This is a genomic window from Nostoc sp., assembly GCF_036917755.1.
Taxonomy (GTDB): domain Bacteria; phylum Cyanobacteriota; class Cyanobacteriia; order Cyanobacteriales; family Nostocaceae; genus Nostoc.
Genome location: NZ_JBALFC010000154.1, coordinates 1 through 104643, shown reverse-complemented (window position 1 = coordinate 104643; position 104643 = coordinate 1). Strand labels below are relative to the sequence as shown.

Below are 104643 nucleotides of genomic sequence, written 5' to 3'. Positions count from 1 at the left end.
ATAAATCATATCGCAAACGTTGCGGAGTGCGGCTTATAGCCGCCGTAGCAACATCAGTTTAGAATCCCCCGATTTTCAATCGGGGGAGATGTCAATTCACTATTTTTGTTATAAAGTTTAGTCATTTTTATTTCCGATTCCAGTCCCCTCTCCTTTATAAGGAGAGGGTTAGGGTGAGGTTATTGTCTAGCCTACAAGATAATAACCTCACCCCGCCCTTCGGGCACCCCTCTCCTTGGTAAGGAGAGGGGAAAGATTAGGCGCTGAAGTATTTTGCTAGTGGGTGATAAGCAATAATCGCAGTGGTAGACTGTTCTGGATAAAGTTGTTCACTTTCATCCATATACAAGTTAATTCTGTCAGTCTGCAATAACTCCAGTTGCTTATACTGGTCTTGGATATTCGGGCAAGCTGGATACCCAAAACTATACCGTGAGCCACGATAGCGCTGTGCCAATATATCCCGAATATTGTCGGGTTCTTCAGCAGTAAAACCTAACTCCCGGCGAATTCTGGCGTGTGTCCACTCAGCTATCGCCTCCGCCACCTGCACGGCCATACCGTGGAAATACAGATAATCTGTATATTGATTCTCAGCAAACAGCTTTTGAGCAAACTCTGTTGCAATTTCACCCACAGTCACCGCCTGCATCGGGAAAACATCAATAATTCCCGACTCCTTCGGTGCAAAGTAATCTGCTATGCACAGCCGCCTTAAAGACTTCTGTCTGGGAAACTCGAAGGTTGCAACCTGTTGTGATTGCTTCTCTGAGTCATATATATGTAGAGAATTCCCCTCAGCTTGACAAGGGAAATAACCATAAATCACCTGCGGGTGCAACAGATTCTCTTCAATAATTCGCTGTTTCCAAGTTTCTAAAACTGGGTAAACTTTCTCAGCTAAGAAAGCCTGATATTCTTCCTTAGATTGCTCTTTTGGTTTGCGGAATTGCCACTGTCCAGCTATTAAAGCTTGTAAATCCAAGTGCCAGAATATTTCCTCGATGGGAATATCACTAGGCTGCAATAACTTGGTTCCCCAGAAAGGCGGTGTCGGACGTTCAATATCTATCGCCACAGCATCAGAACGTCTCGTATCTACTTCTTTTGGTTCAGCAGATGTTGTTTTTTCAGCAGTTGTAGTTACTGATTCTTTGTGACCATTTGTCGGAACTTCAGGAGTTTCGACTTCATTCAAAAATCCCTGCAAATCTTCCCAGTTTCCAGAGGCCTTTGCTGGCATTAATTTATCCATGAAGTGCAAGTCAGAAAAGGCATCTTTGCCATAAACAACTTTACCTTTGTAGGTTTTTTGGCAATCTTCATACACAAATTTGGGAGTCAGCGCCGCACCACCTAATATCACGGGGACACTAATTCCCTTTTCGTTGAATATCTCCAAGTTCTCTTTCATGAAGGCGGTGGATTTTACCAGCAAACCACTCATGGCAATACAATCAGCTTTGTGCTGTTCGTAAGCTTTGATAATGTTTTCCACCGGCTGTTTAATTCCCAGGTTAATCACCTTGTAACCGTTGTTGGATAAGATAATATCCACCAAGTTTTTACCAATGTCGTGGACATCGCCTTTCACTGTGGCAATGATAAAGCTTCCCTTACCATTGTTGCCAGATTCAGATTTTTCCATGAACGGTTCTAAATACGCTACTGCCGCTTTCATGGTTTCCGCAGATTGCAAGACGAAGGGTAACTGCATTTGTCCAGAACCGAATAATTCGCCGACAACTTTCATCCCATCTAGCAGGAAGGTGTTGATAATTTCTAAGGGGGGATATTCTTCTAAAGCTTTTGTGAGATGTTCTTCTAAGCCAATGCGTTCGCCGTCGATGATATGGCGTTTGAGACGTTCTGGGATGGGAAGACTTTCATCTAAGGAGCGATCGCGTTTTGTCGTTACCCCGGCAAATACTGTGGTAAGCTCTCCCAAGGGATCATAAACGCAGACGTTACCCTCAAACTTGCGATCGTCATAAATCAACTGGCGACAGATTTCTTGATGGCGTTCCTCAATCTTCGAGAGTGGTAAAATTTTGTTAGCGCTGACAATGGCTGCATCCATTCCTGCCGTCGTCGCCTCGTGCAAAAACACTGAGTTTAGCACCATTCGTGAGGCTGGATTTAAACCAAAGGAAATATTGGAAACACCCAAAATCACATGGCATCCAGGCAATTCTTGACGAATCCGCCGGATAGATTCAATTGTGGCCTTACCGTTTTCTCGGTCTTCTTCAATCCCGGTGGAAATTGGTAACGCTAGAGTATCAAAGAATATTTCTGTGGCAGGTATGCCATATTCTACTGCTTGACGGTAAGCGCGTTGTGCGATCGCAAACTTTTTGTCTGCTGTCCGCGCCATCCCATCTTCATCGATAGTACCAATGACTACACCAGCACCGTACTTTTTCGCTAACTCCAGCACTTTCAAAAAGCGCGGTTCCCCATCTTCGTAGTTGGTGGAATTCAGCAAACACTTACCACCGGCAACTTTTAAACCTGCCTCCATTTTTTCCCATTCGGTGGAGTCAAGCATTAAAGGCAATGTCACATTATTCACAATGCGCGAAACTAATTCGTGCATATCCCGCACGCCGTCGCGTCCCACATAATCCACGTTGACATCGAGGATGTGTGCGCCTTCTTTTACTTGCGCCCTCGCCATTGAAACCAGTCCATCCCAATCTTCCGCATTTAGCAAATCGCGGCACTTTTTGGAACCACTGGCGTTGAGACGTTCACCAACAATCAAGAAAGAATTATCTTGGTCGTAGGGCTGAGTAGTGTAAATTGATGCTGCTGCGGGTTCTAAACTTGGGTGTCTAACTTTTGGCTTCAGGTCTTTAGCAAGTTCTGCCAATTGTTGAATGTGTTCTGGACGCGTCCCACAGCAACCCCCGATCACTTGGACACCCAAATCTTCAACAAAATGCATCAATGACATCCGTAATTCCAACGGTGTCAGGCGGTAGTGCGCTTGACCACCGACGTTTTCAGGTAAACCGGCGTTGGGAATACAGGAAACGATGAAAGGTGAATGTTCTGCCAGATACTTGATATGTGGTTTCATCAAGTCTGGGCCTGTAGCGCAGTTTAGACCGAGAATATCTATTGGGTAATGTTCCAGAATTGTCACCACCGCGCTGATTTCTGAACCTACCAACATTGTGCCCATGCTTTCCATTGTCACAGACACCATCAACGGCCGGCGATCGCCCTTCTTAACAAACACTTCTTCAATCCCATTCAGCGCCGCCTTAATTTGCAGCACATCTTGGCAAGTCTCCACCAGAAATAAATCGACACCACCATCCCACAGCGCTTCTGCTTGTTCAGCAAAAGTCGCTTTCATGGTGTCAAAGTCAATATGTCCCAAGGTAGGGAGTTTCGTTGTGGGGCCGATGGAACCAGCCACAAACCGGGGTTTTTCTGGCGTGGAAAATTCCGCAGCCACACGCTTGGCCAATTCTGCGGCTGTCTTGCTGAGGTAGTAGGCTTGGTCTGCCAAGTCATATTCTGCCAGCACCAGAGACGTACTGCCAAAGGTATCGGTTTCAATGACATCTGCACCAGCAGCGAGAAAGTCACGGTGAACCTTAGCAACAGCTTCGGGTTTCGTGTGGACTAAGTATTCGTTACAACCTTCATACTGTGGGCCGCCGAAGTCTTCAGCAGTCAGGTTTTGCGTTTGTAAGTTGGTTCCCATCGCCCCGTCGAAAACGAGGACTGGTCTATCTGGACTACGCAGGCGTTCAAGGAAAGGATGAGTCATATTTTCCTAGAGGAATTTGGGTCAGCCGGATAATATTCGACTTACTTTATTATTTTCCAAAATTATGATATTTTTGGCACCTTTTAATAAAGTCTGTTTTACTGAAACTCACCATTGGCTCGTTTTGACCTGATTTCTCAAGATTGGCGATGACAGAATTATGCAAAAGCGTCCTCATATCATGTCGCTTGATTGCTTAATTAAACTCCAAGAACCCCACCCCGCCAAAGCTGCGCTTTATTTCCCCTCCCCGCAAGCCTGTACACACAAGTCTGAAATAGCTGATTAACCAAGGTTTTACCCCACCCTAACCCTCCCCGATATATTGGGGAGGGAACAAAATTTCCTATTTCCCCCCAATATATCGGGGGGATTAAGGGGGGTAATTCACTCAGGAACCTAACGCAACCTACTTTGGAGTTATTTTTTAGGCAAAACCTACGCAGTATTGACACAGGTGGGGTTTCATTGATTCTACACATAGTCAGATGAAATATTTTCGCCAAGTTTCTTATCTTAGGATCACAGCTTAGAGTTGTTACTCCGTTCAGCTCAAAGATGGAAAAAACACCAGGAGTATAACTTGAGTCTTACTATGGATTTAAATTCTTTGTTCAATCTAAATACATTTATTGAATTATTACTGGGGATTAGTTTGAGCGCGGCGGCTGGCTTTCGAGTATTTGTACCACTGCTAGCATTGAGTGTGGCTTCAGTTTTTGGACATTTAGATTTGCCGACTAACTTTGATTGGCTGGAAACACCTCAAGCTGTAATTGTGTTTGCAGTCGCTTGTTTGCTGGAAATTATCGGTTATTACATTCCTTGGTTGGATCATCTGCTGGATATTGTTGCCACACCTGCGGCATTTATCACTGGGACAATCGTAACAGCATCTGTTGCTCCAGAGATGAATCCATTGGCGCAATGGACGTTAGCTTTAATTGCTGGTGGTGGAACCGCAGGATTAACTCAGGGATTAACGAATATATTGCGGATAAGTTCTACAGGCGTTTCAGGTGGATTAACCAATCCTGTTGTGTCAACCATTGAGTTGGTCATCGCAATCGGACTGTCTTTGCTGGCGCTAGCTTTACCAGTGGTAGCAGGAGTGATTGTGATTGTTTTTCTAATAATAGCTATTCCAAGAATCTGGAATTTATTCTTGAATAAACCATCTTCTCAAACTAACGAAACCGTCTCTCCATCAAGAGAATTGGGATAAGTACTTATGGATTTGTTTCATAGCTGCGTCACCGAATAGCCCGTCGTAGACATCGCTATTATAGGTTGTAGTCGTAGCGACTCTCAAAGATAAAAACCTCAGCGATACGATCGCTGAGGTTCTAGAAGACTGAGCAAATAAATGGAAGAAATTCAAAAGGGCGGCAATTCTTTAAGAATCGTAAACCGAATATGATTAATCGCCAAATCACCAATGGGGATATCTTCTTTGGTTAGCCGCGCACCTTGACTTGTCACAGTTTCAAAGGTGATACCTTTGCCAATTTCAATGTGATACCAGCATAAGCCCATAAAAAAGCGCGTCGGATAAGGCCCACCTTCACCGATATCGTCAGGATTTGATTCCATTGGCAACCAGCCAAAATTCGGGACGTAGAACTCCAGCCAAACATGATTAAAGTCGGGTTGCAGAGGTACTCCTTGTAAGTCACTATGGGGAGGACATTTGTACCTACCGACGGTGCGGCAGGGGATGCCATTTAAACGGGATAGGGCAAGTAAAACGCCGACATATTCGCCACAGGAACCAACGCCCCGTTCTAAAACTATATCTGGCGCGTCAATGTAAGGTTTGATACCGTAGGATAACTTGTCATAGACGTAGTTGCGGATGCTATGCATTTTCCGCAGCACATTGGTTTCAGTACCAATCGCTTCTCTGGCGGCACGGCGAACAATGGGAGTATCCATTGCTAAATCGTCGTCATCCACTAAGTAGCGTGTTTGTAATTCTGGGGAGAGTTCCGGTATGTTTTCCACATTTCTGGGTGTGATGCGATACTTAATCCCTCGAACTTCCAAAAGTGCTTTCCAGCCAAATATATGCCGTTCTCCTGGGGCAAGAGAATCAAATTTAAAGACTGCTACACGTTGCCCCTCGATCACTTCTTCGGTAAAGGGTATACCAATGGGTTCAACGTGTTTCACCTTTTGACGCTCAGTTTCGGATGGTAGGGCGATGCGCCATTCTACTTCAGGTAAATTAACCTCGTCTAAGGGAGCGATTTCTTCAGCATAGGACATTTCAATGAGATAGCCATTCGAGAGAGCGTAGCGCTGATCTGGCTGGTAATGATAATACAAAGGGTGAATAAAAGTGCGATCGCGGAATGTTAGCTCATGACTCGGATCAGCATTGGGGTTATCCCGAATATAAGCTTCCTCTGAGGCGTAGGCGACGTAAATACTTTCTTTGCCTGTTTCGCCATTTTTATGGATTGCTATGCCTGTGGGACATTCAAAGGGTGTTAGAACACTAAATTGAAGTTCTCCTGTGGCCTTATCCATCGCGTAAACTGATTGTTCGGTGCGATCGCAAATCCACAGCATTTCCTGACTCACTGCCAAATTCTCTATCCCAACCCCTGGGGCATGAAATCTGGTAATCTCTTTTCGGGTTTCGCGGTCAAAAATCAGAATGTAGCCCAGCCTTTGGCAACTGACATAAACTGCTGTTTCCCAAACAGCAACGCCGTCAGCCGGATAAGGCAATGTTACAAAATGTTCCAGACCCAAAGCATTGAGCTTGCAGAAGTAAACACTATTTTCTCGGCTGACCCACAGGGTATCTGACCACGCCGCTAGACCAGTGGCATCGGTAAATTCTTTAACTTGATGGGGATTGAGAATTTTGCTGTTGTCAGAGGTGGGATCAATCTCCAGTAGATGCCCTTTAATACTGTCAATGGCAATCAGTCTATCTTGAATGAAAGTAATACCACACAGGCTAGCAGCAGTAAGCGGTCGAATTGTTTTTTGCCCAAACATCTGGCTGGCGTGGCTTGCGGTCAAAGTGGGGAGTGCAAAACTCATAAAACCTTGTGGGAAGTGTAAAAACCCCTCGCCTTTAGGTCTACAGTGTACACACAAGTCTCTCTTGAAGCAATTTACGCTTTATCGAATAGTCCAAAGAAACCTCACCCTGGTTTTGCTACGCAAAACCTGTCCCTCTCCTTGGTAAGGAGAGGGATGTCTGTCAGGACTATTTGAGGTTTTTGTTTTGGGTAATTCGATGACTTGTGTGTACACCGTAGCACCTTTAGGTAGGGAAGGAAACATGACTCAAACGGTTTTAACCGCCGTTAAGCCAATTGCTTGATACGGAATTGCCACGTTTAGAGCGGGGTACTGATAATTATCGGTACAATTTGTTCCGAAAAACTCTTTCGTGAGAAATAATACTATGTTAAAAGAGTCAGAATTTACAAATGTTAAGAATTACATATATGGGAATCATATTTGATTTTTGTTCGCGCAGCGTGGCGTAGCCATAATTATTTGCGTAGACAGGGAGTAGGGAGTGGGGAGTGGGCTTGCCGTGAGCGTAGCCGAATGGGAGTGGGGAAGAAGTCTTTTCGGGGTGTACTGATTTTTTTCAAAAATCAAATACTAGTCCTATAGATTCATCCAACTGAGCGATCGCCTTAATGTAACTTTAGGAAATGGAATTCTTGCCATCACTAAATTATGATCGAATTTTGTAACCATTTGCTGTGACCTACACGATGTCTGCTAATTCTCTGCCTGAAGGTGCCGCAGTTTGGCATAGTTTAGAAGTTGATAAAGCGCTAGACCTGCTCGATAGCAATGCAGATAGTGGCTTAAGACCCCAAGAAATTCAACAGAGATTGCAAAAATACGGCCCCAACGAATTAGAAGAAACTGCTGGCCGTAAAGCTTGGGAAATTCTGCTGGATCAGTTCAAGAACATTATGTTATTGATGCTGATTGGCGTAGCTCTGATTTCTGGGTTGATAGACCTGTGGGGTTGGCGAACGGGCACCTTGAAACCTGGTGAAGTGCCATTTAAAGATACGATCGCCATCTTAGCAATTGTCATCCTCAATGGCATACTCGGCTACGTCCAAGAAAGCCGTGCCGAAAAAGCATTGGCAGCCCTGAAAAAACTCACCTCTCCCTTAGTGCGGGTGATCCGCGACGCTAGACAGGAGGAAATAGCAGCCAAGGAACTAGTTCCAGGGGATGTAATGCTGCTGGAAGCTGGGATGCAGATCGCCGCAGATGGACGCTTGATAGAACAGTCGAATTTGCAAATACGAGAGTCGGCGCTGACGGGTGAAGCCCATGCTGTAAATAAACAGGCATCACTAAAATTGCCGGCAGAAACAGATTTAGGCGATCGCTTAAATGTCGTCTTTCAAGGAACTGAAGTAGTCCTTGGACGAGGCAAAGTTCTGGTGACTAACACCGGAATGACGACAGAACTAGGCAAAATTGCCACCATGTTGCAGTCGGTGGAAAATGAACCTACACCGTTACAGCAGCGAATGACTCAACTGGGTAACGTTCTAGTTACGGGTTCTTTAATTCTCGTGGCGATCGTCGTTGTCGGCGGTGTGATCAAAGACGGCGGTTTTAAAAACATCCAAGAACTCTTGGAAGTTTCTTTGAGTATGGCGGTTGCTGTGGTGCCAGAAGGTTTACCAGCTGTAATTACCGTCACTCTGGCACTGGGAACCCAGCGAATGGTGCGCCAGAATGCCTTGATTCGCAAACTGCCAGCAGTGGAAACATTGGGTTCTGTAACTACCATCTGTTCTGATAAAACCGGCACCCTGACTCAAAATAAAATGGTGGTGCAATCGGTTTCCACTAATAACAAAACTTTTGGCGTCACTGGCGAAGGTTATACTCCCACAGGGGATTTTCAGTTAAATGGTCAAAAAATTTCCCTAGAGGAGTCTCCAGAAATCTCAGCGTTGTCAGTCGCCTGTGCCGTTTGTAATGATTCGGTGTTGCAAAAAGAACAAGGGGAATGGGCGATTTTGGGAGATCCCACAGAAGGGGCATTGTTAACACTGGCAGGAAAAGCTGGAATCGAAAAAGACCAGTGGAACAGTAAGTTACCCAGAGTTAGGGAGTTTCCCTTTTCCTCGGAACGCAAGCGGATGAGCGTGATTTTTCAGGTGCAGCAAGTCGCCACAGGTGAAGCATCTTCGAGAGGCGTTGACCCAGCGATCGCCAGTTTATTACAATCTGAACCTTACTTAATGTTTACCAAAGGTTCTCCAGAGTTAATCTTGGCACGTTCCGCTCAGATTCATTTGGGTAATGACACAGCCCCCTTGACTGAAGAACAACGCCAGAAAATTTTGGCGGAAAATGACCAAATGGCGAGTAAAGGTTTGCGGGTGCTAGGTTTTGCTTACAAACCCCTCACACAGATCCCACCGGAAGGTTCAGATGAGACATCCGAGCAAAATTTGGTATGGCTGGGATTGGTAGGAATGCTAGATGCGCCACGCCCAGAGGTGAGGTTAGCAGTCCAAGAGTGTCGGAATGCAGGTATTCGCCCAGTGATGATTACTGGCGACCACCAATTAACAGCACGAGCGATCGCTACCGATTTGGGAATTGCCCAAGAAGGCGATCGCGTCCTCACAGGTCAAGAATTGCAACGGATGACTGACCAGGAATTAGAGCAAAATGTTGACCTGGTGAGCATCTATGCCAGGGTTTCCCCAGAACACAAACTGCGAATTGTCCAAGCACTGCAACGCCGAGGCCGATTTGTCGCAATGACGGGCGATGGTGTCAACGATGCCCCAGCCCTCAAACAAGCCGATATCGGGATTGCGATGGGCATTACTGGCACCGATGTTAGTAAAGAAGCCAGTGACATGGTATTACTTGATGACAACTTCGCCACCATTGTCAGCGCCACCAAGGAAGGTAGAGTTGTTTACACCAATATCCGCCGCTTTATTAAATACATCCTCGGCAGTAACATTGGTGAAGTTCTCACAATTGCCGCCGCACCTTTAATTGGTTTAGGAGGCGTTCCCCTTACCCCCTTACAAATTCTCTGGATGAATTTGGTGACAGACGGTTTACCAGCCTTGGCATTAGCTGTGGAACCTCCAGAACCAGATGTAATGCAACGTCCACCTTTTAGTCCCCGCGAAAGTATTTTCGCTAGGGGATTGGGTTCTTATATGATTCGCATTGGGATAATATTTGCCATTCTCACCATTACCTTAATGTGGTGGGCTTATCAACATACCCATGCCCCAGACTATCAGGGCGATCGCGATGCTTGGAAAACAATGGTATTTACAACCTTGTGTATCGCCCAAATGGGTCATGCGATCGCTATTCGCTCCAACAACCGACTGACGATCGAGATGAATCCCTTCTCTAATATCTTTGTACTAGCGGCGGTTGTCGTCACCACGATTTTGCAGTTAATGCTAGTTTACGTCCCACCCCTGCGAGATTTCTTTGGTACTCACTACCTGAATCTGCAAGAATTGGGGGTTTGTATTGGCTTCAGTGCCTTAATGTTTGTGTGGATTGAAGCGGAGAAGATATTTCTGCGGATTATGGGCAAAAAGGCCGTGTAAATGGGGTATTGGGCATTGGGCATGGGGCATGGGGCATTGGTTATTAATTCTTCTCCCTCACTCCCTCATCTCCCTCATCCCCCCACTCCCCACTCCCTACTCCCCACTTCCCACTATGTACCTCAAAACTCTAAACCTCCGACAATTTCGCAATTATCAAGACCAAAAGGTTGAGTTTACTGCTGCCAAAACAATTTTGGTAGGTAATAACGCTCAGGGAAAGTCGAATTTGTTGGAGGCGGTGGAGTTGCTGGCGACATTGCGATCGCACCGAATGACCCGCGATCGCGATTTAGTTCAAGAAGGGGAAGCCATAGCCCAAATTAATGCCACCCTTGAGCGACAAACAGGTGTTAGTGACCTTACCTTAACCCTCCGCCGCAATGGTCGCCGTAGTGTTGCTCTCAATGGCGAATCTATCCGCCGTCAAATGGATTTTCTCGGCGTTCTCAATGCAGTCCAATTTTCCAGCTTGGATTTAGAACTGGTACGCGGCGGCCCTGAAGGTCGCCGCAACTGGTTAGATACACTCTTAATTCAACTTGAACCAGTTTATGCTCACATTTTGCAGCAGTATAACCATGTATTGCGCCAGCGCAATGCTTTTTTAAAACGCCATGTAGAGACGTTGGATGCAACGTCTCTACACTCAGAACTAGCTGTGTGGGATGCACAGTTAGCCACCACAGGAACCAGGGTAATTAGACGACGCGATCGCGCCATCCAAAGATTAGCTCCTATTGCTACCGCTTGGCACGCCAGCATCAGTGGCAGTACAGAAATTCTGCAAATCAAGTACCTGCCTAATATTCCTTTAGAGGATAACCATCCAGAAGAAGTGCAGCAAGCTTTTTTAGCAAAAATTCAGCAGCGAGCGATCGCTGAGATGCACCAAGGCACTACCCTTGTCGGTCCCCATCGAGACGAAATAGAATTAACTATTAACCAGACACCCGCTCGTCAATACGGTTCTCAAGGTCAACAACGAACGCTGGTTCTAGCCTTAAAATTAGCAGAATTACAATTAATTGAAGAAGTCGTCAAAGAGCCACCATTGCTATTACTTGATGATGTTCTTGCCGAACTAGATTTATCCCGCCAAAATCAATTGCTTGATGCTATTCAAGATCGTTTTCAAACCCTGATTACTACTACTCACTTGGGTTCTTTTGATTCCCAGTGGTTGAAGTCTTCCCAAATTCTGTTTGTGAAAGCAGGAGAAATAATCCCAAATTATTAAAATAATGACTAATCACGTTTTTCTAATCTTTTAAAACCGTTGAGAACTAGAAAAGTCAGCACAGCACCAATTAATCCTAACTGCCACAAACCACACCCGGCAGCAATTCCCAAAGCAGCCGAAACCCAAATAGCTGCTGCTGATGTCAGTCCGTGAATTTTAAGTTGCTGTGTCTGCTCAGAAGATTGGCGTACAATTTCTCCAGCACCGAGAAATCCCACACCGGCTGCAATCCCCTGAATCACGCGGCTGAGTGCATCATGACTGGACTGTGACCCATCTGTTTGCATAATTATGAGAGTAAACATGGCTGAACTTAAACTCACGAGTATATGAGTTCTTAAACCTGCTGGTTTGTGCCTAATTTGGCGTTCTAAGCCGATAATTGCTCCAATCAGCAATGCTAGGCATAGCCTGAAGCTGATATTTACCCAATCATTAGTTGCAAGGTAGTAAGTGTTTGGCAATGCTTAGTTTGGTATAGATAATTTTAATATATTAGACTATTTGGGAATATAGTTACAAAAATATCGCTTTTTTACGTGTAAATTAATATCTTCCATTGTGAAAATTATTTTGCAATAAAATATTATTTTGGTCAACAATAAAGGTTTGCATTCTTAAATTATGACAATGAGCATAATCTAGGCAAACGACATGACTTTTAACTTTATTAAATAGTTTTTTGGCTATTTAAAATGACTGAACTATAAAATTCTACCTTAAATTGCTAGATTTAACCCATACACTCAATAATTAAATATGATACGGCGATGTACAATCTCGTAAAAGAACTAAACCTCCAGTTTCAGAGAAGGAAGGCAATCAAGGAAAAAATTTGATTTATAAAGGAGTCGAATTACAGCAATACATCGTGTAACCAGCAATTAACCACAGCCTCTGACTTTAGGTATGGGGTGAATCTAAAATCGTTCGACTGAGCATCTCGACTTCGCTCGATGGAACCGAAGTCGAAGTCTGTCTTGAAAAGTTTGCTCAACTGGGGGAACCCCCGCACGCAACTTTTGTCTCCGACACGCTCTTCGCGTTCGCAAAATCCTTGCATTGTGTGACACTAACAAATTGAGTGGACAAACTCTACTGGCTAGACCAAATTAAAGTACAAGACCGCGCCAAAGTAGGTGACAAAGCGTTTTACTTGAGCAGAATCATGCAGCGTGGCTATCCGGTGGTGCCTGGTTTTGTCGTTTCGGCAGAAATTTTGCGACAATTTCTCGAAAATCTGAATAGTTCAGAGTCATTAGTGGCTGACTTACCCCATTCTTCGTTACACCTAGATGTAGCTAATTGGCGTCAACTTCAGCAGGTAGCTAGTCGCTTGCGCCAAGAAATTCTGACTGCGACTGTGCCAGAGGAGTGGGTGAGTCCAATTTTCCAAGCAGCTAGAGAATGGCAAACTGGCTGTTTGATTCTTCGGCCTACCTTGGCAGTATCAACTGCTACTGTAGGTATGAAGAATATATCTGGTTTGTTGGAGTCGGTGTTTTGCCAGTGCGAACCCGAAGCGATCGCACTCGCATTAAAGCGTACCTGGAGCCAGATATTTCGTGCTAGAAGTCTACTATATTGGCAGCGAGCTGGAATTGACCTGCAACAAATTAATTTAGCAGTTTTGGTGCAACCTGTTGAAAATGCGATCGCTAGTGGTTTGCTCAGAGCTAACTCTTCTGGGTGGGAAATTGAAGCTACTTGGGGATTAGGAATTGCGATCGCTCTTGGCGAAGTCCAGCCAGATGTTTACTACATTCAACCGGAAACTGGGGTTGTGCTTGAGCAACAGCTGGGCAACAAAATGCTGGCTTATGGTGTTGATGCAGCACCTGAAGCTTTTTCGCAAGCAGTGCCGAAGTCACTGCTAACACCAGATCACACTTGTCTGAGTACTTACGTAATTGAGTCAGCCCAACAACAACAGTACGCTTTACAACAAGAATACTTACAACAAATAATTGCTCTGGGAACTCAACTGGTGAGTGAACTAGGTAAAATCTTTACCATTAAATGGACTATCGCCGGGCAAACTACATCTGGCAAGCTCTACATCACACAAGTTAGTACTCCCCAATCTGTAATTCCCCAGGTACACTTCATTCGGGGACTAGGGGCAGCAGGGGGACGTGTTGTCGCAACTGCCCTAGTAATTATTAATTCCCAACAGAAACCCGAACAACTACCTTTGGGAGTGATTTTAGTAGTACCAGCGATCGCACCTGATTGGTTGCCATTACTCCAACAAGTTGCTGGTATTATTACCGAAGAAGGCGGATTAACCAGCCACGCTGCCATTCTTGCCAGAGAATTAGGTATTGCAGCAGTAGTGAACGCCACATCTGCGACAAGCTTAATTCAAACTGGCGAACGACTCTTGCTCGATGGCGACAGAGGAGAAGTTTATCGGATCAAAGGAGACTCAAAGGAGGAAATGGAGAAAGAGGGAGAAGAAAATCTTCTTTTTGCCCATCGCCCCAACCCGAAAGCGCCCCATCCTTCTGTTACGTCTCATCTACCTATGATTGCTACCCAATTGCTGGTTAACTTAAGTCAATCTAGTTTAATAGAACAAGTGCAAAGCTTCCCTGTGGATGGGGTGGGATTGTTGCGTTCAGAATTGATGGTACTAAATATATTGTCCGGGCAACATCCCCATAGTTGGATTTTAGGCGGACGTCAGACAGAATTGTTAGAGCTATGGTCTGAGCAGATTATGCAGTTTGCTCGTGCTTTTGCACCAAGACCAGTTTATTATCGTTCTTTAGATTGGTCACAAGATTTAACATCATTGAGTGATAATTTACAATCTTCACCAAAGTCGATGTTAGGTGAACGTGGCACCTTTAGCTATTTACGAAATCCCGCAGTATTTGAGTTGGAACTAAAAGCTTTAGCGAGTGTACAGCAAGGCGGTTACAGCAATGTCAATCTACTGTTGCCTTTTGTGCGAACTGTGGAAGAATTTGTCTTTTGCCGTCGCAAAGTTGAGCAAGCTCTTTTAACTGAGGTGTCACAGTTTCAATTGTGGATGATGGCAGAAGTGCCAAGCGTACTGTTTTTACTGCCAGAATATGTCAAAGCAGGTGCAGCTGGAATTTCTATTGGTACAAACGACCTGACGCAATTATTGTTAGGAGTGGATCGAGAACAAGGACAGTTAGCAAAAGTATTTAATGAACGTCATCCAGCAGTTATGAGTGCGATCGCACAACTGATCCAAATGGCCAAAAGTGCCGGCATACCTTGTTCAATCTGCGGTCAAGCACCAGCCCTCTATCCAGAAATTATCGATAAGTTAGTGGAATGGGGTATAACTTCCATTTCTGTGGAACCGGAAGCAGTCGAGCGAACATATCAAGCGATCGCTCGTGCTGAACAACGCCTAATTTTAGCAGCAGCACGACGAAAACTTCATTAGTTAGGAGTGATTCAATGATTCTAGGCGTGATAGCCATCTGTTGAAGTGAGGACATGACTAACCCGATTTTCAGCATAATTTTAAGTGCTATTACTTATTGACAAAAGCTCTGTGGCTTTAACCTATCACTGATGGGAGCGCTGAGAGAGGCATTTGCGTCAACAGGTATGCCAAGCAGTTTGGCAAGAGCCGGATTAACTCTAATAGTTCTTAAATCTTCTACATAAATTAAGTTTTACTATCCTGATAATGGGGCTGCCCAAGGGGAGAAGGTCAAAGACCCGGAAAATGATGATTTAAGGCAAAAAATAGAGAAAAAGATTCAGGAACTAGAGACACAGATTGCTTTGAATGTGAAACAAATCGAATCTTTTAAGAATATACTTAATCAATAATGCCAAGCATATATAGCTCGGAGTTAGAGATTAGGCTGTAGTAGTGCAACACAACTAAAATAATTGCAATAAATTCAAGTATAAAAGCTAAATTTTCTTGTGGTATGGGCATCTTACCTGTGCATTGGTAATACAAGAAATTAGCTGTGTCACGCCAGTAGGGTGTGTTACCGCGAACGCGGTAACGCACCTAAAAGCGTAACAGTTTATCTTTGCATGGTGCTACAAGTACTGATATAAGGGATTTAAATACACATTGGAGTACCCTGTAAGGTACTACGGTAAACTGGTTCTATCAGATCGTAAATCTCAGGGAGAACAGTTTCGTGCAGCGTTTGACCTTGGAACTCTTCTTTTGCTAAACCAAAGATTTGCAGTTCTGTGATATTGATTGATAAAGGAGCGAATAACAATCGTCGTTGGTGTTGTATATAGCACAATGAACTTTATACAACACCATCAAAATGTTCAATATCGGTAAATTGCCGCAACTGCTGTGCTATATGGAATCTGTTCAAAGGGAATAGCGTAAACCGTACCACCGTTTAATAAAGTATGAGCAGCAACAAAATCCAACAAATCCTCATCACCAGTTTCTTTTTCTGGGTGTAAATAAACCGTTTCTGAGGTTGAATCGAATAAACCCCACTGTTGCTGACCAACTGCAACTAGTAATGAATCCACTCGTTGGTAATAAGCCGCACAGACAATTTCTTCAAGCTTGTTAGATGCCTTCCCAGTATTACCACCAAACAATTCGTGAAATTGTTCCAAAACCCCTTGCTGTGACTTTTGGAAATCAGCCTCGACAATCGGCCAAGCTTGGTTATGTAACTCTTGGGCGCTGAAAATTTCTGGATTACCAGTGATAGCTTCAGCCATCAAATGCTGGTAAGTATTTGCCTGTCTATACAGAGGCAAGAGATACTCTACCCCAGCTAGCACCAAAGGCGCTTTTTGCGATCGCAGTTTCTCGTGCAATGCCCCGTCAATGATCTGAAAGAATTGTAGTATGTCTTCTTGGTGTTTATCCCTGTCAGGGCTTCCCTGTCCGTGAAACGTACCCGGCTGTGAAAAAGCATTAGACGTTCCTCCTTTTGATGTTGCGAGGCGGAACTGACCTTCTTTGGCAGTCTCATCTTTTTGGAGAGCTTCATCTAGACTTGTAGGGAGATTTTCTACTTCCACCTGATTCACACTGTAGCGTGTTCCTTCAAAGAATCTGACATCTTGTTGGCTCAAAGCCAGCATATAAAAGCGACCATCGCCATTTAAAATTGGCAGCAGTGGCTTGGTGTGAAATCGGTCTGTAACCACGACCAATTCTTGAAAATCAATTGGCAGGGTATAATATCGAAAAATATTTTCAGAAATAAAAATCGCCAGCCCTTGCTCTCCCATTTCCTCCCAAAACACTTGGGTATCAATTTCCTGAGATTTTTCCAATAATGCGATCGCATCTTTCTGTTCTAAACCCCCATCAATTAAACGAGTCTCAGCTTCCTTGACCAAATTTTTAAAGCGAATTGGGTTTTGTCGCACTTCTGGCCCGGCTGGGTGCGTTGGCATATAAATTGAAACACAATTTCCTTTTGGCTGTTCTATTAATGTCTTTATTTCCTCTCTAGAGATTAATTGCATATCATATCCCTCCTATCAACGTGACCAGATACATCAGACCAGACCATCAATATTCAATGATCTGATAGGACGTTATTCTCAGATGGTGGCGGTTGAAGTTCAACCGTTTGCTTCTGAATTTGTATCTCAAAATTGGTTTAGTTGCATCTTTCTTTTGACAGGTAATATTCATCCTGGGAATTAGTAATTAAAACCCAAAATTTCAAAGCCGAAATCGCCACGTTCATCAAATGTTTGGCGTGTTAGAGTTTGCGCGTCCTGAGTTTATCCCTATTTTCCTATCTGGTTGCCTGACAAAACCCAAAGTTACTCGTTTCATAATCCAGTACAGCCCGACAAGTATCACAAAACTGATCGCAAGAATCACCAATGGCTGTTTACCGAGAATTTCCTCAACACCTTTGGTTAGTACGGCATCGGGTTGAGTAATAAAATCCCAACTGTTGAAACGCAAAAATCGTCCCCAATAAACACCTACAGCACAAAGAGCGTGGGTAATCAATTCAACTCGCCAAATCCATTCACTTTTGCCGATGCGATGTAAGTAGTGACCCCAATTTATTAACGATATTACGTAAGCTTCAAATCCACCGAGAATTACTAGTAAATACACAGGAATTAGTACTAAAGTAATCATCCACACCGATTGAATTCTGCGGATATCGTCTATTAGGTGAATGACATCAGTCAACAAATATGGTGCATTCGGTAAGAAAGCATAGAAAACTACGAATCCTAGCCACCAAAGCCAAGTGCCACCGCGCCTCATGCGAAATAGCCACACACTCAAAGCCAAAGGTATAAAAGCCAGAAACAAATTCCAAGTCATCCAACTCATATTAATTCGCAAGACCTGTACAACTCTGGCTATCAATTCTTCTTTCATAGGTGCTAACTCAGAAGACGTTTGATTGATCTAGATTCACTCTGTAGTGTTAGTGTTAACCTCAGTGATTGACTGATAAAATTTTTGTATCCCCAAGGAAATTTATCGAACAGAATTCAGGAGTCAGGAGTCAGAATTCAGTTGGGTATTCTGTGCGACACAACGACCGGCTCAGTGCATCGCTGGCGGATGAATAATCGGGTTTAAGATCCCCACCAAATTGAAAATTTGGTGGTGCAACAATTCAGTCGGGGGTCTGAATCCCCGACTGAAAGATTACTGAATTCTGGATTCTGGATTCTGCATTCTTCTTCAATTACTCCAAGACCAGACAAGGCTTTTGTGTCACTTAAAAGCAAATGTACACTGATATATCTCTGAAATTTACAGTTTTTATGTCTTTCATACTGGGGGATGAAATTTATCAACCAATCGACTTAAATCACTAGTATAGCCAGAAAATCATCAGGGTAAAATCTACCACACAAAGAAAATATGAGTGACATAAAACGCCGTTGAATAACTTCTTGTGGACTTTTTTTATGGGAATGTTGCCCCTGTCCTAGCTATTATATTGATTTTATTTTGCCCTGCTAGAGTTCCAGAAGCACTCGACTACGGGGGGCGATCGCTTGTTTGGGTGAAGTGGTATTGTAGAACTCTTAGCAGAATCCTGTGAACAAGTAGCTTGAATAAGATTGGGGAGTGGGGAATCTCACTTCTTTACTCGGAACTGTTTTGCCCCATGCCCCATGCCCCATGCCCCATGCCCAAATTAGATTATTCTGGCTGGCTACAATATTTATTCATTTCATTCATGAACGTATCCGACTGCTTGCCAATAGTTGTAGCTGTTGTCAGTGCTGAGTCAATTTCGGCTCTAGCCTTTTGGATTTTTTCTCTACCAGATGCCGAGGCTTCTGCTGTCTTGGTAGCACCAAGCGCCCTACCTGCTTTAGCGATCGCTTGACTGAGATTCTGAAAAATTTTGACAAAACTGCTTTGAAATTCTTTCAACTTGGGGTCTGTTAACTTCAGTTCCCGAATCGATTTAGTCACAAATTCCAAATCTTTAGACAGCTGTATGCTGGTGATCACTTGCGTTCCTTTATTTTTATCAATCAAAGAAGTTCCAGCATTCACAACTCGAATCAGTCGCTGGCACTGGGAGACTTTATTTTCGCTGCAACTAGTAATGAACAAAGCAATGCTCAGGCTCACAGGAGCAATAACGGTATATTTATGTAAAACAGACATTAACACCCCAACAACAATAAAACCAAGAATATAGTATCCAATATCACAGCTTAAGTTATGAACCCACTACAAACTCTCAGTATTGGCATAGTCACATGATTATAAAAACTTACACTTACTTAAGTATTGCCATAAAAACAAGTGGCTAAATTTAAAGTTTAGATAAAGTTTAGAAAAATATTTGGGATTGAGGTGCGGGAATTACTAAACTTTTCAAAACAGTTACTGTAACAAAAGTATTCATAAAGCTTTGAGTAAGCAGGTTCAGTCAATAAAGCCACCAGATGTTCGGCTCTATTTCCTCCAGCCTTTACCATCGTTGTTCTGTAATATGAAATTATGAAGACAAACTCATCCAGCTCACTGTTAACAGTACCAACTGGCCCACTAAAGATTTCCGAGTTGCCGCCTAAGCATGTGGGTATAAGTGGTGAATCTATCGATCTTTCTTTAGTAATTCCTACTTATAAAGAGCGTGACAACATCCAGAATGTGGTCAGCATATTGAGTCAGTTACTGGATGAATCTATTCCAGGAAACTATGAACTGATTGTGGTAGACGATGATAGCCCAGACCGAACTTGGGAAATAGCAGAATCCTTGACGCCAGAATACCCCCAGTTGCGGGTGATGCGACGCCAACAGGAACGGGGGCTGTCTTCAGCAGTGATTCGTGGGTGGCAAGCAGCGACGGGGAGTATTTTGGGGGTGATTGATGGAGATTTGCAGCATCCACCAGAGGTGCTGATGCAATTGTTGCGTAGTGTTGAGCAGGGAGCAGATTTGGCAGTAGCCAGCCGTCATGTCGAAGGAGGCGGTGTCAGTAGCTGGAGTGTTGTCAGGCGTTTCTTGTCTCGTGGCGCTCAGTTGTTAGGCTTGGTGATTTTACCGGGGGTACTGGGCAGAGTTTCCGATCCCATGAGTGGTTATTTTATGGTGCGCCGGAGTGCGATCGCCAATGCAACACTCAATCCCGTCGGATACAAAATTCTTTTAGAGGTAATCGGCCGGGGAAAAGTAGACCAAGTTGCCGAAGTTGGGTATGTGTTCTGCGAACGCAAAGAAGGCGAGAGTAAAGTTACATGGAAGCAATATATAGATTACATCCACCACTTAGTGCGGTTGCGGCTTTCCACAGGGCGAGTGGGACGATTGAGTAGAAAAGTCAATTTCCCAATTGGTCGATTTCTCCGTTTTGGGTTAGTTGGCTTGAGTGGTGTGTTTGTGGATTTAACGGTGTTTTACTTGCTGCGTACTGTGATTCATTTAGGTTTAACTCGCAGTACGATTCTTTCGGCCGGAGTGGCAATCATAAATAATTTCCTATGGAATGATTTATGGACTTTTGGTGATATTTCTCAGAAGCAACGCGATCCGCATCAACGTTTCAAGCGATTCTTGAAGTTCAGTGCGATCTGTTTGGCAGGAGTTATATTACAAGCTCTAATAATTAACTTTCTCTATAATGTCTTGGGGATAAATGAGTATTTAGCTAAGTTGATGGCGATCGCAGTTGCTACAATCTGGAATTTCTGGATTAATTTGAAACTTAGCTGGCGCGTCACCGATGTTAAATAGTCACAACGAGGGATTTGAGATTTTGATTTTTGTTTTTAGATTTTAGAACGAACTTAAATCTCAAACGTCAAATCTAGAAATCCATTCGTGTGAGGCGTCCCAATGAGAGTTTTTTTCCCAGGTGCATTCTCTTTTTACAGAAAAATTATCTCGTTGTTACCAGTCTATGCTACCCATTTTCTGCCTTTGGCAGATGCAAACTTTGGCTCAGAACACAAGCATTGGCATAATTGGCAGGCTCGTCTCCCTCCTTTTTGGGTTCACCTCTTGCTGAACTTAATGTGGTTGCTGATCGGCATTGGCTTGCGCCTAGCTAACTTGACTGCAAAGCCTCCTTGGACTGATGAGTTTTCCACCTTGGTGTTTAGCTTAGGGAATAATTTTTTATCAGTACCCCTAGATCAAGCGATCGCACCTGATATTTTATTGCAACCACTGCAACCAAACCCAGCAGCTAGTATTGGTGATGTGATTCATAACTTAGTTACCCAAGATACCCATCCCCCACTGTATTTTGTGCTGGCTTACTTGTGGATGAAATTATTTAAGAGCGACGGAGGATTAGTATCGCTGTTTGCGGCGCGATCGCTACCAGCTTTAATCGGTGCTGCTTCCATACCGTGTGCTTACGTATTAGGTAGGGTCGCGTTTCGTTCCCCATTAGTGGGACACTTGGCTGCTGCGATGATGGCAGTATCACCCTACGGCATATTTTTAGCACAAGAAGCGCGTCATTACAGTTTGGCAGCTTTATGGGTAACTGCTTCCCTCACCTGCTTAGTAATTGCCACACGTCATATTCAAAACCGCACACCTTTACCTATATGGATAGCACTTTTATGGGTAGAAATTAATGCTTTAGGTGTTGCTACTCATTACTTCTTCACCCTCACCCTCTGCACAGAAGCTGTAGTTTTGATTTTTCTGGCTTGGCTTCAATTGCAGACTAGCAGCAAATTTTCTCTGTTCTTCTCTTCTCCCTGGCGGCGCATTTATGCCGTTGCCACAGGTACTTTTGTGGCGGCTTTAATTTGGCTACCAATCTTTTTAGAGAATAGAAATCGGAGTAATTTGACCGAGTGGATTCAAGGTTCGCGCGTCGGACTAGATTGGTTCAGCCCAATTTTTCAAGCTTTAGGCACATGGATTACAATGATTTCCCTCCTGCCAGTTGAATCTCCACAGCTATTGGTAATGATTCTTTCTGGACTGGTGATGCTGATTTTCTTTATTTGGGCAGTACCAATTCTGGTAAGTGGGATCAAGATTCAATTACAGTATCCAGAAAGCCGGATGATGATTCAGGTGCTTGCGGGAGTAGCTATCAGTGCGATCGCTTTATTCTTTATCTTTACGTACTTTTTGGGAATCGATCTGACCAGAGGTGCCCGCTATAACTTTGTTTATTTTCCTGCCGTGATTGTTTTAGTAGGGGCAAGTCTCGCCGTTTGTTGGCATCCTCCCAAGGAATTGATCGGAAAAGAACAAGGGATAAAAGAGACAGGCAAATGGGGAATAAACGGAAAAAAAGCCGTGATGTTAATTTGGTTAATGGGATTTGTCAGTGCAGTTACAGTATTCTGCAATCTCGGCTATCAAAAATATTATCGCCCTGACCTGTTTGTGCAACTAATTCAACAAATATCCCCAGTACCAGTACTGATTGCTACTACTCAGAAAACTCATGTACACATTGGGGAAATGATGGGAGTTGCTAGGGAGTTTAAACTTGCAAATTCACCCATAAATCCTCTGTTTCTCCTTGCCCATCAAGACCAAAACCCGAATACTTCCACCATTGCTCTAGAAAATACTTTAAATAAATTACCACGACCTTTTGATTTGTGGCTGGTAAACTTTCACGCCCCTGTAGCAGAAACAGTCAAAACATGCGTTATGTCTGATACTCAATCTTTGCCAAGGGTGAACGGCTACGAATATGAACTTTATCATTGTCAATAAGTGGGGGAGTGGGGAGTGGGGGGATGAGGGGGAGTGAGAATTTTAGATTTTAGATTTTGGATTTTAGATTGAAATTTAATCCAAAATCTAAAATCCAAAATTGAATTGCCCCATGCCCAATGCCCCAATCTATATGCATCTTATGGAAGTTCCTCAAATATCGATATCCATAGGAGACTAGAGAAAGAAAAACAAAATATATCTGACAAATTTTAAAGCAGCGAAGGCTGTAAATAGTTAAGGAGGATTTATTTATGCGTGCAGTACTGATGGCAGGCGGTTCGGGAACGCGGCTTCGCCCGTTAACTTGCGATCTCCCCAAACCGATGGTGCCGATTCTAAATCGACCAATTGCCGAACATATTATCAATCTCCTCAAACGACATCAAATTACAGAAGTTATTGCGACATTGCATTATTTACCTGATGTCTTGCGAGACTACTTTCTAGATGGCAGCGATTTTGGCGTCCAGATGACCTATGCGGTTGAAGAAGATCAGCCTTTAGGTACAGCAGGCTGTGTGAAAAACATTGCCGAACTTCTTGATGAAACTTTTTTAGTGATTAGCGGCGATAGCATCACAGATTTTGACCTGACGGCAGCGATCGCATTTCACAAACAAAAGAAGTCAAAAGCTACCTTGATTTTGACTAGGGTTCCTAACCCGATTGAATTTGGGGTGGTGATTACCGATAAAGAAGGAGGGATTGGGCGATTTTTAGAAAAACCTTCTAGTAGTGAAATTTTTTCTGATACCGTCAATACTGGCACTTACATTCTTGAACCAGAAGTTTTGGAATATCTGCCAGTAAACACTGAATCCGACTTTTCCAAAGACTTATTCCCCTTACTACTAGCAAAAGAAGAACCAATGTATGGTTACATTGCTCAAGGTTACTGGTGTGATGTTGGTCACTTAGATGCCTACCGCGAGGCTCAGTATGACGCTTTAGATCGAAAAGTGCAACTGGATTGTGCCTACAAAGAAGTTTCCCCTAACTTATGGGTAGGCCAAAATACTTATATCGACCAGACGGCTGTTATTGAAGCCCCAGCAGTGATTGGTGACAATTGCCGCATCGGGGCAAGAGTACAGATTGAGGCAGGAACCGTAATTGGGGATAATGTCACTATTGGTGCTGATGCGAATCTCAAGCGTCCGATAGTGTGGAATGGGGCAATCATTGGCGAGGAAGCACATCTTTCGGCCTGTGTGATTTCCCGTGGCACTCGTGTAGACCGCCGCGCTCAAGTATTAGAAGCTGCTGTTGTAGGTTCGCTTTCCACGGTGGGAGAAGAAGCCCAAATTAGCCCTGGTGTGCGCGTTTGGCCGAGTAAAAAGATTGAGTCAGGGGCGATTTTAAACATTAACTTAATTTGGGGGAACACCGCCCAACGGAATTTATTTGGGCAACGTGGTGTACAAGGATTAGCTAATATCGACATCACCCCAGAATTCGCCGTGAAATTGGGAGCTGCTTACGGTTCTACTTTGAAACCTGGTTCTAAGGTAACGGTTTCCCGTGACCAGCGTAATGTCTCTCGGATGGTGACGCGATCGCTGATTGCTGGTTTAATGTCAGTAGGTGTTGATATTCAAAACCTCGATGCTACAGCTATCCCCATTGCCCGCACGGTTATACCCACAATGTCGGTAGCTGGTGGTATCCATGTGCGGGTACATCCCGATCGCCCCGACTACATTCTGATTGAATTCATGGATGCTAAGGGTATTAATATTTCCAAAGCCCTGGAAAAGAAAATTGAAGGGGCTTACTTTAAGGAAGATATGCGGCGGGCGCTAATTCATGAAATTGGCGATGTATCTTACCCTAGCCAAGTAATTGACCGTTACTGCACTGCTTTTGAGAAACTGTTGCATGTTCATACACTCCGCAATAGTCGCGCAAAAGTGGTGATTGACTATGTTTATGCCGTATCGGGGGCAGTTTTACCCCAAATGTTAGATAAATTTGGCGCTGATGCAGTGGTGCTGAATGCCAGTGTCAATAAAACGGCGATGTCAATCACCGACCGCGAAGGACTACTGACTCAGTTAGGTCATGTAGTGGAGGCATTGAAAGCTAACTTTGGCGTGCAAGTATCGGCGAATGGGGAACAGCTAATTTTAGTTGATGAATCAGGCTTCCCAATTCGGGGAGAAATGTTAACAGCACTGATGGTGGACATGATTCTGACGGCTAACCCCAGAGGAACAGTAGTAGTGCCAGTTCATGCTTCCAGCGCTATTGAACAAGTCGCCCGCCGCCACGATGGTAGGGTGATTCGCACCAAAGCCAATCCTACAGCCTTAATGGAGGCTTGCCAGACAAATCCAAATGTGGTAATCGGAGGTAGTGGAGAAACTGGTTTTATTTTTCCGCAACTGCATCCGGGATTTGATTCCATGTTCTGCATTGCGAAGATAATTGAGATGTTGACTATACAGGAGCGATCGCTTGCTGCTGCGCGGTCAGAATTGCCCCGTGTAATTCACAAAACTTATACAGTACGCTGCCCGTGGACAGCCAAGGGTGCTTTGATGCGTTACTTGGTGGAAACTCACCCAGCCCAAAACCTAGAACTCATCGATGGGGTGAAAGTTTGTCAACCCTATGATGACAGTTGGCTGTTAGTTTTACCAGATGCCAGCGAACCACTGGTGCATTTGTATGCAAATAGCAACGATCGCGATTGGGTAGATGAGACTATCAGAAACTATCGCAGCCGTGTGCAAACGTTTGTCGAAAGACAACAAGAATATCAACCCACCGAAGTGTAATTCGTAATTCGTAATTCGTAATTGAATTCTTTAATTACGAATTACGAATTATTTTAATAATGGTATCGACAAGAAATAATCGTTAGATAGGTATCCTCCACCGCATAAACTAAACGATTTGTATCATCAGTTCGCCGCGACCAAAATCCAGCTAAATTTTCCCGTAGAGGTTCTGGCTTACCTATACCCTCAAAAGGCATTTGCATCATCTCCTCAATCAGTCTATTGATTCTTTTGAGTGTCTTCTTGTCTTGCCCTTGCCAGTAAAGATAATCAGCCCAAGCCTCATCCGTCCATGCCAGCATTCTAGTCAATCTATTCCCCTACCAATGCCAATGATTGATTGATCACACGATCAGATAAATACATTCCACAGAGGCGCAATTGTTCTAAAACTGGACGTGCAGCAGGAATTACGCCTCGTTGTTTGGCAGTAATAACAATGCCTAATGTCCCTCGTAGCGGAATTCCCAAAGTAGCAGCACAACGACGGGCTGCTAAATCATCTAGAATTACTTCCGTTCCAGGATTTACATAACCCCAGGTCAGTACGGCTGACTCACCTTGACCTAAATCCCAGTTTTGAATCACATTTGGGACTGGTGGTGTTTCTTGTACAACCAACCAATCAGTATTATTGAGCGCCACTACTGTTAGATCTATTTCCCCATACGCCTGAATTTCTGCGGCTACAGCATCAGGAACAATAATTGATGATCCCATTAGGAGTAACAAATCAAGAAAGCCGCCCTTGGTCAAAAAAATTAGTGGGGATGTGTTGATAGCAGGAAGTTCAGCCACGGTTTAACTCGCGCTGCAAATCATCAAAGTCAACAGCAAAGACATCCACTTGTTCACGGGCTAGGACGGCTAGAAAGTCTCGGCGGTTTAACCCAGCAACTGAAGCTGCTTTCTCCATTGAGATTTCCTGCTTTTGATACCAGTAGATAGCAGCAGCAAGGCGCATATCACGCACAAATTCTTCTGGACTCAGGCGACGGGCGCTAAATACTTCTTCTGGCAGGTTAATCGTGACTGACGACATAATTTATGTCCTAAATTGCTGCGCGGTTTCTCGCTGTATTAATAATATCAGTTATCAATCCTGCCAGAATGCCGGAAATTGGGAATTTCGATACCCCAGTGAATGCTTCGGATATCACCCTGAAATTGTTGGCGAATCTTCCAAGCAATATCTGAAAACCGCCTTTCTTTCTATGGGCATTGCCACCATTCTAGTCATTGGGCAAATCTCGTTCCACCACTTTCCCCTCCTTGAATTGAGCAATAGAACGTTCCAAATGGGCTGCATTTGTCGGAGATTTCAGTAAATGCACAGTCTCCATCAGACTATTGAAAAACTCTAGCGACATCACCACCGCATCATCCGCATCCCGTCTGGTGATGATCGTATAGTCGGCATCTTCCGTCACCCGATCTAAAACTGTCTTCAGGCTATTTCTCGCCTCGCTAAAAGAGATAACTTTCATCCTGCGGAAACCTGTACTGTTTATTGTACAAGTCTAACGTTTTCTTGAATTTGTTTCTGGAAATACTTTACAAAAGTTTACTTTAAATAAATGAAATTTTTTTTTAATAAGTCTGATAAGATATCTTCAAGCTTATTGATATAGATATTCATTAAGCTCGCGATATATTTCAGCTATTTGCAAACTTTTTCAGGAGATAACGCTATGACAAGCGTGGCTGTTCAAACACCGGAGTCGATTCCCTGGTGGGCAGGGAACGCCCGGTTAACAAGCCTCTCAGGTAAGCTTTTGGGCACTCACGTTGCTCATGCGGGGTTAATTGTCTTCTGGGCTGGTCTTTATGATCCGGCAGTAGCATCTGTACGAGTAATTACTGAACCGACTATTAACCCTGGTCGCATCTTTGGCTATCTCTCCGGTGCTTTTGGCAAACAGGGGATGGCAGCAGTTAATAACCTAGAAGATGTCATCGGTGGACATATTTGGGTAGGAATACTCTGCATTGTCGGAGGATTTTGGCACATTCTCACCAAGCCTTTTGCTTGGGCGAAAAAGCTATTGTTTTGGTCTGGTGAGGCTTACCTATCCTATAGTCTGGGCGCTCTGGCTTACATGGGTTTGTTGGCAGCCTATTTTGTCACAGTAAATGATACCGTTTATCCCACAGTTTTCTATGGCCCGTTAGGACTTAGTACTACTACATCGGGAGTAATTACGGTTCGTACTTGGCTAGCAACTAGTCACTTTGCTTTGGCGGTTGTATTTTTAGCTGGTCATATCTGGCACGCCTTGAGAGTTCATGTCATCGCGGCTGGACTTGATTTTCAACAGGGAGTTATCAATCCTGCCAGAATGCCGGAAATCGGGAATTTTGACACCCCAGTAAATGCTTCGGATATCAGCCTGAAGTTTTTGGCGAATCTTCCTATTTACCGTCAAGGTTTATCTCCTTTTTCACAGGGGCTGGAAATTGGCATGGCGCATGGCTATTTCTTGATTGGGCCATTTGTCAAGTTAGGGCCTCTGCGGGATACGGAGTTGGCAAATCAAGCAGGGTTACTTGCCACAATCGGACTGGTATTGATTTTATCTATTTGCTTGTGGTTGTATGGTAGTGTGTCGTTTCAAAAACGCAAACCTGCTCAAGGGGAGCTACCGGAAAACATGAAAACGGCTAAGTCTTGGAGCGAGTTTAATGCTGGCTGGACAGTGGGTAGCTGCGGAGGAGCTTTGTTTGCCTTCCTGCTGTTAACCAATAGCAGTTTGTTTTTCTAAGTTGCATCAACTTGTGTGAGGTTTATTTACAGGACGAATAGCTATTGTTGCATAAGTCCTTTTGATTGATCGCAAAACTATTTATCAGGTGACAATATGTCCAAAAAAATTGGTTTGTTTTACGGTACTCAAACTGGTAACACTGAATCTGATGCTGAAAAAATTCGGGATGAGTTTGGTGGTGATGTTGTAACATTACATCCCATTTACGAGGCGGATACTACCACTTTCGATGAGTATGAATTGCTGATTATTGGCTCTCCCACTTGGGATATAGGTCAACTTCAGAGCGATTGGCAAAGCTTTTTCCCCGATCTAGATGAAATAGATTTTAAGGGTAAGCTGGTTGCCTATTTTGGTGATGGAGACCAATATGGCTATGCCGATAATTTCCAGGATGCAATTGGAATTATCGAAGAAAAAATTTCTCAGCGAGGTGGTAAAACTGTTGGCTACTGGCCAACTGAAGGGTATGACTTTGAGAACTCTAGAGCTTTGAGAAATGGCAAGTTTGTCGGATTGGCACTTGATGAAGGTAGTCAATCTGAGTTAACAGACGAGCGAATTAAAACTTGGGTCGCTCAGTTAAAGAAAGAATTTGGTTTGTAGAGATTTGGGGCGCACAGCTAGCTGTGCGCCTTTAGTGAAATTGATAATTTAGAAGTTATAGGTATTTATGTCTGATTCATTTGATGTTTTGTGGTTAAGTGCCAGTCCTGTTTTGCAGCGTTTTGATAAACCATTACTTGATTACTTATCTGGGTATATAAGCGTCGCCCAGTGGGAATATCAGCAAACTAAAGATGAAGGCAGTTCCATAGAGCAAGCTGTGGAGTTGCTATGTGATTTTTTAGAATGGCGCGATCGCCCCGTGCATTTAGGAGGTCATGGTGTGGGTGGTGCGATCGCCTTAAGCTATGCCCGTCGATTTCCTCAAAAAGTGCGATCGCTCACTCTGCTAGCTGTAGCATCTCAACCCGCCAACACTTGGCACGCTCACTATTACTTTCAGCGACAACTTTTTAGCATCAGCCGTGAGCTAGTTTTGGCAAGCAACGTTCGCAGTCTTTTTGGAAATCAACCACCTCATACCACTAAGAAGTTAGTAGTTGCCTTAGATAAAGATTTAGAACAATCTCCCTCGCAACACTCTTTATTTAAGTTGGTTTATTTACCCAAGGGTGGAGTTTCTATGCCAATGATGGTATGTGGTAGCAAGAGTGATCCGGTAGTCAATCCACCTGCATTGCATGACTGGTTGAATTGGTTCAAGCCAGAAGATAAACTCTGGGAATGTCCACAAGGATATCATTTTTTTCACTACTTCTATCCTCAACAGGTTGGGGAACAGATTTTGAGTTTTTGGCAACACCACCATCCGCATCTACTGGAAACATCTGCACTATCTTTCAGCACTTCTACATATTCATAAATTCAGAAGGCAGAAGAACCCACACTTAAAAACTAATATTTGCTTGCATAGTTCGAGCGGTGATAGTTACTATTATCGCTCCGCTTGCGCTGCCTATTTTTCTTCGAGTTTTGATGATTACATTTTGTAAAGAGACTAGCTAAATAAGAATTACTTTCAATAAACTAAATTTGTAATCTCAATAATTAGTAATTAGCTTCAACAAGTAGAGGATGTGGCAAAAAGTGATGTCTGACGACAATCGGTAACACCTGCGGTGAATTGGAAGAAGCTATCCTCGTTCAGGTAAAAGCTTCACGTCTACTGTGGCAGCACTCACGCGACATTTAACTGCTGAAATCAGAAGCAATTAATTGAGTATTCTTAGCAACAACTACTTATTGCTTAACCATGCAGACATACGGCAATCCCAACCTCAAATTTGATTGGTGGACTGGTAACGCCCGCTTCGCCAATCTCTCTGGCTTATTTATCGGCGCTCATGTGGCACAAGCAGCGCTGACGACGCTCTGGGCCGGGGCATTTACATGGTTTGAAATCTCTCGCTACAATCCCGAAATACCTATGGGTGAACAGGGGTTGATTTTGCTTCCCCACTTAGCCACCTTGGGTTTTGGTGTGGGCGCAGGTGGTCAGGTAGTCGATACTTATCCTTATTTCGTTATCGGCGCTTTACACTTAATTTCTTCTGCTGTGCTTGGCGCAGGGGCGCTTTTCCACACCTTCAAAGCTCCAAAAAACTTAAAAGATGCCACTGGTCGCGCTCGGAAATTTCACTTTATATGGGACGACCCCAAAAAACTTGGTTTTATCTTAGGACATCACCTAATTTTCTTAGGATTAGGTGCTTTACTCCTGGTAGGAAAAGCAATGTTTTGGGGAGGACTGTACGACTCAACAATTCATGATGTTCGAGTTGTCACCGACCCCACTCTCAATCCCTTGGTCATTTATGGCTATCAAACCCACTTTGCCACTGTTAACAACTTAGAAGATTTAGTCGGCGGTCATATCTATGTAGGCTTGTTACTCATTAGCGGCGGTATTTGGCATATCCTCATAGAGCCTTTACCTTGGGCGAAAAAGCTTTTAATTTTCTCCGGTGAAGCCATACTTTCCTACTCTTTGGGCGGTATAGCCTTAGCTGGATTTGTTGCAGCTTACTTTTGTGCGGTGAATACATTAGCTTATCCCGTGGAATTTTATGGCTCTACCTTGGAAGTAAAACTCGGAGTTAGCCCTTATTTTGCCGACAGCATTAAGTTAGCTAACGGTGCTTACACTTCCAGAGCATGGTTAGCAAACGCCCATTTCTTCTTAGCTTTCTTCTTCTTACAAGGTCATCTGTGGCACGCCTTACGAGCAATTGGCGTTGACTTCAGCCGAATTGAAAAAGCATTAAATACGATTGGTAGCGAATCGTAACAAATGCTGAGTTACGAGAGACGCGATTAATCGCGTCTGTACAGGAGTTAAGAGTTAAGGGACTTCCAAATAAAAAACCATTCCAAAACTGACGCAAAAACCCTCTCTATTTTCCCTCTCTCTGTGTTCTCTGTGTCTCTGTGGTTCGTTTATTTGGATAATTTATTTCTTGGCACTCTTGGCGATCGCGTCAAGTTAATAGTTAATTAAGTTTCGCTCAACGCTAGCTAAATAAAGTCCTATGCCTGCGGTTAACAGCAGTGGACTGCGGGCATTTTTTTGGAATTTTTATGAGGACGACTAATGTTAACTATGATTTTGTGCGCTTTTTGCACTTGGACAATAATGATTCTATTTCTTGGTAGTGTCTGGTTAACCTTGAGAAAAGGGATAATTCATTTAAAAACGCTGCATGAAATTCCTTGCCCTGGTTGCGAATATTTCACCAACGACTACCGCCTCAAATGTACTGTACACCCAAAAAAAGCTTGTTCTGAGGATGCGATCGCTTGTATTGATTTTGAGCCTAAAACTTCTTCCTGTAATGCTTGCAACCAGGGGCGGCGAAAGCTTTATTAAGCACTTTTAATTTCTACTCCCACTTCTTCAGCTAAAGCGAATATAAATCGGTCAAACTGAATTTTAGGATTTTCGTGTTCAAAAAGTGGGGTCATAATTTCTAAAATACCGCAGTCGTAAGCAAACCGAGAACCTCTATGCTCACCTGTATCTGTCAGCAAGGCTTCAAAGCTTTCCCACCTAACGTTGTGTAAGACTGTTCTTTGTTCCGCAAGGGTTGACTTGACAAGCATATTAAAATAATTCGTAATTCGTAATTCGTAATTAAGATTTGTAACGGGATTTAGACCCTGCCACAAAACTATATCAATTTGATCAGAAATAGTTAAACCAAAAGTTTTTCTAACTCTATCTAAAGTCAAGTCACTGTATGACACTTTAGATCAGTAGCGTAGGCGCAGCCCGCCGCAGGCATCGCTGCCTAATGGTGAAAAAATCAAACTTGAATGCCTGAAAATCCATACCCATATTTAATTGCTTCTGTCAATGCGTAAGTCCTAGTCTTAGCTTTTTCAAGGTGTGTTAATGTTCTGTGTTTTCTGGGCTAAAATCTTAGCAGTTGAGACATGGGGCAAGTTCAAGAGATAAGTTCGTTTTGGTTGAGCAATCTTTGGGCCTCTTGGGTGGGGGCGAAAAGCTCTCAGCTTGGCAATACCTGCCTTCCGGTTTGAGAATTTGCGATAATTCCATGAAGGTTATGTTGGGGAAAATACCCGATTCTTCAGGGGGAATCGCAATCATCATCCCCCGGTAAGTACCCCTAATTTCGTCAGCTAAGTAGTAGCTGGAAACTTCCGTTTCAATCTTGTCAGTCCCATGAACACTCCCATTGGCAGCCTTAACCACAGACAGCACATTATCGGCGACTAAAGCGATAGAGAAGGTAAATAAATCTGCTAATGGGAGTGCCTAATGTATTAATCTGGCAGCAGAAGTTTTCCGTCAGGACTTGAAACAAAGTTTCGAGTTTCCAACGTTTGCGATCGAGTTGGGCTATCAAAAGCGCATCTATAACCTCAGACGATAAATTAGTGAGAATAAAAATTTCCCTGTCACCGTCACGATTAGGCTGCTCTAAACAAACTTTTACACGACGTGCCTTTAACAGTTGACCGAAGAAGAAAAGGATACAGAGCAACTAAATTTATTTACGGAAACTGGACTTTCTTTTATAAATCGCTCAAACACCTGCCCTAGCAACATTTCTATTCTCCACCCAACAGAGTTTCACCTATGCATTGAGCAAACTACAAATCAAGCCATTACACAACACCTTGAAAGGGGTAGTGCTAGTCTATACCAAAACCGACGTTAGAAAGAGAACAGATCAAACATCTAAGCAAAAGACACTATAACGATGCAAAACTACGTTATCACCTCTACTAGCAGTGAATTTGGCTGCACACCACCTATAAAAACCCAATATGTAGCTTTTCTGTAGTTGACTTGTGGTAGATTTAAGTTATTCTTAAAGCGGATCGCTTCTTCTAAGAATCTACCCTGACAGAAGTGTATAAAGATATAGTTAAATTTAGCAATTCTGTCCGAGATTTTGAATTTGCAAACTGAATAGTTTGATACGGCGCTCAAAAGCCTGATCCACTACCCTAAACAAGGTAGTCAATTACATGACTCAATATCATCTGTCTGCTAATTGTAATGAATAGTTTACAATACAGTGGATGAGAAAATCTAAAGAAAATATAAAAGAGACTCAACTGTGGTGTCTGGAGGACAAAAGTGTTTCTGAGACTAGCACATCAACATCGACAATTCGTCCAAGACTTGGTAATGAACCTGCAAGCCTTGGCGGTTGTACTAGAACGGCGCGGGTATCTTGCGTCCTGCTACACCTGTGGCGACCAAATGAATAGTGCATCGTTTATGGTTAGCTTGGGTGATAACCACCTGATTCGGTTTTTAGTATCCGATTACGGGATTACTTGGACGGAAATGCGGGATGACCGCGAATTAATGAAGCTAGAAGGTGCGGAGGCAATTAGCCAATTAGATGAACTGGCTAGTCTTGTCAAGCAATCTATGCAAACTGATACAGGCTCTAAAACTCTTGCCAAGAAGTATTAAGGTTGCAAAGGTTGATCGCAAATTAAAGATTCCATATTTCTTTGTCTAACATCTGGTTACGCAGATCGTCAGATTAGATATGGAAGTAAAGCAGCCGTCGGTGCTAGAGATGCTCAAAACGCCTATGGAGATGAGGTAAGACCTGGGAATTTTCAGGCGCTTGTCGATGAAGTAGGAATCGCCTGACTTCTAGTCATGTGAGGTTAAATATCGGTAATTGATAATGGTGGCTTAGTTAGCGATCGCTCTTACCCATTTGATTATTTTAAGTGATTGGCTCGTGGCTAGCCCATCGCAGATTTTTTTGTATGTGTCAAAACCTCACGAGCCGGATTTTGAGCTTTTAGCTGGAAGGTGTTAAAATACACCAAAGTCGAGTTTGGGTAGTTAGACGCTGCTCTTTCCCCAAAATCTCATCAAAATGCGATCGCAGTTTTCGTTAATTATGTATTTTTGCAGCAGCGATCGCCATTACCAAATCTTTCAATTTATACATCAGCCACAAGAAAAGAAAAAGTCATCCTCTGGCAGAGGTGGGAACAATCAACACCTAAGCACAATTATATAATCATCCATTTAAGGTACAGTGATTCTGAGATAGCTAAAGCTGTTACCAGATTTTTTCTAGAGGTCGTTCTCTCCCCAAGCGCTAATCCCGGTGTGCCCTACCGTACTTAGACATACCGCTAAAATATTCAGCGCTGGGTTTTCGTCGCTGCTATTGAATGATTTGGAAAATTTATCGGTGCTGAGAAAATTGAAGATGTCAGAAGAAAAACCTAGCCAACCAAAACTACCACCAACCAGCGCCCTTGACAATCCATCAAGTCATGAATTTGGGAATTGGTTTGAATATCCGATCAGAGTGCAACCCCACCACACTGACTATGCAGGTAATGTCTGGCACGGTTCCTATCTAGCTTGGATGGAAGAAGCACGAATTGAATGTTTGCGATCTATAGGGATTGAATTTGCGGATTTAGTGGCGATAGGCTGCGATTTACCAGTTGTAGAACTGTCTGTGCGCTATCACCGTTCAATTCAATTGGGTATGGCAGTGGTGGTAAAAACCCGCATGGCTGAGGTGACTGGCGTCCGAATCAATTGGGATTATGCCATTATCTCAACTGATGGACAACAATTATACGTCACTGCCAAGGTGACTTTAGTAGCTTTAGATCGCGAAAGAGGCAAGATTATGCGTCAGTTACCGGCGAGTGTTAAGGATGCGTTAGCCAAGATTTCAGCATTCAATAATAATTGACCAACAAAGGCTGTAAACACCACAGAAACTTTGACGCAACTGGCGTCAAAGTTAAAAATTTTATCATTTCATATTTTATACTTCAGCTTTGATTAACAAAAGCGAAGTATAGATTTTTACTTATAACTGGGGATGTGCGACAGATTTTGAGCAAACTGCGTTACGTAATGCCAAATATCTTGTGGAGTAACGCCAAAACCAATATTTAATAAAACGAGGATTGCGGCAAGAGTCAATGCACTACTCACGGTTGCTTTCAGCAACTTCCACAATATTATGAAGACGATCCAAGCTACAATCAGCGTAGCAATCATATATTAATTCCTTAATAATTGTCCTTGTCTGAGGTGGGTTGATTCCGAAAGGGTAAGTTTTTATTTGAAGTAAAAATTACTAGTGCTAAAGCTATTAGACCTAATTTGGAATAGATACTAAAGCTAAGATTTTTTGTCTAACTGTGCCACTGCCATATTACCTGAAAATCAGACAATTATTCGGATAAGAGGCGACTTATTTGGCAATTTGGCAGAATTACTGAAAATATTTTTTCTTGATATTTCTGTATCAATAATCACAAGATACAAGAGTTATATTTTTGGAAGGATAATGTAGAAACGCGATATACAGCAGATTTCAGGTTGGTGAAGTACACAAGCTAAGTCTCAAAGTCAGGTATAAAGCCTGTTTTACTTCTGAATTCTGACTCCTTAATTCTGAATTCTGCTGTATCTCTGCTATTTTATCGGAAGTTAGTATACCATTAAACCAGCTTCAAATTCGGCAGTCACTGCCTGCCGAATTCAGAACATCTGCAAACAACCTATTCCCAGCCCTTGTATCCCGCGAATTACAAAACCCTTCTCTCATTTGGCAAGATAACAATTATTACCAGAGTTTGTTCTCCAGAATTTCATGGACGCACATGGTGGAATTAATACGAGTAGATAATACTACCAAAAGAGCTTTTTATGAATTAGAGTGTATCAAAAGTAATTGGTCTACATGGGAATTAAAGCGCCAAATTAATAGTATGCTTTACGAAAGGGTAGGCTTATCGAAAGATAAAGAAGCTGTTTTAGCGCTGGCAAATGAAGGACAACTTATTGATAGCCCAGAAAAAATCTTACGCGATCCTTATATTTTAGAATTTTTAAACTTAGAAGAAAGAGCTAGCTATTCGGAATCTGACCTCGAAGAAGCTTTAATTAATCATTTGCAAGAATTTATGCATGAATTAGGTCGAGATTTTTGTTTTGTTGACCGTCAGTTCCGAATTACAGTTGGGGGAGAGCATTATTTTTTTGATTTATTATTTTATCATCGCTCTTTGCAGTGCTTGATTGCTATAGATTTAAAGTTAGGAAAGTTTAAGCATGATTATGCCGGACAAATGAATTTTTACCTAAACTATTTGCGAGAGAACGTTGCATATCCTCATGAAAATTATCCCGTGGGTATTCTTCTTTGTGCTGAAAAAGATGCAGAAGAGGTTTACTATGCGACAGCAGCACTTGATAATAAATTATTTGTCTCGCGTTATATGGTAGCACTTCCTTCAGAAGAAACTCTTAAACAATGGTTGAAAGAAGAACAAGATCGGCTTGAGAAACAGTTTGATTTTGGTTCGACAAAAAAACGTGATTTTTAAATGGGGTTGATGGGAAAGTGCGATGTCTAACGACAAGCCTTACGGTTACGCATTTATTGGGTTTGTGGGAGGGCACTCCCTTGAGATAGCTTTTCTTGCACTAATTACCGCAACTGAATTTAACCCTTAGCCTTCAGCATTAAGCTGAAGGCTAAACAAGAATTGATCAAGAGCCAGAAAATCTGCCTTTTGGGTATCTGAGTGAAGGTTTTTATCGCAGAGAAATTATCCGCGCGTGAGTTTCTAAGTTTTCAGTCGCTGTTAAAACTTCTTGTCTTGCCCATTTATCTGCTGCCAAAATGTCATCTAAAGAGGGATTAGCACGGTGATCATTTTGATGGCGATCGCACACCGATTCGATACACCGGGGAATATCTAAAAACCGAATTTTTTCTGCTAAAAATAAAGCCACAACTTGCTCATTGGCGGCATTCAACACAGCTGGCATCGAACCACCAGCCTTACCCACAGCATAAGCCAACTGCATACAAGGATACTTCTGGTGATCTGGTTCACGGAAGGTTAAATTTCCAGCTTTGACTAAATCTAGTCGTTCCCAGTTAGTGTAAATGCGATCGGGCCAAGATAAAGCATACAGCAAGGGTAAGCGCATATCCGGCCAACCGAGTTGGGCTAAAACTGAAGTATCTTGCAGTTCAATCAGCGAGTGAATAATGCTCTGAGGATGAATGACAATTTCGATATTGTCATAATCCAACCCAAACAGAAAGTGAGCCTCAATTACTTCCAGTCCTTTATTCATCAAAGTAGCAGAGTCTACAGTGATTTTACGCCCCATCGACCAATTAGGATGCTTCAAGGCGTCAGCAACGGTGACATCTGCTAACTTTTCTACATCCCAGTCTCGGAAAGCCCCACCAGATGCAGTGAGCAAAATTTTCCGTAAGCCTCCCTTTGGCACACCTTGGAGGCATTGAAATATTGCGGAATGTTCGGAATCGGCTGGGAGTAATTTTACACCATGTTTTTCGACTAGGGGTAGAACCACAGGCGCCCCAGCAATCAGGGTTTCTTTGTTCGCTAAGGCAATATCTTTACCAGCTTCAATAGCTGCGATCGTGGGTAGCAAGCCAGCACAACCAACGATACCAGTGACAACGGTTTGAGCATCGCCGTAACGAGCGACTTCTATCACTCCGGCATCACCTGCCAGTAGAATCGGTTGAGGATCGAGGTCAATGATAGCTTCTTTAAGTGCTGGTAATTTCTCTTCTGAACAAATTGCTGCTATTTGCGGTCGAAACTGCCGAATTTGAGCAGCGAACATTTCGACATTGCGCCCAGCTGCCAATCCCACAATCCGAAACTGATCTGGGTACTGAGTGACAATATCTAAAGTCTGAGTACCAATAGAACCAGTAGAACCAACGAGAGTAATCGCTTTCACAATTGCTTAAGGATTTACAGACAACTCCTACTATAAATTGCTTGGGACTCTTTAATCACAGCAATCACTATAATCGATACATTGACGTGGAGGGGGAGAAAGAAATTGTCCTCCTCCGTGTCTCCATATCTTCTTGTCCTCGTCCCTGCACCAGCCCCAATCCGTTAATTTAAACTCGATAGACTCCTAGCCATAAAGTACTAAAGTTGCTTAATTTTCATATAACTAGACAAAATTTGTATTTATAAATACTACATTTTAAAACATAAATTCCGAAAGAATTGGCAAAAGTAACCAAATAGGAAATAATTTCAAGTAGTTGCCAATTTGTCCAGTTTGTTAATTATTTTGGTGGAGGATTTAATATGCAAAATATTACTCATAAATTGCTGTGTTGCAGCCATAGGTGAAAGGATGCATAAAGGAGTTTGTTGAAGCACTCAACCTTATGGTCAAAGTTCAGATAGTTATAAAAAAAGTTTTATGCAAAAATGATTTCCTGTTTCCAGCAGCAATATGGCTTGCCAGCCGAATATTCATCTGGACTGCCATGTTGCTGGTTGCGCCAAAGCTACCGTTACCAGCAGAAGATTTTTTGCCCCCTTTTGGCTGGGGCGTTTTTGATGCCTGGGATAGTATACATTATCGAGCGATCGCAACTTCCGGCTATGAATTTGTGAATGACGGCAAGCAACATAATCTCGCCTTCTTTCCCCTATTTCCCTTAAGCATCTGGGTTTTGATGAAGTTGGGCTTACCGTTTGAATTAGCAGGTACGTTGGTAAACAACGTGGCATTTTTTGCCGCGCTTTGCTGTTTGTATTTTTGGATCAAAGAGAATTATGGCATTAGTGCAGCGCATTGGGTGACTGCTGTGGTTTCCTGCTATCCATCGTCCATGTTTACAGGGGTGGTTTACACAGAAGGGCTGTATTTGTTTTTGAGTACGGCGACTTTGCGGGCATTTGATCAAAAACAGTATGGCTGGACTGCCCTTTGGGGCGCGATGGCAACAGCAACACGTCCTACAGGGATGGCACTAATTCCAGCATTAGCGATCGCAGCATGGAAAGAACGCCGACCACCCATAGCCTATATAGCTGGTTTGACTACCGCTATTGGCATACTTCTATTCAGTTTGTATTGTGCGATTTATTTTGGCAACCCTTTAGCTTTTATCGAAGCACAACGGGGATGGCGACCAACTCTAGGGTTTGATTGGCAGGGTTGGTTAAATATGCTGATGCAAATTGCAGTTGGCAGGAAAAATTGGCAATATGGTTGGGTTCAAAACTCCTCTGGCGGGATTCAAGACCCCTGGTATCTCTTGTTGCTTGGTGCGATCGTTGCCAGTGGCTATCTTTTATGGCGTTTCCGTCAACGTTTTAGTTCTGTAAAATTATTCTATGGCTTTTATGCTTTAGTCTTATTTTTGTTGATTCTGGCCAGCGAACAGTGGATCAATAACTTGCTCAACTTGTTCATGGTCTTAGGTGGTGGCTATATGTTGTGGCGCTTACACACGCAACTGACCCCAGTTACAGTTATTTATGGCTTTTGTGGTATTGGTTTGCTGCTAGCCTCTGGAGGTACCATCTCCTTGAGCCGTCTCGCCTACGGTATTGTGCCTTTGAATATAGCCATTGGTTTGCTGCTATCTCGCCATCCTCGTCAGGGATATCTAATATTGGGCGCTTTTGTGACATTACTAGCCAAAATAGCTGTAGGATTTGCCCAAGAGCGCTGGGTTGGTTAGAGGGTTTGACCCATATACAGCAGAATTCAGAATTCAGGAGTCAGAATTCAGAATTCAGGAGTCAGAAGTCAGAATTCAGGAGTAAAACAGGCTTTATACTTGGCTTTGAGAATAGAAGTGAGAAATCCGGGTCTTTCCACTGACAATTATGATCATTATTTTTAAGCGTGAACTCTTGATTTTTGTTGAGTAATTTATTCTTTGGAAATCCCTTATTGGTAAGAAGTTGAATGTGAACTACTCCGCCGTAAGACGGACGGAGCTTTCCAATTCATCGGGAATAGCCTCCAGAACTCCGTAGTACTAGAAAGTCTGACATTCCCTCCTCTTGTCAGGAGTCCTGGTTCCCAAGACCCAAATCTTTCTCTTGCAACATATACCTGAAAGCTAATGGTTTTCGCTTATGGCATTGATGGTCAAGACGATATAATTCTATCAGAAAAACAAGCAGGATTCCTCATCCATAAGCGTATTTGTTTTTGCTGAGGCAAAAAAACAATACGCCTATGCCCTACTCTCCCCCCGCTCACAATCCCCACCTTATGAGTACATTGAAGGTGGGGACTTCCGCGACACGTTAAATTTCCTAATGAATGTATCCAATCAAACGAAGATAGCCCTTGCTTTATTATTTCTAGGTGTAGGTGCTATATCTTTTGGCTCTATTTTCGTGAGATTGAGCGAAACTGAACTCAGCCCGAATGCCACTGTATTTAATCGCCTTTGGCTTGGTAGTGTGGTCTTTTTGCTCTGGTATGGATACAAGGCGATATGTCAACGACTTTCCTTAGAGAAACCTCTAGAACAGCAGCCGTACACCAGTCAGGATCTGTGGCTATTGCTTGGTGGCGGTATTTTTTGGGCTGCTACTTTAGTCTTTTTGGCTTGGTCGCTGACTGAAACTAGCGTCGCGATCTCTAGTGTCTTACATAATCTTGCTCCCATATCTACTAGCTTAGGAGTGTGGCTATTATTTCGTCAGGGTTTTGAGAACCAATTCCTGATTGGGATGGCGATCGCACTTGGGGGAGTGATCGCCATTGAATTTGAGGAACTGCAAATCGCCACAGATGAAGTTCAAGGAAGCTTGGCTGCGATCGTTTCGGCAATTTTCTTGAGTGCATACCTACTGATCGTAGAAAAATTACGAACCAAATTTTCTCCGGTCACAATCCAGTTGTGGATCTGTGTGATCGCGGCTCTAGTCATCTTCCCCATACTTTTGTTCACTGAAGATCAGGTTTTCCCCTCTACAGTCAGTGGGTGGCTTTGGGTGATTTCTCTAGCCCTGATCTGCCAAGTTTTAGGTCATGGGCTTTTGACCTATAGCCTTGCCAGATTTTCCTCTGTAGTTGTCTCCTTAGTGCATCTGTTAGAGCCAGTATTTAGCGGCATTTTCGCTCTTATAATATTTTCGGAAAAATTAACTGGCTCAAATTGGGTAGGTTTCACTGTAGTTTTAATCGGTTTATACTTAGCCGTATTTAGCCAAGGTGCTGTTAATTACCCGTTCCAGGAATCAGTCAAAAGCATAGTTAACACTTTCGTTAAAAGTATGACGATCAAACTGTCATTACTAAAGCAACAATTCTCCGAAACACCAGCTTTCCTGGGAACTGTCTCATTATTTTTTGCCCTAATTCCCCTATCTTTGGCACCATCTCTGGCAAAATTGTGCGAACAAGAAATCGGTGCAAATGCCATCGGATTTCATCGCAGTTGGATCGCCGCAGTCGTCTTTGGGCTGTGGAATGGACTTGAGGCTTTGCGCCGCCAACAATCTGATCATCAACCTATAGAACAGAAGCCTTTTACAAAACAGGAGGTGTGGGTATTGTTAGCAATGGGAACTGCTTCAACGATTTCCCTGCTGTTGTGGGCTTGGTCGCTGAGTCAAACTAGCGTTGCTAACGTGGCTTTACTGTCTAATTTGAATCCCTTATTCGTTGCTGCGGCTGGGTATCTGTTATTTGGTCGGCGCTTTGATAATAGATTTATTATTGGTCTGGTTATGGCGCTTTTAGGAGCGATCGCTTTTGAATTTCATAAGATGCAATTTGCGAATGACCAAATACTTGGTGATGCGCTAGCATTTCTCAGTGCAATTTTTATCGCCACGTATCTGCTGCTGATAGAACGACTCCAAGCCCGATTTACTACCGCAACCATAATGCTCTGGCGCTGTGGAGTGACTACAATATTTCTGTTGCCCATCCTCCCATTCATTGAAGAGAGATTGTTTCCCTATTCTTGGATGGGTTGGTTTTTCATCATTTTTCAAGCTCTCTTCTGCCAAGTGTTGGGTCAGGGACTTATAACTTATAGCCTCAGCAGACTCTCGTCAGGCGTTGTCGCCGTTACCCTTCTCCTAAATCCAGTCCTGTCCTCCATTTTTGCTTGGTTCATTTTTTCAGAACAAGTAGGTTTGTTTGACTGGCTGACTTTTGCCGTAGTTTTAGTGGGTATCTATCTAGCTCAATCTAGTCAATCCACTGTTCAAGTCACGAACGAAGGATCATAGCACCATAACCGTTTTTGAATTCAAAATTCATGCTGAATTCTGACGACTGAGGCCTTTATTCTGTTTTGATAAATTAATTACAGCAGTTTTCATCTATTTGAACCACATCTGTCGTAGGGGCACAGCAATGCTCATGCGTGTCAACTTAAGGTGAAAACCAACCTAGAACAAGTTTTTCTCGTTAAGAGTCTCCGACTGGGAATGCCTAATTGAAGGCTCCGCCTCAAGACTTGCGGCAGAGCCGCAATTGAAGAGCATTTCCAGCAAGAGGCTGGAAACGAGGTTTGAAAAGGGTTTTGGCTTAAGTTGACACCAATGAGCAATGCTGTGCCCCTACTGCGTGGCCTATTTACCTGAAAATAGCTGTAAGGTGAAAAAAGTAATATTTCCCACATCTTTAACTTATGGTGAAATCAGTGTAAATCCTTTCGCTGTTCCGATAATTTTACTACCAGTTAAATTGATTTGCTGTAAAGCCACATTGTCTAACAGCAAATAAGATTTATTAGATAACATTTGTTGTAAAACTGGCACAGTTGCGGCAGTTACCTTGCAATCGCTGTAAAAGTCTAAACTAGGACGCCCATAAGCAAAAGAAGTATAAATTTGGGTTCCTGGTGAAACATTTGCCCGAATTAAGTCTGCTACTGGTTTAACTGGGAAAGCTTCTTTTAATTCCCAAATCCATGATTGCGAACTCATTAACAGTGCTAAAACTAAGTACATCCCAGAAAATAACACTGGAATAAAGTTGCGATCGCGTTGTTTAATTAGCCATGCTGCGGTGGCCATACTTATTGCCAAAACAATGCTCATGACTATTAAAATAGGCTCTTTATTGGCAATAATAAAGTAGACACAACCTCCTAAACCAGCAATAGCAATAATAGCCATAAATATTGTCCAACTTCGCACCCTAAAATGACCGTATTGCCAAATTTCGCTAAGTTTAACACCAATTGCCAAAGCTAAAAATGGATATACAGGCATAACATACCACGGGAGTTTAGTTCTCATTAAAGAGATAGTTATTAAGTAAACAATTGTGCCAATAATAATTAGGCGACCCCAGGTAGTATGACGTTTTTTCCAAGCTAGAAAAAAACCTCCTGGTAAAAATAATAGCCAAGGAAAACTATACTTAATTAACTCAATTAAATAGTACCAGGGAGGTCCACTATGACCTTCAACAGATTGTGTAAGGCGCTCAAAGGTTTGTGCTTGAAAATTCACTTGGAAGAAATTACTACCATAATGTTGCCATTGAGCAGCAAACCAAGCGATCGCAGGTGCATTTCCGAAAAACATTCCCACTAATAAATAGGGGCTTGTTAACAAAACAAACTGCCGATCTGCAATCAGGAATAAACAAGCGATCGCTCCTAGCGGCAAAACTATCATCCCTTTAGTTAGAGTGATTAACCCTAGACAAAATCCCACACCTACAGCATACCGACGATTCTGACGTGCTTTTAGCAAACAAAACAACAACAGCAAGAAAAAGGTAATAGTTGTACCATCTAGCATTGCTAGCCGTCCGTGACGCACCACAGGCAACATCGTCAGGTAAACTAAAGCGGCAAACAAAGCTGGTAAACTTTGGTTAAAAAGCAAACATCCCACCAAGTAAAGCAAAGGCACTCCCAAAGCAGTTAATACTGCACCTGGTAAACGTGTTGTCCACTCATTCACGCCTCCGATCGAGTAACTCCAAGCTATTAGCAAGTGCATCAAGGGTGGCTTATTATGATAAGGTTCACCTCCCAAGGTGGGATAAAGCCAATGCATTGAACCAAGTGGAGTACGCCAAATTTCACGGGCAACCTGTGCCACAGTACCTTCATCCCAATCTCGCAAAGGGGAGTTTCCCAAAAATATCAGCCATAGAACTAGAGATATTACTAGTAGGCTAAATAACCATTGTTTTTCTCGGAATAGACGTATATCTAAAATCGGGATAATCATCTAAAACCTCCAGGAGATCCCCAGCAAAGCTATACTCAGCTTTACAGTATTTATGCGATAAACTTAGGACCGATTATGGTAATGAATAATATTGCTAATTATGTCTCTAAAATACTCACAATAGATACTTTTTTGATGGTAAGCTAAAAAACATCTAATTTGCATAACCAAATTAAACATAACTCTTATGGGGTGGGCATCTTGCCCTCCCAGTTCATGCAATTTAAATGTGGAACAGCTTATGAGAAAAAAACTGAATCAGCTTGGTTATCTTAGTTGGATAATTGGCGTGAGTGCTTTAATTTTGTTTGGGTGCAGCAGCTTACGATATGAGCTGTTTCAATCAAACGCTTTTGACTTAGCAATTTTTGACCAAGTGGTTTATTTAATTAGTCAAGGGCAACCGCCTATTAGTTCTTTCATCGGTTTTCATATTCTCGGCGATCATGCTACTTGGATATTCTATCCCTTGGCTTTATTCTATAAAATATATCCCAGTGTTTACTGGTTATTTGCTGTGCAGGCAGCTGCCTTGGCATTAGGTGCTTTACCGACTTGGCATCTAGCCCGTCAAGCTGGACTGAAGGAAAACCAAGCAATAGTGATCGCATTTGTGTATCTCTTGTATCCGTTGGTCTTTAACGCCAATTTATTTGATTTTCACCCAGAAGTCATAGCTGTACCACTACTCTTGGCTGCGGTTTTAGCAGCACGGTTAGGTCATGTAGGGTGGTTTTGTTTAAGTATTTTCCTGGTTTTGGGATGTAAGGAGGTATTGTCCCTCACCGTTGCAGGAATGGGAGTTTGGTTACTTTTGTTTGAAAAGCGGCGTTTATATGGTGCGATCGCTCTTGGTGCTGGTGTCGCCTGGTTTCTGATTGCTACTCAGGTAATTATTCCTTATTTCAACAGTGCAGAAGCAACAGCATTGGCACGTTACAGCTATTTAGGTAATTCAGTTCTAGAGATTGCAAAAAATATAGTATTTAAGCCAGGACTGCTTGTGGGAAGGGTTTTTTCACTGGATAACCTAGAATATTTAGTTTTATTGCTAGCACCTGTGATTTGGGGGCTTTCTCCACAAGGAATAAAACCTTTGGTAGGAGCTATTCCTTGTTTGGCGCTCAACATTCTAGCTGATTACCCACCTCAAAAAAACTTGTTATATCAGTACTCTATTCCAGCGATGCCATTCCTGTTGTTGGCTGTCATTTCCAGCCTCGCCGCAGGTAAGGGATGGCTACAAAATAAACGAGCGATTATCCTGTGGTCATTGGTGGCGTTTTTAAGTCTGGCAAAATTTACCGATTTTGCAGGTCAATACTTAGAATCTATAGATACTTGGCAAGCTACAAAACAAGCGATCGCTCAGATTCAAACTAAAGGAAGTGTTTACACTACAGCCCACATTTGTCCGCATCTAAGCAACCGAAAATTGATTACCTTTACAAATCGCGATTCCCCACCTGCTGATTTAAATACTTTTAATTATGTATTACTCAATGTCCGTCATCCTGGCCGGTCAAATAGTCAGGAGTTTGCTGCTAGCTTGGTCAATAAACTGAAAAAGAATCAAGAATTTAAGTTGAAATATCAGCGCGATCAGGTGTATTTGTTTGTCAAAGTGGCCTGATTATCTCTTTTAAAATAATTTTTTTGCACATTTTTTAACTTTTTCTCGTTCCAGTTCAGCCAGAAGACAAGATGCGATGTCTACGATGGGCTACGCCTACGCATTTTGTTTTTCTTCTAGCAACTTCTCAAGTTCGGCGATAACGCAGTTCAAAAGACGATACGTAAATATGGTTTTCCAGTACACTAACGCATTTGTCACCATAGCATCGGTTAATTACGAGAAGTTAGTGAATTTCTATACTAAATTGCTGGAGCAAAAGCCAGTTATTTTAATTCCAAATGTCTATGCTGAGTTTAATTTGGTTAGTATGCGATTAGGTATTTTTAAACCAAAGAACACAAACGAATCTGAATTTGAAGCGACATCTAACGACAAGCCCCTTTGTGTCTACAGCAAAAGTAAGATAAGTTTGTGTTTAGAGGTGAGTAACTTAGAAGATGCGATCGCTCACCTAACCGCTTTGGGCTATCCCCCGCCAGGAAACATTTCCATTGCTGACCACGGCAAAGAAATTTATGCCTATGACCCTGATGGCAACCGCCTGATTTTACATCAAGCCATAGTGAATGATAATTGATAAGTGATAATAATTTATTTGGTAATTGACTATGGCCATAACTCAAAATTATAGATTAAACCTGATTCAATGGTATCCAGGTCACATTGCGAAGGCTGAAAGGAAGCTCAAAGAACAGCTGAAGCGCGTAGATGTGGTGTTTGAGGTACGAGACGCCCGGATTCCCTTAGCGACTCACCATCCCCAAATCGGGGAGTGGGTAGAGGGTAAGACACGGGTGTTGATACTTAACCGAGTAGATATGATTACGCCGCAAATGCGATCGCTGTGGATAGATTGGTTTAAACGTCAGGGAGAAGTCCCTTATTTTACCAACGCTCAACATGGTAAAGGTATAGCAGAAGTGGCGCGGGCAGCGCAAGCCGCCGGGGTAGAACTCAATCAAAGAAGAAGCGATCGCGGGATGTTACCCCGTCCAGTCCGGGCTGTGGTGATTGGTTTTCCCAATGTCGGTAAATCAGCTTTGATTAACCGCCTGTTGGGACGTCGAGTAGTGGAAAGTGCAGCCCGTCCTGGGGTAACTCGCCAACTACGCTGGGTGCGAATTTCCGAACATTTGGAATTGCTAGATGCTCCTGGTGTCATCCCTGTAAGATTGGAAGACCAAGACGCTGCATTGAAATTAGCGATTTGTGATGATATCGGCGAAGCATCTTACGATAATCAGCTAGTAGCAGCAGCCCTAGTGGATTTACTCAACTATTTAGAAGCTGTAGCCGCAGATTTGTTACCGAAAAAACCATTACAGTCCCGCTACCAACTCGATTCGATATCAGACACCGGAGATATCTATTTACACGCCTTAGCGGAGCATCGTTACAAAGGTGATATAGAGCGAGCTGCAAGGCAACTTTTAACAGATTTTCGCAAGGGGTTGTTGGGTGAACTTAGTTTGGAATTGCCGCCCAATTAAGTTAGGGTGACACAATGCAAGGATTTTAGACTTCGACTTCGCTCCGAGACGCTGTTCGCGTTCGCTCAGTCGAACGATTTTAGATTGAAAAGAGCAATCCCAGGTAGACAATTTATGACTCAAGCCATACCCAAACTAGTAACCTTTGAAGATTTTGCAGCGTGGCGACCCGAAGGTGGAAGATATGAATTACATGAAGGCGTGATTGTTGAAATGGCACAACCAACGGGAGAGCATGAAGACGTTGTTGGTTTTATAGCAAGAAAACTAACAGTAAAATTTGACCGATTAAATTTACCTTATACAATCCCCAAAACTGCGCTCATTAAACCAACTAAGTCGGAATCTGGTTATTCTCCAGATGTACTATTACTCAATCGCCCTAATTTAGTGAATGAGCCACTATGGAAAAAAGAATCAACTGTAAGCCTTGCAGAGTCAATCCCCTTAGTAGTGGAAGTAGTTAGTACCAACTGGGATGATGATTACTACACAAAACAGGGTAAGTATGAGGGTATTGGAATTCCTGAATATTGGGTTGTAGATTATCTTGGTCTAGGCGCTAAAAAGTTCACTGGCAACCCCAAACAGCCGACTATATCTATTTATCAATTAATCGATGGTGAATACGAAGTTACTCAATTTAGAGGCAGCGATCGCATCCTCTCACCTACTTTCATCGAATTGAATTTAACCGCCGAACAGATTTTTCAAGCTGGTGGATACCCCGGATAGTGGCAACCTCGCAAGCAGGAGAATCATTTTGAAAAATTCCAGAAAATTCTGTCCATTCTAAATGTCTTCAGGCATCTTGTAATACTGTTAATGTGAACCATGATTCAAAAGCATCTAAACTTATTAGAAAATCAGTATGGTCAGGATTCTCTGATAATGAAGAATCACAACTCAATGAATTGACAAAGGATTTTAGCGTCTCCCCTTGGGAGAAAAACGCACTGCTTCACCAAAATCCAAAATTTAAAATCTAAAATTCCGTTACAGAATGTAATATTTGTCACGTACAGTTGTCGGAATGCAGTTAAGAGTGTCATAAAGACAAGGTGAAGGTTAACCTGTAGGGTATAACTTAACTTAGAGTTGCCTGCACCTATAGCTTCGATGGATTTATCACACTCATGACTGAACTGACACTACGCCTACAAGAGGGAGATACCGAGAGAACGATCGCAATTGACCAAAATGTATTTACAATTGGTCGTTTGCCGGAATGTAACTTGTACTTACCTTTTACTGGAGTATCCCGCAACCATGCTCGCCTAGTAAAAACGGCTGACGGTGTGTGGACTATTGAGGATATGGGCAGCAAAAACGGCACCCAAGTTAATAAATATCTTGTTAACGGTGCCCAAGAGTTACATCACGGTGATGTACTTTGGCTGGGCAATGTTAGCTTGGTAGTGCTGCTCACAAGCCCTGTTCCCCAATCGACACCTGAGTATCTTGGAACTTCGGACATTAATGAGCAAAGAACAATCCTTCATAATGTCGAACAATTACAACAGCAATGGATCGCAGCTGATAGCAAAAATGGCGACATCAATAATAATAAGGACAAAACCATTGCTCGTCTCAAAGATTTAGTAGACATAGCCAAAAATCTTTGTGCGGCGGCGTCTATAGAAGAGATTTTTTCTCAGGTGCAGCAAGTCGTTTTTCGTTACCTTGATAGTATCGAACGCTTGGCATTATTAATTGATGTCAATGGTTCCGGCCAGTTAGAGTTAGTGAATGCTGCCACTAGAAACGTTTCTCAACAGAAACATCTCCCCTCTGATGGTAGTTGGATTAGTCATAGTATCTGTCAAAAGGTATTTGACGAGAAAGTTGTGATTCAAACTGCTGATACTCATCAAGATGAACGGTTTGCTAGTGAACAGAGTATTTTAGTCAAAGGCATTCGTAGCGCGATGGCGGTGCCTTTATGGGATGAAAATAAAGTTGTAGGCGTACTGTATGCCGATGCCAATCTTTCTTCTTACCATTGGGCAAATGAAGGCGAAGAAGAACTCAGCTTTTTTTCAGCTTTAGCAAACCTTGTGGCTTCTAGTGTGCAGCGTTGGCTACTGGTAGAGAAACTCAAAACTGAAGAGATGATTCGTCACCGACTAGAACGTTATCATTCTCCAGCAGTCGTACAGCAGTTAATATCTGTAGGCGGATTACCGGGTGGTCGTTTAGCTCCCGCCGAGAGCGAAATCAGTATTTTGTTTGCGGATTTGGTTGGCTTTACGGCAATTTCTGAACGGTTAACACCAACTGCGATCGCTCAACTATTAAATAATTTATTTGAAGAAATGCTAAAAGAAGTGTTTGGTTACGGCGGCACTTTAGATAAGTATATTGGCGATTGTATTATGGCATTTTTTGGCGCTCCAGAACCGCAACCAGATCACGCCGATCGCGCTGTTAGTGCTGCCAAGGGAATGCTTTATCGTCTCGAACATCTTAATGCCAATGATTTTTGGCAAGAACCCCTACAATTGCGTATTGCAATTAATAGCGGTAAGGCTGTTGTGGGAGATGTCGGTAGTTCCCAAAGGGTAGATTATACGGCATTAGGCGCGACGATTAATCTTGCAGCTCGCATGGAAGCAGTTTGTCCTCCTGGTGAATGCGTGATTAGTGAAGTCACCCATCAAATGCTTTCACACCCCTCCGACTTTGAGGAAATGGGAGATTATCGTTTCAAAGGTATTGAGCGATTAGTTAAGGTTCATAAGACACAATTGCACCAAATGCCAACAATTATTAGTCCATTCAATTAGTATTTAGTCATTGGGCAATCTAAAATTAGCTGACTATGCCAGCGCGAAAAATTTGCTCTGTGGTCAAATCCAACTGTGGAAAAGTTGGCGACTGGATACGGTCATCTCCTCGAAATTTACTAACGCGATACTCACCTTCTTCTAAACAGCAAACTAAAATAGTAGGTTGTTTGGGCTTGCCAATAAATTCCCTACCGCCCAATGCAGCATAATCAATAATCCAGTATTCAGGAATTCCCATTTGTTCATAATCAGCGTATTTTTTCAGATAATCATCACGCCAGTTTGTACTTACCACTTCAATTACTAAAGGAATTGATGCTGCTTGAGTAACAGTTGATTCTTTTTTCCACCGAGGTTCATTAACTAAATTAGGCTGATTTAGTATCAGGACATCTGGGGAATAAGCAGATTCGTTCTCAACTGGTTTGACGAATACTGTTTTGGGGATGAAATAACGAAGATTTAAGCGACTATATTCTAAAGTGATTTTTGTGGCTAAAAATCCAATCACCTCTTCATGGTCGCCTGTTGGTTGGGGCATTTCTACTACTACTCCATCATATAGTTCGTAACGTTTAAGAGTATTATCTGGATATTTAGCAACGAATTCATCAAATGTAACTAGTTTGCGTAAAACTTGAGTCATGGCTTAATTCCTCTATGGCTTGCATGGATCTGAATGCCCCACTGATTGAATTCAATTCATCACTATTAATACTTATCGATTGGTATCTTTTGTTTCAACAATAATTGCGAAATTGTAATATTCAGCAGCTAATTATTGGCTAAAAGACTAGAATTTGGGTGGTAGCTTCCTCAATTTATATGTATAACATTAGGAAGCCTACTTCAAGCTATTTTTTAACGGGAGGTCAGGTAATGGCGATCGCCAGCATTAATCCCGCCACTGGGGAAACTTTTAAAACCTTTGAGGCGCTCAATGATGCAGAAATTACCGCTAAACTCGATTTGGCTAATCAGACTTTTGAACAGTACCGTCAGACTAGTTTTTTGACGCGATCGCACTGGCTACAAAAGGCTGCTGATATTTTAGAGCAAGATAAAGCAGAATTTGCTAAGTTGATGACTCTAGAAATGGGTAAGCCTTTGAAAGCTGCGATCGCTGAAGTCGAAAAATGCGCCGTCGTTTGTCGCTATTATGCCGAACACGCCCCTAGTTTCCTAGCTGATGTTCCTGTAAAAACCGATGCTAGCCATAGTTTTGTTCGCTACCAACCAATGGGTGCAATTCTGGCGGTGATGCCGTGGAATTTCCCCTTCTGGCAAGTGTTCCGCTTTGCCGCACCAGCACTAATGGCGGGAAATGTCGGCTTACTCAAACACGCTTCCAACGTGCCGCAGTGCGCCTTGGCAATTGAAGAGATTATCCGACGCGCCGGTTTTCCTGAAGGTGCTTTTCAAACTCTATTAATCGGCGCTGCTAAAGTTGCCGATTTAATGGCTGATGACCGCGTAAAAGCTGCCACATTGACCGGAAGTGAACCCGCAGGCGCATCCCTCGCCGCCGCCGCCGGTAAACAAATTAAAAAAACCGTTTTGGAATTGGGAGGAAGTGATCCATTTATTGTGTTAGCAAGTGCTGATTTAGAGACAGCAGTTGTCACAGCTACTACAGCGCGGATGTTGAATAACGGGCAATCATGTATTGCAGCCAAACGTTTTATTATCGCAGATGCGATCGCAGACAAATTTGAAAAATTGCTTTTAGAAAAATTCCAGGCGCTGAAAGTAGGCGATCCCATGCAACCAGATACCGATTTAGGCCCACTGGCAACTCCTGGTATTCTCCAGGATTTAGATCAACAAGTGCAAAACGCCATCAGCAGTGGTGGTAAAGTCCTCACCGGTGGACATCCTTTATCAGATCGTCCAGGGAACTTTTATCCGCCAACGATTATCATAGATATCCCACCTGACACACCAATTGCCAAAGAAGAATTTTTTGGCCCGGTAGCCTTGTTATTCCGGGTTCCAGATATCGATGCTGCCATTAAACTCGCTAATCACTCACCCTTTGGCTTAGGTGCAAGTGCTTGGACAACCAACGACCAAGAATGCGATCGCTTGGTTGAGGAAATCGAAGCAGGTGCCGTGTTTATCAACGGTATGGTCAAATCAGATCCCAGTTTGCCCTTTGGTGGCATCAAGCGTTCTGGATATGGCAGAGAATTGAGTATCCAAGGTATACATGAGTTTGTCAACGTTAAAACCGTGTGGGTTAAATGATTATGGGTAGGGCATGGGTCATGGGGCATGGGGAATAGGGAATAGGGAATAGGGGATAGAGGATAGGTAATGGAGAAGAAACTTAATTACCAATGCCCAATGCCCAATGCCCAATGCCCATTCCCCAATATTTATTCGTTGCTAGTTAGGAAATAAAATGAATACAGCAGAATTATTGGTGCAGTGCCTAGAAAATGAAGGAGTGCAATATATTTTTGGACTCCCTGGCGAAGAAAACCTGCACGTTTTGGAAGCGCTAAAACATTCTTCGATTAAATTTATTACAACTCGTCATGAACAGGGCGCAGCATTCATGGCCGATGTCTACGGACGCCTAACAGGAAAAGCCGGAGTGTGTCTTTCTACTCTTGGGCCTGGGGCAACCAACTTGATGACTGGGGTAGCAGATGCTAACCTGGATGGTGCGCCCTTAGTGGCGATTACCGGTCAAGTGGGAACAGATAGAATGCATATTGAATCCCATCAATATTTAGATTTGGTGGCAATGTTTGCACCTGTTACCAAGTGGAATAAACAGATTGTGCGACCGAGTATTACACCAGAAGTAGTGCGGAAAGCATTTAAGCGATCGCAATCGGAAAAACCTGGTGCAGTTCACATCGATTTGCCAGAAAATATTGCTGCCATGCCCGTCGAAGGCAAACCTTTGCGTAAGGATAATAGCGAAAAAACCTATGCATCTTTTGCTAGCATTCGGGCAGCCGCCGCCGCAATTTGCCAAGCAGTTAACCCATTAATCTTAGTCGGAAATGGGGCAATTCGCGCTCATGCAAGTGATGCAGTCACGCAATTTGCCACCTTGCTGAATATACCTGTTGCCAATACCTTTATGGGTAAAGGTGTGATTCCCTACACACATCAATTAGCATTGTGGTCAGTGGGATTACAGCAAAGAGATTTTATTACCTGTGGGTTTGATAACACAGATTTAGTAATTGCGATCGGCTATGATTTGATTGAGTTTTCCCCGAAAAAATGGAATCGTGATGGTGAAATCCCCATTGTGCATATTGGGGTAAGTCCGGCGGAGATTGATAGTAGTTATATTCCCAATGCCGAAGTCGTGGGAGATATTTCAGATTCCCTTTATGAAATTTTAAAATTAGCAGACAGACAAGGTAAACCTGATCCCTTTGCCATCAGCTTAAGGGCAGAGATTCGCGCTGATTACGAACAGTATGCCCATGATGACGGATTTCCTATTAAGCCGCAAAAGTTAATTTATGACTTACGGCAAGTGATGGGGCCAGATGATATCGTCATCTCTGATGTTGGCGCACATAAAATGTGGATGGCGCGTCATTATCATTGCCATAGCCCCAATACTTGCATTATTTCTAACGGCTTCGCAGCTATGGGTATTGCCATTCCTGGCGCTTTAGCAGCAAAACTCGTTCATCCCAACCGCAAAGTCGTTGCTGTAACAGGCGATGGCGGCTTTATGATGAATTCTCAGGAATTAGAAACAGCCTTGCGTGTCGGTACACCCTTTGTCACCATAATTTTCAATGATGGTGGCTATGGGTTAATTGAGTGGAAGCAAGAAAATCAATTTGGCAAAGGAAACTCATCTTTTGTGCATTTTAGCAATCCTGATTTTGTCAAATTCGCCGAAAGCATGGGTTTAAAAGGCTACCGAGTTGAATCGGCTTTAGATTTGATTCCTACACTCAAAGAAGCCCTCGCTCAAGATGTACCCGCCGTGATAGATTGTCCTGTAGATTATCGAGAGAATCACCGCTTTAGCCAAAAAGCCGGCGAGTTAACTTGTGCGGTGTAAAAATTAGAGACGCGATTAATCGTACAAGAGTTAGGAGTTAGGAGTTATTTATTCCTAACTCCTGATTAATTTCTAGTCGTTTAGTGTTTTGGTAGGGTGCGTTACAATACGATTCGGTTAAAAAAATTGTAGGTTGGGTTAAGCAAAGCGCAACCCAACAAAGCCCAGGAAATGTTGGGTTTCGTTCCTCGTTCATTCACGAAGCTCAGAGGTTCATCGACGAAGCTCAAAGGTTCATTCACAATGAGTTAGAAGTTATTGATTCTAACTCATTACTTATTTTTAGTCTTAATTAATTGTCTTCTGGTCTAAATTTATGCTTTCCTGCCTTTGGGCAATATTTTCTACTGCTTTGCATTGCCTTTTGTCAATATCTGACTTAATAATGAGTCCGTTAGTATTGAGCACTATTTCAACTTGGTATTGACCATTCACCATATTAATAGCGGCGTAAGTTACTGTACCAAACATCATCACCCCGCAAAGTGATAAACTAATTTGCAAAACTCCCAGTACTCGTTTCATTTTCAAAGCCCTAATCTCTTATATTCTTAATTAAAATTTGGTGCAGTGTGAGAACTGAGTTGAGAAATAGCCACCGATTAGACGAGTTGTTAGTTGATTATCGGTTAACTTCAGGATGACTATAATTTCTAGAGTGCAAGACGTTATCGCTAAACAGTTTTGCTATTTAGCGAGTATAAAAACCTGATATACTCACAGCAGTTTCTCGATGAGGAATGATGGCGCGATCGCTTCGGGTAGCCCCAGAGTATATTGATAAAGTTAGGTCAGCACTTCAGGTTAATGGCTATCCCAGCCAGCAGTCCTTAGCTACTGATATAGGATTTTCTCTTTCCACAGTCAAAAGCTTTCTCACTGGTAAACCTGTTGACTATCTGAATTTTGTAGAACTTTGCAAAAAACTAAGATTAGACTGGCAAGACATTGCATACAAAGAACCAGAAATTCAAACGCCTAAACCTCAGCCAACTAACGGGGAAGCATCACCCTTCATCACTGGCGCACCCATCACCCAACCCCGTTACTTTTTTGGACGCGAAAAAGAATTAAAACGCCTCTTCAACTTACTCAAATGTCATCCCTTACAAAACGCCGCCATTATCGGCAAAAAGCGCAGTGGTAAAACATCTCTACTGCACTACCTAAAAAATATCACCACTACCCCAGCAGAACAGCTGCGTCTTGGTCAAAAATCTGACTGGCTACCGCATCCAGAAAATTACCGTTGGATTTTTGTAGACTTACAAGATGCGCGAATGCAAAGCCGAGAAGGACTGCTAAAGTACATCCTAGAATCACTGAAGATGCAAGTGCCGACACCTTGCGATTTAGATCATTTCATGGATATAGTCAGCGATAATTTGCATTTTCCCACAGTCATCTTATTGGATGAGATTGGCGTTGGATTGCAACGCTGTCCAGAATTAGACGATGCCTTTTGGGAAAGTTTGCGTTCCTTAGCGACTAACCACACAGGCGGAAATCTAGCGTTTGTCTTGGCTACCCCCGAATCACCGATTGAAATGGCGCACAACACAGGACACAGTTCACCCTTTTTCAATATTTTCGGCTACATCGCATATCTGGGAGCATTGACTGAGACAGAAGCGCGAGAATTGATAGCAAGTTCGCCCATTGCTTTCACTGACGAAGATATAGAGTGGATTTTGACACAAAGTTGCTGCTGGCCACTGTTGTTACAAATTCTATGTAGAGAAAGATTATTTAACTTAGAAGAAGGGGAGAATGATGATAATTGGCGTGAGGAAGGTTTACGACAAATGAAACCGTTTACTCATTTATTAAATTCATAACTAGCAGAGTAACTATGAAAGCACACCGAATTGAAACAAAGTTAACTAAAAACGGAACCTTGATTCTTGAGGATTTACCGTTTCAGGCTGGGGAAGCCGTTGAAATCATTGTTTTAGAACGTTTTCCCCAACCTTCAGAATCTAATCCTTATCCTTTACGGGGAACAGTTATTCACTATGATGATCCCTTTGAGCCTGCTGTACCTATAGAGGATTGGGAAGTACTGCAATGATAATCTTAGATACCCATATTTGGATTTGGTGGGTAGATAATAATCAACGCCTAAACCAGAAATATCGAGATTGGATTGAAGAATATCAATCTCAAGGATTAGGAGTCAGCATTATTTCTTGTTGGGAAGTCGCCAAACTGGTTGAGAATCGCAAACTTGCTTTTTCAATTTCAGTTGACGAGTGGATAACAGCAGCTTTAGCTTATCCAGGAGTGCAACTACTCGAACTGACAATTCCAATTATCGTTGAATCAACCCAACTCACAGGTTTTCACCGAGATCCATCTGACCAAGTTATTGTAGCCACTGCCAGAATTTACAACTCTCCTTTACTAACTGTTGACACCAAAATTCTGGCATATCCTGGGGTGCAAACTCTCAAATAAATATCAACAAAGTTTCTCATCCTATCATCAACACCCACAAGGCAACTTAAATGCCTAACAACATACCCCAAAACGCCTACACCAATAAACCGCAGCAGCACCCGAACTTGATAGTGGGTAGCCTGCAACTGTTGTTCTGGTTATTCTTCCGTCCCGCAGCGTTGCGTAATCACCTCAAACGCATTGACCCCAGTTTAGACACCGATACATCTGTGATTACCTTTAGCAGACAAGGGTCGCAGAATCACGCATTGTGGAAATTATTTCTCCAGGGATACTTGATTTTACCTATCCTGGCTAACTTACTGTTAGGTTTGGTGCTGTGGGCATTAGGTACACCAATTGAAACTATATTTAATTGCCTGGCGGTAGGCGTGGCGGTAGGCGTGGCGTTCGCCGTGGGTTTCGACAGGGCGTTCGGCGTGGCGTTCGGCGTGGCGTTTGGCGTGGCTTTCGGTGTGGCTTTCGGCGTGGCGTTCGGCGTGGCGGGAGGCGTGGCGGTAGATGTGGCTTTCACCGTGGCGTTCGGCGTGGCGTTCGGCGTGGCGGGAGGCGTGGCGCGAGGCGTGGCGGTAGGCGTGGCGGTAAGCGTGGTGTTGCTCATGGGGTTAAACGTGGCGGCAAGCATGGCGACAGGCGTGACGGGATACACGGTGTTCGGCGCGTTTATAATCGTGAAGAGAGGCATACCGGGAGGCGCGGCGTTAGGCATGGCGGTAAGCGTGGCGTGGTTCCTGGCGGTAGGCGTGGGTTTCACTATGAACTCATGGCGACCTGTGTTATCTTTTCCATTTCTGGCAATGTGGAATTATCTACTTTACAGATTAGACAAGATAGGTAATGGTGAAAGTCCTTGTGTATTTCGCTATCACTCCGCTTTCTGGGATGAGTGGCAGCGTTTACATCTGCTGGGGTTAGATAAGTATTTGCTTTTGGTCATTGAAAATAACCCAGTTGAAGGAAAAGCAGCGCTGGAATACTTGAGTACCAGTCATCAACGTTGGGCAGTTCAATTTGTACAGATTGAACTGAATGCACAGAGTTTAGAAGGCTGTGCGGATGTGGAAGCTATCAGTGAAGCTCATCGCAGTCTGGTAATTGGCGAACTAGAGAATGAAGTTAGCCCTTTGCTACGAATCTTTAGCCGCATCAGCGAAGATGTAAATGCTGCCCTGAATCAGGCAAGTGCTTATAATCAGCGTCTAGCTCTCAGAAGTGTTGCAGATAAATTAAATCTACAGTTGCAGAACTTCGCTCGTAGCCGCAACAAATATACAGTCCGTTTCTACCCAATTATCAAAAGTTGGCGTGAGATAGTAACTAACTATATAGATGAACTGGCTAAGATTACTGAACTCCGCCAAGAAATTGACTCGCCTTACATCATCGGCGTACCCCTGACACGAGAACAAGAAATTTTTACGGGGCGTGATGACATCGGCTTACGCATTGAGCAACTACTTTTAGACCACCGTCGTCCACCTCTGCTACTATACGGTCAGCGACGTATGGGTAAAACTTCTCTCCTCAACAACATTGGAAAGTTACTACCTAGCAACATCATCCCCATGTTTGTAGACTTGCAAGGCGCACCTTCATCAGCTAGTGACCATGCAGGTTTTCTCTACAACCTCGCTAGAGATATGGAGAAGTCAGCGAAAAAGCAAGGTTTAACTCTACCGTCCCTAGCCCGCGAAGTGCTAAAATCTGATCCTTTCACCTATTTCGATGAATGGCTAGATAAAGTAGAACAGGCTTTAGAACAAAATACCGCCTTACTAGCGCTAGATGAATTCGAGGTGCTAGACAACGCCATAGCCAAAGGTCGCTTTGATGAACAGGATGTTTTGGGTATGCTGCGTCACCTCATCCAACATCGTCCCCGCTTCAAGATTTTACTGGCTGGCTCTCATACTATCGAAGAATATCAGCGCTGGGCTAGTTATCTAATTAATGTCCAAGTAGTGCATATCTCGTACCTCAAAGAAGCGGAAGCACGACAATTAATTGAACGTCCCGTCAAAGATTTTACTCTCCGCTATGAACCTAACGCCGTTGAGCGAGTGCTACAACTCACCCGTTGTCACCCATTCTTAGTACAACTACTCTGTGCAGAAATTATTGTCCTTAAGAACGAGCAAGACCCCTCTATCCGGCGATTGGCAACTTTAGCGGATGTGGAAGCCGCGATACCAGAAGCTTTGCAAAGTGGTGGTTTTTTCTTCGCTGACATTCAAAACAATCAAGTAGATGCAAGTGGACAAGCTATTCTACGCTTTATCGCTGCTCAAGGGGAAAGGGCTATAGTTAGCCGCCAAACTTTATTGCAACAGTTCCCCAATGCTAATATTACTCTCAGCTTGCTGTTGCAACGTGAGTTAATTGAGGAAGTTGACGACGGCTATAGCTTCCAGGTGGAGTTGATTCGCTGCTGGTTTGTTTGAATCATGTTCAGTAAATTAACTTATGATATGTCATTGCGAGCGATCGCACAGCGTCTCGCCCGTCCGTAGCCAAAAGCTGTAACTCTACCCTAAAATCTGAACCCTTTACCTATTTCTATGAATGGCTAGATAAAGTAGAACAGGCTCTAGAACAAAATAGCGCCTTAGTAGCCCTAAATGAAAAACTTCAGTAGTCAGTATTTTTGACAAATGAAAAATTGTTTGAAACTTACCTTTGAGGATGCGTTTTCTAGCGTTAATATTGGCAAGTTAGTTGTTGTGATTGCTGGTAGTGGTAGAACCGCAGATATACTTGCAGATGCCTTGCGTGGACAGGCTACCGATGAGCGACTAAAAAGTTAGCTAAATCTGGTAAATTACTAGACATCGACTTAATCGACATCGAGAAGGGAGTTGAAAACTTAGGCGAAATAATTGAAGAAGAATTCAGAATTCAGAATTCAGGAGCGGAGCCGGAGACGCTCTGCGGCTTGGCGTCAGAATCAAGACCATGAAATCGGAGATTTAGTGGGGGACTTAAACCAGTTTATTCAGCGTTTGACTGAGCGATCGCGCTGGTTAGATCAAGTACTTTGGATGGAAGGTAAGGCGAATTTCTCGCGCGATCGCGATTATCTTTTGTTTAAATAAGAGTCTGAAAATGTCTTTAATTTTGAATTTTGAATTGTTAACTTTGTGTCAATTAGATACTTGATAATATATGAATAAATTCTATCAAAAGGTAGATGCACCGATGCTAAATCGAAAAAATGCTGATTAAATATTTGACAAACTCTTGGATTTGTTTATAGGGAAAGCTATTAATTCGCAACACCATTTCAACTATATAGAGCGCAACAAGCAATAAAGTTATTAATACCAGACAATATCTTATTAGTAAGATACTCTTTACAGGTGTAAAAATTGTATCTTTTCGATTCTGTTTTGACCTCTTTTCCTTACCAAGTAAAAAAACTATATAAAAGCGCTTTTTACTGAATGGGATAGAAAGCCTGATATCCACAGCATGACGCTTGCTAACCCGTTCCCCAAACACCTTTTGTAATTCTGTCAATTGGGCATCGGTAAAGGTAGCTACTACTTGAGGAGGAATGGAGGCGAAAAACTGTTGTAGAAAAGTGTGATTTTTGGACGAATATTTAGTTACACGGTTTGTAGGCATATTGTTTTTATTGTCGGTGTGAATAAGCTTCAAAACGTAGGACTGTGTTGATCATCCCAACACTTTTCATTACGCCAAGTTCTGTTAGTGTGTTCGCATTCAGATTTATCAAAAATCCAAGGAATAGATGTAGGGTAAGGCGAAGTGGAGATGGAAGCAAGTGAAGCAAGTGAAGTAAGTGAAGACCATAAAAAAGGGAGAATAGTGAAGCTACAACTCAATAGAACGGTTAAAAATCCTGTTAAGAATATAAGATTGCCTGTATTGAGAAGAGGATATTTGCCTTTTTCATTTTGCAAGCGCTGTTGCGAACGACGTTCTGAACCTGCTAATAAAACTAGATAAAATCGTAGGCTGGGAATAGGTACTGAAACTCTTATATCTAAAGAATGACGAGCCACAATTTGAGAACCGAAACCCCTTTGTATGGCTTTTAGTTGCTCATCAGTGAAAGAGTCTGCTATTTCGGGACTAATCTTAGAAAAAAGTCGTTCAAAAATAGGATCAATACGTTCTAGACCTTTCATAATTGTGATTGACTGTATGCGGATCTTCTAACAATAACGCAATTTTATAACTTCGTCTTTGATATTTATACTGAAATATTCTCAATTTATAACTTAATATAAATGATTGGTTTACGGTTTAATTACTTAATTTTATAGCTGAATTCACTTCAACTATTTTTAATTCTTCACCAGAGTTTAATCTAAAAAAAGTTTTGATAAATTTTAGGCGATCGCAATTAGTAAAATAGCAGTCTGCTTTGATTTTTGTTCGCGCAGCGTGGCGTAGCCATAATTATTTGCGTAGGTGGGGAGTGGGGAGTGGGGAGTGGGGAGTGGGGAAGAAGCCTTTTCGGGGTGTACTGATTTTTTTCAAAAATCAAATACGAGTCCTATATATGGCAATCCGCTTGGTTCAAATCTTAACCCAAACGGTATTGCTCAATAGACTTCCTGACAAAAATCCGAATAAAAGCAAAAGGTCTAATCTCAGTCAACACGTAAAGGTGCAAAGATGTGCTTCGCACCTTTATGTGAAATTACGATCCAATCTTGGGTACACTATCTTCAGGCCCGGTGGTGACAATCACCAGATTTTCCGGCTTAATTAAATCCTCAATTGCCTGTTGCGTTTGAGCCATAGTGACTGCTTGAATCCTCTGGGGAAAGTCTCGGATTTCTGAGCGCGAAAGTCCCAAGACAGCATTATCCAAAATGATGCTTGATACATCACTGGGATTAGCTAAATCCACGGGGTAGCTATTGGTAATTGAGCGTTTTGCCGCGTTGAATTCAGCCTCAGTTACTCCTTGTTCGCGCAACTGTTTGAGTAAAGCCAGAGTACTGGCGATCGCTTTTTGGGTATCTCCAGGAGCAGTCTGCATCTGAATCAAGAACGGACCGGGATTGATTCCGGCGGCGAAACCACTATAGATACCGTAGGTCAGACCTTGGCGATCGCGCACCTCCGTACCTAAGCGGCTCGATAAGGTATCACCACCAAAAATTTGATTCAGCACCAGTGCTGCATAAAAACGCGGGTCTTTCCGAGAGATGCCGTTGTAGCCGATGTAGGTAACAGCCTCGGATTTGCCAGGAATTACTTTGTTTAAACGTGTCAAAGTTTGCGGTAATGGCACCGATGCTATTTGGAGTACAGGTGGCTTACCTGTGGCTTGCCACTTGCCAAACACCTGATTCAGCAAAGCTTTTACCTTAACTGCCTCAAAGTCTCCAACTAAAGCGATCGTCGTGTTATCTGGTCGGTAGTGTGTCTGGTAAAAGCCAAGCAAATCATCACGAGTAATGCTCTTTAAGCTGTCGGCTGTGGGAAAGCTATGGAATGGATGATTTTCTGGGTAAATTGCTTGCTGAAATAGTTGTCGTCCCAGTCCTCTAGGGTCATCTAGCTGGACTTTCAAACTTGTCAACGCCCGTTGGCGACTTAGTTCTAACTGGTCGGCTGGGAAAGTGGCGTTTTTTAAGACATCTGCCAGAGTTTGAATTAATATCGGCAAGTTTGCGGAAAGCCCTTGACCACTAATGCTAACTCCTTCGCGGCTAGCACTGAAGTTTAAGTCGGCTCCCCGGTCTTCTAAGGTTTTTGCCAAGTCCAAAGCATTTTTAGTCTGCGTCCCATTCATTAAATTGTTCGCAGTCAGATTCGCTAATCCAGCTTTTTGATTGCCGTCAAATTCAGTACCGGCGTTAATTTGTCCACTCAGGTTAATGGTGGGGAGGTTGCGATCGCCCAAGAGCAGAACCCGCAAACCATTACTTAAGGTAAACTCTTCTGGTAGTGGTTGTTTGCCGGAATCTGTAGCTGATGTGGCAGGTGGGAGATATTTAGCCAATTCTGCTGGATCTACAGGTTTACCGGGGCTGAAATTTTCCACTGTGCGACCAGAACCAGCGTTAGAAGTTCCGGGTTTACCATCTGGTTGAGTTGGCTCAAAGAAGCCGATGGTTTGTTTAGCCGGATTCAGGTAAGTTTTTGCTACTTTCTGGACTTGAGCAGGGGTGACTTTAGCGATCGCAGCCAGATACCGTTCAATATAACGATAATCCCCCGCCACAGTTTGGTTATACCCCAGTTGGGTAGCTTGACTAGTAATGTCTTGATTACCCAAAATATACGAGGCTTGCAGTTGTGTCTTCGCTCGGTTCAATTCTTCTGTGGTAACAGGCTGCTGTTGCAATTTTGCTAAAGATTCCTGGAGTACCTGGGCAATTTTCCCCAACTCTTTACCCGGAGCCGCCGTAGCATCAATTTGATACCAACCTGGTTCGATGAGTTCGGCAGCACCGCCACTCACTGAACTAGCGAGTCCAGATTCCACCAAAGCCTGGTAAAGCCGAGAACTACGTCCACCTGTGAGGATGGCATCCATCACATCAATTGCCGGGACATCAGGATGGTTGATATCTGTTAACGGATACACCGCTTGCAGCAGTGCCGCACTTCCAGGTTGCTTCAAAACGATCGCCGCTTTTTTAGCAACAGAGGTAGGAGCAGTCACCTGGGCAGAATTTTTCGCCACAGCCGTCTTGGGTCGTTTTGGCAACTTCCCGTAAGTTTCTTTCACAACTTTGAGTACAGGTTCCGTGGCAAAATCCCCCGTAATTACCAGCGTGGCATTTTCTGGGCTGTAGTAGGTTTGGTAATAATTCCGCACCTGCTCCACCGTGAATTTCTCTACATCGGCTTTTGTACCTCCCACAGGTAAGCCATAGGCTCTGCTAGGGAAAGCATCTCGCATCACTGCCCGATTCAGACGATAGCCTGGTGAATTTTCGTACCCCTGTAACTCGGAAATCACCACCCGCTTTTCACTTGTGAGTTGCTCAGTCCCAACTAAGGAATTTTCCATGCGATCGGCTTCCAGTGTCAACAATGCTTCGAGTTTGTCTCGTTGCACTGTGCCAAAGTAAGCTGTTTCGTCATAACTAGTAAAGGCATTGAACTGGCTACCCAAGGCACTAAATAACCTGCCAAACTGCACTGGACGGTCAGTTGTCCCCTTGAACATCAAATGTTCTAGCTGGTGAGAAATGCCATTCTCTCCCTTAACCTCGTTACGTGAACCAACTTTATACCAAACTTGCACGCTGACCACTGGAGCAGTATGGACTTCTTTAGTTAGCACTGTTAAGCCGTTGTCCAATACCGTTTTTTGTACCCCTTGGGTGAATGAGAGAGCAGATACAGGTGCGTAGGCTGTCGGTGTTGCAGCATTGGTAAAATTGCCCAAAAAAGGCACAATACTTAGCAGAAGGCTGAGTAAAAACCCGATAAGCATATATGAGCGTAGCTTCATAAGCAAGGCGAAATTCAAAATCTCTAATTATAAAACAAAACCTTAGTACCATTTTGAAAAAGTCAAAAGACTTACATTCTCAGCTTTTCCAACATTTTCAATGGTAGCTTTATTTCTGCGGTTGAGTACTAGAGACTAATATTTTTTTACTCAGTATTTTTTCAAAACTGATGTGATTTTACGCACTATCACAAATTATTGCAAGTATATTAACAATGGTTGCAATGTGTTTCAGATCACAAGATTTTCGGAATATCTACTTCTACAATTAGTTTGATTTCTATTCTTATCCGATCAAAGCCAAGTATCTCTGCCAAACTAGCAATAACTTTTTGAGACATGCAAACAAGAAACTTAATTGGATCATGCACACTAGGTATATTGTTAACAACAATACCTGTATTATCAGCTAATGCCTCAGAAGCAGTACCGAACTTGTACCAGTTTCAAGGGAAGAATATCAGCATTAGTTACTCAACGACAAGCTTTATTGGCAAGCCCCTTTTTACCTATAAAGATAAGCAACAGACATTAAACTTTACAGGTAATGAGCAGATCCGTAGTGTAGAAACAGAAATTGGTACACTAGTAACTGTGACTATCCGTAGGACAGTAGATACTGGCAACACCTTGTTTACCTTGCTCTTACCCCGCGTAAAACTTAATAACAGCAACTCAGCCACAGTTGAAACTAAGGGAATCACAACAACAAACCTCTTTTCTGTAATCCCTAAATTCAACCAGGGGCAAAGACAAACTTATACAATAATCCCTTTGACTGGTACAGCCCAATCTGTCGCATTTTAACCACACAAGAAGGTTAACAATTCAAAATTCAAAATTCAAAATTGTTCGCGCAGCGCGTTGCCCGTAGCTCTGCCGTACCCCTACGGAGAAGCAAGCTACGCGTGGTAACAGAATATAGAGCAGTTACAATAAATAGTATCAATATTTTGTTGCAATTATTGACTAGAGTTTTGTGTAATGAAGCAACTGAAGAATTGTTGAAAATAGAGGGTTTTAAAGAAGCGTTTGCTAAAGCAAAGAAGAATGTTGAAGAAGGTAAGATAATTTCTGTTGACCAAGTCCAACGAAAATATTAAGTATATGTTTATGAATAATTTTAATATGTATTTTAAAACTAGGTAATTTAAGCGATGCCTACGGCGGTAAACTACGCTCTCTCCCCTCTTCTCTGCAATTACCGTTTAATTTGCTTAGGAAAGTTAGGAACTAACAAAGATTGCTCTAATTCACCTTGCTCATTATAAAATTTCATTTGACCTTCTTCATTACATAACCATACTTCCACAGCTTGAGCTTCTAAATATAAATTTCTTTTAAATTCCATTTCTTCCAAAGTGTTACCACTGGATTTGACTTCTACACAAATTTCTGGTGCAATAGATGCTGATACTTCATCTTCAATTTGAGAAAATCGTTCCTCTGAACACCAGACAACATCAGCAACTTTCACACCGTCTGATGTGTTGATAGCACATTCTGGCATTACTTCTCCTGTATTCAATAAAGATTCTAATAAACGTTGGATTCTTCCTTGATAAAAAGAATGTTTAATTTTGACTGGACTCATTACGATTTGACCCCATTTATTTAATTCAATTTTGAAGGGTAAATCTTGTAATTGTTTATGTTCACAAACTTCTTCCCATCTCATAGTTAATATTTGTTTAGAGTGATTGATTTAATTTTAACTTATCTATAGCAACCCGATTTGATTTTTGAAATCCACTGGATTTAGATCCCCGACTTCTTTAATAAGTCGGGGATCTAAGCAGCAACTTTTGCTTAAGTAAGTGCCATTCCACCCTAGAAATAAATCAACCCTAAACTTCAACATCCAAAGTACGCACCAAAAAAGCCCATTTTTCTGCGGCTTCTTCGATAATTTTAGCTGTGGGTTTACCGGCACCATGACCAGCTTTAGTCTCAATTCTAATTAACGTTGGCGCATCACCTGCGTGAGCCTCTTGCAAAGCTGCGGCAAATTTGAAACTATGAGCAGGGACAACGCGATCGTCATGATCGGCTGTGGTAATTAAGGTTGCTGGGTAAGCTGTATCTGGTTTGATGTTGTGTAGTGGCGAATAAGCATATAACGCTGGAAACTCTTCTGGATTATCTGCTGAACCATATTCGGAAGTCCAAGCCCAACCGATGGTAAATTTGTGGAACCGCAACATATCCATGACGCCGACTGCTGGTAAAGCTGCACCAAACAAATCGGGACGTTGAGTTATGCAAGCACCCACCAATAAACCGCCGTTACTACCACCTGCGATCGCTAGCTTATCTGTCTTAGTATACTTATTAGCAATCAACCACTCAGCAGCGCCAATAAAGTCATCAAAGACATTCTGCTTTTTATCCTTCATTCCTGCTTGATGCCATTCTTCGCCGTATTCTCCACCGCCGCGGATATTGGGCATAGCATAGACACCACCCATCTCCATCCATACCAACAGACTCACAGAAAAACTGGGTGTCATTGAGGCACTAAAACCGCCATAAGCATAGAGATAAGTGGGGTTATTCCCATCTAATTTAATGCCCTTTTTATGGGTAATAAACATGGGTATTTTAGTACCATCTTTGCTATGATAAAAGACTTGTGTAGTCTCGTAATCAGTAGGATTAAAATCTACTTCTGGTTGGCGAAAAACGGTACTTTCACCAGTTATCATATCGTAGCGATAGATAGTTCCTGGTGCTGTGAAACTGGTGTAAATATAAAAAGTTTCGGTATCATTACGCTTCCCTCCAAAGCCTCCGGCTGAACCGAGTCCCGGTAATTCTACCTCGCGGACAAACGCACCTTTGAGGTCAAAAATTTTTATTTGGCTGTGAGCATCTTTGAGGTAATCAGCAACAAATTGGTTATTGAGTATACCTACACTTTCCAACGTTTCCGCAGATTGGGGAATGATTTCTCGCCAATTTTCCTTAGCAGGATTTTTGGTGTCAATCGCAATCACTCTTCCGCGTGGTGCATTTAAATCTGTGCGGAAATAAAAGAGGCTATCATCATTGTTGATAAAGCTGTAATCTGCCTCAAACTGGTTAATTAGTTCTACGACTTCAGCATTAGGGTTAGTCAAATCTTTGGAGAAAACTAAATTCTTGGAATCAGTTCCCAGCCAAATTGAAATTATTAGATAGTGTCCATCTTCAGTAACGCCACCACTAAAACCCCATTCCTTTTGGTCAGGACGATGATAAATTAGTATATCTTCTGATTGGGGTTTACCTAGTTGATGATAGTAGAGCTTTTGATAATAGTTAACATCTTCTAATTGAGTTTTTTCATTCGGCTCATCGTAGCGACTGTAGAAGAAACCTTGATGATCGTGTGTCCACGATGCGCCAGAGAATTTAATCCACTTCAGGTGGTCTTGCAGGTCTTCACCAGTTTCAATATCGCGGACTTTCCACTCTTGCCAATCAGAACCAGAGGCGGATAGACCATAAGCTAAAAGTTTACCATTCTCGCTAATAGACAATCCTGAAAGAGCAACAGTGCCATCTTCTGAAAGTTTATTGGGGTCGAGTAAAACTTTGGGTTGGTCGTCGAGGGTTTTCAGAGTGTAGAGGACACTTTGATTTTGCAGCCCGTCGTTTTTAAAATAAAAGTAGCGATCGCTCGAACCATCTCCCAGAGATTCGCCTTCTTTAAAAGGGATACCATATTTTTCATAATCCCAAAGTTTGGTGAGGCGCTGTTTAATTTTTTCCCTGGTAGGAATTTCACTCAAGTAGCCAAAAGTAACTTGATTTTGTGCCTCAATCCAAGTCCTCGTTTCTTCAGAGTCAGGATCTTCTAACCAACGGTAAGGATCTGCGACTAAAGTACCGTGGTAGTTATCGACTTGATCGCTCTTGTGGCTGGATGGGTAGGTGAGGGGTTTTTCAGAAGAGGGCATAATCTCAGGTCAAAAGTGCTTTTTTACAGCTAACTATTAGAGCAGAAAGTAGGGGCACAGCAATGCTGTGCCCCTACGAAAGATGTGGTTCAAATAACGGAGAAATAATAGTTTGAGATGAGAGAGTTTTCGCGTAAGTCATCAGGATTTATGAGACTACTTGCCACCAACCGAAGGCTGGGCCGATAAAACGGATAGTTGCCCATCCTACAACCATCAGTCCAATGCCTATCCAGGCACCACGAGTTGTCCAAGTGACAAATTGTTCACCTTGAGTTTTTGTGATGGGAACCCAAGGCAAGATCCGAGTCTCTTGACCGTATGTTTCCCCTTGTGTGGTTTTACGACGCTTTGCTTCACCCATAATCAGCAACTCAAATTTTACTTAGGTTCTAAATTTATCTTGCCAGGAATCATGGCTACAGAGAGGCGATGAATTTCATCACCTTCATAAGCTGATAATAATCCTTACTGTTAAACGATCGCGCTTTGGTTGACAAAATTTAAATTGGGCATGGGGCATGGGGCATGGGGCATGGGGCATTGACAAATGACCTTAAGCAGAATTTTCTTCACCAGTGTTAGAAAACAGACTGGGATCGAGATAGTTAATGCGTGCCAGAGGACTTAAAGCTGCGAGAATTTGAGCGCCGTAGCTGCGGTTAACTACGCGACTATCAAGTAAAGCCACAATCCCTTGACTTTCTCTGACTGGAGCGATCGCTCGTTGTAATTCATTCAAAGCTGCTGGCAACAAATATAAACGAAACCAATCTTGATGCGATCGCTTATAACGAGCTACCCTACCAGCTACGAGGGGATTTTCCAAAGATGGTAGCGGTAAAGTCGCAATAATTAACAGTTGGGGTGCTGGTAAGACTCGTTGATGTTCTCGCCAAAATTCCCAACCGCTAATCAAAATACCATTTTCATCTAAACAAGTTTTTTCTACTTGCACCCGCGAACCAAACTCTGAGGCCAGAATTGCCGCAACTTGAGACTTCAGTGGTACATCCCCCACCAAGACAACCGTTAATCCCGGTGCTGTAGCACTTAAACAAACCAGTGTGCGGACTTTATGAATAAATGCCGCTTGAAATTCTGGCGTGTTAGGTAGGGGCAACTTATAGGGTACATACAGTTGAATTGCTTCCGCTTGACTCTCCGAAGAGAACTTCAGGCAAGTTAAATCGTCTAAACCCAGGCGCTGTTGGAAAAGAGGAGCCTCAGTTTCCGGTTCTATAGCGCTACCAATTAAAACTACTGGTTGTCGCTGCCAAATGGGGGAGAGTATTTCGCCTAATTCCATTGGGGCGTAGTGCAGAGAAAATAAACCTTGTCGATGGGCAATAGTCGCCCAGAAGAGAGGGGGGGAAAGATTTTCATCAAGGGTTTGAAATTGTTGCCAGAATTGTTTCCAAGGTTCTGGCAGTGCTTGTACTGACTCGAAAGCAGAATAGAGACGGCTTAAAATTTCTATTTCTGGCTGGGAAATTAGATAGCATTCATAGGGATTGGCAGGATGCTGAAAAAGTTCGTGTGTCAGTTGTATCCGTGCTTCCTGAATTGCCTCAGCTTCGTTTGGACAAGCTAGGATGAGTTGATCCCAATCATGGGGTTGAATATCTTGGGTAAGTTGAGTACGCACCCAATCTTCTAAATCATCGACCCCATCAATAATTGTAGGGATGCCTTGGGGAAAGCGATCGCCACCAGCCAATTGTCCTTTTAACCAAGCTTCTGGGGAGGTCAACAGTAGCCCTTGGAATTCACCACCAGGCCAAGCGTCACCCGTCCTAATCGGTTTGTTGGCTGGTAGCCACTGCTGTAAACGAGGAATTTCTACCCGCAGCAGAAGTTGCTGCACAGCTTCTTGAGCAACAATAATTACAGGGCCATGCCACATCAGGGCTGATGCTACGAAACTGGTACGATACCGCCCTTGATAGCCACAAACCGCCCCGACTTGAATTAGGGCGCTACGTCCCAGGCGCAAGGCGCGTGCTACCAACCGTGCCATCGTCAAATGATGGGGCCAGGAAGGGAACCCCGCTTGCGATCGCAAAAAGTTATGTAGTGACAAATGAACTTCTGCCTCAATCACACGCTTTTAATCCCATACAAAGTTACTTTTACTTCCAATTGCCCCATTTCTATTATGTTGTTATTTGTCATTTGTCCAAAACTAATGACCAATGACTAATGACCAATCACCAATTACCCTAAATTATGCCAACTTACACAGGAATTTCCAGCGAAGCCTTTAGGCATCCACTAGATCGTCAAGCCGAGCAAGCTTTACGGAATTTACCAGGATTTGATTTAATCGCTCGTAAATTTGTGGAATTTATCTACGAACGCCCTCAATTAGTCTATCTAATGGGTAGCACCATCCAAGTTGGGCCGCGTCAATATTCCACTATTTACCAGATATTTCGGGAATGCGTCCGAGATTTGGACATTTACCCAGAACCGACACTCTTTGTCTCGCAAAATCCCCAAGCAAATAGCTATGCACTGGGACAAGAGAATCCTTACATAGTCATAAATACAGGGATACTAGACTTACTAGACGAAGCCGAGATTCGGGCGGTGTTAGCCCATGAACTGGGGCATATTAAATGTGGTCATACTATTTTAATTCAAATGGCGATGTGGGCGATGAGTGCTGCTTCTGCCTTGGGAGAATTGACCTTCGGCATTGGCAATTTTGTCTCTCAGGGCTTGATTTACGCCTTTTTTGAGTGGCGGCGGAAAGCTGAGTTATCGTCAGATCGCGCTGCACTACTAGTAATGGATGACTTGAATCCCGTGATGTCTTTGATGATGAAAGTCTCTGGCGGTAGTAACAAATATGCCAATGAATGTAGTTTACAAGAATTTATCAAACAGTCAGAAAATTATCAGGCATTGGATGAAGATGGACTCAATCAGGTGTATAAATTCTTGATGTACAGTGGCGCTCAGGGTATGATGTTGAGCCATCCCTTCCCTGTAGAACGCTTGCATTACTTACGGCAATGGGCAGTATCCGAAGAATATCAGCAAATTCGCCGCGGAAATTATCAGCGATCGCCTGCTTCAGGAGCAGTAAATGTTGCAGCAGAATCTTCCGTAAATGAAACAGAAACTTTACGCCGTCAAATTGAAGAATTACAACGAGAAATTGACAGAATGAGAAGACCTGATCCTAATTCGTAATTCGTAATTAAGGAAGAATTACTAAATATACCAGATGAGAAACAAGATTCTTGCTCCCTCTCCTTACTAAGGAGAGGGTTGGGGTGAGGTTTTACAAGGCTTTTTACGAAAGTGAGATGCTCCTGAATTACCGTAGATGGGCACTGTTATAAGTAACTAAATCGATGTTTTCGCCATCAGTAAACAGTGCCCACTTGACTTAAAATTAGTGCAATATGTCAGTTCTTATACCGCGTTAAAGTATTCTTGGGAGTAGATAAATTCAAGATTCCAAAATTAAGACTTGAAAATTGCTTAACTATAATCTGAGCATTAAATTTAGATGTAGGCATTGATCAATATGGGAATTCACTTGACAAAACGCCTTTTTGTGTTAGTTAATATTCTTGCCCTTATTCTCTTCATTCCGGGAATTGCCTTAGCTGCACCAGTTCAACTCCCTACTACTTCTGGTGTCATTTTCGCCCAAACTACCAAAACTGCAAGCGAATCCACCTCGTCGGAGATTAATCTGACTCCTCTACAAAGGCAACAACTCCAAGCTGTGCGTCAGAGAAGAAACAGAGAGATTGAGGTAGTCTTAAACACATCGCAACGTGCCCAACTTACTCACAATCTCCGCACTGGTAAGAACATGAATCAAGCCCTAGAAAGACTGAATCTGCAACCAAATCAGCAAGAATTGGTAAAGGCGATCGTGCAATTTACGAACTTGAAAATGAAAGCTGTTTCATCTAGGCATTCCCTAAAATTAGAGCAGAAATAAAGGTTTGACTTATAGAGTAAAATACTCAGCCTTTGTTATCTAAGATATCAATAATATTTTCTGCGATCGCCTTTTCGATTAAATGCGATCGCGCGATCGCACTTTTTCTTATAGGTATCTCAATACCGTTCGGATAAGGTTTTTTAATGACACGTCCGAGATCGCAAAGACGCGATAAATCGCCGTCTTTACAATAATCAGTCCTTTGTAGAGACGGCGATTTATCGCGTCTCTTGCCTTAACCGAACCGTATTGATAGGTATCTCAGAGTTAAATCAGTACAAATGTGAATTTGATACCCCACCAACTAGCTGATTTCTAGCGTAATTACTATTGACAAAACTAATTTTGTCTTAAATTGTCATAAATGGTGTACCAATAAAATTTTCTAAATAACACAATATAACTAATGTATAAGTTCTGTGATTTATCTAGGGAATTTAGCTGAATCAGTGCTAATCATCCAGTATAGTTTTGCATGGGTTTATAGCAGCTACAAGGCTGCTACTTTCAACCTTGTTCGACATACCGTAATTCAGCACATCACAGACTCAAAAAATGAAATATCGGGGTTTTCACATTTCTCCAGCGAAAAATTTTCGCCTTCTTTCTAGCAGTCATCTTAGATATACTTTGCGCGTAGGAGCCGGACTAACGGCAATGCTTGTTGTTTCTAGTGGGTCAATACTACTACCGGGTGAGGTTAATGCTGGTGCAACTCACCCAGAAGGTATCATCCCAACTCTCACAGCACAAACTCCCGCAACAGCCGCAGTGATTTACGTTAATCCCGCAACTGGTGCAGATAGAACTGGTGTTGGTACAACGTCATCTGCGCCCTACAAAAGCATCAGTTTCGCTCTCAGTCAAGCCCAATCAGGTGCAGTTATTCAATTAGCACCTGGGAACTACAACCAGCAAAGTGGCGAAACCTTCCCCCTCTTGCTTAAACCAGGGGTGACACTGCGGGGTGATGAAGCTACTAAAGGTCAGGCAATATTGATTACAGGTGGAGGTTTCTACACTAGTCGCTCCTTTGCCAGACAGGATATTACCATCCTTGCCGAGCAAGATACCACGATCGCTGGTGTCAGCGTTACCAACCCAAATGGGCGGGGTACGGGTGTCTGGGTGGAGTCAACTAATCCCATTATCAAAAACAGTACTTTTAGTAACAGTGTCAGAGAGGGCGTTTTTGTCACGGGTACAGGCAATCCCAAAATTGAAAGTAACCAGTTTGTGCAAAACAAAGGTAATGGGATTTCAATTACTAAAGCTGCTCAAGGAGAAATTCGGAATAACTTATTTCAGGATACTGGTTTTGGTCTAGCGATCGGTGGCACTTCCACACCCCTAATTGTGGAAAACCAAATTATTGAAAACCAAGACGGTCTTTTTATCTCAGAGTCAGCCAAGCCCGTATTGCGTCAGAATGTCATTCAGAACAATAAACGGGATGGAGTAGTAGCAACTGTTAATGCTTTACCCGACCTCGGCACCAACGAAAATCCTGGTGGCAATCTGATCCGCAATAACACTCGTTATGATGTGAACAACGCCACTAAAATCGGTAAAATTCTCGCTGTTGGCAACGATATCGATCAGAAAAAGATTTTTGGCTCAGTAGATTTTGTTGCCGCAGCTGTTAACACGCCCTCTGGAGGATTTAAAGATGTGCCAGCAAATTACTGGGCAAAAGCCTACATCCAAGCTTTAGCCTCGCAAAATATTATTGCTGGCTTTCCTGATGGCAGCTTTAAACCAAATGAACCTGTAACCCGCGCTCAATTCGCCGCTATTGTCACTAAAGCCCTAACACCATCAGCCAAACGCCCAGTCATTAAGTTTAAGGATGTAGCAAGCAATTTCTGGGCTAACGCTGCAATTCAATCTGCTTACCAGGGTCAATTTGTTTCTGGTTATCCCGATGGCACTTTTAAGCCACAGCAGCAAATTCCCAGAGTGCAGGCGTTAGTCTCTTTAGCTAATGGTTTGGGCTTAACTACGAGTAATCAGAATGTCCTTAACTTTTACACCGATGCTGCCCAGATTCCTAATTATGCGATCGCACCTGTTGCTGCGGCAACTATACGGCAATTAGTGATCAACTATCCCACAGTGAAGCAACTCAATCCTAATCGTCAGGCGACTAGAGCCGAAGTTGCTGCCTTTGTTTACCAGGCACTCGTCAATGCTGGACGCGCTCAACCAATTCCTTCATCCTATTTGGTAACAGTTCAGTAAATGTCTAGTTAGCAAATTGAAAGCGCCAGACTGATAATTAGTTAGTCTGGCGCTTCCAATATTGTGAGTTTTATTAATTTTAGGGTTTTTTAACCGATTCAGGGCGTTGTTGCTGACGCTGTTCCCAGCGCCAGAGGAAGACCATTAAGGCAACGATCGCTACTTGGAGAGCTAAACTAGGCAAAGCACTGTCAACATCGCGTCCGGCAAGCACTTGGAAGAAAAAAACGAATGCGCCGAGGAAGCCAGAAGCACCGAAAGCGATATAGAAAAATTGTCGTAAACCGCGATAAGGAGCAACTATTTCTGCTTTGAGACTGGCATATTGTTCAGGATTAAGACGATTTTTAGGATTTTGATCCACCATGATTAACTCATGTTATACTTACAGATTGTGTACGCCGATGTGGCTCAGTTGGTAGAGCAGCTGATTCGTAATCAGCAGGCCGTGGGTTCGAGTCCCATCATCGGCTTTGATGAAAGTATTGCTCAATAGTCAAGTTTGACACAAATCATGTACAGTGACTAATTATTTGTCGTCGGTGACAGATTAATGTCGTTGTGACAAATTGTTGTGATCAAATCTAGATTATTACTGATGATAGTGATTATGTGACAGTGCCAGGAATTCAGGTATTTACTACTAATTCGGTAGCGTAGGCGAAGCCCGTCGCAGACATCGCCGCAGCTAAAAATCAAAGCAAACTTGAGCTTCCAGGCAACTTTCCTGATGTAGCAAAGACACCCAGATTTTTATATGGCGATCGCATCCTCAATATAACAAAATGTTGGCGACAAAAAGATCCCCGACTTTTCTAAAAAGTCGGGGATCTGATTTCTTGTTTAAGTAGGTGTGGATTATTGCAGCAAAGGAGTTGTGCCATTACCGTTAGTTAACGCATTCGCAATTGCAGCTTGAGTAGGTTGAGTCGTAAGAACCGCTACAACTGGAGTAACTTTTGAACTAGATTGTTTAGTTCGTTTTCGATTGGAGCCGCCAGCCTTGGAATACTCTATACTGTTTCTGCCGTAGACAGTTGCAACTCCACTTAGCATTCGTTCAGATATTTCAGAGAGAGCTTTATCCATCTGGGTTACTGTTTTACGCGATTCTTCCAGATTGGAAACCAGCGTATTATTAGCTTCTAGCATCGCACGGGTAGTGTTGATTAAGTGACTGTAAGCTTCAATGGTTAACCCATGTCCTAAATCCAGATTTTCATCAATAGATTTAAGCAAGGCGAGACGAAGTTGGGCTTTGTCAATAGCAGCAGATCCACGAGTTTTTAAAGACATAACACATCCTTTTTTAATAATTCCTTTTTCAACATAGTGGAGTATCCTTTTACCTGAGATGGGTAGTTTTGTGGATTTATTTCATTAAAAGTTCAACGAAATAATTACGAGGTTGCCTGTGTTTTTACTCATTTTTCATATCGATTTGTTGTTTGAGAATAAGTACAATCAGCAACAGTAATGACAAAATCAATAAATGTGAACGCCGAAATAGCAATTGCATACCCCAAAATAACAAATGCGTACCCCGAAATAACAAATGCGTACCCCGAAATAAGAAATGCATACCCCGAAATAACAAATGCATACCCCGAAATAACAATTGCGTACCCCGAAATAGCAATTGCGTACCCCGAAATAGCAATTGCGTACCCCGAAATAGCAATTGCGAACCCCGAAATAACAAACGCGAACCCCAAATCTATAAATGCATACGCGGAAATTACAAACGCGTAGGCGTAGCCCAACCCAGGCATCGCCAAAATAACAAATGCGTTATCCACGAGGTTCTTTCATTGGCAGACACACATCACCTGTGATAAAACTCTATACTTGCTCGAAATCTGGGGTACTGGTGTTAAATTTTTCACACACTATAATAGTGTGATTTCTCACACCCTTACCCATGAACGAACAGCGTCAGCAAGCCTATCTCAACCTTATTCGCAGCCTGTTAGATTCCCCCAGTGGTGAAGAATCAGAGATTTTAGCAGCAAACCAACAGTTACTTGATGCTGGCTTTGTGCAGAAGGTAGAAGAAGTAGCACAGATGTGTTCCCAACACGGAGATGAGAATACAGCGAATTGGTTGCAAACTTTGGCAATGCAACTAAGGGAAGTATTAAATCTAGATACTAAAGTAGATTTACAGTCTCTCAGTCAGGAAGAGATACAGATATATTACCAATTCTTGATGCAGGTACTACATGCAACCGCAGACAGTAGTGGTAATTCCCAGGTAGTTTACCCCTTGCTGGCAAAGAATACAGACAAACTTGATGGAGTGTTAGCAGAAATATTGCGCCGTTGGGGGACAAATACACTTGGGAAAGCTAAAGCAGATGAGGCGGAATATTTAGCAGAATTTATTTTCTCTTTTAGCAGTTTAATAGCGCAATTCCCCTTGGGTAGCAAAGCCAGCAATATGGAAATTGCCATTACTGGCTATGAAGTCGCTTTAACTGTCTACACCAGAGAAGCTTTGCCTCAAGAATGGGCAGGAACGCAAAATAATCTGGCAATTGCCTACAGGGAGAGAATTAAAGGAGACAAGGCAGATAACATCGAAAATGCGATCGCGGCTTTAACTGCTGCTTTAACTGTGTACACCAGAGAAGCTTTGCCTCAAAAATGGGCAGGAACGCAAAATAATCTGGCAATTGCCTACAGCCATAGAATTAAAGGAGACAGGGGAGCTAACATTGAAATTGCAATCGCGGCTTTAACTGCTGCTTTAACTGTCTACACCAGAGAAGCTTTGCCTCAAGAATGGGCAATGACGCAATATAATCTCGGACTTGCCTATAGCGATAGAATTAAAGGAGACAAGGCAGATAACATCGAAAATGCGATCGCGGCTTATACTGCTGCTTTAACTGTGTACACCAGAGAAGCTTTGCCTATTGATTGGGCAATGACGCAAGATAATCTGGCAATTGCCTACAGCAATAGAATTAAAGGAGACAGGGCATATAACATCGAAATTGCGATCGCGGCTTATACTGCTGCTTTAACTGTCAGAACCAGAGAAGCTTTGCCTGTTGATTGGGCAATGACGCAATATAATCTCGGACTTGCCTACAGCGATAGAATTAAAGGAGACAAGGCAGATAACATCGAAATTGCGATCGCTGCTTATACAGCTACTTTAACTGTCAGAACCAGAGAAGCTTTGCCTCAATCTTGGGCAATGACGCAACATAATCTTGCAAATGCCTACAGCGATAGAATTAAAGGAGACAAGGCAGATAACATCGAAAATGCGATCACGGCTAATACTGCTGCTTTAACTGTCTACACCAGAGAAGCTTTGCCTCAAGAATGGGTAATAACGCAAAATAATCTGGCAATTGCCTACAGCAATAGAATTAAAGGAGACAGGGCAGATAACATCGAAATTGCGATCGCTGCTTATACTACTGTTTTAACTGTCATAACCAGAGAAGCTTTGCCTCAACAATGGGCAATGACGCAAAATAATCTCGGACTTGCCTACAGGGAGAGAATTAAAGGAGACAAGGCAGATAACATCGAAATTGCGATCACGGCTTTTACTGCTGCTTTAACTGTCTACACCAGAGAAGCTTTGCCTCAATCTTGGGCAACGACGCAAAATAATCTGGCAATTGCCTACAGCGATAGAATTAAAGGAGATAGGGCAGATAACATCGAAATTGCAATCGCGGCTTATACTGCTGCTTTAACTGTCAGAACCAGAGAAGCTTTGCCTATTGATTGGGCAGCAACGCAACATAATCTGGCAAATGCCTACAGCCATAGAATTAAAGGAGACAGGGCAGATAACATCGAAATTGCAATAGCTGCTAATACTGCTGCTTTAACTGTCAGAACCAGAGAAGCTTTGCCTATTGATTGGGCAGGAACGCAAAATAATCTGGCAATTGCCTACAGGGAGAGAATTAAAGGAGACAAGGCAGATAACATTGAAATTGCGATCGCTGCTAATACTGCTACTTTAACTGTCAGAACCAGAGAAGCTTTACCTCAAGAATGGGCAGTAACGCAAAATAATCTGGCAATTGCCTACAGCAGTAGAATTAAAGGAGACAGGGCAGATAACATCGAAATTGCGATCACGGCTTTTACTGCTGCTTTAACTGTCAGAACCAGAGAAGCTTTGCCTATTGATTGGGCAATGACGCAAAATAATCTCGCAAATGCCTACATTGAGAGAATTAAAGGAGACAAGGCAGATAACATCGAAAATGCGATCACGGCTAATACTGCTGCTTTAACTGTCTACACCAGAGAAGCTTTACCTCAAGAATGGGCAGTAACGCAACATAATCTGGCAAATGCCTACATCAATAGAATTAAAGGAGACAAGGCAGATAACATCGAAATTGCGATCGCTGCTTCTACTGCTGCTTTAACTGTCTACACTAGAGAAGCTTTGCCTATTGATTGGGCAGCAATGCAAATTAATCTCGCTGCTGCCTACAGCGATAGAATTAAAGGAGACAGGGCAGATAACATTGAACAGGCGATCGCTGCTTCTACTGCTGCTTTAACTTTCCACACTAGAGAAGCTTTGCCTATTGATTGGGCAATGACACAAAATAATCTCGCTGCTGCCTACATTAGTAGAATTAAAGGAGACAAGGCAGATAACATCGAACAGGCGATCGCTGCTTATACTGCTGCTTTAACTGTCAGAACCAGAGAAGCTTTGCCTATTGATTGGGCAGCAACACAAAATAATCTCGCTGCTGCCTACACCAAGAGAATTAAAGGAGACAAGGCAGATAACATCGAACAGGCGATCGCTGCTTCTACTGCTGCTTTAACTTTCCACACTAGAGAAGCTTTGCCTCAATCTTGGGCAGAAACTTTGTGGATGCGGGGAATTGCTCATCAAGATACAAACAAGTTTGACTTAGCATACAATGATTTTAAATCTGCTATTGCTGGTATAGAATCTTTACGGGAAGAAATAGTATCTGGTGAAGAAAGCAAGCGCAAACAAGCGGAACACTTTAACCAAGTTTATAGCCGCATGGTAGAAGTTTGCTGGCAATTAAATAAGATTACCGAAGCAATTGAATATGTTGAACGTAGTAAAACCCGCAATTTAGTCGAACAAATCCTCGAACGCGACTCTAAAACCATCTTCCCCCCAGAAGTATTCACTCAATTAGAAACATACAGGGATAAAATAGCCGTAGGACAATATCAAATCCAAAATGGCAAAGCTGAAAATTCCCAAGTCCTAGCAAAACGTCTCCAAGAATTGCGACAGCAGCGTAATGAATTACAAAACCAATACTTACCTGTTGGTTATGGTTTCAAATTTGACTCATTTCGAAATTTCAGCAATTATACCTCTAATAGTTTCGCAGAAAGCTTTTAACAAATCGAGATAGTTAGCGATCGCCTTCGTGGATAGAGAGAGAACTAAAAACTATAATGAACGCATGACATAACTAATAAAAGCAAAATAGTTACAAATAATTGCTAACAGCAAGGAGAATGTAAATAATGCAGGCTAATAGCATTTCAGAGGAAAGGCTACTTGAAAAAATTCAAAAGCTACAGAGAAGATGTTGAGATTCGGGTTTTGACTCAAATCGCTCACAGTTTTTGCTAAACCCAAGTTAAACTCATTAGTTGATTTGCTAAGAGTTGTAGGGTTGCGATTATCAATTTTCGCTGCTGGTAGCTCTCCCAAATCTGGCAAGTTAAACACCAAAATATTTTTCGCGCCGACTCCTACCAGAGTATTCAACGCTAGGGATATATTACTGATTGGCGTGGTTGAGTCTTCGGGGTTGAGAAAAAAGAAATCATTCGCACCTCCCCACAACGTATAAAGTGCATTTGGAGCAGCAGTTTGATTATTTGCTTTCAGAGTTCCAGCAAAACCAAGGACTTGTTTGAGTACTCCCGGTAAATTCTGATTCGGAAGGATAGCGTTATCTAAACCAGAGCTAGCACCACCGAAAGCAAAGTTTATTCCTTGGGTAGGAATTGGTGTGGGAGGAATAGTAGTGAAATTAATATCAGTCAATAAAGTGGGCTTTAATCCTAGCTGATCTCCGAGATAATCCACCCAGAGCGGCCCATCGGAAAAACGTCCTTCAAAGTAAGGTGGGCTTGCAGGGTATGTTTTCCCGGTAGCATTATATATATTGCCTGTATCGGAAAGACTATCACCAAAGACATAAAGCTGATCAAAACTCGCAGCCGAGGCTTTGGCCGGCAACATGAAAGAAAATAGAACAAATCCTGCTGCGATCGCTTGTTTTTTCATATTCGTTTTACCTGTGGTATTCCTTAGTCTGTCTAAAAGTAATGAAAGTCCGATAGTAAGTTACATCAAAATTACAGCAGATTTCAAGAAAGATGAAGTACACAAGTTAAGTCTCAAAGCCAGGTATAAAGCGTGTTTTACTTCTGACTCCTGAATTCTGACTCCTGAATTCTGCTGTAAGTACGTCTAGGGACTTCCAAATAAAAAATATCCCAAAACTGATGCAAAAATCCTCTCTATTTCTCTTCTCTCTGTGTTCTCTGCGTCCTCTGTGGTTCGTTTCTTTGAATAATTTATTTCTTGGAAGTCCCCTATAAGTTAATTTACGTTGTTTTGCTTAACTGTCCCTCAAAAGTTTATCAAACCCAGATAAAAACGCTGTAAATACTTAGATTTACATTTTCTTGATAAAAAATCGGTATATTACAAAGAAATAACAAAATTTACATACTAAGGGGTGGTAATTGCCCACTTTTATGCTACCGATGGACTAACCGCGCTTTAACTTTAAAGCCTCAGCAGCCGATACACCCTCACCCTGAGTGCCGAAATACCACAAAGCTGTAGCAGCTTCAGCACGAGTTACTGGTTTTTTAGGTTGAAACAGGGTCGTATAACCAAATACCCGCCGAATATTCGATTGTTCGCTATTCTGGTAATCAGCCAACACTGCTCTTAAAGCCTTGGGGTCAATTCGCGCTGTATCTTGGAAACCCCAGGTTTGTTTGACAGCATCTAAGTTAGCAGAGGGTAAAGCTTGGCGAGTATCTAGGGGTAATTTCCACAGCAGCAACTGTTCCCGTGTTAGGGGTGCATCAGGACGAAACAAAACTACTGTAGAATCTCCAGACAAAGGACTGGGAATTAACCCAGCTTCGGCTAATCCCTGAATTGCTGGAAAATCAGGGTCTTTTGCCGACACATCACTAAAAATTGGTTGAGTACTTTCTGATGCCAAGCGAATTTGTTTCGCTGGATTGCTGGCATACATAGCATTGTTAGCAGCAATTAGCCAACGGGCGTATTCCCGATGTGTAACGATTTTACTGGGTTCAAATTGGTTAGTTGTGGTAGTAGAGTTGCTCTTAGTTGCCTTTGGTTCTAGAGATAAAACACCTAATGTAGCCAAGTCTTGGATATGTTGCCGCCATTCTTGCGGTACCTTATTCAGATCATTAAAAGCCTGAGATTCGGTTGTGGCTGTAGGAGTTGTTTGGTTATTAGCCGTGCTTGGCGGCTGTGCTGCCAAATTTGCAGGTGGTACCGGGCCAATGAACTGTGAATTGCCTGGTTGAGGAACGGCGTTATTAGTTTCGTTAGGATTTGTAGTTGGCGTAGGTTGTGCCGTTGTAGTACTATTCGGTACGTACTCAATCAATAATTCAGTGGCTGTTTGGGGTTGATTCGGTGTGGCCTTAGTAACTGATTTAGGCTGAATCGAAACCTTCAACAGCAAATCGTTACGACGTGCCTCAAAAGCACCACCCGCATCATCTGTTGGCTGTTGCAAAATCTGCCAGTTATTTGTTTGAAACTGGCTGCGATAAAAGCTAGCAATAAAGTTGCTGGGATCAGAACTCAACCAACGAGTTGAGATTCTGTTTTCTGAGCCGCTAGCAGGTGTAACTTCCTGTAGTTTGGCATTGGAATATAGAGGGATATCTTTGGGAAAATCAGCTGGTAACTGAATTGTTGATTCGTTTGGCTGTGCTTGCGGTGGCTTAACCTGAGATTCTCCAAAGACAGCTGGATTGTTTTGCAGCTGAGGATCTGCCGCCAAAGATTGCTCAAGGTTTTTGGCGACTGGACTGTTAGCACAGGCTGTTAACGAAGTGAGTAGAACAGCCCAAATTAGAAATACAGCTGGAGGTTTACAGGGAAGCACAGGAAATCACAAATTGAGTTTCAATTCCTACCCTAGCGCAGACTGTTCATTAAATGGGAATCCGAATAGGGGATTGGGCATTTCCTCCAGTCCTCCTGCTCTTGTTCGTATTAGTGAAGATGATGATATCTCAAAAAATTAGTAAACGGTAGCTAAAAGCTACCGTGTTGTCTTTGTTTTACAGCCATTAGGTTTTATTCCCATGCTTATTTATAGAATTCCCTAAAATTCTGGCAAACTAACATTTTCGGAAAAAAAACACAAATAAATCTGGAATGCTTGCTAGATAAGAGTTTTGTGATTTTGGTAGTCCCTTAGTTCTGAGATGAAGGTTAGAGCCACCCACTACGAACTAATCAAATAGGACTTACGCAGAAGAGATCCCCCAACCCCCTTAAAAAGGTGGCTTTTCAGATCCCCCCCCAATTTATCGGGGGTTAGGGGGGAGTGCGCTTCGCGCACGCTACGCGAACGAGGTTTCAGGTTTTCACTGCGTAAGTCCTATCAAAATTAATCTGGCAGACTGCAAGATCATGAATCAATTTTTCAGATAGTTCTCAAAATATTCAATTACCAGAGCGGATAACTGATTGCAAGCTCGCCAAAAAACCAAAAGCTTGAATCTCCTTGCAGATGCACTAGCAGTCAGGCGATGCCTACGCCAAGCAACTGAAGTGATAGACTAGGACTAAAGCCCCCTTTAGCCTCACCCAAGCAGGGCAATGGATAAAGTTCGCTAACGCTGGCTTACAATTGATTCTGGAAATTATTCATCTAACGATGGTAAGCTGAGTAAGGCAATAGCTGGAAAATGCCACTGTTAAGCAATTCCAGGAACTTAGCGTAAGTTCGTTATTCTAGGCGGCTGGGGTTATATGCAAAGCAATCAACTGTTGCAGCAGTTTCCCTAGTATCTGTTAGTTATGGCTGTTTCCCAATCAACAGTAGGATTGGGTAGAGAAAAAAAAGACACTTCATCGGATGCACTGGCGGTTGAGAAAACCCTCTACAAACTTGGTCTGAACAGTTAACAGCTTCCTGATAGATTAGATACAATTAGGATTTGCGTTTGGTTGGGCGATCGCGATTTCAAAGCGAGGACTCGAATTGACATGGTGCTGCACTAGCCAATTTGACATAGTATCAAAGCTTTCACCTGCTGGCTCTGGCGAAAATTTTGATTCAGGGCAAGGGTGTTTCTTGGAGATGAAGTTAGCCAAAAAGGGGCAAAAGGCAGCAAAAAGATATGTCTGATGTCAAAAACGCCGATCTCATAGAAGTATGAAAATCTAAAATAGATATTAAATTGAAGAAAAAACAACGACCATCGACAACCGTCAGTCCATTTTACTTTCTGTAAAGCGTCACCGGGTTGTTACGAGTGCTGAAACACGATTACATGCAACTTTCCCAGGATCAGCCTATTTATTCTGAGGCTCCACTCCAGCTGTTACTGTTTGTCGATGGACGCCCCAAGTCCCGACAACAGGTGCAGCGAATACGTGCTTATTTAAAAGAATTGCAGGCTGAGTATAGTTTTGAACTTCAAATTATCGATATTGGACAACAACCTTACTTAGCAGAACACTTTAAATTGATCGCAACGCCAGCTTTAATCAAAATCCATCCTGAACCACGACAGATTTTAGCTGGGAGTAATATCATAACGCAATTGAAAAACTGGTGGCCTCGCTGGCAAGCTGCTGTAGACACCTACTTAAAATTACAGTCAGACTTACAAGAACGTATAGACGACAATGCTAGAGTGACATCACCCAAATCCAGTATCCATTCAGTTGCTGTTTCTGCTGAACTCATCCGACTCTCAGACGAAATTTTTCGGTTGAAGCAGGAAAAAGATCACCTCCAAGAGCAGCTACATTTTAAAGACCGGGTGATTGCGATGCTGGCGCACGATCTCCGCAATCCGCTAACTGCTGCCGCGATCGCCATAGAAACTCTCCAATCTAACTACAATTTAGAGACAGGGGAATTCCGGCGCCTCAAACCATCCTTAACCGCACATTTATTAAAACAAGCCCGCAATCAAACTAAGATCATTGATCGGATGATTGCCGACCTTTTGCAGGTAGGTCGTGGCAAAGATACAGAATTTCCTATTATACCACAAAAAGTACAGCTAGGTAAACTTTGCTTAGATGTACTAGAAGAATTGGGCGATCGCTACACCGCCAAAGCCCAAGAGGTAGAAACGGATATTCCCAATGACTTACCTGATGTATATGCTGACCCAGAACGCATCCGCCAAGTGCTAGTGAATCTGTTGGATAATGCCATCAAATACACCCCAAAAGGTGGTAAAATTATCGTTGCCGGATTGCACCGCACTACCCAAAAAGTTCAGTTTAGTATAGGCGACACTGGGCCTGGTATTCCTGTAGAGAATCGCGATCGCATCTTTGAAAACCACTTTCGCCTGCAACGGGATGAAGCTACAGAAGGTTATGGCATTGGTCTTTGTTTATGCCAACGCATCGTCTTAGCACATTATGGCCAAATTTGGGTAGATTCTGCCCCGAATAACGGAGCATGGTTTCACTTCACATTGCCAGTTTATCCTTCTTAGGGATTGGGGATTCACAAATGACAATTAAGAACTTAAGATAAAGCGATCGCGCCCCCCCTCCTTTGCTTGGTAGAGTGCTTTATCTGCCAGCAGAATCAAATCTGAAGGTGAGGATTCCCAAGTGGGGATAACAGTCGCCACGCCCATACTGAGGGTGAGATACTGACTCACCGCAGAACCGTGATGAACAATTTGCAAATCTTTGATTCCCGCTTGTATCGTTGCGGCAATGTGAAGTGCGCCAGATGCAGGGGTGTGTGGCATAATCACAGCAAATTCTTCGCCACCATAACGCGCTACTAAATCTTGATGTTTTTGTGCCTTAAGGTTTAAGAGAGCACCCACCTTTTGTAAACAGATATCCCCAGCAGGATGGCCATATTTATCGTTATAAAACTTAAAAAAGTCGATATCACACAAAATCATTGACAAGGGAGATTCCTCTTGTGCGAGATTAATCCACTGAGTATTGAGATAATCGTCAAAGCGGCGACGATTAGCCAACTCAGTTAAGCCATCTACATTGGCAAGGTGATGCAAAGCTTGGTTTGCCGCCTCTAATTGTTTGTATACTTGTGCTTGTTGTAGCAGTCGGCGCAATCGTTGGCGTAATACAGGCCAGTGAATTGGCTTAGTTACGTAATCAGTCGCCCCTGCCTCAAAAGCACGGTTTACGGATTCCTCATCGTCCAAGGATGTGATCATCAATATGGGAGTGCGCTGCCATATCTTGGAGATGACATTATTGTTATGGGTCGAGTCAGTATCAAAGGTGGCAAGGGCTGAGATTAAATTATTCCTGGCAATCTGGAGCAAATGCTTACAGCAGGTAAAGCCATCCATCACAGGCATTACAGCATCTAGCAAAACTATATCTGGTTTGATAGTCTCGTAAGCATCTAAACATTGTTTACCATCATTGACCTCGACCACTCGATAATTTTCTTGTTCCATAGTTTTACGCAACAATACTCGGGTGGTTTTGTCATCATCAGCCACTAGAATCAGTGGTGGTTGCTTAGTAACAGAAAATGGGCTTATGCCTGACATGAGTTGCCTTCTATTTGCGGGACTATCTTGAAAAAGGCTGTGTAACTCAATCGCATGGGGGCGATCGCTCTTTTCATCAATGCCAGAATTGGCGGCAAAGGTGTATCTGGCTTCACAATCAACTGTTTTTTGACAATAGACTGCTCAATGTTAGTGAGCCAAGCAAGCGGTAGGTAACTAAGTTGCATAGAGAATCTATAATTGGAACACGAAGGCAATTTTTACCTTTTTGCTCAACTATGGTTATGAGAGGAAGTGTTACTTTTATATTTCCCCATTGTTCAAGTTAAATTGCAATTTTCAAAAAAATTGCAAATGCACACCTTAATTATTTAGTTTTGGAGTTAGTTTATAAACCTACTGACACGGAGCAAAGCAATTGGCAAAGTGCGCTCAGAAGATAGCTAATACTAATGTCACTTGACTTAAATTTATGATTTTGAACAACTAAATCCTATAATTACTTTACAGATAGCACATAAAACCGCCATCTTTTTGGCTAGACAAACAACCAAAAGTTCTTACAAAAAAAATCAAAACCTATTTACATTCACTAAATCTTTAAAATGCCAGACCCATTAATGTACCAGCAAGAACACTTTGTTGTTCTAGAAACAAATCAACCAGAACAGTTTCTGACACCATCAGAGTTATTAGAAAAGCTCAAAACAACCCTTCAACAATTCCAAATTCAAGATTTATCACCTGACTTGCAAAAGTTGGATACTGTGGAAGCTCAAGCACAATATTTACTAGACACCGGTTGCGAATTAGATATTGCTCCTGGGCAATATTTACAGTGGTATGCAGTTCGTTTAGAAAAGTAACTTTTTGGTCAGTGGTTAAGAGGAAAATGTGTTAATTCGGTGATTTGTTAAAAGTCTGTCACACAACTCAAAGCAATGGGTAGTTTACCGTACTTCAACAAGCTTTGTTACCACCGTAGGCATCGCCTCTAACTCTCAGATGAAAGGACGCCTACAAGCACTCGTACCAAATCTTCTAAACCTTCAGGAACACGGTAAAGTTTAATATCTTCTGTAACTCGCTTATCTTCTCTATGAAGAGTACCAAATTTCCAGTCATCTCCATTAGTAACTGCTCCATATAAAATAGCTTTTTCATGATCTAGGGACTGATCAAGAGCTATTAATTCTACTGCTAGCTGTGTAAACCCTCTTCTAATATCTGATTGTTTTGCTTCAATCACCAATAGAGAGTTAGATTTATGTAAGTAATAATCCAAAGTACCTTTGAGTTTTTCATTAACATTAATCGGATACTCACTATATAGTTGAGCCTTTGTCTGATCGCATATTTCAGCAAGGATAGGTGCAATTAAAAATTCCCGTATTGATATCTCAGCGATTGGGTTAAAAAGCCTTATATTGCGCTGCAAATAATTTTGTAAAAATTCTAAATAGCTCAGATCAGCAAAGTATCTTGGTAATTCTAGCTCTGTGCGATCGTAGCTGTACTCAAACTCAGCCAGTATGTCTATTGTTGGGTTGGGCAACAAAAAGTATTGACTAAAAGTGTAACTTTGCTCCGGTTTTAAAATTCTATATTTGCTCATGATTTTTCTCGTCTACGAACCACACCGGAGATATTATGACCCAATACGCTTGGGTTAGTGCCAAAAACCTGAAACTGCGTGGGTTGCCGAGCCAGCGCAATCTTGGGGGTTTCCCCCTTTCCTCGACTGGCGTCGGGTTTCCCGACTTGTCCCTATAGATGCCCAATTTGTCCAAGGTTTTGCCACCTGGTTGAACGAGCAAATTTCTATGCCTGTGCAACTAGCGTTGGCGTAGCCCACCGAAGGTATCGCCAGCGCTAGTTGCACAGTCTGGTAAAATTTTCCTTGCTGGCACAAATCTTCGTTTGGTGATGCGTCCCGACCTCACCCTTGGCTATGACACAGAAAGATTATCACCGAAGTGGAGTGAACCACAAACCCTACAAGGTGTGCCATTTATTGTGGATTCTGCAACATCCGCAGTGAGGCTTTTGCTAATTGACGATCAGGTAATTATTAGCGAAGCCTTCCGTTGGATGATTGCGACACAAACAGATATTTCCCTTCACTACACAAGTAATCCAGCTAAGGCGATTCAAGATGCGATCGCCATTGCACCAACGGTGATCTTCTTGGATATGATCATGCCAGATATGGATGGATTAATGCTACTGCGTTGGTTTCGCTCTCATCCAGTAACTCGTGATATTCCTATCGTCATACTATCCAGTAAAGAAGAAGCAAAGCTGAAAGCCGACGCCTTTACTGAGGTTGCAAATGACTACCTATATAATTGGATTTAGAGATAACGTTCTGGAATTGATTCCGAAATCCAAAGTAAGATATTTGAGCTTTTTTTTACAACTAAACCTGTCAACAAAGGAACGGGACTAGGTTTAGCAATTAGCTATCAAATTATTGAAAAACATCAAGGAAATATCTAGCTAAAATCTGAACTTGGTTATGGAACAGAATTTGCGATTGAAATTCCAATAGCATTACCAGTTACTGATTTGAGTACAATTCCTGTATAAGAAGTCAAAATCCAGAATCCAGAATTGCTTGCCTGTGTGGGATGAGTGACGCTAGTGTTAAAAGAAATCGTGCAAAGCAAAACCCTCATCCAAGAAGTCGAGTAGGAAGCTAGAATGGCAATTCCAAATAAACAAGTAAAATCTAATACTGATATTTTAGATAGTAGACGCACCCAAACTCGTATCCAAGTTCGCATTCCTAAAGATTTACATGAGGAACCAGTCATTTCACGACTGGTTTCTCACTATGGGGTAACAGTCATTATTGCTGATGCTCAGATAAGCGCAAACCTGCCACAATATAGCTGCTTCGACCTGGAACTACGAGGTACTACTTCCCAGATTGAAAGCGCCTTAACTTACCTGGATGAACTGGATTTAGAAGTTTTGCACCAATCCAGCCCTGAAGAAGATGGTTGGTAATCAATTTTCGATTTCGGATTTTGGATTTTAGATTAATAATCCAAAATCCAAAATCTAAAATCTAAAATTCACTATGCCATTTGATTTTCAATCGCCCACCGCGCTAGTTCAGTGCGGTTGTGGAGATTAGTTTTGCCCAACATATTGGACACATGGCTTTCAACCGTGCGCTGACTAACATTTAGTTCTTCAGCAATTTCCCGGTTAGCTAGACCCCTAGCGACAAACTGGACTACTTTCAGTTCGGTTGGGGTTAACTGTACATCGAAGGGAACCTGGATACGGGAACCGTTTTCGCCTCCTTTTGCTTGGTGTTCTTTCCAACGGATAGTTTGTTTCAGCGAGGATTCAACTTGCGCTACGAGTTCTTCTGGTTCAAAGGGTTTGACCATATAAACATCAGCACCTTTATTCAGACCCTTAACTCGGTCTGCACTTTGTCCCTTAGCTGAAAGGAAAAGAACCGGAATCCAGCTGGTGCGTTCGTTTTGCCGGACTTGTTCCACAAAAGTATATCCGTCCATTTCCGGCATCATCACGTCGCAGATGATCATGTCTGGAACATCTTGCTCTAAAATTTCCAGAGCTTCACGTCCATTTTCGGCGGTGATAACTTCATATCCCCGGAATTCTAAGTAATCCTTCACCAGCAAGATGAGGTTAGGGTCATCATCAATCAATAGAAGTCGTTTGTGATCTTTCATGCTGGGCTCTTTCATAGCAGTGGCACTTGTCGCGCTTCGGTCCATCAAAGTCTTGAATATTTATCCTCTATGGTGGGTTATTTCGAGATGTTGTCCTTTTTCCTACTTAACTTGCCTTTGCTGTCTCGAAGCCTCAAAAATGCCGAGCATTTTCAAGGGACTAGTAGCTCGATAGCAAAAGTCCAGCAAGGATACGTATAGCAGTAGTATCTATAATGCGCTATTATATATCGCATTGAAAGGGGCGGGCGAAAAAACACTGATTAAATAATAATCCTTCTGACTCACAAGTAAGTATTGGCTTAAAGATGACCCTACCTCAAAAGCAACCCGCACTTTCTTTAAGCTTACTGCTATACCATATCCTTCGTTTGTTAAGCCTCTATAAGGTGTTCACAAGAAACTAGGGAAGTTTATGACAAAGGATGGGTTAAAAATGCATATTTTTCAACCGCCATTATGCCTATTAAGTGTTCTTGGATGATCCGCTCAATAACTCCCAGGTTTGCTTGGCCATACCAGACCCCATCAGTGTAAACCACCATTATGGGTCTAGAACAACAAACGCGCAAGCAGTTGCTTTTAGTTTTAAAGACTCAAAACTCATCTAGCGGCTCCCTGATTACAGTTCTATAACAATTTCCAATGAATGGGGAGTGGGGAATGGGGAAGAATTCTTATAACTGCCTACTCCCTACTCTCTTCGTAACTTACGGAACAAAACCCGCAAGGTAGAAATAATTAAGCATTTATACTTAAGTACACCGATGATCTTCTAGTTCGGGAACCCGTACTCAAGGGATTATTGCCATTGGATGCCACTTTTCGGTAGATTAGCACTCAGGGGTTGAGAGTGCTAAAACTCTGGAGAATATAATTATGGCAGCTTTATCTTTAAGCGTTTCTACAGTTAAACCTTTGAGCGATCGCGTTTTCGTAAAAGTGAACGCCTCAGAGGAAAAGACCGCAGGTGGTCTGTATTTGCCCGACACGGCCAAGGAAAAGCCCCAGGTTGGGGAAGTAGTCGCCCTTGGTCCTGGCAAGCGTAATGATGACGGTAGCCGTCAGGAATTGGAAATTAAAGTCGGCGATAAGGTGCTGTACTCTAAGTACGCTGGCACTGACATCAAACTCGGCACTGAAGAATATGTACTGCTTTCTGAAAAAGATATTTTAGCAGTCGTTATCTAGTGGGGTATAGGGAATGGGGAATGGGGAATAGGAAATAGCGGACAGGGAATGTCAAAAACAATGCCCTGTTTGGCCAATGCCCAATGCCCAATGCCCAATGCCCAATACCCAATTCAAAAAAAATTGACTTACTCCCGGAATTTAGACACCTATGGCAAAGCGCATTATCTACAACGAAAACGCCCGTCGCGCCCTGGAACGAGGCATTGACATCTTGGCTGAGGCTGTAGCTGTTACCCTCGGTCCCAAAGGTCGTAACGTAGTTCTAGAAAAGAAATTTGGCGCACCGCAAATTGTCAATGACGGTGTAACGATCGCCAAAGAAATCGAATTAGAAGACCACATTGAAAACACTGGTGTAGCTCTGATTCGCCAAGCTGCTTCTAAGACAAATGATGCTGCGGGCGATGGTACTACAACTGCCACCGTTTTAGCTCATGCGATCGTCAAAGAAGGCTTGCGGAACGTTGCAGCTGGTGCTAATGCGATTTCGCTGAAGCGCGGTATAGACAAAGCTACTACCTTTTTGGTAGAAAAAATCAAAGAACATGCCCGTCCAGTAGAAGACTCCAAAGCCATTGCTCAAGTTGGTGCGATCTCGGCTGGTAACGACGAAGAAGTTGGTCAAATGATTGCCCAAGCAATGGATAAGGTGGGCAAGGAAGGCGTAATTTCCCTAGAAGAAGGGAAATCTATGTTCACAGAGTTGGAAATTACTGAAGGGATGCGCTTTGACAAAGGCTACATCTCTCCTTATTTTGCCACCGACGCTGAACGGATGGAAGCGGTTTTTGATGAGCCTTTCCTACTGCTGACCGATAAAAAAATCGCTTTGGTACAAGACCTTGTACCAGTGTTAGAGCAAGTTGCTCGTGCTGGTCGTCCTTTGGTGATTATCGCCGAAGATATCGAAAAAGAAGCTTTGGCAACCTTAGTAGTAAACCGTTTGCGGGGTGTACTCAACGTGGCTGCTGTTAAGGCTCCTGGCTTTGGCGATCGCCGCAAAGCTCTGCTAGAAGACATCGCTGTTTTAACTGGCGGACAACTAATCACCGAAGATGCTGGTTTGAAGCTAGATAACACCAAGCTGGATAGCCTGGGTAAAGCTCGCCGCATCACCATTACCAAGGACAGCACTACAATTGTTGCCGAAGGTAACGAAGCTCCTGTTAAGGCTCGTGTCGAGCAGATTCGTCGTCAAATCGATGAAACCGAATCTTCTTACGACAAAGAGAAACTGCAAGAGCGTCTTGCTAAACTCTCTGGTGGTGTTGCTGTGGTGAAAGTGGGTGCAGCGACCGAAACCGAAATGAAAGATAAGAAACTGCGCCTAGAAGACGCTATCAACGCCACTAAAGCTGCTGTGGAAGAAGGTATCGTTCCTGGCGGTGGTACAACTCTGGCTCACCTTGCTCCTGAATTGGAAGTTTGGGCAAAGAGCAATCTTAAAGATGAAGAGTTGATTGGTGCTTTGATTGTCGTTCGCGCCTTACCTGCACCTCTGAAGCGGATTGCTGAAAACGCAGGTCAGAATGGTGCTGTGATCGCTGAACGCGTGAAAGAGAAAGAATTCAACGTTGGCTACAACGCTGCGACAAACGAATTCGTCGATTTGTTTGATGCTGGTATTGTTGACCCTGCGAAAGTGACTCGTTCTGCTCTGCAAAACGCTGCTTCGATCGCTGGTATGGTGTTGACAACCGAATGTATTATAGTTGACAAGCCGGAGCCTAAGGATGGCGCTCCTGCTGGTGCTGGCGCTGGTGGCGGCGACTTCGATTACTAATACTTTGTAGTCACATAATTTGTAAAAACAGCTGCTTCCTGATGGAGGCGGCTGTTTTTTTGTGGAACAGAGGCACAAAAGGCAAATTGCTTAAACAAAATTAAGATTTTAATTTGGCTTGATCAACTTGAATGTCAAAAACCTGCACTCCTATTTCAAAAGCTTCTTGTTTCTCTTCATTGGTTAAATAACGGTTGTCAGTGGGACGACGAGGATCGCCGCCTGCTTCTAGATATCGCTGTCGAGCTAGTGCAAAAATTTCTCTAAGCCTTTGATACTTTTGTTTTAACAGTGCTGTTGGTTTTTTCATAGTTCTGATGCCCATGAAATAGGAGCTATCTCGCCATTTTGCACAAGGAGTGCTGTAGGTAAAACGGTGCTAGGAGTGGTGATATAGTAAAATCCTCTCTCATCATCATAAAACATTCCCTCAAGCAGTCCTAGAGTTTCTAAAGCATTGAGAATGAGATATTGTGCTTCTGTTGGCTCCATGAATACCTAAAATTTAATGTTTAATTTAGAAATTTTTATGGAGCGGTTATTTTTTATTTTAATAAAGTATGTTCAGTTTAATTCCCCTGTCTCTACAGGCAGCACTGGGATATACTCGAATGAATTTTATGAAGAAGCAACATATATTCGTAGTAAATACCAAGAAACACCGATAAGAATTTGGCGAGCCTAACAACTAGATTTTGAATAGTTCACAATTTTAATGAATACAAACCCCTTTTATTACTAAGAATGATTAAGAAAATCTTCAGGTTCAATAGCAGCTTGTTTTAAAATTGTACGTAATGTTCTCTCTGGCATATCACCAGAATGATTGGGAATAGTAGTGTAACGGTTACTTTCAGGATTAAACCAGATTTCATGACTCCCTGCGGCTTGACTATGAAAAACAAAGCCAAAGGTTTTTAATATTTTGATAATCTGTCTGTAGCTAAACCCAGCTAATCGACTCATGAATTGACTACTGACCTACAACTAAAGGATAGTTAAATTCTTCAGCTATTGGTTGCAAATAATCTAGTTCTTGATCCTGAGATTGTGCTTCTAATAACTTACGCGCTACATCACGGGCAATTTCTAAAGTTTCGGCAACAGTCCGCCCTTGAGCTACTAAACCTTGAAGCTCATCAGATGTTGCTAAATAAACCCCTTCAGGTAATTTTTCAATGTGGATGTTTAGCAATCTTTCCATTGTTGTGTGCAGTGTTACTTTTATAGGTATGTTAATTACTATGATATCCCTTTTGTAGACTCAAGGAATAACCCTAATTTTTATTTATAAAATTACTTCAAGTTCTAGAAATAGTTGCTGCAAGTAGTTTTCCGCTTTGATCTTGATCTTGCAATTTTTGAATAATATGCTCAATAATACTATTCAAATCTTTGCGGCGGCGGATAGAGCGTTTCGGGTCAAGTTGACCGTGTTTCAATAATTCTCTAACCTGTTCTCCTAGCTCAGTTAAGTAAAACCTCAGTTGTTCTTCACCGGATTCGCGTAAAATTTGCCGACATTCAGTTAGGATAATATTGCCATTTTCGAGAGTTTTACTAGCATTTGATTGCTTTGGTGTTGCTTCGGACGAACCTTTACTTTTTTGAGCGTTTAAGCTGTTAGTTAGACATTTTTCTACAGATTTGGCAAGTTTTGGATCAGATTCTACAACTTCTGCGATCGCCCTTAATAAGTTTGCAATTTGTGATCCTTCCATTATCTTCCTACTCTCTGAATAAATTCTTTAGCTAACTTCACCATTGAATCATGAGAATCATCATATTTTTGTTTATATGTCAAATAATTATTCAATTCTAAACCTTCTGCGATTTTTGCTCTTTCTAAAACTTTGGTTTCAAAAACTGGTGGATAGAAAGGGTTGACAATAATAGAGTTTAAATGTTCAGTTTGGGCTATGGTTCGGTTGTAACGAGAAATTAATGTTCCTACTGCTTTTAAGTTGTGCACATAATCTCTATTAAACTTTTCAATGTGTTCAAGTAATAAATCTAATCCATGAATTGACATTCGGTTTGGTACACAAGGAATTACACAAGCATTACTAGCTAGAAATGCACTTTTAACTACTGTATTAATATTTGGCGCACAGTCTATTAAAATATAGTCATAATTATTCAACAAGGGTTTGAGGATTGTACGAAGAAGCTCAACGGGTTTAAAGTTAAAAGAATAATAACCCGATGGCAATTCTTCCTGGATTTCAAATAGCTTTGGGCTACTAGGTATCAGATGTAAGTGGGCAAAATAATTTCTGTTTCTAACATTTGAAACATTGTGTTTAACTATAAAATTTTCACTTTTAACATTTTCTAAAAAATATTCAGGATCTTTAAATAAATAAGGCAATGTCAATTTTTTGCTTTCAAATTCTTTTTCCCAAACCTCTTCAGACATTAAAGCACTAGTCAAATTACTTTGAGGATCAAGGTCAATAGCAAGTACACGCTTTTTGTACATTGTATCGCCTGCTAAATATTCTGCTAATGCCATGACGATGGTAGTTTTGCCAACTCCACCCTTGAGGTTGCAAATACTTATCACTTTAGCTGTCATAATTTCTGGTAGATTGACGCATTTCATGAGCTACAGTTCTATCTTTCCCTGAAAATATGCCCAAGTAACAGGTTAAGTCTCAATATCACAATTCTTTTTGCGTCTATGCAGTTCAATTTCTTCTACACAAAACTGATGCCCAGTTATTCTTGGAGTCTTTGCGTGAGATTATCATTCGTTATTCAAGTTAGCGAACAAATAATGATAAATTGCAGGTAAAACACTAGTAGGGTGAATAAATAAAATGTAATGCATCTGAAATTTAATGTTTACTTCATAAATGACCTGCAACTCACAACCCACAGAAGGTTGGCATGGAAAACTTAATTTAGTCTATGCCGATCGCCAGCATAAAACCCAATTAATTTACAATCACCAACAAGCGCCCCTGAAGGTACAACGCCCATTTTATCCAGAAGGGGAAAAAGTTTGTCATAGCGTCATTTTACACACAGCCGGGGGAGTTGTGGGAGGCGATCGCTTATCCTCTAATATCCACCTCCAACCCCAAGCCCAAGCCTTAATCACTACAGCAGCTGCTAGTAAGATATACCGCAGCAATGGCTTACAAGCTAGACAAACTATCGAAATGCAAGTTGACGCTGGTGCTTGCTTAGAATGGTTGCCACAAGAGACAATTTTATTTAACGGCGGAATTTATCGGCAAGATTTACGGGTAGAATTAGCAACCGGGGGCAGTTGGTTAGGCTGGGAAATTACCCGATTTGGTCGCAGTGCTAGAGGAGAAAAATTTTACCTTGGAGAATGGCGATCGCACACCGAAATTTGGCAACAAGGTATTCCCTTGTGGATTGATCGGCAATGGTTACGGGGTAGCGAAGATATTTTTCACAGTCCTCATGGCTTGGCTGGAAAACCAATAGTAGGTAGTCTAGTTTGGGTTGGTGGTGCAGTTTCAGCAGAAATTGTTGAGAAAACGCGAAATTTATGGAATGGGGAAGGAGAAGTAGGTGTTAGCCGATTACAGCATGGATTATTGTGTCGATATCGCGGTGCTTCTACATCTGAGGTGAGAAACTGGTTTATTGATGTTTGGCAGTTGCTGCGAGTTTCTTTTTTGAATCGTGGTAATTGTATACCAAGAGTGTGGCAGGTTTGAACGAACCACAGAGGCGCAGAGAACACAGAGGAGGAAGTACGAATGCAACTTACGCCGCAGGAAAAAGATAAGCTATTAATTTTTACTGCTGCTTTATTAGCAGAAAGACGTAAAGGAAGGGGTTTAAAACTGAATTATCCCGAAGCGATCGCTTATCTTTCTGCTGCCATTTTAGAAGGTGCAAGAGATGGGCAAACTGTAGCTGAATTGATGAGTTATGGTACAACTCTATTGACGCGGGATGATGTCATGGAAGGAATATCAGAAATGGTGCATGAAGTGCAGGTTGAAGCAACTTTTCCTGATGGCACAAAGTTAGTGACAGTACATAATCCAATTCGTTAATTTTTGAATTTATTATGATTCCTGGAGAAATCATCACACCAGCAGGTGAAATTGAACTAAATGTTGGTCGTCCAACTATAAAATTACAAGTGTCAAATACAGGCGATCGCCCCATACAAGTCGGTTCCCACTATCACTTTTATGAAGTCAACGCCGCCTTAAACTTTGACAGAGAACAAGCGCGAGGAATGCGCCTCGATATCCCCGCCGGAACCGCAGTTCGCTTTGAACCAGGCGACGAAAAAGAAGTAACTTTAGTCCCCTTAGTTGGTACTCGCCAAGTCTACGGCTTCAACAGCAAAATTAACGGAAACTTGCCACTAGTTTAAAATAGACTCAGACATTCATTGAGGATTTTAATATGTTAATAGCAGAACAGCGACGCATCAGCCGTGATTTTAAAACTATATTGAAATCAATGGTGTGTCTGTTTAGAGAACCAACTAACCTAGACTATATTTACAATCTTGAAGATGAGTTGCGTTACACCCAGGCGAGTTTATTAGCTGTTGAGTGGTTAAAAACTCAACCTGAAGTATCCCTGTTGATTCAAGAACGTTATATTGCACCATATCCTGATATCGAAGTATTGCTGCAATATCCTGAAGACTCATTAGGATATGCCTACGCATCTTATATTAAAAAATCTGGTTTTGACCCCAGTTTTTATCGTCAAATACAAGTATAAGACGATGTGAGTTATGTGCTGTTACGCAGCCGTCAAACTCATGATATTTGGCATGTAGTTACAGGTTTTAAGACTGATGGACTGGGAGAACTAGGTCTTAAAGCTTTTGAATTAGCCCAAACCCGCAGAAATTTAGCTGTTTTCTTAGTAGGAGGCGGGTTATTATCCATCCTCGTAAAATCGCCAGATGTTCTCCCTGATTTATTAGAACAGATAGCTATCGGCTACAGAATGGGGTCAAAAGCAAAACCATTATTAGCACAAAAGTGGGAAGAAAATTGGGATAAAGCTTTATCAGAATGGAGAACTGAATTAGGAATTGATTCAGATATTTTAAATTAAGAGGAATGAGATAATGAGTTACAGAATGGATCGCCGCGCCTACGCCGAAACCTATGGGCCAACAGTAGGCGATCGCATCCGACTTGCAGACACAGAATTATTTATTGAAGTTGAACAAGATTTCACTACCTACGGCGATGAAGTGAAATTCGGCGGCGGTAAAGTCATCCGAGATGGGATGGGACAATCCCCCATTTCTAACGCCGATGGTGCTGTTGATTTAGTAATTACCAATGCCTTAATTCTCGATTGGTGGGGTATTGTCAAAGCGGATATCGGCATTAAAGATGGCAAGATTTTCAAAATTGGTAAAGCCGGAAATCCTTATATTCAAAATAATGTAGATATTATTATCGGCCCGGGAACCGAAGCTTTAGCTGGTGAAGGAATGATCCTCACTGCTGGCGGTATCGATGCCCATATTCATTTTATTTGTCCCCAACAAATTGAAGTGGCGATCGCTTCTGGGATTACCACTATGATTGGTGGTGGTACTGGCCCCGCCACAGGTACAAATGCCACTACCTGCACCCCCGGCCCTTGGAACATTTACCGAATGCTGCAAGCTGCTGATGCTTTTCCCGTGAACTTAGGATTTTTGGGTAAAGGTAACGCCAGTCAACCTCAAGGACTTGTAGAACAAGTAGCCGCCGGTGCAATGGGGTTAAAACTTCATGAAGACTGGGGAACCACACCCGCAGCAATTGATACCTGCCTCAGTGTTGCCGAGAAATATGATGTGCAAGTAGCGATTCATACTGATACTCTGAACGAAGCCGGATTTGTCGAAGATACGATCGCTGCTTTTAAGAACCGTACCATCCACACCTACCACACCGAAGGTGCAGGCGGCGGACACGCACCAGATATTATCAAAGTTTGCAGCCAAGCCAATGTTCTGCCATCTTCCACCAATCCCACACGTCCTTACACCGTCAACACTTTAGATGAACACCTAGATATGTTGATGGTATGTCATCACCTCGACCCAGCGATCGCTGAAGATGTCGCTTTTGCCGAATCTCGCATCCGCCGAGAAACCATTGCTGCTGAAGACATTTTGCACGACTTAGGCGCATTTAGCATGATTTCTTCCGATTCTCAGGCAATGGGAAGGGTAGGCGAAGTGATAATTCGCACCTGGCAGACATCTCACAAAATGAAGGTGCAACGGGGAATTCTTAACTCACAAGGAACAGAGCAAAAAGCAGATAATTTTCGAGCAAAAAGGTATGTTGCTAAGTACACTATAAACCCTGCGATCGCTCACGGAATTGCTCAATATGTGGGTTCAGTGGAAGAGGGAAAATTAGCAGATTTGTGTTTGTGGCGATCGGCATTTTTTGGGGTGAAACCAGAGATAGTGATTAAAGGCGGAATGATTGCATGGTCGCAAATGGGCGATGCCAACGCCAGTATTCCCACACCGCAACCAGTGCATATGCGACCGATGTTTGGTAGTTTTGCAGGGGCGCGTCATGCCACATCATTAACTTTTGTTTCGCAAGCAGCTTTAGAGAAAGAAATTCCCAGCCAGCTAGGTTTACAAAAGGCAGCAGTTGCAGTTTCTGGGACACGCCAATTGAGTAAGCGGGATATGAAGCTGAATGATGCACTACCCCACATTGAAGTAGATCCAGAAACCTATGAAGTCAGGGCAGATGGTGAGTTGCTGATTTGTGAACCGGCGACAGTTTTACCAATGGCACAGAGGTACTTTTTGTTTTAATTCATGACCGAGCAACTTACTGATTACGATAGTCCTTGGAAAGAAGTCATTGAGCTATATTTTCCCCGCTTTCTGGAATTCTTTTTCACTCAAGCTTATGCCGAAATTGACTGGACGCGACCTTATGAATTTTTGGACACGGAACTGCAACAGCTAGAACCGGATGCAGAAATTGGGCGACGTTTGGTCGATAAAGTCGCAAAAGTTTGGCTACTGGATGGAGAGGAAGCTTGGGTATTGGTTCATGTGGAAGTCCAAGGGCAATATGACAGCCAATTTGCCGAACGGATGTACACATATAATTACCGTTTGTTTGACCGCCATAAAAAGCGAGTCATTAGTTTAGCAGTTTTAGCAGATGAACAAGCGAATTGGCGGCCTTCCAGTTACAGCTATCAGCTGGGTGGATGTTGCGTCAGCTTAGAGTTTCCTGTGGCGAAACTGTTGGACTATGAGCAAGGGTGGGAAACCCTAGAGCAAACTACCAACCCCTTTGGTGTAATTGTGATGGCGCATCTCAAGACCAAGGCAACGCAACGAAATCCAGAAAATCGGCTACAGTGGAAACTAAGCCTAGTCAGACGGCTGTATGAACGGGGATATAGCCGGGAAGATATTCGGGAACTATTTCGGTTTATCGACTGGGTAATGGTTTTACCAAAAGAGTTAGCGTTTAATTTTAAAACGGAAGTGAGAAGTTACCAGGAGACAGATAAAATGCGATACGTAACTAGTATTGAAAGGCTAGCAAAAGAAGAAGGAATTGTCGAAAATGCTAGAGAAAGCATAATTACAGTTCTAGAAACAAGGTTTGGAGAAGTGTCAAACTCTATTGTCGAAGTTATCAATAAGATAGAAGAACCATCTGTGCTAAAAACGCTTTTCAAAAGTGCGATCGCAATTCCTTCCACAGCAGAATTCCAGCAAGTTTTAGATAACCTCACATCCGGGAAATAAGCGCAGGCATCGGGCGGCTTGTTGCCAGATATCGCTCTTAAAGATGAGAGTAAAGTTGCCCTCACCGATTTTCTATCTTGAGGTTACGATCAAATAGTAAAACATTGTATCTAATATACAAAATCATGCTACCTTTTAAGAAAAAAATTGTGACTGATGAAGCCATGCGTCCGGTAGCAGTGTTGATTGATTATCAGGACTGGCAGCAAATTGAAAAGATATTAGAAGCTCATCAATCACAACAAAAACAAGAGTTTAATTTAAACCAGTATGCGGGTGTAATTCAACTAACTCAAGACCCTTTGGAATATCAGCAGCAAATTAGGGATGAGTGGTGTTGACATAACCTTTAATTTTGTTAGATATAAATTAATACTTAGTCATTGCAAATTCTGTCATGCGGAGCGTTCTATTCTGGCTTTGTTTTAATAAGAACATTATCGAAATATACAGCAGCCCCATCATCACTGCTTCGTAATGAGATAACTCCAATTTTTCCAGAAGTGTAAGAGTCATCTTCAAATATCCCAACTCTTTGGCTATTAATCCATCCAATTACCCTTTTTCCATTGCAAACAACTCTTAATCGATTTATATTATTACCTCGCTTAATGCTAGTAGAATATTGCCAGCCCACTTTATCTTCCCATTTGTTACTTGTTATGAGCTTTCCCATCGCAAACTTGCCATTACCTTTAATTAGTAAGTAATAAAAATTCTGCCCTATACTAGATTTATTGTTATCGCCAGTTCGGGCAACTATACCGAATACTGAATCATCAGTCCCACTAGCTTTTTTAATATCAACTGAAAAATCAAAGTCTTTGAATCTCTGATTTTTATCACCCCAAATAGACAGTTTAAAATTATTACTTTTATTTCCAGGATGGAATAAGCCTCCATTCTTTATACTTAATAATGCATCTTTATTCCACTTTTTTGATGGATATTTAAAATCATCGACAAGTACAACATTTGGAAAAAAGTCTATATTATGTTGAAAATTAGCGGTTATCAAGCCAGTTATGAATAGTAGGGAAGGTACGATAATAGCAATTAGATAAACTTTACCTAAATAAGAATATTGTTCTATACGTTTGAGAGATTGAATTAATCCTATAGCTCCACCGACAAAGCAACCCAATACTAACCAACCAATTGCTGCTTGTTCAATGCCAATTGCCTTAAGTGGATATGTAGTTAAGTCAGTAATGAGAAGAAAGCTTGAACCAAGCCATGCTAGAAGGTTTATTATCCAATTAATGATAAATATAATTAGCCATAAAAGTATTAATAATAAAAATGTTGTTTTGATTAGCCAACCTATAATAATCGTTCCTTTACTTGGAGAATATCGCAGGTTATAAACCCATTGGTTACTCCAACTAGATCGATTTTTATAGCTTTCTCTTACTTGATTTATCGAATTGTAAAACATTTCTACTTTTGATTTTAATTTTTCCTTTAATAAATTTAAACAATCACGAAATATAAATGCACAAATAAAGAATACTAGACTACCAAAAATCGAACATATAATCTGCACCTCTGGTATCCCAAATATACTCAGATGCAAAAAAGGAAAAAATTCTGGTAAATAAGAAGCTCCAGTTACTTCAGGGGGGTATGACAAAACCCAATTATCATCTAAACCAACTGATAAATAGTTTTCCAAAATGTGGCGGATTAAAAACATGACTAATCCTACAGGGATACAAATTCTAGCAGTTAATGCGGTTATTATGTCCCAATTTAAAGATTTTTTGAAGTCAATGGGTACTTCAAATTCGCCAGTATTTGTTTTTATAGTTATTTCAGTATTATAGTGGCCATATTAAATGGTGTGCGCTTTTTATCTTTAATCAAATCCGAAGGAGTAGCTACTCCTAATAGACAAAATGCCAGGCGTTTGTAAGCTGGTTTATCAACACGCTGGTTATAACAGAACCGGAGCAAAGCAAAAAAATCGTCAGTCGAAAAATTCAAGCTGAGAACGCTATCAATTTCATCTATAAAAATTACAATAGATTGAGAAACTTCAAGTAGCAGAACTTGCTCTATAAACTCCCTTAATCGCTGTACTGAAGAAATATCATCCTGTTCGCGCCACCAATTCCGTAAATTAAACTTTCCTGAAAGCTCAAAACTACTCACTAAACTTCTTACTACACCTATATACCAGTTATCTGGTGTAATATTCTGGCTACCAATTCCCGTCAAATCAATCGCAGCACAGGCAATACCCTCTGCTTTCAGGCGTTGCATAACTTGCACTCGCAAACTAGATTTACCCATCTGCCGCGAGTTCAACACATAACAAAACCTACCAGTCCTCAAAGCATCATACAAATCTGTATCTGCTTGTCGTACTACATAACTAGGAGCATCATCTGGCAGACTTCCACCGACTTGATATTCGTAAGCAGGGTTTTGTTCTATGTTCATCAGCTAACTCTCAAGCGATCGCAAAAATATTGACGATACAAATTACAACGTGGTCTGACATCATTTCCTTGCTGTTGTAATAAGCCCATGCTGAGTAATTTAAAGCATTGTATCGAATCCAACCGAACTGGGCTAGTATTGGCAACTACCTTTTTAATAGCAGCAGCTAATTCTGGACGCTGTTCTAAATTCCACAAATGCCGACGTAAATGGTCGCTATAAGGCCCAGCTTCTGTGGGGGCTGTTTGCAAAAGCAGATTGAGCGTAATATCCTGTCTGGCAATGTTATAAAGTGCCACTCGTACAAGATAAGGATGTCCTCCCACCATTGCCATTAGTTGTTCAACTTGGGTAAAACTCCAATTGAGTCCATGTCTTCGTGCCAAATCAAGAATCTGTTGGGCGTTAAACTCTGGTAACTCAATCGGCAAGCCTACATTAAAGGGTGATTGATTGATATTCATTGGAATATAAACTTCTGTGGAATGCACTACTACCAACCGCAGTTTTTTCCAAATATCCCGGTTTTTAGCATCTTCATGCCAAGCACGTAACAGCCCAAAAAAGTCTGCGGCAATTTCGGGATGTTGAAATATACGATCAACTTCATCCAATCCCAATGCTAGGGGTTGATTGATTTCTGCTAGAAGATAATCCTCGAAATAAGCGGTGCAATTGTCCTTACTGCCAAAAATATCGTCCCAGTTATCTGCTAACTTGTTGGGTATCTCCAACCTCCGTCCTACACGGGCACAAAACCACTGAAGGAACTTATCCAAATCTGCAAAAACCTTTCCATCTGCGAATTCAAAGCTCAAAGACACAGTTCGATAATCTTGTTGTGACGCTTGATGAAGAATCCGCGCCATGAGTGAGGTTTTACCCATCTGCCGGGGCGCTTTGATCCGAATCAAAGATCCTGGCTTCAAAATTGCCTCGTAGCAGCGAGATTCGATAGGGGGACGTTCAATATAAAATTCCGAAACTAAAGCTACTTGTCCTTCTGGCAATTCTGGTTCTGCAACTGGTAGAGGCGGATTTTCCTGAGTTTCCCAAGCAGGTGCTACAGTTGGTAATTCCTCTATAGCGGGACGATTTGCGCTGCTTCCACCATCTTCGGTCAACAATGACAAAATTTCTTGCAAAATCCTGGGAGTATCAGCAGGCGATTTCCACTCTCGCTGCTGAATCTGACTTAAATAACCCCGTAAATCATAATTTAGTGGTGAACTTAAAGGAAAATTGACACGAATGGGCAGAATTACTGGCTTATACTCAGGACGAAAAGCCTGTAACTGCTTTGCCCTTCTTACTTCTTCTGTCACCATCTCACTGGTTGCTGATTGTGGAGATAACAGCAGCAGAAGGTAATCACACCGTTCTAATTCTTTATCAATGCGCTGGGGCCAGTTTTCCCCCAAGCGAATACTCTCACCCGCCATAAAGTTAGAGTCGATGCCCGGTATTATCCGGGGCACCTCTCTGTTAAATCTGGGCGTGCGACTTTCATCGCACCCAGCTTCCGATGTTCTTAGCTTTC

At 42.4% G+C, this 104643-nt stretch carries 95 protein-coding genes, 1 tRNA gene and 1 pseudogene; 53 read left to right on the top strand and 44 right to left on the bottom strand.

What is annotated here, in order from left to right; all coding sequences use genetic code 11:
* Positions 1-256 precede the first annotated feature (256 nt).
* Complete coding sequence (metH, locus tag V7L05_RS32760; RefSeq protein ID WP_335170446.1) at positions 257-3787, bottom strand: methionine synthase; 3531 nt, start codon at positions 3785-3787, stop codon at positions 257-259.
* 595 nt (positions 3788-4382) lie between these two features.
* Here metH and V7L05_RS32755 point away from each other — a divergent pair.
* On the top strand, positions 4383-5012 hold the full coding sequence (locus tag V7L05_RS32755) for a DUF4126 domain-containing protein (RefSeq protein WP_335170445.1): 630 nt from the start codon (positions 4383-4385) through the stop codon (positions 5010-5012).
* 152 nt (positions 5013-5164) lie between these two features.
* Here V7L05_RS32755 and V7L05_RS32750 read toward each other — a convergent pair whose 3' ends face one another.
* The gene (locus V7L05_RS32750; protein WP_335170444.1) at positions 5165-6844 is read right to left on the bottom strand and encodes a transglutaminase family protein; all 1680 of its coding nucleotides are present in this window, start codon (positions 6842-6844) and stop codon (positions 5165-5167) included.
* Between the two features lie 692 nt (positions 6845-7536).
* On the opposite strand from V7L05_RS32750, the gene V7L05_RS32745 reads away from it, so the two are divergent.
* Both V7L05_RS32745 and recF read left to right on the top strand, forming a co-directional pair.
* Positions 7537-10395, top strand: a complete 2859-nt coding sequence (locus V7L05_RS32745) for a cation-translocating P-type ATPase (RefSeq protein WP_335170442.1) — start codon at positions 7537-7539, stop codon at positions 10393-10395.
* A 115-nt stretch (positions 10396-10510) separates the two neighbouring features.
* Complete coding sequence (recF, locus tag V7L05_RS32740; protein WP_335170452.1) at positions 10511-11635, top strand: DNA replication/repair protein RecF; 1125 nt, start codon at positions 10511-10513, stop codon at positions 11633-11635.
* Between the two features lie 8 nt (positions 11636-11643).
* On the opposite strand, the gene V7L05_RS32735 is transcribed toward recF, so the two are convergent.
* Positions 11644-12102 (bottom strand): MgtC/SapB family protein, encoded by a 459-nt coding sequence (locus tag V7L05_RS32735; protein ID WP_335170441.1) that lies wholly within the window; start codon positions 12100-12102, stop codon positions 11644-11646.
* Positions 12103-12722: 620 nt separating this feature from the next.
* On the opposite strand from V7L05_RS32735, the gene V7L05_RS32730 reads away from it, so the two are divergent.
* Positions 12723-15065, top strand: a complete 2343-nt coding sequence (locus V7L05_RS32730; protein ID WP_335170440.1) for a putative PEP-binding protein — start codon at positions 12723-12725, stop codon at positions 15063-15065.
* Between the two features lie 384 nt (positions 15066-15449).
* Here V7L05_RS32730 and V7L05_RS32725 read toward each other — a convergent pair whose 3' ends face one another.
* The 4 genes from V7L05_RS32725 to V7L05_RS32710 all read right to left on the bottom strand — a co-directional run bounded on the left by V7L05_RS32725 (position 15450) and on the right by V7L05_RS32710 (position 19244).
* The gene (locus tag V7L05_RS32725; protein ID WP_335170439.1) at positions 15450-15650 is read right to left on the bottom strand and encodes a hypothetical protein; all 201 of its coding nucleotides are present in this window, start codon (positions 15648-15650) and stop codon (positions 15450-15452) included.
* Between the two features lie 278 nt (positions 15651-15928).
* Positions 15929-17101 carry a baeRF6 domain-containing protein gene (locus V7L05_RS32720; RefSeq protein ID WP_335170438.1) on the bottom strand — a complete coding sequence of 391 codons (1173 nt, stop codon included), beginning with the start codon at positions 17099-17101 and terminating at the stop codon, positions 15929-15931.
* A 226-nt stretch (positions 17102-17327) separates the two neighbouring features.
* Positions 17328-17987 (bottom strand): DUF1361 domain-containing protein, encoded by a 660-nt coding sequence (locus V7L05_RS32715; protein WP_334951256.1) that lies wholly within the window; start codon positions 17985-17987, stop codon positions 17328-17330.
* A 780-nt stretch (positions 17988-18767) separates the two neighbouring features.
* Positions 18768-19244: a hypothetical protein gene (locus V7L05_RS32710; protein WP_335170437.1), complete on the bottom strand. Its 477-nt coding sequence runs from the start codon at positions 19242-19244 to the stop codon at positions 18768-18770.
* A gap of 339 nt (positions 19245-19583) precedes the next feature.
* On the opposite strand from V7L05_RS32710, the gene V7L05_RS32705 reads away from it, so the two are divergent.
* From V7L05_RS32705 to V7L05_RS32695, 3 genes are all read left to right on the top strand, one after another.
* Positions 19584-20822 (top strand): glycosyltransferase, encoded by a 1239-nt coding sequence (locus V7L05_RS32705; protein WP_335170436.1) that lies wholly within the window; start codon positions 19584-19586, stop codon positions 20820-20822.
* A 279-nt stretch (positions 20823-21101) separates the two neighbouring features.
* Complete coding sequence (locus V7L05_RS32700) at positions 21102-22784, top strand: glycosyltransferase family 39 protein (RefSeq protein ID WP_335170451.1); 1683 nt, start codon at positions 21102-21104, stop codon at positions 22782-22784.
* 254 nt (positions 22785-23038) lie between these two features.
* Positions 23039-25567, top strand: coding sequence for a mannose-1-phosphate guanyltransferase (locus V7L05_RS32695; RefSeq protein ID WP_335170435.1), 2529 nt, complete (start codon positions 23039-23041; stop codon positions 25565-25567).
* A gap of 53 nt (positions 25568-25620) precedes the next feature.
* Here V7L05_RS32695 and V7L05_RS32690 read toward each other — a convergent pair whose 3' ends face one another.
* The 4 genes from V7L05_RS32690 to V7L05_RS32675 all read right to left on the bottom strand — a co-directional run bounded on the left by V7L05_RS32690 (position 25621) and on the right by V7L05_RS32675 (position 27057).
* Positions 25621-25872, bottom strand: a complete 252-nt coding sequence (locus V7L05_RS32690) for a Txe/YoeB family addiction module toxin (protein WP_335170450.1) — start codon at positions 25870-25872, stop codon at positions 25621-25623.
* Between the two features lie 10 nt (positions 25873-25882).
* Complete coding sequence (locus V7L05_RS32685) at positions 25883-26368, bottom strand: DUF3368 domain-containing protein (protein ID WP_335170434.1); 486 nt, start codon at positions 26366-26368, stop codon at positions 25883-25885.
* Entirely contained in the window at positions 26361-26612 is a 252-nt protein-coding gene (locus V7L05_RS32680; RefSeq protein ID WP_334787472.1) for a UPF0175 family protein, read from the bottom strand. Before V7L05_RS32680 ends, V7L05_RS32685 begins: the two co-directional genes overlap by 8 nt.
* Before the next feature lie 190 nt (positions 26613-26802).
* The gene (locus tag V7L05_RS32675) at positions 26803-27057 is read right to left on the bottom strand and encodes a type II toxin-antitoxin system Phd/YefM family antitoxin (RefSeq protein ID WP_335170433.1); all 255 of its coding nucleotides are present in this window, start codon (positions 27055-27057) and stop codon (positions 26803-26805) included.
* Between the two features lie 204 nt (positions 27058-27261).
* On the opposite strand from V7L05_RS32675, the gene V7L05_RS32670 reads away from it, so the two are divergent.
* The 5 genes from V7L05_RS32670 (at position 27262) to V7L05_RS32650 (ending at position 31768) form a co-directional block, all read left to right on the top strand.
* The gene (locus V7L05_RS32670; RefSeq protein ID WP_335170432.1) at positions 27262-28332 is read left to right on the top strand and encodes a photosystem I reaction center subunit XI; all 1071 of its coding nucleotides are present in this window, start codon (positions 27262-27264) and stop codon (positions 28330-28332) included.
* A 96-nt stretch (positions 28333-28428) separates the two neighbouring features.
* Positions 28429-28941 (top strand): flavodoxin FldA, encoded by a 513-nt coding sequence (fldA, locus tag V7L05_RS32665; protein WP_335170431.1) that lies wholly within the window; start codon positions 28429-28431, stop codon positions 28939-28941.
* 67 nt (positions 28942-29008) lie between these two features.
* Positions 29009-29764, top strand: a complete 756-nt coding sequence (locus tag V7L05_RS32660; RefSeq protein WP_335170430.1) for an alpha/beta hydrolase — start codon at positions 29009-29011, stop codon at positions 29762-29764.
* A 390-nt stretch (positions 29765-30154) separates the two neighbouring features.
* Positions 30155-31189 (top strand): chlorophyll a/b binding light-harvesting protein, encoded by a 1035-nt coding sequence (locus tag V7L05_RS32655; RefSeq protein ID WP_335170429.1) that lies wholly within the window; start codon positions 30155-30157, stop codon positions 31187-31189.
* A gap of 303 nt (positions 31190-31492) precedes the next feature.
* Positions 31493-31768 carry a hypothetical protein gene (locus V7L05_RS32650; protein ID WP_335170428.1) on the top strand — a complete coding sequence of 92 codons (276 nt, stop codon included), beginning with the start codon at positions 31493-31495 and terminating at the stop codon, positions 31766-31768.
* On the opposite strand, the pseudogene V7L05_RS32645 reads toward V7L05_RS32650, so the two are convergent.
* From V7L05_RS32645 to V7L05_RS32635, 3 genes and pseudogenes are all read right to left on the bottom strand, one after another.
* A pseudogene (locus tag V7L05_RS32645) lies at positions 31768-32001 on the bottom strand (Uma2 family endonuclease); the annotation flags it as partial. The gene V7L05_RS32650 and the pseudogene V7L05_RS32645 overlap by 1 nt on opposite strands.
* A gap of 319 nt (positions 32002-32320) precedes the next feature.
* Positions 32321-32614: a hypothetical protein gene (locus V7L05_RS32640; protein ID WP_335170427.1), complete on the bottom strand. Its 294-nt coding sequence runs from the start codon at positions 32612-32614 to the stop codon at positions 32321-32323.
* A gap of 10 nt (positions 32615-32624) precedes the next feature.
* Positions 32625-32906 carry a hypothetical protein gene (locus V7L05_RS32635; protein WP_335170426.1) on the bottom strand — a complete coding sequence of 94 codons (282 nt, stop codon included), beginning with the start codon at positions 32904-32906 and terminating at the stop codon, positions 32625-32627.
* A 602-nt stretch (positions 32907-33508) separates the two neighbouring features.
* Here V7L05_RS32635 and V7L05_RS32630 point away from each other — a divergent pair.
* Together V7L05_RS32630 and V7L05_RS32625 are read left to right on the top strand one after the other, a co-directional pair.
* Positions 33509-33853 carry a DUF1815 family protein gene (locus tag V7L05_RS32630; protein ID WP_334824374.1) on the top strand — a complete coding sequence of 115 codons (345 nt, stop codon included), beginning with the start codon at positions 33509-33511 and terminating at the stop codon, positions 33851-33853.
* 763 nt (positions 33854-34616) lie between these two features.
* A complete protein-coding gene (locus V7L05_RS32625) occupies positions 34617-35117 on the top strand; it encodes an acyl-CoA thioesterase (RefSeq protein ID WP_335170424.1) in 501 nt (166 codons plus the stop codon).
* A gap of 116 nt (positions 35118-35233) precedes the next feature.
* Here the strand turns inward: V7L05_RS32625 and V7L05_RS32620 are convergent, their stop codons facing one another.
* The gene (locus V7L05_RS32620; protein WP_335170423.1) at positions 35234-35431 is read right to left on the bottom strand and encodes a hypothetical protein; all 198 of its coding nucleotides are present in this window, start codon (positions 35429-35431) and stop codon (positions 35234-35236) included.
* A 413-nt stretch (positions 35432-35844) separates the two neighbouring features.
* Here V7L05_RS32620 and V7L05_RS32615 point away from each other — a divergent pair, with 413 nt between their 5' ends.
* On the top strand, positions 35845-36765 hold the full coding sequence (locus V7L05_RS32615) for a PDDEXK nuclease domain-containing protein (protein ID WP_335170449.1): 921 nt from the start codon (positions 35845-35847) through the stop codon (positions 36763-36765).
* Between the two features lie 211 nt (positions 36766-36976).
* Here V7L05_RS32615 and dxr read toward each other — a convergent pair whose 3' ends face one another.
* On the bottom strand, positions 36977-38173 hold the full coding sequence (gene dxr, locus V7L05_RS32610) for a 1-deoxy-D-xylulose-5-phosphate reductoisomerase (protein WP_335170422.1): 1197 nt from the start codon (positions 38171-38173) through the stop codon (positions 36977-36979).
* Between the two features lie 448 nt (positions 38174-38621).
* Here dxr and V7L05_RS32605 point away from each other — a divergent pair, with 448 nt between their 5' ends.
* Entirely contained in the window at positions 38622-39929 is a 1308-nt protein-coding gene (locus V7L05_RS32605) for a mannosyltransferase family protein (RefSeq protein WP_335170421.1), read from the top strand.
* Between the two features lie 589 nt (positions 39930-40518).
* Entirely contained in the window at positions 40519-42450 is a 1932-nt protein-coding gene (locus V7L05_RS32600; RefSeq protein WP_335170419.1) for a DMT family transporter, read from the top strand.
* 402 nt (positions 42451-42852) lie between these two features.
* On the opposite strand, the gene V7L05_RS32595 is transcribed toward V7L05_RS32600, so the two are convergent.
* The gene (locus V7L05_RS32595; protein WP_335170418.1) at positions 42853-44415 is read right to left on the bottom strand and encodes an ArnT family glycosyltransferase; all 1563 of its coding nucleotides are present in this window, start codon (positions 44413-44415) and stop codon (positions 42853-42855) included.
* 241 nt (positions 44416-44656) lie between these two features.
* Between V7L05_RS32595 and V7L05_RS32590 the strand changes: the two genes are divergently transcribed.
* From V7L05_RS32590 to V7L05_RS32570, 5 genes are all read left to right on the top strand, one after another.
* Positions 44657-46048 (top strand): DUF2079 domain-containing protein, encoded by a 1392-nt coding sequence (locus tag V7L05_RS32590; RefSeq protein WP_335170417.1) that lies wholly within the window; start codon positions 44657-44659, stop codon positions 46046-46048.
* Between the two features lie 169 nt (positions 46049-46217).
* Positions 46218-46628, top strand: coding sequence for a VOC family protein (locus V7L05_RS32585; protein WP_335170416.1), 411 nt, complete (start codon positions 46218-46220; stop codon positions 46626-46628).
* Positions 46629-46659: 31 nt separating this feature from the next.
* Positions 46660-47541, top strand: coding sequence for a ribosome biogenesis GTPase YlqF (gene ylqF, locus V7L05_RS32580; protein WP_292801582.1), 882 nt, complete (start codon positions 46660-46662; stop codon positions 47539-47541).
* A 114-nt stretch (positions 47542-47655) separates the two neighbouring features.
* The gene (locus V7L05_RS32575; RefSeq protein WP_335170415.1) at positions 47656-48276 is read left to right on the top strand and encodes a Uma2 family endonuclease; all 621 of its coding nucleotides are present in this window, start codon (positions 47656-47658) and stop codon (positions 48274-48276) included.
* Between the two features lie 401 nt (positions 48277-48677).
* Positions 48678-50327: an adenylate/guanylate cyclase domain-containing protein gene (locus tag V7L05_RS32570; protein ID WP_335170414.1), complete on the top strand. Its 1650-nt coding sequence runs from the start codon at positions 48678-48680 to the stop codon at positions 50325-50327.
* A 25-nt stretch (positions 50328-50352) separates the two neighbouring features.
* On the opposite strand, the gene V7L05_RS32565 is transcribed toward V7L05_RS32570, so the two are convergent.
* Positions 50353-50976, bottom strand: a complete 624-nt coding sequence (locus V7L05_RS32565; protein WP_335170413.1) for a Uma2 family endonuclease — start codon at positions 50974-50976, stop codon at positions 50353-50355.
* Positions 50977-51209: 233 nt separating this feature from the next.
* On the opposite strand from V7L05_RS32565, the gene V7L05_RS32560 reads away from it, so the two are divergent.
* A complete protein-coding gene (locus V7L05_RS32560; RefSeq protein WP_335170448.1) occupies positions 51210-52577 on the top strand; it encodes an NAD-dependent succinate-semialdehyde dehydrogenase in 1368 nt (455 codons plus the stop codon).
* A 157-nt stretch (positions 52578-52734) separates the two neighbouring features.
* Complete coding sequence (locus tag V7L05_RS32555) at positions 52735-54378, top strand: acetolactate synthase large subunit (protein ID WP_335170412.1); 1644 nt, start codon at positions 52735-52737, stop codon at positions 54376-54378.
* Between the two features lie 288 nt (positions 54379-54666).
* On the opposite strand, the gene V7L05_RS32550 is transcribed toward V7L05_RS32555, so the two are convergent.
* A complete protein-coding gene (locus V7L05_RS32550; protein WP_335170411.1) occupies positions 54667-54903 on the bottom strand; it encodes a hypothetical protein in 237 nt (78 codons plus the stop codon).
* 215 nt (positions 54904-55118) lie between these two features.
* Between V7L05_RS32550 and V7L05_RS32545 the strand changes: the two genes are divergently transcribed.
* From V7L05_RS32545 to V7L05_RS32520, 6 genes are all read left to right on the top strand, one after another.
* Complete coding sequence (locus V7L05_RS32545) at positions 55119-56216, top strand: ATP-binding protein (protein WP_335170410.1); 1098 nt, start codon at positions 55119-55121, stop codon at positions 56214-56216.
* A 14-nt stretch (positions 56217-56230) separates the two neighbouring features.
* Entirely contained in the window at positions 56231-56449 is a 219-nt protein-coding gene (locus V7L05_RS32540; protein ID WP_094352538.1) for a hypothetical protein, read from the top strand.
* Positions 56446-56835: a type II toxin-antitoxin system VapC family toxin gene (locus V7L05_RS32535; RefSeq protein WP_335170409.1), complete on the top strand. Its 390-nt coding sequence runs from the start codon at positions 56446-56448 to the stop codon at positions 56833-56835. The genes V7L05_RS32540 and V7L05_RS32535 overlap by 4 nt, the downstream gene beginning before the upstream one ends.
* Positions 56836-56885: 50 nt before the next feature.
* A complete protein-coding gene (locus V7L05_RS32530; protein WP_335170408.1) occupies positions 56886-59279 on the top strand; it encodes an AAA family ATPase in 2394 nt (797 codons plus the stop codon).
* A gap of 222 nt (positions 59280-59501) precedes the next feature.
* On the top strand, positions 59502-59642 hold the full coding sequence (locus V7L05_RS32525; protein WP_335170407.1) for a hypothetical protein: 141 nt from the start codon (positions 59502-59504) through the stop codon (positions 59640-59642).
* 72 nt (positions 59643-59714) lie between these two features.
* On the top strand, positions 59715-59930 hold the full coding sequence (locus tag V7L05_RS32520; protein WP_335170406.1) for a hypothetical protein: 216 nt from the start codon (positions 59715-59717) through the stop codon (positions 59928-59930).
* 561 nt (positions 59931-60491) lie between these two features.
* Here V7L05_RS32520 and V7L05_RS32515 read toward each other — a convergent pair.
* Together V7L05_RS32515 and V7L05_RS32510 are read right to left on the bottom strand one after the other, a co-directional pair.
* Positions 60492-60989: a hypothetical protein gene (locus tag V7L05_RS32515; RefSeq protein ID WP_335170405.1), complete on the bottom strand. Its 498-nt coding sequence runs from the start codon at positions 60987-60989 to the stop codon at positions 60492-60494.
* 518 nt (positions 60990-61507) lie between these two features.
* Positions 61508-64267: a M16 family metallopeptidase gene (locus V7L05_RS32510; RefSeq protein ID WP_335170404.1), complete on the bottom strand. Its 2760-nt coding sequence runs from the start codon at positions 64265-64267 to the stop codon at positions 61508-61510.
* A 399-nt stretch (positions 64268-64666) separates the two neighbouring features.
* Here V7L05_RS32510 and V7L05_RS32505 point away from each other — a divergent pair, with 399 nt between their 5' ends.
* Complete coding sequence (locus tag V7L05_RS32505; RefSeq protein WP_335170403.1) at positions 64667-65092, top strand: hypothetical protein; 426 nt, start codon at positions 64667-64669, stop codon at positions 65090-65092.
* A 101-nt stretch (positions 65093-65193) separates the two neighbouring features.
* Positions 65194-65388 (top strand): hypothetical protein, encoded by a 195-nt coding sequence (locus V7L05_RS32500; RefSeq protein ID WP_335170402.1) that lies wholly within the window; start codon positions 65194-65196, stop codon positions 65386-65388.
* Between the two features lie 98 nt (positions 65389-65486).
* On the opposite strand, the gene V7L05_RS32495 is transcribed toward V7L05_RS32500, so the two are convergent.
* From V7L05_RS32495 to V7L05_RS32480, 4 genes are all read right to left on the bottom strand, one after another.
* Positions 65487-65963, bottom strand: a complete 477-nt coding sequence (locus V7L05_RS32495) for a Uma2 family endonuclease (protein ID WP_335170401.1) — start codon at positions 65961-65963, stop codon at positions 65487-65489.
* Positions 65964-66132: 169 nt separating this feature from the next.
* Positions 66133-68226, bottom strand: coding sequence for a prolyl oligopeptidase family serine peptidase (locus V7L05_RS32490; protein WP_335170400.1), 2094 nt, complete (start codon positions 68224-68226; stop codon positions 66133-66135).
* A gap of 148 nt (positions 68227-68374) precedes the next feature.
* The gene (locus V7L05_RS32485) at positions 68375-68590 is read right to left on the bottom strand and encodes a DUF2839 domain-containing protein (protein WP_335170399.1); all 216 of its coding nucleotides are present in this window, start codon (positions 68588-68590) and stop codon (positions 68375-68377) included.
* Positions 68591-68782: 192 nt separating this feature from the next.
* The gene (locus V7L05_RS32480) at positions 68783-70330 is read right to left on the bottom strand and encodes an ATP-dependent DNA helicase (protein ID WP_335170398.1); all 1548 of its coding nucleotides are present in this window, start codon (positions 70328-70330) and stop codon (positions 68783-68785) included.
* A 125-nt stretch (positions 70331-70455) separates the two neighbouring features.
* Between V7L05_RS32480 and V7L05_RS32475 the strand changes: the two genes are divergently transcribed.
* From V7L05_RS32475 to V7L05_RS32465, 3 genes are all read left to right on the top strand, one after another.
* The gene (locus V7L05_RS32475; protein WP_334943743.1) at positions 70456-71427 is read left to right on the top strand and encodes a M48 family metallopeptidase; all 972 of its coding nucleotides are present in this window, start codon (positions 70456-70458) and stop codon (positions 71425-71427) included.
* Between the two features lie 352 nt (positions 71428-71779).
* Entirely contained in the window at positions 71780-72193 is a 414-nt protein-coding gene (locus V7L05_RS32470; RefSeq protein WP_442936995.1) for a hypothetical protein, read from the top strand.
* A gap of 558 nt (positions 72194-72751) precedes the next feature.
* The gene (locus V7L05_RS32465; protein WP_335170396.1) at positions 72752-74437 is read left to right on the top strand and encodes a DUF1565 domain-containing protein; all 1686 of its coding nucleotides are present in this window, start codon (positions 72752-72754) and stop codon (positions 74435-74437) included.
* 79 nt (positions 74438-74516) lie between these two features.
* Here V7L05_RS32465 and V7L05_RS32460 read toward each other — a convergent pair whose 3' ends face one another.
* Positions 74517-74804 carry a DUF3493 domain-containing protein gene (locus V7L05_RS32460; RefSeq protein WP_335170395.1) on the bottom strand — a complete coding sequence of 96 codons (288 nt, stop codon included), beginning with the start codon at positions 74802-74804 and terminating at the stop codon, positions 74517-74519.
* A gap of 33 nt (positions 74805-74837) precedes the next feature.
* On the opposite strand from V7L05_RS32460, the gene V7L05_RS32455 reads away from it, so the two are divergent.
* A tRNA-Thr gene (locus V7L05_RS32455) sits at positions 74838-74910 on the top strand.
* A gap of 385 nt (positions 74911-75295) precedes the next feature.
* On the opposite strand, the gene V7L05_RS32450 is transcribed toward V7L05_RS32455, so the two are convergent.
* Together V7L05_RS32450 and V7L05_RS32445 are read right to left on the bottom strand one after the other, a co-directional pair.
* Positions 75296-75733, bottom strand: a complete 438-nt coding sequence (locus tag V7L05_RS32450; protein WP_335170394.1) for a hypothetical protein — start codon at positions 75731-75733, stop codon at positions 75296-75298.
* 128 nt (positions 75734-75861) lie between these two features.
* Entirely contained in the window at positions 75862-76236 is a 375-nt protein-coding gene (locus V7L05_RS32445) for a hypothetical protein (protein ID WP_335170393.1), read from the bottom strand.
* A 122-nt stretch (positions 76237-76358) separates the two neighbouring features.
* Between V7L05_RS32445 and V7L05_RS32440 the strand changes: the two genes are divergently transcribed.
* Positions 76359-79823, top strand: coding sequence for a hypothetical protein (locus V7L05_RS32440; RefSeq protein WP_335170392.1), 3465 nt, complete (start codon positions 76359-76361; stop codon positions 79821-79823).
* Between the two features lie 135 nt (positions 79824-79958).
* Here the strand turns inward: V7L05_RS32440 and V7L05_RS32435 are convergent, their stop codons facing one another.
* Entirely contained in the window at positions 79959-80723 is a 765-nt protein-coding gene (locus V7L05_RS32435; protein WP_335170391.1) for an SGNH/GDSL hydrolase family protein, read from the bottom strand.
* A 490-nt stretch (positions 80724-81213) separates the two neighbouring features.
* Entirely contained in the window at positions 81214-82608 is a 1395-nt protein-coding gene (locus V7L05_RS32430; protein ID WP_335170390.1) for an S-layer homology domain-containing protein, read from the bottom strand.
* 1381 nt (positions 82609-83989) lie between these two features.
* On the opposite strand from V7L05_RS32430, the gene V7L05_RS32425 reads away from it, so the two are divergent.
* On the top strand, positions 83990-85195 hold the full coding sequence (locus V7L05_RS32425) for a histidine kinase (protein ID WP_335170389.1): 1206 nt from the start codon (positions 83990-83992) through the stop codon (positions 85193-85195).
* Positions 85196-85219: 24 nt separating this feature from the next.
* On the opposite strand, the gene V7L05_RS32420 is transcribed toward V7L05_RS32425, so the two are convergent.
* Positions 85220-86245, bottom strand: coding sequence for a PleD family two-component system response regulator (locus V7L05_RS32420; protein ID WP_335170388.1), 1026 nt, complete (start codon positions 86243-86245; stop codon positions 85220-85222).
* Complete coding sequence (locus V7L05_RS32415; RefSeq protein WP_335170387.1) at positions 86233-86433, bottom strand: hypothetical protein; 201 nt, start codon at positions 86431-86433, stop codon at positions 86233-86235. The genes V7L05_RS32420 and V7L05_RS32415 overlap by 13 nt, the downstream gene beginning before the upstream one ends.
* Positions 86434-86811: 378 nt before the next feature.
* Here V7L05_RS32415 and V7L05_RS32410 point away from each other — a divergent pair, with 378 nt between their 5' ends.
* Positions 86812-87072, top strand: coding sequence for a chlororespiratory reduction protein 7 (locus V7L05_RS32410; RefSeq protein WP_335170386.1), 261 nt, complete (start codon positions 86812-86814; stop codon positions 87070-87072).
* Between the two features lie 128 nt (positions 87073-87200).
* Here V7L05_RS32410 and V7L05_RS32405 read toward each other — a convergent pair whose 3' ends face one another.
* Together V7L05_RS32405 and V7L05_RS32400 are read right to left on the bottom strand one after the other, a co-directional pair.
* The gene (locus V7L05_RS32405) at positions 87201-87821 is read right to left on the bottom strand and encodes a hypothetical protein (protein WP_335170385.1); all 621 of its coding nucleotides are present in this window, start codon (positions 87819-87821) and stop codon (positions 87201-87203) included.
* Between the two features lie 54 nt (positions 87822-87875).
* Positions 87876-88088: a hypothetical protein gene (locus V7L05_RS32400; protein ID WP_335170384.1), complete on the bottom strand. Its 213-nt coding sequence runs from the start codon at positions 88086-88088 to the stop codon at positions 87876-87878.
* 44 nt (positions 88089-88132) lie between these two features.
* Between V7L05_RS32400 and V7L05_RS32395 the strand changes: the two genes are divergently transcribed.
* The 3 genes from V7L05_RS32395 to V7L05_RS32385 all read left to right on the top strand — a co-directional run bounded on the left by V7L05_RS32395 (position 88133) and on the right by V7L05_RS32385 (position 89218).
* Entirely contained in the window at positions 88133-88564 is a 432-nt protein-coding gene (locus V7L05_RS32395; RefSeq protein WP_335170383.1) for a response regulator, read from the top strand.
* A gap of 15 nt (positions 88565-88579) precedes the next feature.
* Positions 88580-88705 carry an ATP-binding protein gene (locus tag V7L05_RS32390; RefSeq protein WP_335170447.1) on the top strand — a complete coding sequence of 42 codons (126 nt, stop codon included), beginning with the start codon at positions 88580-88582 and terminating at the stop codon, positions 88703-88705.
* Positions 88706-88909: 204 nt separating this feature from the next.
* The gene (locus V7L05_RS32385) at positions 88910-89218 is read left to right on the top strand and encodes an NIL domain-containing protein (protein WP_335170382.1); all 309 of its coding nucleotides are present in this window, start codon (positions 88910-88912) and stop codon (positions 89216-89218) included.
* 71 nt (positions 89219-89289) lie between these two features.
* Here V7L05_RS32385 and V7L05_RS32380 read toward each other — a convergent pair whose 3' ends face one another.
* Positions 89290-89967: a response regulator transcription factor gene (locus V7L05_RS32380; protein WP_012407592.1), complete on the bottom strand. Its 678-nt coding sequence runs from the start codon at positions 89965-89967 to the stop codon at positions 89290-89292.
* A gap of 834 nt (positions 89968-90801) precedes the next feature.
* On the opposite strand from V7L05_RS32380, the gene groES reads away from it, so the two are divergent.
* From groES to groL, 3 genes are read left to right on the top strand one after another with little or no spacing between them, the layout of a single operon-like run.
* Entirely contained in the window at positions 90802-91113 is a 312-nt protein-coding gene (gene groES / locus V7L05_RS32375; protein WP_069071443.1) for a co-chaperone GroES, read from the top strand.
* A 48-nt stretch (positions 91114-91161) separates the two neighbouring features.
* Complete coding sequence (locus V7L05_RS32370; RefSeq protein WP_335170381.1) at positions 91162-91323, top strand: hypothetical protein; 162 nt, start codon at positions 91162-91164, stop codon at positions 91321-91323.
* Positions 91265-92899, top strand: coding sequence for a chaperonin GroEL (gene groL / locus V7L05_RS32365; RefSeq protein WP_335170380.1), 1635 nt, complete (start codon positions 91265-91267; stop codon positions 92897-92899). Before V7L05_RS32370 ends, groL begins: the two co-directional genes overlap by 59 nt.
* Positions 92900-92999: 100 nt before the next feature.
* On the opposite strand, the gene V7L05_RS32360 is transcribed toward groL, so the two are convergent.
* The 6 genes from V7L05_RS32360 to V7L05_RS32335 form a co-directional block, all read right to left on the bottom strand.
* On the bottom strand, positions 93000-93209 hold the full coding sequence (locus tag V7L05_RS32360; RefSeq protein ID WP_335170379.1) for a hypothetical protein: 210 nt from the start codon (positions 93207-93209) through the stop codon (positions 93000-93002).
* On the bottom strand, positions 93206-93391 hold the full coding sequence (locus V7L05_RS32355; RefSeq protein ID WP_335170378.1) for a hypothetical protein: 186 nt from the start codon (positions 93389-93391) through the stop codon (positions 93206-93208). Before V7L05_RS32355 ends, V7L05_RS32360 begins: the two co-directional genes overlap by 4 nt.
* A 246-nt stretch (positions 93392-93637) precedes the next feature.
* Positions 93638-93865, bottom strand: a complete 228-nt coding sequence (locus tag V7L05_RS32350; protein WP_335170377.1) for a type II toxin-antitoxin system HicA family toxin — start codon at positions 93863-93865, stop codon at positions 93638-93640.
* Between the two features lie 7 nt (positions 93866-93872).
* A complete protein-coding gene (locus tag V7L05_RS32345; protein ID WP_335170376.1) occupies positions 93873-94103 on the bottom strand; it encodes a type II toxin-antitoxin system HicB family antitoxin in 231 nt (76 codons plus the stop codon).
* 97 nt (positions 94104-94200) lie between these two features.
* On the bottom strand, positions 94201-94620 hold the full coding sequence (locus V7L05_RS32340) for a hypothetical protein (protein ID WP_335170375.1): 420 nt from the start codon (positions 94618-94620) through the stop codon (positions 94201-94203).
* Entirely contained in the window at positions 94620-95477 is an 858-nt protein-coding gene (locus V7L05_RS32335; RefSeq protein ID WP_335170374.1) for a ParA family protein, read from the bottom strand. Before V7L05_RS32335 ends, V7L05_RS32340 begins: the two co-directional genes overlap by 1 nt.
* A gap of 280 nt (positions 95478-95757) precedes the next feature.
* Between V7L05_RS32335 and V7L05_RS32330 the strand changes: the two genes are divergently transcribed.
* From V7L05_RS32330 to V7L05_RS32295, 8 genes are all read left to right on the top strand, one after another.
* Entirely contained in the window at positions 95758-96597 is an 840-nt protein-coding gene (locus tag V7L05_RS32330) for an urease accessory protein UreD (RefSeq protein ID WP_335170373.1), read from the top strand.
* Between the two features lie 42 nt (positions 96598-96639).
* Positions 96640-96942 carry an urease subunit gamma gene (ureA, locus tag V7L05_RS32325; protein WP_335170372.1) on the top strand — a complete coding sequence of 101 codons (303 nt, stop codon included), beginning with the start codon at positions 96640-96642 and terminating at the stop codon, positions 96940-96942.
* 14 nt (positions 96943-96956) lie between these two features.
* Positions 96957-97271, top strand: a complete 315-nt coding sequence (locus V7L05_RS32320; protein ID WP_335170371.1) for an urease subunit beta — start codon at positions 96957-96959, stop codon at positions 97269-97271.
* Between the two features lie 32 nt (positions 97272-97303).
* Complete coding sequence (locus V7L05_RS32315) at positions 97304-97630, top strand: hypothetical protein (RefSeq protein ID WP_335170370.1); 327 nt, start codon at positions 97304-97306, stop codon at positions 97628-97630.
* A gap of 15 nt (positions 97631-97645) precedes the next feature.
* The gene (locus V7L05_RS32310) at positions 97646-97972 is read left to right on the top strand and encodes a Coq4 family protein (RefSeq protein WP_335170369.1); all 327 of its coding nucleotides are present in this window, start codon (positions 97646-97648) and stop codon (positions 97970-97972) included.
* Between the two features lie 13 nt (positions 97973-97985).
* On the top strand, positions 97986-99701 hold the full coding sequence (gene ureC, locus V7L05_RS32305) for an urease subunit alpha (RefSeq protein WP_335170368.1): 1716 nt from the start codon (positions 97986-97988) through the stop codon (positions 99699-99701).
* A gap of 3 nt (positions 99702-99704) precedes the next feature.
* Positions 99705-100658: a transposase gene (locus V7L05_RS32300; RefSeq protein ID WP_335170367.1), complete on the top strand. Its 954-nt coding sequence runs from the start codon at positions 99705-99707 to the stop codon at positions 100656-100658.
* Positions 100659-100783: 125 nt separating this feature from the next.
* The gene (locus V7L05_RS32295; RefSeq protein ID WP_233718030.1) at positions 100784-100999 is read left to right on the top strand and encodes a hypothetical protein; all 216 of its coding nucleotides are present in this window, start codon (positions 100784-100786) and stop codon (positions 100997-100999) included.
* 68 nt (positions 101000-101067) lie between these two features.
* Here the strand turns inward: V7L05_RS32295 and V7L05_RS32290 are convergent, their stop codons facing one another.
* The 3 genes from V7L05_RS32290 to V7L05_RS32280 all read right to left on the bottom strand — a co-directional run.
* Positions 101068-102354, bottom strand: coding sequence for a family 16 glycoside hydrolase (locus tag V7L05_RS32290; protein WP_335170366.1), 1287 nt, complete (start codon positions 102352-102354; stop codon positions 101068-101070).
* 113 nt (positions 102355-102467) lie between these two features.
* Positions 102468-103103 (bottom strand): AAA-like domain-containing protein, encoded by a 636-nt coding sequence (locus V7L05_RS32285; protein WP_442937892.1) that lies wholly within the window; start codon positions 103101-103103, stop codon positions 102468-102470.
* The coding region (locus V7L05_RS32280; protein ID WP_335170365.1) for an AAA-like domain-containing protein at positions 103103-104643 on the bottom strand (1541 nt) is incomplete at its 5' end. The genes V7L05_RS32285 and V7L05_RS32280, both read right to left, overlap by 1 nt.

What these genes read in the sequence shown, in the direction of transcription:
- metH (WP_335170446.1), bottom strand. Translation starts at nt 3,787, where the DNA reads ATGACTCATCCTTTCCTTGAACGCCTGCGTAGTCCAGATAGACCAGTC.
- V7L05_RS32755 (WP_335170445.1), top strand. Translation starts at nt 4,383, where the DNA reads ATGGATTTAAATTCTTTGTTCAATCTAAATACATTTATTGAATTATTA.
- V7L05_RS32750 (WP_335170444.1), bottom strand. Translation starts at nt 6,844, where the DNA reads ATGAGTTTTGCACTCCCCACTTTGACCGCAAGCCACGCCAGCCAGATG.
- V7L05_RS32745 (WP_335170442.1), top strand. Translation starts at nt 7,537, where the DNA reads ATGTCTGCTAATTCTCTGCCTGAAGGTGCCGCAGTTTGGCATAGTTTA.
- recF (WP_335170452.1), top strand. Translation starts at nt 10,511, where the DNA reads ATGTACCTCAAAACTCTAAACCTCCGACAATTTCGCAATTATCAAGAC.
- V7L05_RS32720 (WP_335170438.1), bottom strand. Translation starts at nt 17,101, where the DNA reads ATGCAATTAATCTCTAGAGAGGAAATAAAGACATTAATAGAACAGCCA.
- V7L05_RS32715 (WP_334951256.1), bottom strand. Translation starts at nt 17,987, where the DNA reads ATGAAAGAAGAATTGATAGCCAGAGTTGTACAGGTCTTGCGAATTAAT.
- V7L05_RS32710 (WP_335170437.1), bottom strand. Translation starts at nt 19,244, where the DNA reads ATGTCTGTTTTACATAAATATACCGTTATTGCTCCTGTGAGCCTGAGC.
- V7L05_RS32705 (WP_335170436.1), top strand. Translation starts at nt 19,584, where the DNA reads ATGAAGACAAACTCATCCAGCTCACTGTTAACAGTACCAACTGGCCCA.
- V7L05_RS32700 (WP_335170451.1), top strand. Translation starts at nt 21,102, where the DNA reads ATGTGGTTGCTGATCGGCATTGGCTTGCGCCTAGCTAACTTGACTGCA.
- V7L05_RS32695 (WP_335170435.1), top strand. Translation starts at nt 23,039, where the DNA reads ATGCGTGCAGTACTGATGGCAGGCGGTTCGGGAACGCGGCTTCGCCCG.
- V7L05_RS32690 (WP_335170450.1), bottom strand. Translation starts at nt 25,872, where the DNA reads ATGCTGGCATGGACGGATGAGGCTTGGGCTGATTATCTTTACTGGCAA.
- V7L05_RS32680 (WP_334787472.1), bottom strand. Translation starts at nt 26,612, where the DNA reads ATGTCGTCAGTCACGATTAACCTGCCAGAAGAAGTATTTAGCGCCCGT.
- V7L05_RS32675 (WP_335170433.1), bottom strand. Translation starts at nt 27,057, where the DNA reads ATGAAAGTTATCTCTTTTAGCGAGGCGAGAAATAGCCTGAAGACAGTT.
- V7L05_RS32670 (WP_335170432.1), top strand. Translation starts at nt 27,262, where the DNA reads ATGACAAGCGTGGCTGTTCAAACACCGGAGTCGATTCCCTGGTGGGCA.
- fldA (WP_335170431.1), top strand. Translation starts at nt 28,429, where the DNA reads ATGTCCAAAAAAATTGGTTTGTTTTACGGTACTCAAACTGGTAACACT.
- V7L05_RS32660 (WP_335170430.1), top strand. Translation starts at nt 29,009, where the DNA reads ATGTCTGATTCATTTGATGTTTTGTGGTTAAGTGCCAGTCCTGTTTTG.
- V7L05_RS32655 (WP_335170429.1), top strand. Translation starts at nt 30,155, where the DNA reads ATGCAGACATACGGCAATCCCAACCTCAAATTTGATTGGTGGACTGGT.
- V7L05_RS32650 (WP_335170428.1), top strand. Translation starts at nt 31,493, where the DNA reads ATGTTAACTATGATTTTGTGCGCTTTTTGCACTTGGACAATAATGATT.
- V7L05_RS32625 (WP_335170424.1), top strand. Translation starts at nt 34,617, where the DNA reads ATGTCAGAAGAAAAACCTAGCCAACCAAAACTACCACCAACCAGCGCC.
- V7L05_RS32620 (WP_335170423.1), bottom strand. Translation starts at nt 35,431, where the DNA reads ATGATTGCTACGCTGATTGTAGCTTGGATCGTCTTCATAATATTGTGG.
- V7L05_RS32605 (WP_335170421.1), top strand. Translation starts at nt 38,622, where the DNA reads ATGGTCAAAGTTCAGATAGTTATAAAAAAAGTTTTATGCAAAAATGAT.
- V7L05_RS32600 (WP_335170419.1), top strand. Translation starts at nt 40,519, where the DNA reads ATGAATGTATCCAATCAAACGAAGATAGCCCTTGCTTTATTATTTCTA.
- V7L05_RS32595 (WP_335170418.1), bottom strand. Translation starts at nt 44,415, where the DNA reads ATGATTATCCCGATTTTAGATATACGTCTATTCCGAGAAAAACAATGG.
- V7L05_RS32590 (WP_335170417.1), top strand. Translation starts at nt 44,657, where the DNA reads ATGAGAAAAAAACTGAATCAGCTTGGTTATCTTAGTTGGATAATTGGC.
- V7L05_RS32585 (WP_335170416.1), top strand. Translation starts at nt 46,218, where the DNA reads ATGGTTTTCCAGTACACTAACGCATTTGTCACCATAGCATCGGTTAAT.
- ylqF (WP_292801582.1), top strand. Translation starts at nt 46,660, where the DNA reads ATGGCCATAACTCAAAATTATAGATTAAACCTGATTCAATGGTATCCA.
- V7L05_RS32575 (WP_335170415.1), top strand. Translation starts at nt 47,656, where the DNA reads ATGACTCAAGCCATACCCAAACTAGTAACCTTTGAAGATTTTGCAGCG.
- V7L05_RS32570 (WP_335170414.1), top strand. Translation starts at nt 48,678, where the DNA reads ATGACTGAACTGACACTACGCCTACAAGAGGGAGATACCGAGAGAACG.
- V7L05_RS32565 (WP_335170413.1), bottom strand. Translation starts at nt 50,976, where the DNA reads ATGACTCAAGTTTTACGCAAACTAGTTACATTTGATGAATTCGTTGCT.
- V7L05_RS32560 (WP_335170448.1), top strand. Translation starts at nt 51,210, where the DNA reads ATGGCGATCGCCAGCATTAATCCCGCCACTGGGGAAACTTTTAAAACC.
- V7L05_RS32555 (WP_335170412.1), top strand. Translation starts at nt 52,735, where the DNA reads ATGAATACAGCAGAATTATTGGTGCAGTGCCTAGAAAATGAAGGAGTG.
- V7L05_RS32550 (WP_335170411.1), bottom strand. Translation starts at nt 54,903, where the DNA reads ATGAAACGAGTACTGGGAGTTTTGCAAATTAGTTTATCACTTTGCGGG.
- V7L05_RS32545 (WP_335170410.1), top strand. Translation starts at nt 55,119, where the DNA reads ATGATGGCGCGATCGCTTCGGGTAGCCCCAGAGTATATTGATAAAGTT.
- V7L05_RS32540 (WP_094352538.1), top strand. Translation starts at nt 56,231, where the DNA reads ATGAAAGCACACCGAATTGAAACAAAGTTAACTAAAAACGGAACCTTG.
- V7L05_RS32535 (WP_335170409.1), top strand. Translation starts at nt 56,446, where the DNA reads ATGATAATCTTAGATACCCATATTTGGATTTGGTGGGTAGATAATAAT.
- V7L05_RS32530 (WP_335170408.1), top strand. Translation starts at nt 56,886, where the DNA reads ATGCCTAACAACATACCCCAAAACGCCTACACCAATAAACCGCAGCAG.
- V7L05_RS32515 (WP_335170405.1), bottom strand. Translation starts at nt 60,989, where the DNA reads ATGAAAGGTCTAGAACGTATTGATCCTATTTTTGAACGACTTTTTTCT.
- V7L05_RS32510 (WP_335170404.1), bottom strand. Translation starts at nt 64,267, where the DNA reads ATGCTTATCGGGTTTTTACTCAGCCTTCTGCTAAGTATTGTGCCTTTT.
- V7L05_RS32495 (WP_335170401.1), bottom strand. Translation starts at nt 65,963, where the DNA reads ATGAGATGGGAAGAAGTTTGTGAACATAAACAATTACAAGATTTACCC.
- V7L05_RS32490 (WP_335170400.1), bottom strand. Translation starts at nt 68,226, where the DNA reads ATGCCCTCTTCTGAAAAACCCCTCACCTACCCATCCAGCCACAAGAGC.
- V7L05_RS32485 (WP_335170399.1), bottom strand. Translation starts at nt 68,590, where the DNA reads ATGGGTGAAGCAAAGCGTCGTAAAACCACACAAGGGGAAACATACGGT.
- V7L05_RS32475 (WP_334943743.1), top strand. Translation starts at nt 70,456, where the DNA reads ATGCCAACTTACACAGGAATTTCCAGCGAAGCCTTTAGGCATCCACTA.
- V7L05_RS32465 (WP_335170396.1), top strand. Translation starts at nt 72,752, where the DNA reads ATGAAATATCGGGGTTTTCACATTTCTCCAGCGAAAAATTTTCGCCTT.
- V7L05_RS32460 (WP_335170395.1), bottom strand. Translation starts at nt 74,804, where the DNA reads ATGGTGGATCAAAATCCTAAAAATCGTCTTAATCCTGAACAATATGCC.
- V7L05_RS32450 (WP_335170394.1), bottom strand. Translation starts at nt 75,733, where the DNA reads ATGTCTTTAAAAACTCGTGGATCTGCTGCTATTGACAAAGCCCAACTT.
- V7L05_RS32440 (WP_335170392.1), top strand. Translation starts at nt 76,359, where the DNA reads ATGAACGAACAGCGTCAGCAAGCCTATCTCAACCTTATTCGCAGCCTG.
- V7L05_RS32435 (WP_335170391.1), bottom strand. Translation starts at nt 80,723, where the DNA reads ATGAAAAAACAAGCGATCGCAGCAGGATTTGTTCTATTTTCTTTCATG.
- V7L05_RS32420 (WP_335170388.1), bottom strand. Translation starts at nt 86,245, where the DNA reads ATGTCAGGCATAAGCCCATTTTCTGTTACTAAGCAACCACCACTGATT.
- V7L05_RS32415 (WP_335170387.1), bottom strand. Translation starts at nt 86,433, where the DNA reads ATGCAACTTAGTTACCTACCGCTTGCTTGGCTCACTAACATTGAGCAG.
- V7L05_RS32410 (WP_335170386.1), top strand. Translation starts at nt 86,812, where the DNA reads ATGCCAGACCCATTAATGTACCAGCAAGAACACTTTGTTGTTCTAGAA.
- V7L05_RS32405 (WP_335170385.1), bottom strand. Translation starts at nt 87,821, where the DNA reads ATGAGCAAATATAGAATTTTAAAACCGGAGCAAAGTTACACTTTTAGT.
- V7L05_RS32395 (WP_335170383.1), top strand. Translation starts at nt 88,133, where the DNA reads ATGCGTCCCGACCTCACCCTTGGCTATGACACAGAAAGATTATCACCG.
- V7L05_RS32385 (WP_335170382.1), top strand. Translation starts at nt 88,910, where the DNA reads ATGGCAATTCCAAATAAACAAGTAAAATCTAATACTGATATTTTAGAT.
- V7L05_RS32380 (WP_012407592.1), bottom strand. Translation starts at nt 89,967, where the DNA reads ATGGACCGAAGCGCGACAAGTGCCACTGCTATGAAAGAGCCCAGCATG.
- groES (WP_069071443.1), top strand. Translation starts at nt 90,802, where the DNA reads ATGGCAGCTTTATCTTTAAGCGTTTCTACAGTTAAACCTTTGAGCGAT.
- V7L05_RS32370 (WP_335170381.1), top strand. Translation starts at nt 91,162, where the DNA reads ATGTCAAAAACAATGCCCTGTTTGGCCAATGCCCAATGCCCAATGCCC.
- groL (WP_335170380.1), top strand. Translation starts at nt 91,265, where the DNA reads ATGGCAAAGCGCATTATCTACAACGAAAACGCCCGTCGCGCCCTGGAA.
- V7L05_RS32360 (WP_335170379.1), bottom strand. Translation starts at nt 93,209, where the DNA reads ATGAAAAAACCAACAGCACTGTTAAAACAAAAGTATCAAAGGCTTAGA.
- V7L05_RS32355 (WP_335170378.1), bottom strand. Translation starts at nt 93,391, where the DNA reads ATGGAGCCAACAGAAGCACAATATCTCATTCTCAATGCTTTAGAAACT.
- V7L05_RS32350 (WP_335170377.1), bottom strand. Translation starts at nt 93,865, where the DNA reads ATGAGTCGATTAGCTGGGTTTAGCTACAGACAGATTATCAAAATATTA.
- V7L05_RS32345 (WP_335170376.1), bottom strand. Translation starts at nt 94,103, where the DNA reads ATGGAAAGATTGCTAAACATCCACATTGAAAAATTACCTGAAGGGGTT.
- V7L05_RS32340 (WP_335170375.1), bottom strand. Translation starts at nt 94,620, where the DNA reads ATGGAAGGATCACAAATTGCAAACTTATTAAGGGCGATCGCAGAAGTT.
- V7L05_RS32335 (WP_335170374.1), bottom strand. Translation starts at nt 95,477, where the DNA reads ATGACAGCTAAAGTGATAAGTATTTGCAACCTCAAGGGTGGAGTTGGC.
- V7L05_RS32330 (WP_335170373.1), top strand. Translation starts at nt 95,758, where the DNA reads ATGACCTGCAACTCACAACCCACAGAAGGTTGGCATGGAAAACTTAAT.
- ureA (WP_335170372.1), top strand. Translation starts at nt 96,640, where the DNA reads ATGCAACTTACGCCGCAGGAAAAAGATAAGCTATTAATTTTTACTGCT.
- V7L05_RS32320 (WP_335170371.1), top strand. Translation starts at nt 96,957, where the DNA reads ATGATTCCTGGAGAAATCATCACACCAGCAGGTGAAATTGAACTAAAT.
- V7L05_RS32315 (WP_335170370.1), top strand. Translation starts at nt 97,304, where the DNA reads ATGTTAATAGCAGAACAGCGACGCATCAGCCGTGATTTTAAAACTATA.
- ureC (WP_335170368.1), top strand. Translation starts at nt 97,986, where the DNA reads ATGAGTTACAGAATGGATCGCCGCGCCTACGCCGAAACCTATGGGCCA.
- V7L05_RS32300 (WP_335170367.1), top strand. Translation starts at nt 99,705, where the DNA reads ATGACCGAGCAACTTACTGATTACGATAGTCCTTGGAAAGAAGTCATT.
- V7L05_RS32295 (WP_233718030.1), top strand. Translation starts at nt 100,784, where the DNA reads ATGCTACCTTTTAAGAAAAAAATTGTGACTGATGAAGCCATGCGTCCG.
- V7L05_RS32290 (WP_335170366.1), bottom strand. Translation starts at nt 102,354, where the DNA reads ATGTTTTTAATCCGCCACATTTTGGAAAACTATTTATCAGTTGGTTTA.
- V7L05_RS32285 (WP_442937892.1), bottom strand. Translation starts at nt 103,103, where the DNA reads ATGAACATAGAACAAAACCCTGCTTACGAATATCAAGTCGGTGGAAGT.